This window comes from Pseudomonas sp. IT-P218 (assembly GCF_949767605.1).
Classification (GTDB): Bacteria; Pseudomonadota; Gammaproteobacteria; order Pseudomonadales; family Pseudomonadaceae; genus Aquipseudomonas; species Aquipseudomonas putida_AE.
Genome location: NZ_CATKQQ010000004.1, coordinates 55,071 through 167,818, shown reverse-complemented (window position 1 = coordinate 167,818; position 112,748 = coordinate 55,071). Strand labels below are relative to the sequence as shown.

General features: G+C 59.5%; 84 protein-coding genes, 1 other RNA gene and 2 pseudogenes (1 of these 87 only partly in view). 35 read left to right on the top strand and 52 right to left on the bottom strand.

Annotated elements, in window-relative coordinates; translation table 11 throughout:
• Positions 1 to 230 precede the first annotated feature (230 nt).
• An RNA gene (ffs, locus tag ACM6I6_RS03685) (signal recognition particle sRNA small type) lies at positions 231 to 327 on the top strand.
• Positions 328 to 507: 180 nt separating this feature from the next.
• Here the strand turns inward: ffs and ACM6I6_RS03680 are convergent.
• On the bottom strand, positions 508 to 822 hold the full coding sequence (locus ACM6I6_RS03680) for a helix-turn-helix domain-containing protein (protein WP_046819450.1): 315 nt from the start codon (positions 820 to 822) through the stop codon (positions 508 to 510).
• Positions 823 to 1,094: 272 nt separating this feature from the next.
• On the opposite strand from ACM6I6_RS03680, the gene ACM6I6_RS03675 reads away from it, so the two are divergent.
• Entirely contained in the window at positions 1,095 to 2,825 is a 1,731-nt protein-coding gene (locus tag ACM6I6_RS03675; RefSeq protein ID WP_414919428.1) for a putative bifunctional diguanylate cyclase/phosphodiesterase, read from the top strand.
• Here the strand turns inward: ACM6I6_RS03675 and ACM6I6_RS03670 are convergent.
• A complete protein-coding gene (locus ACM6I6_RS03670) occupies positions 2,792 to 3,544 on the bottom strand; it encodes a substrate-binding periplasmic protein (protein WP_274077963.1) in 753 nt (250 codons plus the stop codon). The two genes, ACM6I6_RS03675 and ACM6I6_RS03670, sit on opposite strands and share 34 nt — an antisense overlap.
• A 123-nt stretch (positions 3,545 to 3,667) precedes the next feature.
• Between ACM6I6_RS03670 and dnaX the strand changes: the two genes are divergently transcribed.
• From dnaX to ACM6I6_RS03645, 5 genes are all read left to right on the top strand, one after another.
• A complete protein-coding gene (dnaX, locus tag ACM6I6_RS03665; protein ID WP_414919427.1) occupies positions 3,668 to 5,725 on the top strand; it encodes a DNA polymerase III subunit gamma/tau in 2,058 nt (685 codons plus the stop codon).
• A gap of 67 nt (positions 5,726 to 5,792) precedes the next feature.
• Positions 5,793 to 6,131: a YbaB/EbfC family nucleoid-associated protein gene (locus tag ACM6I6_RS03660; protein ID WP_007933349.1), complete on the top strand. Its 339-nt coding sequence runs from the start codon at positions 5,793 to 5,795 to the stop codon at positions 6,129 to 6,131.
• Between the two features lie 258 nt (positions 6,132 to 6,389).
• Positions 6,390 to 7,427: an NADP-dependent oxidoreductase gene (locus tag ACM6I6_RS03655; protein WP_414919426.1), complete on the top strand. Its 1,038-nt coding sequence runs from the start codon at positions 6,390 to 6,392 to the stop codon at positions 7,425 to 7,427.
• Between the two features lie 62 nt (positions 7,428 to 7,489).
• Positions 7,490 to 8,092, top strand: a complete 603-nt coding sequence (recR, locus tag ACM6I6_RS03650; RefSeq protein ID WP_274077966.1) for a recombination mediator RecR — start codon at positions 7,490 to 7,492, stop codon at positions 8,090 to 8,092.
• A gap of 233 nt (positions 8,093 to 8,325) precedes the next feature.
• The gene (locus ACM6I6_RS03645) at positions 8,326 to 9,435 is read left to right on the top strand and encodes an acyl-CoA dehydrogenase family protein (RefSeq protein ID WP_414919425.1); all 1,110 of its coding nucleotides are present in this window, start codon (positions 8,326 to 8,328) and stop codon (positions 9,433 to 9,435) included.
• Positions 9,436 to 9,571: 136 nt separating this feature from the next.
• Here the strand turns inward: ACM6I6_RS03645 and ACM6I6_RS03640 are convergent, their stop codons facing one another.
• The 16 genes from ACM6I6_RS03640 to ccoN (ACM6I6_RS03565) form a co-directional block, all read right to left on the bottom strand.
• Positions 9,572 to 10,120 (bottom strand): adenine phosphoribosyltransferase, encoded by a 549-nt coding sequence (locus ACM6I6_RS03640; protein WP_414919424.1) that lies wholly within the window; start codon positions 10,118 to 10,120, stop codon positions 9,572 to 9,574.
• A gap of 77 nt (positions 10,121 to 10,197) precedes the next feature.
• Positions 10,198 to 10,932 carry a fumarate/nitrate reduction transcriptional regulator Fnr gene (fnr, locus tag ACM6I6_RS03635; protein WP_274077968.1) on the bottom strand — a complete coding sequence of 245 codons (735 nt, stop codon included), beginning with the start codon at positions 10,930 to 10,932 and terminating at the stop codon, positions 10,198 to 10,200.
• Positions 10,933 to 11,025: 93 nt separating this feature from the next.
• Positions 11,026 to 12,408 carry an oxygen-independent coproporphyrinogen III oxidase gene (hemN, locus tag ACM6I6_RS03630; protein ID WP_414919431.1) on the bottom strand — a complete coding sequence of 461 codons (1,383 nt, stop codon included), beginning with the start codon at positions 12,406 to 12,408 and terminating at the stop codon, positions 11,026 to 11,028.
• Between the two features lie 176 nt (positions 12,409 to 12,584).
• The gene (locus tag ACM6I6_RS03625; RefSeq protein ID WP_323608439.1) at positions 12,585 to 13,268 is read right to left on the bottom strand and encodes a sulfite exporter TauE/SafE family protein; all 684 of its coding nucleotides are present in this window, start codon (positions 13,266 to 13,268) and stop codon (positions 12,585 to 12,587) included.
• On the bottom strand, positions 13,261 to 13,479 hold the full coding sequence (ccoS, locus tag ACM6I6_RS03620; protein ID WP_008057874.1) for a cbb3-type cytochrome oxidase assembly protein CcoS: 219 nt from the start codon (positions 13,477 to 13,479) through the stop codon (positions 13,261 to 13,263). The genes ACM6I6_RS03625 and ccoS overlap by 8 nt, the downstream gene beginning before the upstream one ends.
• A 22-nt stretch (positions 13,480 to 13,501) precedes the next feature.
• The gene (locus ACM6I6_RS03615) at positions 13,502 to 15,952 is read right to left on the bottom strand and encodes a heavy metal translocating P-type ATPase (protein WP_414919423.1); all 2,451 of its coding nucleotides are present in this window, start codon (positions 15,950 to 15,952) and stop codon (positions 13,502 to 13,504) included.
• Between the two features lie 138 nt (positions 15,953 to 16,090).
• Complete coding sequence (locus ACM6I6_RS03610; RefSeq protein ID WP_274077971.1) at positions 16,091 to 16,630, bottom strand: FixH family protein; 540 nt, start codon at positions 16,628 to 16,630, stop codon at positions 16,091 to 16,093.
• 11 nt (positions 16,631 to 16,641) lie between these two features.
• Positions 16,642 to 18,057 (bottom strand): cytochrome c oxidase accessory protein CcoG, encoded by a 1,416-nt coding sequence (ccoG, locus tag ACM6I6_RS03605; protein WP_406591367.1) that lies wholly within the window; start codon positions 18,055 to 18,057, stop codon positions 16,642 to 16,644.
• Positions 18,058 to 18,838: 781 nt separating this feature from the next.
• Complete coding sequence (ccoP, locus tag ACM6I6_RS03600) at positions 18,839 to 19,822, bottom strand: cytochrome-c oxidase, cbb3-type subunit III (RefSeq protein ID WP_414919422.1); 984 nt, start codon at positions 19,820 to 19,822, stop codon at positions 18,839 to 18,841.
• A complete protein-coding gene (locus ACM6I6_RS03595; RefSeq protein ID WP_032831505.1) occupies positions 19,819 to 20,004 on the bottom strand; it encodes a CcoQ/FixQ family Cbb3-type cytochrome c oxidase assembly chaperone in 186 nt (61 codons plus the stop codon). Before ACM6I6_RS03595 ends, ccoP (ACM6I6_RS03600) begins: the two co-directional genes overlap by 4 nt.
• Positions 20,005 to 20,009: 5 nt before the next feature.
• Positions 20,010 to 20,618 carry a cytochrome-c oxidase, cbb3-type subunit II gene (gene ccoO, locus ACM6I6_RS03590; protein ID WP_274077974.1) on the bottom strand — a complete coding sequence of 203 codons (609 nt, stop codon included), beginning with the start codon at positions 20,616 to 20,618 and terminating at the stop codon, positions 20,010 to 20,012.
• On the bottom strand, positions 20,618 to 22,060 hold the full coding sequence (gene ccoN / locus ACM6I6_RS03585; RefSeq protein ID WP_274077975.1) for a cytochrome-c oxidase, cbb3-type subunit I: 1,443 nt from the start codon (positions 22,058 to 22,060) through the stop codon (positions 20,618 to 20,620). The genes ccoO (ACM6I6_RS03590) and ccoN (ACM6I6_RS03585) overlap by 1 nt, the downstream gene beginning before the upstream one ends.
• Positions 22,061 to 22,541: 481 nt before the next feature.
• Positions 22,542 to 23,495 carry a cytochrome-c oxidase, cbb3-type subunit III gene (ccoP, locus tag ACM6I6_RS03580; protein WP_414919421.1) on the bottom strand — a complete coding sequence of 318 codons (954 nt, stop codon included), beginning with the start codon at positions 23,493 to 23,495 and terminating at the stop codon, positions 22,542 to 22,544.
• Entirely contained in the window at positions 23,492 to 23,689 is a 198-nt protein-coding gene (locus ACM6I6_RS03575) for a CcoQ/FixQ family Cbb3-type cytochrome c oxidase assembly chaperone (RefSeq protein ID WP_323627763.1), read from the bottom strand. Before ACM6I6_RS03575 ends, ccoP (ACM6I6_RS03580) begins: the two co-directional genes overlap by 4 nt.
• Before the next feature lie 3 nt (positions 23,690 to 23,692).
• Complete coding sequence (ccoO, locus tag ACM6I6_RS03570) at positions 23,693 to 24,301, bottom strand: cytochrome-c oxidase, cbb3-type subunit II (protein ID WP_274077978.1); 609 nt, start codon at positions 24,299 to 24,301, stop codon at positions 23,693 to 23,695.
• 10 nt (positions 24,302 to 24,311) lie between these two features.
• Entirely contained in the window at positions 24,312 to 25,736 is a 1,425-nt protein-coding gene (gene ccoN, locus ACM6I6_RS03565; protein ID WP_323608432.1) for a cytochrome-c oxidase, cbb3-type subunit I, read from the bottom strand.
• An 81-nt stretch (positions 25,737 to 25,817) separates the two neighbouring features.
• Between ccoN (ACM6I6_RS03565) and ACM6I6_RS03560 the strand changes: the two genes are divergently transcribed.
• Positions 25,818 to 26,495, top strand: a complete 678-nt coding sequence (locus tag ACM6I6_RS03560) for an alpha/beta fold hydrolase (protein WP_414919420.1) — start codon at positions 25,818 to 25,820, stop codon at positions 26,493 to 26,495.
• Positions 26,496 to 26,611: 116 nt separating this feature from the next.
• Here ACM6I6_RS03560 and ACM6I6_RS03555 read toward each other — a convergent pair whose 3' ends face one another.
• From ACM6I6_RS03555 to ACM6I6_RS03540, 4 genes and pseudogenes are all read right to left on the bottom strand, one after another.
• Positions 26,612 to 27,073 carry a hypothetical protein gene (locus ACM6I6_RS03555; RefSeq protein WP_414919419.1) on the bottom strand — a complete coding sequence of 154 codons (462 nt, stop codon included), beginning with the start codon at positions 27,071 to 27,073 and terminating at the stop codon, positions 26,612 to 26,614.
• Between the two features lie 283 nt (positions 27,074 to 27,356).
• A pseudogene (locus ACM6I6_RS03550) lies at positions 27,357 to 27,464 on the bottom strand (aerotaxis receptor Aer); the annotation flags it as partial.
• A 438-nt stretch (positions 27,465 to 27,902) separates the two neighbouring features.
• Positions 27,903 to 28,010 (bottom strand): annotated as a pseudogene (locus tag ACM6I6_RS03545) (aerotaxis receptor Aer); the annotation flags it as partial.
• A gap of 439 nt (positions 28,011 to 28,449) precedes the next feature.
• Positions 28,450 to 30,015, bottom strand: a complete 1,566-nt coding sequence (locus tag ACM6I6_RS03540; RefSeq protein WP_274077709.1) for a methyl-accepting chemotaxis protein — start codon at positions 30,013 to 30,015, stop codon at positions 28,450 to 28,452.
• A gap of 361 nt (positions 30,016 to 30,376) precedes the next feature.
• Between ACM6I6_RS03540 and ACM6I6_RS03535 the strand changes: the two genes are divergently transcribed.
• Together ACM6I6_RS03535 and ACM6I6_RS03530 are read left to right on the top strand one after the other, a co-directional pair.
• Positions 30,377 to 37,924, top strand: a complete 7,548-nt coding sequence (locus ACM6I6_RS03535; protein WP_414919418.1) for an SDR family NAD(P)-dependent oxidoreductase — start codon at positions 30,377 to 30,379, stop codon at positions 37,922 to 37,924.
• Positions 37,925 to 37,933: 9 nt separating this feature from the next.
• Positions 37,934 to 39,283 carry an aminotransferase class I/II-fold pyridoxal phosphate-dependent enzyme gene (locus tag ACM6I6_RS03530; protein WP_414919417.1) on the top strand — a complete coding sequence of 450 codons (1,350 nt, stop codon included), beginning with the start codon at positions 37,934 to 37,936 and terminating at the stop codon, positions 39,281 to 39,283.
• A 747-nt stretch (positions 39,284 to 40,030) separates the two neighbouring features.
• Here the strand turns inward: ACM6I6_RS03530 and ACM6I6_RS03525 are convergent.
• The 8 genes from ACM6I6_RS03525 to ACM6I6_RS03490 form a co-directional block, all read right to left on the bottom strand.
• Positions 40,031 to 40,489: an REP-associated tyrosine transposase gene (locus ACM6I6_RS03525; protein ID WP_323627919.1), complete on the bottom strand. Its 459-nt coding sequence runs from the start codon at positions 40,487 to 40,489 to the stop codon at positions 40,031 to 40,033.
• Between the two features lie 619 nt (positions 40,490 to 41,108).
• Positions 41,109 to 42,536 carry a capsule biosynthesis protein gene (locus ACM6I6_RS03520; protein ID WP_414919416.1) on the bottom strand — a complete coding sequence of 476 codons (1,428 nt, stop codon included), beginning with the start codon at positions 42,534 to 42,536 and terminating at the stop codon, positions 41,109 to 41,111.
• 11 nt (positions 42,537 to 42,547) lie between these two features.
• Positions 42,548 to 43,144, bottom strand: coding sequence for a GNAT family N-acetyltransferase (locus ACM6I6_RS03515; RefSeq protein WP_274077704.1), 597 nt, complete (start codon positions 43,142 to 43,144; stop codon positions 42,548 to 42,550).
• Positions 43,134 to 44,642, bottom strand: coding sequence for an LTA synthase family protein (locus ACM6I6_RS03510; RefSeq protein WP_414919415.1), 1,509 nt, complete (start codon positions 44,640 to 44,642; stop codon positions 43,134 to 43,136). Before ACM6I6_RS03510 ends, ACM6I6_RS03515 begins: the two co-directional genes overlap by 11 nt.
• 4 nt (positions 44,643 to 44,646) lie before the next feature.
• On the bottom strand, positions 44,647 to 45,423 hold the full coding sequence (locus ACM6I6_RS03505) for an SDR family NAD(P)-dependent oxidoreductase (protein WP_414919414.1): 777 nt from the start codon (positions 45,421 to 45,423) through the stop codon (positions 44,647 to 44,649).
• On the bottom strand, positions 45,420 to 46,742 hold the full coding sequence (locus ACM6I6_RS03500) for a capsule biosynthesis protein (RefSeq protein ID WP_414919413.1): 1,323 nt from the start codon (positions 46,740 to 46,742) through the stop codon (positions 45,420 to 45,422). Before ACM6I6_RS03500 ends, ACM6I6_RS03505 begins: the two co-directional genes overlap by 4 nt.
• The gene (locus ACM6I6_RS03495; RefSeq protein ID WP_414919412.1) at positions 46,679 to 48,706 is read right to left on the bottom strand and encodes a capsular polysaccharide biosynthesis protein; all 2,028 of its coding nucleotides are present in this window, start codon (positions 48,704 to 48,706) and stop codon (positions 46,679 to 46,681) included. Before ACM6I6_RS03495 ends, ACM6I6_RS03500 begins: the two co-directional genes overlap by 64 nt.
• Positions 48,707 to 49,054: 348 nt before the next feature.
• Positions 49,055 to 50,116: a phosphotransferase family protein gene (locus ACM6I6_RS03490; protein ID WP_414919411.1), complete on the bottom strand. Its 1,062-nt coding sequence runs from the start codon at positions 50,114 to 50,116 to the stop codon at positions 49,055 to 49,057.
• 255 nt (positions 50,117 to 50,371) lie between these two features.
• Between ACM6I6_RS03490 and ACM6I6_RS03485 the strand changes: the two genes are divergently transcribed.
• A complete protein-coding gene (locus ACM6I6_RS03485) occupies positions 50,372 to 51,304 on the top strand; it encodes a KpsF/GutQ family sugar-phosphate isomerase (RefSeq protein ID WP_274077698.1) in 933 nt (310 codons plus the stop codon).
• 375 nt (positions 51,305 to 51,679) lie between these two features.
• The gene (locus ACM6I6_RS03480) at positions 51,680 to 53,365 is read left to right on the top strand and encodes a glycosyltransferase (protein WP_414919410.1); all 1,686 of its coding nucleotides are present in this window, start codon (positions 51,680 to 51,682) and stop codon (positions 53,363 to 53,365) included.
• 438 nt (positions 53,366 to 53,803) lie between these two features.
• Here the strand turns inward: ACM6I6_RS03480 and kdsB are convergent, their stop codons facing one another.
• The 6 genes from kdsB to ACM6I6_RS03450 all read right to left on the bottom strand — a co-directional run bounded on the left by kdsB (position 53,804) and on the right by ACM6I6_RS03450 (position 60,999).
• Entirely contained in the window at positions 53,804 to 55,090 is a 1,287-nt protein-coding gene (gene kdsB / locus ACM6I6_RS03475) for a 3-deoxy-manno-octulosonate cytidylyltransferase (RefSeq protein ID WP_414919409.1), read from the bottom strand.
• Positions 55,091 to 55,121: 31 nt separating this feature from the next.
• The gene (gene kdsA / locus ACM6I6_RS03470; RefSeq protein WP_274077695.1) at positions 55,122 to 55,964 is read right to left on the bottom strand and encodes a 3-deoxy-8-phosphooctulonate synthase; all 843 of its coding nucleotides are present in this window, start codon (positions 55,962 to 55,964) and stop codon (positions 55,122 to 55,124) included.
• Positions 55,965 to 56,076: 112 nt separating this feature from the next.
• Positions 56,077 to 58,329, bottom strand: a complete 2,253-nt coding sequence (locus ACM6I6_RS03465; RefSeq protein ID WP_274077694.1) for a capsule biosynthesis protein — start codon at positions 58,327 to 58,329, stop codon at positions 56,077 to 56,079.
• A complete protein-coding gene (locus ACM6I6_RS03460) occupies positions 58,329 to 59,366 on the bottom strand; it encodes a CDP-glycerol glycerophosphotransferase family protein (RefSeq protein WP_274077693.1) in 1,038 nt (345 codons plus the stop codon). Before ACM6I6_RS03460 ends, ACM6I6_RS03465 begins: the two co-directional genes overlap by 1 nt.
• A gap of 88 nt (positions 59,367 to 59,454) precedes the next feature.
• On the bottom strand, positions 59,455 to 59,850 hold the full coding sequence (locus tag ACM6I6_RS03455) for a pantoate--beta-alanine ligase (protein ID WP_274077692.1): 396 nt from the start codon (positions 59,848 to 59,850) through the stop codon (positions 59,455 to 59,457).
• 195 nt (positions 59,851 to 60,045) lie between these two features.
• Complete coding sequence (locus ACM6I6_RS03450; RefSeq protein ID WP_414919408.1) at positions 60,046 to 60,999, bottom strand: CatB-related O-acetyltransferase; 954 nt, start codon at positions 60,997 to 60,999, stop codon at positions 60,046 to 60,048.
• Positions 61,000 to 61,600: 601 nt separating this feature from the next.
• On the opposite strand from ACM6I6_RS03450, the gene ACM6I6_RS03445 reads away from it, so the two are divergent.
• The 3 genes from ACM6I6_RS03445 (at position 61,601) to ACM6I6_RS03435 (ending at position 65,954) form a co-directional block, all read left to right on the top strand.
• Positions 61,601 to 63,265, top strand: coding sequence for a glycosyltransferase (locus tag ACM6I6_RS03445; RefSeq protein WP_414919407.1), 1,665 nt, complete (start codon positions 61,601 to 61,603; stop codon positions 63,263 to 63,265).
• A 202-nt stretch (positions 63,266 to 63,467) separates the two neighbouring features.
• Positions 63,468 to 64,574 carry a right-handed parallel beta-helix repeat-containing protein gene (locus ACM6I6_RS03440; protein ID WP_414919406.1) on the top strand — a complete coding sequence of 369 codons (1,107 nt, stop codon included), beginning with the start codon at positions 63,468 to 63,470 and terminating at the stop codon, positions 64,572 to 64,574.
• 246 nt (positions 64,575 to 64,820) lie between these two features.
• The gene (locus ACM6I6_RS03435; RefSeq protein WP_414919405.1) at positions 64,821 to 65,954 is read left to right on the top strand and encodes a hypothetical protein; all 1,134 of its coding nucleotides are present in this window, start codon (positions 64,821 to 64,823) and stop codon (positions 65,952 to 65,954) included.
• A 198-nt stretch (positions 65,955 to 66,152) separates the two neighbouring features.
• Here ACM6I6_RS03435 and ACM6I6_RS03430 read toward each other — a convergent pair whose 3' ends face one another.
• The 6 genes from ACM6I6_RS03430 to acnA all read right to left on the bottom strand — a co-directional run bounded on the left by ACM6I6_RS03430 (position 66,153) and on the right by acnA (position 74,532).
• Positions 66,153 to 67,214 carry a polysaccharide biosynthesis/export family protein gene (locus ACM6I6_RS03430; protein ID WP_414919430.1) on the bottom strand — a complete coding sequence of 354 codons (1,062 nt, stop codon included), beginning with the start codon at positions 67,212 to 67,214 and terminating at the stop codon, positions 66,153 to 66,155.
• A 40-nt stretch (positions 67,215 to 67,254) separates the two neighbouring features.
• A complete protein-coding gene (locus tag ACM6I6_RS03425; protein ID WP_274077689.1) occupies positions 67,255 to 68,361 on the bottom strand; it encodes an ABC transporter permease in 1,107 nt (368 codons plus the stop codon).
• Between the two features lie 48 nt (positions 68,362 to 68,409).
• Positions 68,410 to 69,063: an ABC transporter ATP-binding protein gene (locus ACM6I6_RS03420; RefSeq protein ID WP_274077688.1), complete on the bottom strand. Its 654-nt coding sequence runs from the start codon at positions 69,061 to 69,063 to the stop codon at positions 68,410 to 68,412.
• Between the two features lie 13 nt (positions 69,064 to 69,076).
• On the bottom strand, positions 69,077 to 69,769 hold the full coding sequence (locus tag ACM6I6_RS03415; protein WP_274077712.1) for an ABC transporter permease: 693 nt from the start codon (positions 69,767 to 69,769) through the stop codon (positions 69,077 to 69,079).
• A 341-nt stretch (positions 69,770 to 70,110) separates the two neighbouring features.
• Positions 70,111 to 70,902, bottom strand: coding sequence for a lysostaphin resistance A-like protein (locus tag ACM6I6_RS03410; protein ID WP_414919404.1), 792 nt, complete (start codon positions 70,900 to 70,902; stop codon positions 70,111 to 70,113).
• 888 nt (positions 70,903 to 71,790) lie between these two features.
• Entirely contained in the window at positions 71,791 to 74,532 is a 2,742-nt protein-coding gene (acnA, locus tag ACM6I6_RS03405) for an aconitate hydratase AcnA (RefSeq protein ID WP_414919403.1), read from the bottom strand.
• Between the two features lie 222 nt (positions 74,533 to 74,754).
• Here acnA and rlmM point away from each other — a divergent pair, with 222 nt between their 5' ends.
• Positions 74,755 to 75,828, top strand: a complete 1,074-nt coding sequence (rlmM, locus tag ACM6I6_RS03400) for a 23S rRNA (cytidine(2498)-2'-O)-methyltransferase RlmM (RefSeq protein WP_323608954.1) — start codon at positions 74,755 to 74,757, stop codon at positions 75,826 to 75,828.
• Positions 75,829 to 76,024: 196 nt separating this feature from the next.
• Positions 76,025 to 76,276: a sulfurtransferase TusA gene (tusA, locus tag ACM6I6_RS03395; RefSeq protein WP_274077684.1), complete on the top strand. Its 252-nt coding sequence runs from the start codon at positions 76,025 to 76,027 to the stop codon at positions 76,274 to 76,276.
• Between the two features lie 686 nt (positions 76,277 to 76,962).
• Here the strand turns inward: tusA and ACM6I6_RS03390 are convergent.
• Positions 76,963 to 78,366, bottom strand: a complete 1,404-nt coding sequence (locus ACM6I6_RS03390; protein ID WP_414919402.1) for an MATE family efflux transporter — start codon at positions 78,364 to 78,366, stop codon at positions 76,963 to 76,965.
• 260 nt (positions 78,367 to 78,626) lie between these two features.
• Between ACM6I6_RS03390 and pdxB the strand changes: the two genes are divergently transcribed.
• Positions 78,627 to 79,769: a 4-phosphoerythronate dehydrogenase PdxB gene (pdxB, locus tag ACM6I6_RS03385; RefSeq protein ID WP_414919401.1), complete on the top strand. Its 1,143-nt coding sequence runs from the start codon at positions 78,627 to 78,629 to the stop codon at positions 79,767 to 79,769.
• 59 nt (positions 79,770 to 79,828) lie between these two features.
• Here the strand turns inward: pdxB and ACM6I6_RS03380 are convergent, their stop codons facing one another.
• Entirely contained in the window at positions 79,829 to 80,008 is a 180-nt protein-coding gene (locus ACM6I6_RS03380) for a PA1571 family protein (RefSeq protein WP_274077093.1), read from the bottom strand.
• A gap of 259 nt (positions 80,009 to 80,267) precedes the next feature.
• Between ACM6I6_RS03380 and ACM6I6_RS03375 the strand changes: the two genes are divergently transcribed.
• Together ACM6I6_RS03375 and ACM6I6_RS03370 are read left to right on the top strand one after the other, a co-directional pair.
• The gene (locus ACM6I6_RS03375; RefSeq protein WP_414919400.1) at positions 80,268 to 82,034 is read left to right on the top strand and encodes an ABC transporter transmembrane domain-containing protein; all 1,767 of its coding nucleotides are present in this window, start codon (positions 80,268 to 80,270) and stop codon (positions 82,032 to 82,034) included.
• Positions 82,035 to 82,216: 182 nt separating this feature from the next.
• Positions 82,217 to 82,669, top strand: coding sequence for an REP-associated tyrosine transposase (locus ACM6I6_RS03370; RefSeq protein ID WP_414919429.1), 453 nt, complete (start codon positions 82,217 to 82,219; stop codon positions 82,667 to 82,669).
• 109 nt (positions 82,670 to 82,778) lie between these two features.
• On the opposite strand, the gene ACM6I6_RS03365 is transcribed toward ACM6I6_RS03370, so the two are convergent.
• Entirely contained in the window at positions 82,779 to 84,707 is a 1,929-nt protein-coding gene (locus ACM6I6_RS03365; protein WP_414919399.1) for a transglycosylase SLT domain-containing protein, read from the bottom strand.
• Positions 84,708 to 84,920: 213 nt separating this feature from the next.
• Here ACM6I6_RS03365 and ACM6I6_RS03360 point away from each other — a divergent pair, with 213 nt between their 5' ends.
• Positions 84,921 to 86,840 carry an ATP-binding cassette domain-containing protein gene (locus ACM6I6_RS03360; RefSeq protein ID WP_414919398.1) on the top strand — a complete coding sequence of 640 codons (1,920 nt, stop codon included), beginning with the start codon at positions 84,921 to 84,923 and terminating at the stop codon, positions 86,838 to 86,840.
• A gap of 148 nt (positions 86,841 to 86,988) precedes the next feature.
• On the opposite strand, the gene ACM6I6_RS03355 is transcribed toward ACM6I6_RS03360, so the two are convergent.
• Positions 86,989 to 87,429, bottom strand: a complete 441-nt coding sequence (locus ACM6I6_RS03355; RefSeq protein WP_274077089.1) for a universal stress protein — start codon at positions 87,427 to 87,429, stop codon at positions 86,989 to 86,991.
• A 104-nt stretch (positions 87,430 to 87,533) separates the two neighbouring features.
• Between ACM6I6_RS03355 and ACM6I6_RS03350 the strand changes: the two genes are divergently transcribed.
• From ACM6I6_RS03350 to ACM6I6_RS03320, 7 genes are all read left to right on the top strand, one after another.
• Positions 87,534 to 87,971 carry a hypothetical protein gene (locus ACM6I6_RS03350; protein WP_274077088.1) on the top strand — a complete coding sequence of 146 codons (438 nt, stop codon included), beginning with the start codon at positions 87,534 to 87,536 and terminating at the stop codon, positions 87,969 to 87,971.
• Between the two features lie 613 nt (positions 87,972 to 88,584).
• Positions 88,585 to 90,732, top strand: coding sequence for a fatty acid oxidation complex subunit alpha FadB (fadB, locus tag ACM6I6_RS03345; RefSeq protein ID WP_274077087.1), 2,148 nt, complete (start codon positions 88,585 to 88,587; stop codon positions 90,730 to 90,732).
• Positions 90,733 to 90,761: 29 nt separating this feature from the next.
• Entirely contained in the window at positions 90,762 to 91,937 is a 1,176-nt protein-coding gene (gene fadA / locus ACM6I6_RS03340) for an acetyl-CoA C-acyltransferase FadA (protein ID WP_323608959.1), read from the top strand.
• Positions 91,938 to 92,036: 99 nt separating this feature from the next.
• Positions 92,037 to 92,273: a DUF1653 domain-containing protein gene (locus ACM6I6_RS03335; protein ID WP_046819512.1), complete on the top strand. Its 237-nt coding sequence runs from the start codon at positions 92,037 to 92,039 to the stop codon at positions 92,271 to 92,273.
• Between the two features lie 114 nt (positions 92,274 to 92,387).
• Positions 92,388 to 95,015, top strand: a complete 2,628-nt coding sequence (topA, locus tag ACM6I6_RS03330) for a type I DNA topoisomerase (protein ID WP_414919397.1) — start codon at positions 92,388 to 92,390, stop codon at positions 95,013 to 95,015.
• Between the two features lie 795 nt (positions 95,016 to 95,810).
• Positions 95,811 to 96,335 carry a DUF6586 family protein gene (locus ACM6I6_RS03325; protein ID WP_274077084.1) on the top strand — a complete coding sequence of 175 codons (525 nt, stop codon included), beginning with the start codon at positions 95,811 to 95,813 and terminating at the stop codon, positions 96,333 to 96,335.
• Between the two features lie 143 nt (positions 96,336 to 96,478).
• A complete protein-coding gene (locus tag ACM6I6_RS03320) occupies positions 96,479 to 96,712 on the top strand; it encodes a hypothetical protein (protein ID WP_274077098.1) in 234 nt (77 codons plus the stop codon).
• A gap of 82 nt (positions 96,713 to 96,794) precedes the next feature.
• Here the strand turns inward: ACM6I6_RS03320 and sulA are convergent, their stop codons facing one another.
• Positions 96,795 to 97,271, bottom strand: coding sequence for an SOS-induced cell division inhibitor SulA (sulA, locus tag ACM6I6_RS03315; RefSeq protein WP_323608392.1), 477 nt, complete (start codon positions 97,269 to 97,271; stop codon positions 96,795 to 96,797).
• A 10-nt stretch (positions 97,272 to 97,281) separates the two neighbouring features.
• The gene (gene lexA / locus ACM6I6_RS03310; protein WP_274077082.1) at positions 97,282 to 97,890 is read right to left on the bottom strand and encodes a transcriptional repressor LexA; all 609 of its coding nucleotides are present in this window, start codon (positions 97,888 to 97,890) and stop codon (positions 97,282 to 97,284) included.
• A gap of 229 nt (positions 97,891 to 98,119) precedes the next feature.
• On the opposite strand from lexA, the gene ACM6I6_RS03305 reads away from it, so the two are divergent.
• From ACM6I6_RS03305 to ACM6I6_RS03295, 3 genes are all read left to right on the top strand, one after another.
• A complete protein-coding gene (locus ACM6I6_RS03305) occupies positions 98,120 to 98,827 on the top strand; it encodes a TetR/AcrR family transcriptional regulator (RefSeq protein WP_274077081.1) in 708 nt (235 codons plus the stop codon).
• A 158-nt stretch (positions 98,828 to 98,985) separates the two neighbouring features.
• Positions 98,986 to 99,996 (top strand): beta-N-acetylhexosaminidase, encoded by a 1,011-nt coding sequence (gene nagZ / locus ACM6I6_RS03300; RefSeq protein WP_323608391.1) that lies wholly within the window; start codon positions 98,986 to 98,988, stop codon positions 99,994 to 99,996.
• 14 nt (positions 99,997 to 100,010) lie between these two features.
• Positions 100,011 to 100,760, top strand: coding sequence for an S-methyl-5'-thioinosine phosphorylase (locus ACM6I6_RS03295; RefSeq protein ID WP_414919396.1), 750 nt, complete (start codon positions 100,011 to 100,013; stop codon positions 100,758 to 100,760).
• Between the two features lie 98 nt (positions 100,761 to 100,858).
• Here ACM6I6_RS03295 and ACM6I6_RS03290 read toward each other — a convergent pair whose 3' ends face one another.
• Genes ACM6I6_RS03290 through mfd form a run of 3 tightly spaced genes read right to left on the bottom strand, consistent with a single transcriptional unit; the run spans position 100,859 to position 107,602 of the window.
• Complete coding sequence (locus ACM6I6_RS03290; RefSeq protein ID WP_414919395.1) at positions 100,859 to 103,552, bottom strand: SNF2-related protein; 2,694 nt, start codon at positions 103,550 to 103,552, stop codon at positions 100,859 to 100,861.
• A gap of 11 nt (positions 103,553 to 103,563) precedes the next feature.
• Positions 103,564 to 104,142, bottom strand: a complete 579-nt coding sequence (locus ACM6I6_RS03285; protein WP_274077077.1) for a CsiV family protein — start codon at positions 104,140 to 104,142, stop codon at positions 103,564 to 103,566.
• A gap of 10 nt (positions 104,143 to 104,152) precedes the next feature.
• Positions 104,153 to 107,602, bottom strand: a complete 3,450-nt coding sequence (gene mfd / locus ACM6I6_RS03280; protein WP_414919394.1) for a transcription-repair coupling factor — start codon at positions 107,600 to 107,602, stop codon at positions 104,153 to 104,155.
• A gap of 363 nt (positions 107,603 to 107,965) precedes the next feature.
• On the opposite strand from mfd, the gene ACM6I6_RS03275 reads away from it, so the two are divergent.
• From ACM6I6_RS03275 to ACM6I6_RS03265, 3 genes are all read left to right on the top strand, one after another.
• Positions 107,966 to 109,429: a glyceraldehyde-3-phosphate dehydrogenase gene (locus ACM6I6_RS03275; protein ID WP_274077075.1), complete on the top strand. Its 1,464-nt coding sequence runs from the start codon at positions 107,966 to 107,968 to the stop codon at positions 109,427 to 109,429.
• A gap of 368 nt (positions 109,430 to 109,797) precedes the next feature.
• Positions 109,798 to 110,892, top strand: a complete 1,095-nt coding sequence (locus ACM6I6_RS03270; protein ID WP_414919393.1) for a polymorphic toxin type 44 domain-containing protein — start codon at positions 109,798 to 109,800, stop codon at positions 110,890 to 110,892.
• A 40-nt stretch (positions 110,893 to 110,932) separates the two neighbouring features.
• On the top strand, positions 110,933 to 111,289 hold the full coding sequence (locus ACM6I6_RS03265) for a hypothetical protein (RefSeq protein ID WP_274077073.1): 357 nt from the start codon (positions 110,933 to 110,935) through the stop codon (positions 111,287 to 111,289).
• A 217-nt stretch (positions 111,290 to 111,506) separates the two neighbouring features.
• Here ACM6I6_RS03265 and ACM6I6_RS03260 read toward each other — a convergent pair whose 3' ends face one another.
• Positions 111,507 to 111,836: a hypothetical protein gene (locus ACM6I6_RS03260; RefSeq protein ID WP_414919392.1), complete on the bottom strand. Its 330-nt coding sequence runs from the start codon at positions 111,834 to 111,836 to the stop codon at positions 111,507 to 111,509.
• A gap of 497 nt (positions 111,837 to 112,333) precedes the next feature.
• Between ACM6I6_RS03260 and ACM6I6_RS03255 the strand changes: the two genes are divergently transcribed.
• Positions 112,334 to 112,748: the 5' end (the start) of an HlyD family efflux transporter periplasmic adaptor subunit gene (locus ACM6I6_RS03255; protein ID WP_414919391.1), read on the top strand. 791 nt of this gene lie beyond the right edge of the window; the window shows 415 of its 1,206 coding nt (coding positions 1-415); the start codon lies at positions 112,334 to 112,336; the stop codon falls past the right edge of the window.

Here is a 112,748-nt window from a genome sequence, read left to right as displayed (position 1 = left end):
GGATTGGGTTCGGCCGCGAGCGATGGGTTGGCTGTGAGGCTGCCTTCGCTGGCAAGCCAGCTCCTACAGGGGGGCATGCGTCGGATCTCGATCCCACTACGAGATTTTCAAGGGTATTGCATGTCCTTGAACCAGCTCATTTTTTTTAATCCGCTCGAACGGTTGTAACTTCGTCTCAGATAGGTACAATGGCGCGGCTCGCCGTCAGGTGAGCGTCGTTATGGTGACCCCATCGGTCCCCCCGCAACGATCAGCCGTGAACCCGGTCAGGCCTGGAAGGGAGCAGCCGCAGCGGTGACATTGTGTGCCGGGGTGTGGCTGGTGGGGTTACCACCTTAACGAACCGCGAGACCCTCTCTCGCGTTATTTGCCTCGAACCATTTTTCCTGTACTGCCATGGCATCTGCCCATAGCGGTTTTTTGTCGTCCGTGATTTTCCTGCGACATGGAAAAAGGAGGGCGACCTGTCGAGCGCGACACGTCGGTCTCCTTTGTTCTTTTCTGGCTCTAAGGCTTGGACAAGGCCTGGTCAACCGCTGCAATCAGCTTTCCCAGATCCTTTGGGGGGGCTTTATGTATGACATCGAACAGATACGCCCGCTGTTCGTCTTCATCGCCAAGGTCGGCGAAAAAGGCTTTCAGCTTCACCCCCAGCACATTGGCAAACATGAACAGTGCATCCACGCTGGGGGTATAGGTGCCGGTTTCGAAGCGGCTGATGGTTTTGGGGTCAAAACCGGTTTTTTCGCCTAGTTCAGCCTGAGTAAGCCCCGCGACCTTGCGGTACCGCCGGATGGCTGGACCCAAACTTGAAATGTGCATCGCTCAATTCCCATTTAGAATCAAGAACTTAACGATAGATTTTCGCATTAGACAACTGCATGATCCATCACCTTGCTTTTCAAAATGTGATGTATTTCGTAGAATTGCCGCGCTAATGCGACATTGAATGAGCTTGTTTCAGATTATGGAACGATGTGAAAAAGCCATCAGTGCGCGTTCACGCAAGGCGGCGAGAGCTCTTGCACAATATTACCAGCATCGGTGTTGCTGCCTTGAACGGGTTCCACCGCCAGCGACAGCGAGCCTGACTCATGGATGAGAAGTACCGCAGGGCGGTGGATGCCGCCGCGATTTTTTCCGAGACCGATCTGAGCGGCCGGATCACCCACGTCAATGACCAGTTTTGCGCAGTGTCCGGCTATAGCCGTGAAGAATTGCTTGGTCAAAACCATCGCATGCTCAATTCCGGTATGCACGCCACTGAATTTTTCGTCGAGATGTGGCGCACCATCGCCCTGGGTCAGATCTGGAAGGGCGAGATCTGCAATCGCGCCAAGGATGGCAGCCTGTATTGGGTCGACAGCACCATGGTGCCGGTGATCGATAGCGCCACCGGGCGGGTCGAGAGGTATCTGTCGATTCGGTTCGACATCAGTGAAAAACGGCAACTCCTGCATTCCCTGCAATGGCGGGTAGGCCATGACGTGCTCACCGGGCTGCCCAATCGTGCATTTCTCTCGGATCTGCTCGATCAGGCGCTGGAGTTCTCCCGCCAGGAGAACATTGCGCTGGCGGTGTGCATGCTTGATCTCGATGGCTTCAAGGCGGTCAACGATGGCTACGGACATGCCACGGGCGATCTGCTGCTGGTGGAGGTGGCCAAGCGCCTGCGCAACATCGTGCGTGGCGAGGATGTGGTCGCGCGGCTGGCAGGTGACGAGTTCGTCCTGGTGTTGCGGTACGTTCACGATCTGCCGCAACTGCGGGCGGCGCTGAACCGGGTGCTGGGAGCCATATCGGTACCGTATTCGCTGCATGGCAAGGACATCCATGTGTTTGCCAGCATTGGCGTTACGCTCTTTCCTGACGATAACGAAGATGCCGGGACCCTGTTGCGGCATGCCGACCAGGCCATGTATGTGGCCAAGCAGAGCGGTCGCAAGCGCTTTCATATATTCGACGTGACCCGCGACCGTGAGGTCAAGGCCACTCACGAGACGGTCGAGCGGGTACGGCAGGCGCTGGTGGACGGCGAACTGCGCCTGCATTTCCAGCCCAAGGTCAACATGCGCCGTGGCCGGGTCGTCGGCTTCGAGGCATTGCTGCGCTGGGAGCATCCGCAAAACGGCCTGGTGCGCGCATGGGAATTTCTACCCCAGGTGGAAGAGACAGACCTGATCATCGATATCGGTGAATGGGTCATCGATCAGGTGTTGGCCCAGTTGGATCGATGGCAACAGGATGGGCATGACTGGCCGGTGAGCATCAATATTGCGGCGCGGCATTTTCAGCGGGCGGATTTCGTGGAACGGCTCCAAAACCTGTTGGCGCGGCACGATCGGGTCGCGCCGCAGCGCCTTGACCTGGAGATCGTCGAGTCGGTCGCAGTCGAGAACATCCAGCATGTCAGTGCGTGCCTGCAGGCCTGCCAGGCGCTGGGGGTGCAGTTTTCCCTGGGGGATTTCGGCACCGGCTACTCATCCCTGAGTTACCTCAAGCGCCTGCGCACCCAGACCATCAAGATCGACAAGTCCTTTGTGCGCGACATTGTTCACGACGGTGATGACCTGGCCTTGACCACGGCCGTGATCGGCCTGGCCCGGGCATTTGGTCGCCAGGTGGTCGCCGAGGGGGTGGAAAGTATCGAGCACGGTGAGCTGCTGTTGCATCTTGGCTGCGAAGTGGCCCAGGGGGATTTCATTGCGCAGCCGATGCCGGCCGTCGATGTGCCGGGCTGGGTCGCCGGTTTTGTCGCGCCAGCGCAATGGCGGGTGGCGCAGGCAACCGGTCACGGCCTGGCTTCAGCCTTGCCGCCAATGTAGAGCCGAATGATGTCATCGATCTCCCCAGACATCTTCATCCGCAGCAGGGTGCGCAGAATGCGCTGCACCGGCACCTTGGGATCATTGCGCACATAGCAGCCGACGTTTTGTTCCTGCAGCAGCGCCACCCTTTGCAGTTGCTGCTGGGGTAGCAATCGCTGGTTGAACCAGTCCAGGGTCCATTGGTTGCTGACCGCATAACGGTTGCGCCCGGCATGCAGCTTCTCCAGCACTTGTTCCTGGTTGCGTGCATCGTCGCGCTGCAGTCGGTTGGCGTCGAACAGCGGTTGCAGGGCCGGGTAGCTGTAACCGAGTACCGTGCCGATCGATTGATGGGCCAGGTGAGTCGGATTCACTGACGTCGGAGCGCCGGACTGGCTGATCAGCAAGTCGGGTTGCGTCCAGAGCGGAATGCTCCAGATATAGTCGCCGGACTGGTTCGGCGTCCAGGACTGCGCGGCGTAGCAGCGAATGTCCACCTCGCCATGCTCCATGGCGCTCTGCACCCGTCCGCGGGGCAATACGTGAAACTGCGCCGGTACGCCGACCTGGGTGGCGAGGCTGAGCATCACGTCATACAGGATGCCCTGGGTCGGCCGCCCTCGTTCGAGTTGCACCATCGGCATGGCCCAACTGTCAGGTATCACGAAGCGCAACGGCGCGTCAGCGGCCGCCCCGTCCAGGCTGATCAACAGCAGTGCCCCCAAGCCCAGCCGCATAAACGCTCCGATAAATCCTTCCAAAGAGCAGCTTAGCCAGATTAGACGAGCGCACCGGATGCAATTTGTGCCTTGCTCCGCTAGCATTAGCCGCTTCTGCTTCCTTCGCTGCGACGGTTTTCGATGAGTTATCAGGTTCTTGCACGTAAATGGCGTCCGCGCTCGTTCCGCGAAATGGTCGGCCAGACCCATGTGCTCAAGGCTCTGATCAATGCCTTGGACAGCCAGCGGCTGCACCACGCGTACCTGTTCACCGGTACGCGCGGGGTCGGCAAGACCACCATTGCGCGGATCATCGCCAAATGCCTGAACTGTGAAACAGGTATCACTTCAACGCCTTGTGGCGAGTGTTCGGTGTGCCGCGAGATCGATGAAGGGCGCTTCGTCGACCTGATCGAGATCGACGCCGCCAGCCGTACCAAGGTCGAGGACACCCGCGAGCTGCTCGACAACGTGCAGTACGCCCCCAGCCGCGGGCGCTTCAAGGTCTACCTGATCGACGAAGTGCACATGCTCTCCAGCCATTCCTTCAATGCGCTGTTGAAAACCCTCGAAGAGCCGCCGCCCTACGTCAAGTTCATCCTGGCCACCACCGACCCGCAGAAACTTCCTGCAACGATTCTTTCCCGTTGCCTGCAGTTCTCCCTGAAGAACATGACCCCGGAGCGGGTCGTCGAGCATTTGAGCCATGTGCTGAGCGTCGAGAACGTACCGTTCGAAGACGACGCGCTGTGGTTGCTCGGTCGTGCCGCCGACGGTTCGATGCGCGATGCCATGAGCCTCACCGACCAGGCTATCGCCTTCGGTGAAGGCAAGGTCATGGCCGCTGACGTGCGGGCGATGCTCGGTACCCTCGATCATGGTCAGGTCTATGACGTCCTGCATGCGTTGATCGAAGGCGACGCCAAGGCCTTGCTCGAAGCGGTCCGCCACCTGGCTGAACAGGGCCCGGACTGGAACGGCGTGCTCTCGGAAATCCTCAATGTGCTGCACCGTGTCGCCATTGCCCAGGCCTTGCCTGAAGGCGTCGACAACGGTCACGGCGACCGCGACCGGGTGCTGGCCCTGGCCCAGGCCTTGCCGGCCGAAGACGTGCAGTTCTATTACCAGATGGGCTTGATCGGCCGCCGCGACCTGCCGCTGGCGCCAGACCCCCGTGGCGGCTTTGAAATGGTGCTGTTGCGCATGCTGGCGTTCCGCCCCGCCGATACTGCGGACGCGCCGAGGCAACCGCTAAAGACAGTGGGGATCAGCCAGGCCACGGTTGATTCCGCCAAATCAGTGGCTGCCACGCCGGTCGTTGCGCCTGTAACCGCTGCGCCTGTTGCAGCCGTGGCTGCGGCACCTGCGCCGGTTGCTCCCGTTGTAGTACCTGAGCCAGTGCCTGAGCCGGTGGTCGAGGCGGTCGTGGTCGAAGAAGTGGTCGACCTGCCGTGGAATGATCCAGTCGAGCCTGCAGTCGTGCAGCAGCCGGCGGTCGAGCCGGTGCTGGAAACCGCCAGCGAGCAGCCCGAGTTGCCGCCGATGCCGCTGCCGACGCCGGACAGCGTGGTGCCGGACGCGCCGGAGTGGGCCGCCGCGCCCATTCCAGAACCGTCGGTGGCCGAAGTCGATGCCGCCACGCCGGGCATGGACCTGGATGACGAGCCGCCGCTGGACGAAGATTACATCGAGCCAGACATGGACTCGGCCTACAGCTACCTCGACGAGTTGGCCAGCGAGCACGCCGCCGAGCCGGCCGCAGAACCCGAGCCTGAGCCCGCCGCGGCGCCTGCCACCGGCCTGGCCCTGCAATGGCTCGAGCTGTTCCCGAACCTGCCGATCTCCGGCATGACCGGCAGCATCGCCGCCAACTGCACGCTGATCGCCGTCGATGGCGACAATTGGTTGCTGCACCTGGACCCGGCCCACAGCGCCTTGTTCAACGCCACGCAACAGCGGCGCCTCAACGAAGCGTTGAACCAGTATCACGGGCGCACCCTGACCCTGACCATGGAGCTGATCAAGCCCGAGCAGGAAACCCCGGCCCAGGCGGCGTCCCGTCGGCGTGCCGACCGTCAGCGCGAGGCCGAGGAGTCAATCCATGGTGATCCGTTCATCCAGCAAATGATGCAGCAGTTCGGTGCGGTCATCCGTAACGATACTATTGAACCTGTCGAGGCCCTGGTCAGTCAGGGCTAATAACTGAAGGCGCTCGCCCGAGCGGGCCGGGCGCCGTTTTAATCCAAGTACTTTTGAGGTGATTCCCATGATGAAAGGTGGCATGGCCGGCCTGATGAAGCAGGCACAGCAGATGCAGGAAAAAATGGCCAAGATGCAGGAAGAGCTGGCCAACGCCGAAGTCACCGGTAAAGCCGGTGGCGACATGGTCACCGTGGTGATGACCGGTCGTCACGACGTCAAGCGCGTGACCATCGACCCAAGCCTGGTCGAAGGCCTGAGCGAAGATGACAAGGAAATGCTGGAAGCGGTGTTCGCTGCGGCCGTCAACGACGCCGTGCGCAAGATCGAAGCCAACAGCCAGGACAAAATGGGCAGCATGACCGCTGGCATGCAACTGCCACCGGGCATGAAACTGCCATTCTGATTCGCCTTCAGGCCTCAGATGAGTTACAAAAAATGCCAGGCATCGCGCCTGGCATTTTTGTTTCTGGCAGGAAGAAGTGAGGTGTCTGCCCGGGCGCTATCGCCAGCAGGCTGGCTCCCACAGGATCGAAGTGATCCCTGTGGGAGCCAGCCTGCTGGCGATAAAGTCCCCTCGGTCCAACTGAATAAACATCGAACGCCATACCGCCACAAAGGTCTGCTCCCTATACCCCCGAATTCATCGAAAGGAGACGCTGCCATGTCCGACCCAATGACCCTCAACCAACGAATCGTCCTGGCTTCGCGCCCGGTCGGCGCGCCAACACCGGAAAACTTCCGCATGGAGCGCGTCGCGCTCCCCGATCTGGAAGAGGGTCAGGTGCTGCTCAAGACCCTTTATCTGTCGCTGGATCCCTACATGCGTGGGCGCATGAGTGATGCGCCGTCCTACGCCGCGCCGGTGGAAATCGGCGACGTGATGACCGGCGGTGCGGTCAGCCGGGTCGAGCGTTCGCGCCATCCCAAGTTTCATGAAGGGGATCTGGTGGTGGGCGCCACGGGGTGGCAGAGCCACAGCATCAACGACGGTCGCAGTATCATCCCGGTACCGTCGGGTCTGCCCAGCCCGTCCATGGCCCTGGGTGTACTCGGCATGCCGGGCATGACCGCCTACATGGGCTTGATGGACATCGGCCAGCCAAAGGAAGACGAGACCCTGGTGGTCGCGGCGGCATCCGGCGCAGTCGGTTCGGTGGTTGGGCAAGTGGCGAAGATCAAGGGCCTGCGCGTGGTCGGCGTGGCCGGTGGGGCGGAAAAATGCCGCTATGTGGTTGAAGAACTGGGCTTCGATGCCTGCGTCGACCACAAGAGCCCGGACTTCGTCGACGAGCTGGCGCAGGCGTGCCCCAAGGGCATCGATATCTATTACGAGAACGTCGGTGGCAAGGTGTTCGACGCTGTGGTGCCGTTGCTCAACCCCAAGGCGCGGATTCCGCTCTGTGGCCTGATTGCGTCCTACAACGCCAGCGAAGCACCGAGCGGCCCGGATCGCCTGCCGCTGTTGCAGCGCACGTTGCTGACCAAGCGCGTACGGATCCAGGGTTTCATCGTGTTCGACGATTACGGTGATCGCCAGCCGGAATTCATCAGCGCGATGGCGTCGTGGGTGCGCGATGGCAAGGTGAAGTTCCGCGAAGACGTGGTCGATGGCCTGGAGAATGCGCCTGATGCGTTCATCGGCCTGCTCGAAGGCCGCAACTTCGGCAAGTTGGTGGTACGGGTGGCGCCAGCGCAATAATTGACGCTCAACGGAGGCGCGGGTATAAACCGCGTCTCGTTGTTTTCGTCGGACTTTTCCCCATGAGCTTCAGCCCTTTGATTCGCCAACTGATCGACGCCCTGCGAGTTTTGCCAGGTGTGGGTCAGAAAACCGCCCAGCGCATGGCGTTGCAGTTGCTCGAGCGTGATCGCAGTGGTGGCTCGCGCCTGGCACTGGCCCTGAGCCAGGCCATGGACGGGGTCGGTCACTGTCGTCTGTGCCGCACCCTGACCGAAGACGACCTCTGCCCGCAATGCGCCGATACCCGGCGCGACGACACCTTGCTCTGCGTGGTGGAAGGGCCGATGGACGTCTACGCCGTGGAGCAGACCGGTTTCCGTGGCCGCTACTTCGTGCTCAAGGGCCACCTGTCGCCGCTTGACGGGCTTGGCCCGGAGGCGATCGGCATTCCGCAGTTGATGGCGCGGATCGAGGAGGCGGGCACGTTCACTGAAGTCATCCTCGCCACCAACCCGACGGTGGAAGGTGAAGCCACCGCGCACTACATCGCCCAATTGCTCAGCAGCAAAGGCCTGATCGCATCGCGCATCGCCCATGGCGTGCCGTTGGGGGGCGAGCTGGAGTTGGTGGATGGCGGAACGCTGGCGCATTCGTTTGCGGGGCGTAAGCCGATTTCCCTCTAAGTTGTGTGGTGTTTTTACTGACGCCTTCGCGAGCAAGCCCGCTCCCACATGGCATTAGCGGTGCATACAGAACCCCTGTAGGAGCCGGCTTGCTGGCGATGCAGGCGCCTCGGTCTCGCTGATTCACACAATCCTGTTGAAAACCAAGCAAACGCTCGGTTAACTTCGCTGAACCCCTTCAGTGGAGTTCGCCGATTCCTGCCTTCGAGGAATACTTCGACCCCAGCCACCAAATGGTCCGCGACAGCGTAAGACGCTTCGTCGAGCGCGAAATCCTGCCGGACATCGATCAGTGGGAAGAAGCCGAAAGCTTTCCCCGAGAGCTTTACCTGAAAGCCGGCGCCGCGGGCATTCTCGGCATCGGTTATCCACAGAGCCTGGGTGGCAGCCACGAGGGCGATGTGTTTGCCAAGATCGCCGCCAGCGAAGAACTGATGCGCTGTGGCTCCGGAGGCCTGGTGGCGGGGCTGGGGTCGCTGGACATCGGCTTGCCGCCGATTCTCAAGTGGGCCAGGCCGCAAATCCGTGACCGGGTCGTGCCACAGGTGCTGTCCGGCGAGAAAATCAGCGCCCTGGCCGTCACCGAACCCGGCGGCGGGTCCGACGTCGCCAACCTGCAAACCCGCGCCGTGCGTGAGGGCGACTTCTACCGGGTCAGCGGTAGTAAAACCTTCATCACCAGCGGTGTGCGCGCGGATTTCTACACCGTCGCGGTGCGCACCGGCGAGCCGGGTTTTTCCGGCATCAGCCTGTTGCTGATCGAAAAGGGTACACCGGGTTTTACCGTCGGACGGCCATTGAAGAAAATGGGCTGGTGGGCGTCGGACACAGCCGAGCTGTTCTTCGATGATTGCCAAGTGCCCGTAGGCAATCTGATCGGCAGCGAAAACATGGGTTTTGCCTGCATCATGGGCAATTTCCAGAACGAACGCCTGGCCTTGGCCTTGATGGCCAACATGACTGCGCAGCTTGCCCTTGAGGAGAGCCTCAAGTGGGCGCGCGAGCGTGAAGCCTTTGGCAAGCCGATCGGCAAGTTCCAGGTGATCAAGCATCGTCTGGCGGAGATGGCCACGGCACTCGAAGTCTCAAGGGAATTCACCTACCGGCAGGCGGCGAAGATGGCGGCGGGCAAGAGCGTGATCAAGGAGATTTCCATGGCCAAGAATTTTGCCACGGATACCGCAGACCGGATCACCCACGATGCCGTGCAGATCCTCGGTGGCCTGGGTTACATGCGCGAGAGCCTGGTGGAGCGGTTGTACCGGGATAACCGGATTCTTTCGATTGGCGGGGGGACGCGGGAAGTGATGAACGAGATCATCAGCAAGCAGATGGGACTCTGAGGCTTGCTGTGTAGCGACTCACGTCATCGCCGGCAGGCCAGCTCCCACAAGGATCTACGCCGTACGCAAATCCTGCGCATGACACAGAACCCTGTGGGAGCTGGCCTGCCGGCGATAGCGTCAGTACAGTCGCCGCTTACTTATCGGTAAGAGCAAACTGCATCAGGCAAAAAGTAGGAATCCCCATGTCTTCCAGGCGCTGCGACCCGCCCAGCTCCGGCAAATCAATGATCGCCGCCGCTTCATGAACCCGCGCACCCATGCGCCGAACCAGGTTCGCCGCTGCAATCAGGGTGCCGCCGGTGGCGATCAGGTCGTCGAACATCACCACCGAATCGCCTTCGCACAGGCTGTCGGCGTGCACTTCAAGAAACGCTTCGCCGTACTCCGTCGCATAGCCTTCGGCCAGGACGTCGGCTGGCAACTTGCCTTGCTTGCGAAACAGCACCAGCGGCTTGTTCAGCTGATAGGCCAGCACCGAACCGATCAGGAAACCCCGGGCGTCCATGGCGCCGATATGAGTGAAATCCGCCTCGACATAGCGGTGGGCGAAACTGTCCATCACCAGGCGCAGGGCCGTGGGCGACTGGAAGAGCGGGGTGATGTCGCGAAAGATCACGCCGGGCTTGGGAAAGTCGATCACGGGGCGGATGAGGGATTTGATGTCGAAGGAGTCGAAGACCATCGAAGATGTCCTGGCAGGCTGCAAACGACACAGTATAACGGCGGCTGAACCGTTTCGCTCAGCCGCGATCGGCCGAATCAGCCTTCGAGGGAGCCACCGGCCAGGGCGCACAGCTGGATCGGGTCAAGGATGCGGATTTCCTTGCCTTCGGCGGCGATCAGTTCGTTCTGCTGGAAGCGCGTGAACACCCGCGACACGGTTTCCACCGCCAGGCCCAGGTAGTTGCCGATTTCATTGCGCGACATGCTCAGGCGGAACTGATTGGCCGAGAAACCCCGGGCGCGGAAGCGCGCCGACAGGTTGACCAGGAAGGTGGCGATGCGCTCGTCGGCGGTCTTTTTCGACAGCAGCAGCATCATCTGCTGATCGTCGCGAATCTCGCGGCTCATCACGCGCATCAGCTGACGACGCAACTGCGGCAGTTGCAGGGCCAGTTCGTCGAGACGTTCGAAGGGGATTTCACACACCGAGGTGGTTTCCAGCGCCTGTGCCGACACCGGATGCTTTTCGGTGTCCATGCCCGACAGCCCGACCAGTTCGCTCGGCAAGTGGAAGCCGGTGAGCTGTTCTTCGCCGCCATCGCTCAGGTTGAAGGTCTTCAGGGCGCCGGAGCGCACGGCGTAGACCGAGTCGAACCGGTCGCCCTGGCGGAACAGAAACTCGCCCTTTTTCAGCGGGCGTCCCCGTTTGACGATTTCGTCCAGCGCATCCATATCTTCCAGATTCAGAGAAAGTGGCAAACACAGCGGGGCCAGGCTGCAATCCTTGCAATGTGCCTGGGTGTGAGCGCGCAATTTTACTGGCTCGGACATTTCTTCAATCCTTGTGGGAAAACACACATAAGCTGTAAGGGTAACCCACTGTAGGACATTGAGGCCAGCACGCGGCGGATTTGTCGCAGGGATCTAGATCACCCGGGAAAACCTTTGCTGACTGTGTTGCGCAAGGTAGGCATCGAACACCATGCACACCGAGCGCACCATCAAGCGACCTGCCGGCAACACCGTGATGCGTTCGCTATCGAGCTCGATCAGGCCATCCATGGTCATACACTGCAATCGCGGCCAAAGTTCGGCGAAATAGCCTTGAAAATCGATGTTGAAGGCCTGTTCGATGTGGGCGAATTCCAGGCTGAAATTGCAGATCAGCTGCTGGATCACCGCGCGGCGCAAACGGTCATCGGCGTTGCACAGCAGGCCACGGCTGGTGGCCAGTTGTGACGAGGCCAGGGCGTTCTGGTATTGGTTCAGATCGCTGCTGTTCTGGCAGTACAGGTCGCCGATCTGACTGATCGCCGACACGCCCAGGCCAATCAAGTCGCAATGCCCGTGGGTGGTGTAGCCCTGGAAGTTGCGTTGCAGGGTCCCTTCCTCCTGGGCAATCGCCAGTTCATCGTCGGGCAGCGCGAAGTGGTCCATGCCGATGTAGCGGTAGCCGGCGGCGGTCAGTTGCTCGATGGTGCCCTGAAGCATTTGCAGTTTTTGCGCGGGTGTCGGCAGCTCGTTGCTGTTGATGCGCCGTTGCGGCATGAAGCGTTCCGGCAGGTGTGCGTAGTTGAACACCGAGAGCCGGTCCGGTTGCAGGCTGATGACTTCGTCGACGGTGCGGGCGAAGTTTTCCGGGGTCTGCTTGGGCAGTCCGTAGATCAGGTCGATGTTGATCGAGCGAAACTGCAGGGTGCGGGCGGCGTCGATCACTGCGCGGGTTTCCTCCAGGCTCTGCAGGCGATTGACCGCACGCTGCACGGCAGGGTCAAGGTCTTGCAGGCCGATGCTGACCCGATTGAAGCCCAGTTCACGCAGCAGGCCCATGGTCGACCAGTCGGCTTCGCGGGGGTCGATTTCGATGCCGTAGTCGCCGGAATCATCGTCCAGCAGATTGAAGTGTTTGCGCAGGTGGGCCATCAACTGGCGCAACTCGTCGTGGCTGAGGAAGGTCGGTGTGCCACCGCCAAAGTGCAACTGCTCGACTTTTTGTGTCGGGTCGAGGTGGCAGGCGATCAACTGGATCTCCTGTTCCAGGCGCTGCAGATAGGGCAGCGCGCGGCCGCGATCCTTGGTGATGACCTTATTGCAGGCGCAGTAGTAGCAGATGTTCGCGCAGAACGGCACGTGCACGTACAGCGACAACGGGCGCGCGGCCTTGCGGCTGTCGCGCAGGGCATGCAGCAGGTCGAACGGGCTGATCTGGCTGTGGAATTGCACGGCGGTCGGGTAGGAGGTGTAGCGCGGTCCCGCCAGGTCATAACGGCGGATCAGATCGGTGTCCCAACGAATGGCGTCGAGCATCATGCGGGCATTCCCCCGGATAGGCTGGCAGTGTCAGCCACTTTATGCGAGGGCGGGGTGGGGCATCTTGATTTGCATCAAGGAGGATCAAGATCAAAAGATCGCAGCCTTCGGCAGCTCCTACAGGTGTAATGCCATCCCATGTAGGAGCTGCCGCAGGCTGCGATCTTATGCTTTTAATGCCCCATGAGCCAATGCTGATGCGGCCCCGGCAGTGTCCAGATCCCAAACAACATCACCAACAACCCGCCCGCCATGCGCACGCTGCGTTTACGCAACAACGCCGTGACTCGCTCTGCCGCCAACCCGGTGGCAAGCAACACCGGCCAGGTCCCCAGCCCAAACGCCAACATCAACAGCGCACTGTCCAGCGCATTGCCCTGGCTGGCCGACCACAGCAAGGTGCTGTAGACCAGGCCACACGGCAGCCAGCCCCAGAGCGTGCCCAACAGCAGCGCGCGGGGCAGGCTCGACACCGGCAGCAGTCGGTTGGCCACCGGCTGGATATGCCGCCACAGGCCGCGACCGAGGCTTTCGATGCGCGTCAGCCCGCTCCACCAGCCGGCCAGGTACAGGCCCATGGCGATCAGCAGCAGGCCGGCGAGCACACGCATGAACATCGCCGCGGGACTGTTGGCCACCGCCCAGCCGGCCAGGCCGATCAACAGGCCGGCGGCGGCGTAGCTGAGGATGCGCCCCAGGTTGTAGGCCAGCAGCAGGCGAAAGCGGCGGCTGCGTTGCTCCTTGGGGATAGCCAGCGTCAATGCGCCCATCAAGCCGCCGCACATGCCCAGGCAATGCCCGCCACCGAGCAGGCCAAGGATGAGCGCCGACACCAGCAGCGGCGCCAATTCAAGCATGGGGCGGCGCCTTGTCGTCGGGTTTGGGCGGGTGGCCGCTGGCCTCGTCGACCGCCGCGGTGTGGTTCGGGTCCTGGTCGTCGAACAGGATGCTGTGGGCCGGGCCGTCGAGGTCGTCGTACTGACCGCTGTCGACCGCCCAGAAGAAGATGTAGACGGCGATGGCCACGATCAACAGCGCGGCGGGAATCATCACGTAGAGAGCTGGCATCTGGACTCCATGCCCGCGCGGCTCAGGCCGGCAGCGGGCGGGTTGCTGGCGTGGTGCGGGCAGTCGGCGCGCTCGGCAGGCGAGTCAGGCGCAGGGCGTTGAGCACCACGGTCAACGAACTGATCGACATGCCGACCGCGGCCCACACAGGCGTGATCCAGCCGAGGGCGGCGAACGGCAACATGAGGCCATTGTACAGCCCCGCCCACAGCAAGTTCTCGATGATCACCCGACGGGTGCGCCGTGCCAGGCTGAAGGCTTGCACCAGGGCATCGAGGCGGTTGGACAGGAGCACGGCGTCGGCGCTGGTTTTCGCCAGGTCCGTAGCCGAGCCCATGGCCACGCTGATATCGGCGGCGGCCAAGACGGGAACATCGTTGACCCCGTCACCGAGCATCAGCACCTTGCGGCCTTCCTTGTGCAGTTGTTGCAGGACCTGCAGTTTATCGTCCGGGCGCAGGCCCCCACGGGCCTCGTCGATACCCAGCTCGGCCGCGACACTGGCGACCATCGGCGAGCTGTCGCCGGACAGCAACAGGGTGCGCCAGCCGCGTGCCTTGCAAGCGGCGAGCAGGGCAGGGGCGTCGGCGCGCAAACGGTCGTCGAGCACCAGCCACGCCAGCGGCCCCTGGCTATCGCCGAGCAGCAGCCATTGGCCGGCTTCGTCCGGAATGGCCGGCACGGCAGCGCCGCTGAGTGCGCAGACAAAACCGGGCTGGCCGATGCGCAGGCGTTTAGCGCCGACGCGCCCTTCGAGGCCAAGCCCTGGCGTGCTGTGAACGTCCTCGGCGGCCAGCGGCGCGCGACCGAAAGCGCGGGCAATCGGGTGTTCGGAACGGTTCTCCAGGGCCGCGGCGAGACTCAGGCACTGGTCGCTGTCGAGAGTGCCGAGGGGGCGGATCGAGCGCAGCGCCAGGCGACCTTCGGTGAGGGTGCCGGTCTTGTCGAAAATCACCGTGTCGATCTGGTTCAATCCTTCCAGCACATGGCCGCGGGTCAACAACAAACCCAGCTTGTGCAAGGTGCCGGTGGCGGCGGTGAGGGCGGTCGGCGTGGCCAGGGACAGGGCGCAGGGGCAGGTCGCGACCAGCATCGCCAGCACGATCCAGAAGGCCCGCGAAGGGTCCAGCCCCCACCACAGCAGGCCGATGGCGGCGGCGGCGATCAACGACAGCAGCAGGAACCATTGCGCGGCACGATCGGCGATTTCCGCCAGTCGCGGTTTTTCCGCCTGGGCGCGGTCGAGCAGGCGCACGATGGCCGAGAGGCGGGTGTCCTGACCCAGGGCCAGGACTTCGACGGTCAACGGGCCTTCCACATTCAGTGTACCGGCGGTGACGGCGTCGCCCGGGGTGCGTGGCTGCGGAAGGTATTCGCCAGTCAGCAGCGACTCGTCGATGCTTGACTGGCCGTCGAGGATCTTGCCGTCGGCCGGCAGGATCGCCCCCGGATGCACCAGCACCTGATCGCCGACCCGCAGTTCGCTGAGCAGGATGCGCTCGCTCTGGCCGTCGCCACCCAGGCGCAGGCATGAAGCGGGCAATAGATTGACCAGTTGCGCGGTGGCGGCGGCGGTGCGTTCCCGGGCGCGCCGTTCCAGGTAGCGCCCGGCCAGCAGAAACAGCGCAAACATGCCGACGGCATCGAAATACAGCTCGCCGACTCCGGTGATCGAGGTCCAGATCCCGGCGATGTAGGCGCTGCCAATGGCCAGCGACACCGAAACGTCCATGGTCAGGTGCCGGGTGCGCAGGTCGCGCATGGCGCCCTTGAAGAACGGCGCACAACTGTAGAACACGATCGGCGTGGTCAGGAACAGCGCGACCCAGCGCAGGATGGTGTGCAGCTCGGGGCTGAGGTCGATGTTGAATTCCGGCCAGGTGGCCATGGTCGCCATCATCGCCTGGAACCACAGCAGCCCGGCCACGCCGAGCTGGCGCAGGGCCAGGCGGTTCTCGCTGGCCAGTTGTTCGCTGGCGCGGTCGGCCTGGTAGGGGTGGGCGGCGTAGCCGATGTGGCGCAGCTCGGCGAGCACCCGGCTCAGTGGCAATTGCGCGTCGGTCCAGCGCACGTGCAGGCGATGGTTGGACAGGTTCAGGCGTGCTTCGGCAACGGCCGGCAAGGTGCGCAGGTGTTTCTCGATCAGCCAGCCGCAGGCGGCGCAACTGATGCCTTCGATCAGCAGGGTGGTTTCGGCCAGTTCGCCTTCGTGGCGAACGAAGGGCTGTTGCACATCGGCGCGGTCATACAGCGCCAGTTCATCGACCAATTGCACCGGCAGTGCTTCGGGGTTGGCCGAGGCTTCGCTGCGATGCTGGTAATAGCTCTCCAACCCGCCGGCGACAATGGCCTCGGCCACGGCCTGGCAGCCCGGGCAGCAGAATTCGCGGGACTCCCCGAGCACGGCGGCGGTGAAGCGGCTGCCCGCCGGGACGGGCAGGGCGCAGTGGTAGCAGGGGGTTGGGGTGGTCATTCAAAATTGTCCGGGGAGGGCGCTATCCCTGTAGGAGCTGACGAGTGAAGCGAGGCTGCGATCTTTTGATCTTAACAAGCAAGATCAAAAGATCGCAGCCTGCGGCAGCTCCTACATTGAAGCGCGAAGCGCAGCTTTCTATTTCTTCAGGTCTTCCGCGCCTTGCAGCGGCTCGTCACCCAGCAGCAGCTCTTTGTCGTGGTTGACCAGTTCTTCCTCGAACATGCGCCAGATGTGGTCATCCTGGCTGCCGAGCAATTCGATGAAGCGGCGGCCTTCGATCTTGTCGCTCAGCTGGCCGATATAGCGGCCCTGTTCGGTATCGCTGCGGGTGAGGGTGATCTTGCGGTCCTTCTCCGGTTGCGTCGGCGAGATCAGGTTCAGCTCAAGCGTCGCCGGCTGGCTGTTGCCGCTCAGGCGCAGGTCGACTTCACCGGTCACGTCATCCAGGTGAATGCTGGCGCGCATCAACAGGGTCTGCGCCAGCAGTTCACGGTCGAGCGAACGGTTGATGCCTTTGCCAGCCTCGTAGTAGTTGTCGTTGACCAGGTTGTCCGGGTTTTTCACCGCGATGGTCACCATGGACAAGGTCAGGGTCACCGAGCAGGCCAGGATCCCGATGATGATCCACGGCCAAAGGTGCTTGTACCAGGGACTTGCGGCAGTTGCTGCGGGCATGATCACTTCTCTCAACGATTTTGTGGGCCGATGAATCGGCTCTTGGCTTCAACGTGGATGCTGGCGTCATCGGCGTCCTTGAGGATGAATTTCACCTCGTTGGTGCTCGACGGCAATTGTTCCGGGGCCACCGACAGTTCGACCGGCTGGCTGATGATGTCGCCGGCCGCCACCTTGATCTCACGCCGGCCTTGCAGCTTGAGGTCCGGCAGGCCGGTGGCCTCGAGCACATAGCTGTGGTCGCGCTGGTCCTTGTTCATGATCTTCAGGCTGTAGACGTTCTCGATCCGGCCTTCGGCATTCTCACGGTACAGCACGCGGTCCTTGCTGACGTCGAAACCGACCAGTGAACGCATGAAGAATGCGGTCACCAGCACGCCGATCATCGCCATCAGCACCACGGCATAGCCAATCAGGCGCGGGCGCAGCTTATGGGTTTTCTGCCCGGACAGGTTGTGCTCGGTGGTGTAGCTGATCAGGCCACGCGGGTACTCCATCTTGTCCATGATCGCGTCGCAGGCATCGATGCACGCCGCGCAGCCAATGCACTCGATCTGCAGGCCGTCGCGGATGTCGATCCCGGTCGGGCAGACCTGGACACACATGGTGCAATCGATGCAATCGCCCAGGCCCTGGGCCTTGTAGTCGATGCCTTTCTTGCGCGGGCCACGGCTTTCGCCACGGCGCGGGTCGTAGGAGACAATCAGCGTGTCCTTGTCGAACATCACGCTCTGGAAGCGTGCGTACGGGCACATGTAGATGCACACTTGCTCGCGCAGCCAGCCGGCGTTGCCGTAGGTGGCGAGGGTGAAGAAACCGACCCAGAAATACGACCAGCCATCCGCCTCGCCGGTGAAGAACTGAATCACCAGTTCGCGAATCGGCGAGAAGTAGCCAACGAAAGTCATGCCGGTCACGAAACCGATCAGCAGCCACATGGAGTGCTTGCTGAATTTGCGCAGGAACTTGTTGGCGCTCATCGGCGCCTTGTCGAGTTTGATGCGCTGGTTGCGGTCGCCTTCGGTGACCTTTTCACACCACATGAAAATCCAGGTCCACACGCTCTGCGGGCAGGTGTATCCGCACCAGACCCGGCCGGCGTACACCGTGATGAAGAACAGGCCGAAGGCGGCGATGATCAGCATGCCGGACAGCAGGATGAAATCCTGGGGCCAGAAGGTGGCACCGAAGATGAAGAACTTGCGCTCAGGCAGGTTCCACCAGACGGCCTGGTGCCCGCCCCAGTTGAGCCACACCGTACCGAAATACAACAGGAACAGCGCGGCACCGCCTGCCATTCGCAGGTTGCGGAAAATGCCGGTAAAGGCACGGGTGTAGATTTTTTCCCTGGAGGCGTAGAGGTCGACGCTGTTGTTCGCGTTCTTGGCGGGTGGAGTGACGTCGTGTACCGGAATCTGGTTGCTCATCATTGCATCCCACGGCAGTGGAAAAATGCCTCGGTCAGTACGTGCCGACCGCGGTCAAAAAGAGGTGTCGCAGTGGCCCAATGATACGCCTGTCGCTCTAGCTCAAGGGTGCGACCTTTGGTCGCGTTGGGGAAAAATCAACAATGGTGTAGCGAATGTAACAAAACATGATGCAGGTCACTTGACTATAGACAATTCGCTTTTGCCCTTTATCCACCCTGGACGATTTCAGGGCTTATGGTCCGGGTAATAGTTTGAGAACAATGCTGGATGGCATCGTCAATATGAAATGCGTACTTTGGATCGGCGACAGTAACCAGGTCGCAGCTTGAACATTCAATAATTTACTTAAGGAAAAGTAACCATGACCCATCATGAAGATGAACCCACCGCTGCGCAAATCCCGGCTGCCGAGCCACAAGTCACCCCGGAGCCGAAACCTGTGACCGGTTGCACGGCTCCAGCTCCTCAGGCGACGTCCAGTACCCCGACTCACACGATTGAGTCTTCTATCGATAAAGCCCGCCCCAGGGGGATCGCTGCTGACAACAAGCGCGGAACGGGTGGCCTGGACTCCTTGGGCGGCGGTCGCCTTCCATAAGCTGCCGGGCGTGCATGAGTCTCTCCCAGGTTCATGCAGGCATTGAATACGCTTGGGTCGCCGTTGCCCATTGCTGCCAGAATGAGTCGCGGGCATCTATAGACTAGCGTAAGCCACAATAGAAACGGCCCCGCCAATTCACATTGGCGGGGCCGTTTTTTGTTGCATCAAGCGTTTGCCTTACTGGGCGTCCGCCACCGGAGCCTTCTCGCCATGCGAGAGGCTGTAGACGTAAGCGGCCAGCAGGTGAACCTTGTCGTTGCCCTGCATCTGCTCTTGCGCAGGCATCTGGCCCTGGCGGCCGTAACGGATGGTCTGCTGCAGTTGCGCGAAGCTCGAACCGTAGATGAACGCGGCCGGGTGGGTCAGGTCGGGTGCGCCCATCGCCGGGGTGCCTTTACCTTCCGGACCGTGGCACGCCACGCAGTTGGCCGCGAACAGTTTCTGCCCGGCAACCGGGTCGGCCTTGGTGTTTTCCGGCAGCTTGCGGCCATCGAGGTTGGTCAGGACGAAAGCGGCAACGTCCGCAACGCCTTGCTCGCCGATCACTTCAGCCCACGCCGGCATCACCGCGTGACGGCCGCCCATGATGGTGGTCTTGATGGTTTCCGCTTCGCCGCCCCAGCGCCAGTCGGCGTCGGTCAGGTTAGGGAAGCCATAGGCACCCTTGGCGTCGGAACCGTGGCAGACCGAGCAGTTGGAGGCGAACAGGCGGCCGCCCATTTTCAGGGCCTGTGGATCCTTTGCCACCTCTTCGATCGGCATGGAAGCGAACTTGGCGAAGATCGGACCGAACTTGGCATCCGAGCGGGCCATTTCCTTTTCCCACTCGTGAACGCCGGTCCAGCCGGTCTGGCCGTTGGCGAACGCGGTCTGCTTCTCGTTATCCAGGTAGTTGTAACCCGGCAGCAGGCCTTTCCAGTTGCCCAGGCCCGGGTACAGCACCAGGTAACCCAGGGCGAAGATGATGGTGCCCACGAACAGCATGAACCACCATTTCGGCAGGGGGTTGTCGTACTCCTCGATCCCGTCGAAGGAGTGGCCGACCGTCTCTTCGGTCGCCTCGGTGCGCTGGCCCTTACGGGTCGACAGCAGCAGCCAGGTCAGGGAAAAGATCGTACCGAGACTGAGGACTGTGACATACAGACTCCAGAATGTAGTCATTCTTTGTTACTCCTAGAAGCTTGCTCGACGTGCTTGATGGCTTCGGGATCATCCGCAAAAGGCAGCAAGGTCGCGTCTTCGAACTCCGACTTGCGCTTGGGACTGAATACCCACAACGCCAGACCGACGAAGGCCACCATCACGACGACGGTGCCCAGGCCACGAATCATCCCGATATCCATTTAGATCACCGTTTGCTTTTGATGATGGTGCCCAGGCCTTGCAGATAGGCCACCAGCGCGTCCATTTCGGTTTTGCCCTTCACGGCATCCTGTGCACCGGCGATGTCTTCGTCGGTGTAAGGGACGCCGAGCGTGCGCAAGACTTCCATTTTCTTCGCGGTTTCCTTGCCGTCGAGCTTGTTTTCCACGAGGAACGGGTAGGCCGGCATTTTCGACTCAGGCACAACGTTGCGCGGGTTGTACAAGTGCGCACGCTGCCAGTCATCGGAGTAACGACCGCCGACACGGGCCAGGTCCGGACCGGTACGCTTGGAACCCCACAGGAACGGGTGGTCCCACACGCTTTCACCGGCGACCGAGTAGTGGCCGTAACGTTCGGTTTCAGCACGGAACGGGCGGATCATCTGCGAGTGGCAGCTGACGCAACCGTTGGCGATGTAGACGTCGCGGCCTTCCAGTTCAAGGGCCGGGCGGGGCTTCATGCCCTCGACCGGCTTGTTGGTGACGTCCTGGAAAAACAGCGGAACGATCTGGGTCAGGCCGCCGACACTGACGGCGATAACCATGAAGAAGGCCAGCAGGCCAATGTTCTTCTCGACTGCTTCATGCTTCATCAGTGAGCTCCAACTACAGCAATCTGTTCGGCAGCTTCAGCTTCTGCCGGGTTCGAGGCACGTACGGTACGCCATACGTTGTAGGCCATGAACAGCATGCCGGCGGCGAAGAACGCACCGCCCAGGGCACGCACGATGAAGCCAGGGTGGCTGGCCTGCAGTGCTTCGACGAAGGAGTAGGTGAGGGTGCCGTCGTCGTTGATTGCACGCCACATCAGGCCCTGGGTGATGCCGTTGACCCACATCGAAGCGATGTACAGCACGGTACCGATGGTCGCGAGCCAGAAGTGCGTGTTGATCAGGCCGATGCTGTGCATCTGCGCGCGACCGAACAGTTTCGGGATCATGTGGTAGATCGCGCCGATCGAGATCATCGCTACCCAGCCCAGCGCGCCGGCGTGTACGTGGCCGATGGTCCAGTCGGTGTAGTGCGACAGCGAGTTGACGGTCTTGATCGCCATCATCGGCCCTTCGAAGGTCGACATGCCGTAGAACGCCAGGGACACCACCAGGAACCGCAGGATCGGGTCGGTGCGCAGCTTATGCCAGGCGCCCGACAAGGTCATCATGCCGTTGATCATGCCGCCCCAGCTTGGTGCCAGCAGGATGATCGACATGGCCATGCCCAGGGACTGAGCCCAGTCCGGCAGAGCGGTGTAGTGCAGGTGGTGAGGACCGGCCCAGATGTACAGGGTGATCAGCGCCCAGAAGTGCACGATGGACAGGCGATAGGAGTAGATCGGACGCTCGGCCTGTTTCGGCACGAAGTAGTACATCATCCCCAGGAAGCCCGTGGTCAGGAAGAAACCTACGGCGTTGTGGCCGTACCACCACTGGATCATCGCGTCGGTCGCACCCGAGTAGGCCGAGTAGGACTTGAACAGGCTGACCGGCAGCGACATGTGGTTGACGATGTGCAGCATCGCCGTCACGACGATGAAGGCACCGTAGAACCAGTTACCCACATAGATGTGCTTGGTCTTGCGCTTGACGATGGTGCCGAAGAACACCAGGCCGTAGGTAACCCAGACGATGGCCAGCAGAATGGCGATCGGCCATTCCAGCTCAGCGTATTCCTTGGTGGTGGTGTAACCCAGCGGCAAGGTAACGATGGCGCCGACGATCACCGCTTGCCAACCCCAGAAGGTGAAGGCCGCGAGGCTGTCGGAAATCAGTCGCGTTTGGCAGGTTCGCTGCACGACGTAATAGGAAGTGGCAAACAGTGCACAACCACCGAAGGCGAAAATCACCAGGTTGGTGTGCAACGGGCGCAGGCGTCCAAAGCTCGTCCAGGGCAGACCGAAGTTCAATTCCGGCCAGACCAGTTGCGAGGCGATGAAGACACCGAGCCCCATGCCAAGGATCCCCCAGACCACCGTCATGATGGCGAACTGGCGGACTACCTTATAGTTATAAGCAGTCGGACTGATTGCTGTGCTCATTCTAAGGTTCCACGGTTTGGGTGTTTTATTAGGATTAAAAATCGGCCGCAAGTATGTAGAAAGCAGGGGGTCATTGCAACGCGCCATGACCTGGGTCAATGCTTTCAAATGCTGATTCTGCGGCCTTTCCATGCGCCGCGTAGGGTCAAAATTGGCCTCGGACAAAATGTCGCAGGGAACGGAAGAAGCGAGGGGGTTCAGGTCACTTGTAACGGGGTGTGTTGAAAAGGCCTGATCGCCGACCGACGGCATTTGGCTCGACAGCCGGTATCTACCTGCCTTTGCGGCCTTTCAATCGGCCGATTGGTTGAACACATCGTGCAAGGAAGACCTGGAACCGGCACGGGCCAGTCCCCATCGATCAAGCGTAGACCCGAATCCGGGGATTCGAAAGGGGAGGTTTGGAAGGGTGCGACAATGGGTCGCAAAGGGGCAGGGAACTGCCGCATCCGAAAGAATGCGGCAGTGGGGGTGTTGCGAACTATTGCTTTTTGCCTTCGACTTGCAGGTTTTCTGTATTCAATCCGTTGGACAGGCTGTACACATAAGCAGCAAGCAACTGTACTTTATCGTTGCCGAGCAACTCGTTCTGCGCCGGCATGTGACCCTGGCGACCATGGCGGATGGTCTGCTCGAGCTGGGTCAACCCCGTGCCGTAGATGAAACCGGCCGGGTGCGTCAGGTTTGGCGCGCCCATGGCTGCCGTGCCCTGGCCGTTGGCCCCGTGACAGACGGTGCAGGTGCTGCTGAACGCTTGCTGTCCGGCTTGCAGGTCGGCCTTGCTGTCCGCCGGCAATGGCAGGCCTGCCAATTCATGGCGGACATAGGCGGCAACGTTCTTCACCCCCGCTTCGCCGAGGATTTCACCCCAGGCCGGCATCGCCGCCATGCGTCCACCCAGGATGGTGGCCTTGATGGTGTCGGCGTCGCCGCCCCAGCGCCAGTCGCTGTCTGCCAGGTTGGGGAAGCCGAACGCGCCCTTGGCATCCGAGCCGTGGCACACCGAGCAGTTGGAGGCGAACAGGCGACCCCCCATTTTCAGTGCTTGCGGGTCCTTGGCCACTTCCTCCAACGGCATGGCGGCGAATTTGGCGAAGATCGGCCCGAATCGGGCGTCGGCCCGGTCCATTTCCTTTTCCCACTCGTGCACGCCGGTCCAGCCGTTGGCGTAGCCGGGCAGGATGCCTTTCCAGTTGCCAAGGCCCGGATAGAGGATCAGGTAACCGACGGCAAACACCAGGGTGCCGGCGAACAGCATGAACCACCATTGCGGCAACGGGTTGTCGTACTCCTCGATGCCGTCGAAGCTGTGGCCCATGGTCTGGTCGACGCTGCCCTTGGTTTCGCCCTTGCGGGTGCCGATCAGCAGCCAGGTCAGGCCGATCAGGCTGCCGATGGTCAGTACGCAGATCCACGTACTCCAGAAAGTGGTCATGGCCGGGTGCTCCTTGTGGCGGATTCTTCGGGGATCTCGGGGTGTGGCTCGTCGGCGAACGGCAGCAGGCGCGCTTCGGCGAATTGCGCGCTGCGCTTGCCGTTGAATACCCACAGCGTCAGGCCGACGAAGGCCACGAACACCACGACCGTGCCAAGGCCGCGGATCATTCCAGTGCTCATTTCAACGACCATGGCTCACCTCTTGCTCTTGATCGCAGTGCCGAGCACTTGCAGGTAGGCAACCAGTGCGTCCATTTCGGACTTGCCCTTGAGCGACTCGGCTGCGCTTGCGATGTCGTCGTCGGTATAGGGCACGCCCAGGGTACGCATGGCCTTGAGCTTGGTTTCGGTGTGGTTGCTGTCGACCGCGTTGGCCACCAGCCACGGGTAGGCCGGCATCTTCGATTCCGGCACCACGTTGCGCGGGTTGTACAAGTGCGCGCGGTGCCAGTCATCGGAGTAACGCGCGCCCACCCTGGCCAGGTCCGGCCCGGTGCGTTTCGAACCCCAGAGGAACGGGTGGTCCCAGACGCTTTCGCCGGCCACCGAGTAGTGCCCGTAGCGTTCGGTCTCGGCGCGGAACGGGCGGATCATCTGCGAATGACAACCGACGCAGCCCTCGCGGATGTAAATGTCGCGGCCTTCCAGTTGCAGCGCGGTGTAGGGCTTCATGCCTTCCACCGGTTTGTTGGTCACGTCCTGGAAGAACAGCGGGACGATCTGGGTCAGGCCGCCGATGCTCACGGCCAGGATCATCAGCAGCAGCAACAGGCCGACGTTTTTCTCGATAGTTTCATGTTTCATGGCGGACTCCTCAGGCCATCTGCGCGGCAGCGGCGGCTTCGGCAGGCTGCGAGGCCCGCACGGTGCGCCAGGTGTTGTAGGCCATCAGCAACATGCCGCTGAAGAAGATCGCCCCGCCCACCAGTCGCACGACGAAGCCAGGGTGGCTGGCCACCAGGGTTTCGACGAAGGAGTAGGTCAGCGTGCCGTCCTCGTTGACGGCGCGCCACATCAGGCCCTGGGCGATGCCGTTGACCCACATCGAGGCGATGTAGAGCACGGTGCCGATGGTGGCGAGCCAGAAGTGCGCGTTGATCAGGCCGATGCTGTGCATCTGCGCGCGACCGAAGATTTTCGGGATCATGTGGTACAGCGCGCCGATGGAAATCATCGCCACCCAGCCGAGCGCGCCGGCGTGCACGTGGCCGATGGTCCAGTCGGTGTAGTGGGAGAGGGCGTTGACCGTCTTGATCGCCATCATCGGCCCTTCGAAGGTCGACATGCCGTAGAACGCCAGCGACACCACGAGGAAACGCAGGATCGGGTCACTGCGCAACTTATGCCAGGCGCCCGACAGGGTCATCATGCCGTTGATCATCCCGCCCCAGCTTGGCGCCAGCAGGATCAGCGACATCACCATGCCCAGCGACTGCGCCCAGTCCGGCAAGGCGGTGTAGTGCAGGTGGTGGGGGCCGGCCCAGATGTACAGGGTGATCAGCGCCCAGAAGTGCACGATCGACAGGCGATAAGAGTACACCGGACGCTCAGCCTGTTTCGGCACGAAGTAATACATCATCCCGAGGAAGCCGGCGGTGAGGAAAAAGCCCACGGCGTTGTGCCCGTACCACCATTGCACCATGGCGTCGGTGGCACCGGAGTACAGCGAGTAGGACTTGGTGAAGCTGACCGGCAACTCCATGTTGTTGACGATGTGCAGGATCGCCACGGTGACGATGAAGGCACCGAAGAACCAGTTACCCACATAAATGTGTTTGGTCTTGCGCTGCATGATCGTGCCGAAGAACACGATGGCGTAGGCGACCCAGACGATGGTGATCAGGATGTCGATCGGCCATTCCAGCTCGGCGTATTCCTTGGAACTGGTGTAGCCCAGCGGCAGGCTGATGGCCGCCAGCAGGATCACCAGTTGCCAGCCCCAGAAACAGAAGGCGGCGATTTTCGGTGCAAACAGCTGGGCCTGGCAGGTGCGTTGCACCGAATAAAACGAACTGGCGAACAGGGCGCAACCGCCGAAGGCGAAGATCACCGCGTTGGTGTGCAGCGGGCGCAGGCGACCGAAGCTGGTCCAGGGCAAATTGAAGTTGAGTTCCGGCCAGACCAACTGGGCAGCGAGAAAAACCCCGAGCCCCATGCCGACGATGCCCCACACCACCGTCATAATGGCGAATTGGCGGACCACCTTATAGTTGTAGGCGGTACTGATAGAAGTGTTCATGGTTCCCCATCCACGGTTCAGCCCAAGTGTGCAAACGCACCCTTTGGCCGGAGTTATAGGCAGACTAAAAGCGAGGCAAGCATGGACAAACAGCACAAGGCCGGTATTGACGGGGATCAATGGGCGCAGTGCGTGCGGGATCACGGATGGTTGTGGAATGCCGCCAGCGGCAAGGCCTCGGCAACCCTGATCCTGGCCCACGGCGCCGGTGCTCCGATGGACAGCGACTGGATGAGCGACATGGCGCAACGCCTTGCTGCACACGGCGTCAACGTGCTGCGCTTTGAATTTCCGTACATGGCTCAGCGGCGTGTCGATGGCGGCAAACGCCCGCCGAATCCGGCGGCGAAACTGCTGGAATGCTGGCGTGAGGTGTACGGCGAAGTGCGACGTCATGTCACTGGGCCCTTGGCCATTGGCGGCAAGTCCATGGGCGGGCGCATGGCCAGTTTGCTCGCCGATGAACTTGGCGCGGACGCACTGATGTGCCTGGGCTATCCGTTTTATGCCGTGGGCAAACCGGAGAAACCGCGGGTCGAACATTTGGCTGGATTGAAAACGCGGACGCTGATCGTGCAGGGCGAGCGGGATGCGTTGGGTAATCGTGAGGCGGTCGAGGGTTATGCGTTGTCACCGAACATCGAAGTGTTCTGGCTGGTGGCGGGGGATCATGATTTGAAGCCGTTGAAGGCTTCGGGGTTTACCCATGAGCAGCATTTGGCTTCGGCGGCGAGTCGGGTGGCGGCGTTTCTCCAGTGAATCTTTCGACAGCACTCATGGCCTCATTGTGAGTAACCCCACAATGGATAATGTGCACTCATCCATTGTGGGGGGGCAGCTACCACTAGTTGGGATAGTCTTCCACGTCATTAACTTTAGCGTGGTTGTCTTGTCAAATCGAATTCGCCGTTGGGGGATTTGACGTTGGAGCCGAATGTCGCTTCAAAGTTACCCTTGAAAGTGTTGTTCTTCGGATCGAGTTTGATAGAGACTTTAGCAGATAGTGCATCTATTACGTTGTATTCTGGATTGCCGATCGAGTAATAATGTCTGAAGGTAAGACCCTGTTCTCCTAGAGTAAGTGTCTTGTCAATAACGTTTTCGTCAATGTAGTCAAACTGGAATATATAGTGGAAAAGGTCATTTGTTAGGTGGGAGCCTGTCCGGGCATACACGCACCATTTTTTCCGTCCACCAGAAAGATTCCAAAGTTCCGCGCGAGCAGTGGTCGCTTCGGTCCAGTCGAGCTCCGAATCCAAGCGCCACTTGAAAGTGCCATTGGTTCCTGGGTTGGGTTGTTTCATTGTCTCTAACATGCGTTCGAAATTGTTATCCATTTCAGCTTCATCTCATGGGTATTGACATTGACGTTCTGTCGATGCCGTGAGGAACACCCTAAGATTTTTTCCGCAGCAGTGTAACTGTCACAAATGACAGTGGATTTATTGATATTTAAGTGGTTTCGTAGATGTGGTTTGTGACGCGAATTCGTGAACACCGCAAACCACTGTAGGAGCTGGCTTGCCAGCGAAGAGGCCCTGTCAGGCAACTTGGCTTTCACTGATGCAACAAAAAACCCGGAAGCTTTCACTGTCCGGGTTCTGTATCAGCCAGCATCAATCAGCGGTTGAACCGCTCCACCAACGAATACTGCGTATTCGCCGACTTGGTCAGCTCTTCACTCAGCAGCGCCGAATTCTGCGCCTGTTCCGAAGTCTGGTCCGCCAGTGCCGCTTGGCTGGTGGCGACGAATCATGATGTGAAGTCGTTGAAGGTTTCGGGGTTTACGCATGCCCAGGATCTGGCGGTTGCGGCGAATCAGGTGGCCGAATTTCTTCGGTGAGATTCTCGCCGGTAGTCATGGCCTCTTCGCTGGCAAGCCAGCTCCTACAATGATTTGAGGCGTAACGCGAATTCATCAACACCGCAAACCACTGTAGGAGCTGGCTTGCCAGCGAAGAGGCCCTGTCAGGCAACTTGGCTTTCACTGATGCAACAAAAAACCCGGATGCATGATTTGAGGCGTAACGCGAATTCATGAACACCGCAAACCCCTGTAGGAGCTGGCTTGCCAGCGAAGAGGCCCTGTCAGGCAACTTGGCTTTCACTGATGCAACAAAAAACCCGGAAGCTTCACTGTCCGGGTTCTGTATCAGCCAGCATCGATCAGCGGTTGAACCGCTCCACCAACGAATACTGCGTATTCGCCGTCTTGGTCAGCTCTTCACTCAACAACGCCGAATTCTGCGCCTGTTCCGAAGTCTGGCCCGCCAGTGCCGCTTGGCTGGTGGCGACGAATCATGATGTGAAGTCGTTGAAGGTTTCGGGGTTTACGCATGCCCAGGATCTGGCGGTTGCGGCGAATCAGGTGGCTGAATTTCTTCAGTGAGATTCTCGCCGGTAGTCATGGCCTCTTCGCTGGCAAGCCAGCTCCTACAATGATTTGAGGCGTAACGCGAATTCATGAACACCGCAAACCCCTGTAGGAGCTGGCTTGCCGGCGAAGAGGCCCTGTCAGGCAACTTGGCTTTCACTGATGCAACAAAAAACCCGGATGCATGATTTGAGGCGTAACGCGAATTCATCAACACCGCAAACCCCTGTAGGAGCTGGCTTGCCAGCGAAGAGGCCCTGTCAGGCAACTTGGCTTTCACTGATGCAACAAAAAACCCGGAAGCTTTCACTGTCCGGGTTCTGTATCAGCCAGCATCGATCAGCGGTTGAACCGCTCCACCAACGAATACTGCGTATTCGCCGTCTTGGTCAGCTCTTCACTCAGCAGCGCCGAATTCTGCGCCTGTTCCGAGGTCTGGTCCGCCAGTGCCGAGATGTTGCTGATGTTGCGGCTGATCTCTTCGGCCACGGCGCTTTGCTCTTCGGTTGCGGCCGCGATCTGGGTGGTCATGTCGGTGATGTTGGCCACCGCTTCGCTGATCCCCACCAGGGCCTGGTCCGCCTCCATTACCCGCGCCACACCTTCTTCGGCTTGGCGATGCCCGGCTTCCATGGTCTGCACCGCAGTGCCTGCAGTTTGCTGGAGCTTGGCGATCAGGGCGTGGATCTGCCCGGTGGATTCGCTGGTGCGTTGCGCCAGCTGGCGAACTTCGTCGGCCACGACCGCAAAACCACGCCCCATCTCGCCGGCGCGCGCCGCTTCGATGGCGGCGTTCAGTGCCAGCAGGTTGGTCTGGTCGGCGATGCCCTTGATCACGTCGACCACGCCGCCGATTTCGTTGCTGTCCTTGGCCAGTTGGGTCACGGTCGCACCGGTTTCCCCCACCACCACCGACAGGCGCTGGATGGCTTCGCGGGTTTCCCCGGCGATGTCGCGGCCGCGGCCGGTCAGGCGATTGGCTTGCTGGGTGGCGTCGGCGGTGCGCTGCACGTGGCTGGCGACTTCCTGGGTGGTGGCGGCCATCTGGTTGACGGCGGTGGCCACCTGCTCGGTTTCGACGCGTTGGCGCTCCAGGCCGGTGGAGCTGTCGTGCGCCAGGGCATCGGACTGCCTGGCCTGGTCGGTCAGGTGCTCGGCGGTGTCCTGCAGGCGAGTCAGGCAGGTTCTCAGGCGTGCTTCCTGGCTGAGGATCGACATCTCCAGGCGTGCCTGGGCGCCGCGGCTGTCGGTGTACATCTGCGCGATCAGCGGGTCGGACGTGGTCTGCTCGGCCAGGCGCAGCAAGCGCTTGAGGCCGCGTTGCTGCCAGCTCAGGCCCAGCAGCCCCAATGGCACCGAAAGGCCGGCCGCCAGGGCAAAGCCCCACTGGGAGTTCAGCGTCGCACCGATCATGAAGCTCAACTGGCTGACCAGGATGAAGGGCAGCCAGTCCTGCAGGACCGGCAGCCATTTATCCGTCGAAGGAATGGCCGACTTGCCCTGGTTGATGCGTTGGTAAAGCGCTTCGGCGCGGCGAATCTGTTCGGCGGTGGGCTTGACCCGCACCGACTCGTAGCCGATCACCTGGTTGCCTTCGAAGATCGGTGTCACATAGGCGTTAACCCAGTAGTGGTCACCGCTCTTGCAGCGATTCTTGACAATGCCCATCCATGGCAAGCCTTGTTTGAGAGTGCCCCACATGTGCGCGAAGACCGCGGCGGGCACGTCGGGGTGACGCACCAGGTTATGCGGCGCCCGGATCAGTTCCTCACGAGAAAACCCGCTGATCTCGACGAAATCGTCGTTGCAGTAGGTGATCATGCCCTTGGCATCCGTGGTGGAAATCAACCGTTGCTGAGCCGGGAAGGTCCGTTCGCGTTGTGTAATGGGCTGGTTATTACGCATGGCTTATTTAATCCGCAAGGCTTTGACAGGGTGTCGGCCGTGCAGTGGCTTTATTGAATTTATTTTTTTTTGCCGGGCGCTCTGCGTCGATCAAGGCGGATAGGCGACGACGGGTCGTACTGTAACGGTTTGTAAGGGTTTCCCTCGGGAGGCGCTCAGCGTATGATTTTGCGCCCCCAGCGCTGGCGCTTCAGTGGCCGATGCCGGGGAGAAAAGTACTCCTAATAATAAATACAGAGTCACTACCCAACGGAATTCAGCAAGTTTCTCAAGGTTATGTCGGACCCATGAGGGTGTTCGACGCACCCATCGCACGAAGCGATGGCGGTACCGTTGAGAATATAAAAAGGTGGAGAAAGTCATGCGTAAAAAAGTTGCAATAATTGGGGCTTCGTTTCGTTTTCCCGGCTCCACTTCCGCAACTTTTTGGCAGAACCTGCTGGAAGGTCACGACTTCATCACTCAGGTCGACCCGTCCCGCTGGTCCCGCGATGCGTTTTTCCACCCGGACAAGGCCAACCCTGGCACCGCCTACACCCTGGCGGCTGGCACGCTGGGTGACATTTCCACCTTCGATGCCGGCTTCTTCAGCATTTCGCCCCGGGAAGCGGCGATCATGGACCCCCAACAGCGCCTGTTGCTGGAACTGGGCTGGGAAGTGTTCGAGAACGCCGGGGTAAAACCGTCGAGCGTGCGCGGCAGCAACTGCGGGGTGTACCTGGGCATTGCCAGCACCGACTATGCCTATCGCCTGTCCCATGACCTGTCGCTGGTGGACGCTTCCACGGCCACGGGCAACACCTTCAGCATCGCGGCCAATCGCCTGTCGTATTTCTATGACCTGCACGGCCCGAGCATGGCGGTCGATACCGCGTGTTCCTCGTCGCTGGTCGCGTTCCACCAGGCCTGCCAGGCCATTCAAAGCGGCGATATCGACCAGGCACTGGCCGGCGGTATCAGCCTGCACCTGCACCCGTTTGGTTTCCTGATCTTCTCCAAGGCCTCGATGCTGTCGCGCAAAGGGCGCTGCAACGTCTTCGACGAAGCAGGTGACGGTTACGTGCGTTCCGAAGGGGCAGGGCTGTTCTACCTCAAGGATTACGACAAGGCGGTGGCCGATGGCAACCAGATCCTCGCCGTCGTCGCCGGCAGTGCGGTCAATACCGACGGGCGCAAGTCCGGGCTGACCGTGCCCAGCGCCGACGCGCAGGCAGCGCTGATGACCCAGGCCTACGCCAGTGCCGGGATCTCGCCGGCCGACATCGATTACCTGGAAGCCCACGGCACCGGTACCCCGGTGGGCGACCCCATCGAAAGCCGGGCCATCGGTCTGGCCCTGGGCCAGGTGCGCGGCGCGGACAAGCCGTTGTTGATCGGTTCGGTCAAGAGCAACATCGGCCACCTGGAGGCCGCGTCCGGCGTGGCCGGCTTGATGAAGGCGCTGTACTGCGTCACCGAGCGCCAGGTGCCGGCCACCATCGGCATCAAGAACCTCAACCCGCGTATTCCGTTCGCCGAACTCAACCTCAACGTCGCCACCCGCAACCACGCCCTCAAGTCGGACGGCACGCTGGTGGTGGGGGTCAACTCGTTCGGTTTCGGCGGCGCCAACGCCCACGTCATCCTGCAAAGCCATACCCCGCAAGTTGTACCGCCCGTTGCCCAGACAGGCGCCGTGCCGCTAATGATCACGGCCAAAGACAGCGCCGGATTGGCGGCCATGGCCGAAAGCATTGCCCAACACCTGGACGATCACCCGGCAGCCGGCCTTTATGACGTGGCGTACCAGGCGATGCTGCGTCGCGACCTGCACCCACAACGCGTGGTGGTGTTCGAGGCCGATCGACAGCAAAGCGCCCAGGCGCTGTTGGATTTCGCCCTGGACCCGGCCGCCCCGGCCTTGAGCGCGGTGGTCGAAAGCGGTCGCGCACTGGATCAGGCCCAGGGCCCGGTGTTCGTCTACTCCGGCAATGGCTCGCAGTGGCAGGGTATGGGTAAGGCGCTGCTCACCGATGCGGTGTTCCATGCCGCCGTGACTGAAGTCGACGCGCTGTTTCAGCCACTGGCCGGCTACTCGCTGATCGCCGAACTGGCGGGCGAGTATGGCCAGGAGCGTTATCACCTGACCGAACTGGCCCAGCCGGCGCTGTTCGCCCTGCAAGTGGGCGTGACCCGCATGCTGGCCAGCCAGGGCGTGGTGCCGCAGGTGGTCATGGGCCACAGCGTTGGCGAAGTGGCGGCCGCCTGGGCCTGTGGCGCGTTGACCCTTGGCGACGCGACCCGGGTGATCTACCACCGCAGTCGTCTGCAGGGGCTGACCGCCGGTTCCGGGCAGATGTCCGCCGTGGGCCTGTCGGGCAGTGACACCGCGAACCTGTTGCTGGAGCTGGGTCTGGACGACGTGGTCGTGGCCGGCGAAAACAGCTTCAAGGGCGCCACCGTCGCCGGTTCCGTGGCCGGTCTTGAACGTCTGGAACAGGCACTCACCGAGCGCCAGGTGTTCGTCCGCCGCCTTGGCCTGGACTACGCCTTCCATTCGCCGGCGATGAATGTCATCGCCGAGCAGGTGGTCGAGGCCTTGCGTGACATCGCGCCGCGCGCCAGCCAGATCCCGATGTATTCCACGGTCACCGGTGGCTTGCTCGATGGCGAGCGCCTGGACGCCGAATATTGGTGGCAGAACATCCGTTTCCCGGTGCTGTTCCAGTCCGCCAGCGAGACCCTGTGCGAGGAGGGTTACAACGTCTTCGTCGAAGTCGGACCGCACCCGATCCTGCGCAGCTATGTCAGCGATGCCCTGGCGACACGCGAGCAACAGGGCGTAGTGATCGCCACGCTCAAACGCCATGACGACGCGCCGCCGATGGTCACCCGCGCGGTGGCCAAGGTGCTGATCAGTGGCGTCGAGACCGACCTGGCGTGCCTGTTCCCGAGCACCGGTCGCTTCGTGCGCTTGCCCAACTATGCCTGGCAGCGCGAGCGCCACTGGCATGCCGACACACCGGAGTCGGCGCGCACGCTGTACCTGGACCGGGTGCATCCACTGCTGGGTCATGCGGTACCCGGCCACGAATTGACCTGGGACAGTCGCCTCGACACGCAACTGTTCCCGTCCCTTGAAGACCACAAGGTCGGCGACGCCGTGCTGTTCCCCGGCGCCGGTTTCACCGAGCTGGTGCTGGCGGCCGCGCAGTGCTACCAGCCGGGTGAGTTCGTCGACATCGAAGAGCTGGAAATTCACAGCCCGCTGGTGCTGCACGCCGAGTCGAGCAAGCGCGTGCGCGTGCAGATCGACAGCAGCGACGGCACCGTGTCGATCGTTTCGCGCAGCACCTCCCAGGAAGAACCCTGGGCCCGCCATGTGGTTGCCCGCCTGCCCGGCGAGGCCCGTGGTGTGCTGCTCAGCGAACCGGCACCAGCACTGCCAACCCGCGCCGCCGATTTCAGCCGTGCCGAGCATTTGCAACTGACCTCTGCAGTCGGCCTGAATTACGGCCCGGCTTACCAGGCCATTGAAGCCGGCTGGATCGACGGTGACCAGGTGCTGGCGCAGCTCAGCGTCCCGAGCGTGATTGAATCGGAACTGGCGGCCCTGCACCTGCATCCGGCACTGCTGGACAGCGCGTTCCAGCTGATCACCCAATTGCTCAGTCGTGATCCCCTGGCACGTAATGGCCTGGCGTTCATTCCGGTGAAACTGGGGCGCATCAACTTTGCCGCGGGCAGCCTGCCACCGACGCTGGCTAAGGTGCGCCTGGTGCGCCGTTCGGAGCACTCGCTGCTGGCCGACTTCACCCTGTACGACGCCCAGGGGCGCGCCGTGGTGTGCATCAAGGACGCGCGTTTCCGTGCCGTCAAATTGCACAAGGACCGCAGCGGCGACCTGAAGCTGGTGGATTTCGCCGGCATTGCCAAACCCTGGCCGCTGGCCGCGCGTGAGTTGCCGCAACCGGCCTCGCCATTGCACAGCGTCCTGGCGCAAAGCCTGGCATCGGTGGTCGATGAACCGACCCTGGTGCGTTACAGCCAGGAGGTCGACCCTCTACTGGACAGCCTGTGCGCAAGCTTCGTGCTGGAGGCCATCGAGTCCCTCGGCGGCCGCCTAAGCGCGGCGCAACGGGCGACCTGGCAGGCCGAGGCGCAAGGCTTCTCGGGCTACCTCAATCATCTGCTTCAGCAGGCGCTGGACGACGGCAGTCTGATCGCCAGCGGCGATGCCTGGCTGCTGGTCGATCAGGACGAGCGGCCCAGTGCCCAGGACATCTGGCAGGAACTGTTCCGCAGTTATCCCGAGCACTTCCAGATCATTCACTCGGTGGGCCGGATCGGCATCCACCTGCTGGACCTGCTCAGCGGCACGGTGCAGATCGACGCGTTGCTGCCCCGGGAAACCTCGCCGGCGCAACTCGCCCGCCAGGTGCTGGGCGCCAGCGGCTACCACGCCGTGCTGGATGCGATCAAACGCCACATCGAACAACGCCTGGCGGTGCTTCCGGCCGGCCAGCGGCTGCGCATTCTCGAGCTCGGCTTCGGTGGTTCGCCTTTCGCCGCGCAACTCTGTGCGCAGCTGGATTTCGACCGAGTCGACTACCAGTACAGCGCCGACGACCTCGACCCGGCCAGCTTGCTGCAAGTCGACTTCCCGGACCTGCATCTGCTCAGCCTGAGCGACGCCGCGCAATTGCCAGCCGATGGTTTTGACCTGGTGCTGGTCGCCACCGACCTGGCGCCGTTGCAAGCCATCAGCGCAGGCCTGGGTCAGGCCACGGCGCGCTTGTCCGCCGGTGGCCAGCTGATGTTGCTGGCGCAGCACCCGGCCCGTTGGGCAGATTTCGTGTTCGGCGCGCAACCTTCGTGGTGGCTGGCCGGGCAGGGCCAGGGCAGCCTGTCGGTGCAGCAGCGCCCGGGTTTCTGGCAACAGGAACTGCGCCGCCACGGCCTGAACGTGGGCGAGGCGCTGGAATTGAGCCCGGCCATGTCCAGCGGTAGCTACGTGCTGGTGGGTTCGGCGGAAGCGGCGGCACCCTTCGAGCCGCAGCCACTGCCGGCCCAGCGCTGGTTGCTGGTGGCCGATGAGCAGGGCGCGGAACACGCCTTCGCCCAGCAACTGGCCGCCGCCCTGCGCGAGCAGGGGCAAAACGTTGACTGGCTGGCGCCAGCCTCGGCCCAGGACCTGGCCGCGCAACTGCGCGCTGCGTCCGCGCCGCAGCACCTGCTGTTGCTCAGCGGCCTGTTCGGCAACGAGGGGCTGGACGACCAGGCGCGGCGCTGCATGCTGGCCGCGGCACTGACCCAGGCCTGCGAGCAGGCGGGCATCAGTCCCGATTGCTGGCTGCTGACCCGTGGTGCGGCAGTGCATCTGCTGCCGCCCGCTGCTCAGGTCGCCGGTCACCTCTCATCCCTCGCCGATGCGGCGTTGTGGGGCTTTGGTCGCACCCTGGCCAACGAAGCCGTGGGTTGCCGCGTGCGCCTGCTGGACCTGGCCGAAGGGGCCGGGGTCGAAGCGTTGCTGCCGGCCTTGCTCAATGCCGATGACGAAACCGAACTGGCCATCAGCGCCGAGGGCGATCGCTACGTGGCCCGCCTGCGGGTGCGCCCTGATCAGCTGGAAACCAGCGCTGAGCAACAGGCACCGACCCAGGTCAGCCTCGGCTTCGAACTGCCGGGCCAGTTGCGCAACCTGCGCTGGGAAGCCCACGCACCGTTGCTGCCGTCGGGCGATGAACTGGACATCGAGGTCCAGGCCACCGGCCTGAACTTCCGCGACGTCATGTACGCCCTCGGCCTGTTGTCCGACGAAGCCATCGAGAACGGCTTCTCCGGCCCGACCCTGGGCTTCGAATTCGCTGGTGTCGTGCGCGGCAAGGGTGCTCAGGTTGAGGGTGACTTCGAGCCGGGTGACCGGGTTGTCGGCTTTGGCCCGTCGAGCTTCGCCAATCGCCTGATCACCAATGCCAACGCGGTGGCGCGGATCCCCGAGGGTATGTCCTTCGAGGCGGCGGCGACCATTCCGAGCACCTTCTTCACCGTGTACTACGCGCTGCACCACCTGGCGCGCCTGGAACCGGGCGAGAAAATCCTCATCCACGGCGCTGCGGGCGGTGTCGGCATTGCCGCGATCCAGATCGCCAAATGGTGCGGGGCCGAAATCTACGCCACCGCCGGCAGCGATGAAAAACGCGACTTCCTGCGCCTGCTCGGGGTCGAGCACGTGTTCGATTCGCGCTCCCTGGCGTTTGCCGACGAGATCCTGGCGATCACCGCCGGCCGTGGCGTCGACGTGGTGCTCAATTCCCTGGCGGGCGAGGCGATCAACCGCAACCTGCAGGTGCTCAAGCCATTCGGGCGCTTCCTCGAACTCGGCAAGCGTGACTTCTACCAGAACACCAAGATCGGCCTGCGCCCGTTCCGCAACAACATCAGCTACTTCGGTATCGACGCCGACCAGCTGATGAGCGAGCGACCGGACCTGACCCGCCGCCTGTTCGGCGACATGATGCAGCTGTTCCGCGACGGCATCCTCAGCCCGTTGCCGTACCGCGAGTTCGATGCCAACGATGTCGTCGAGTCGTTCCGCTACATGCAGCAGGCGCGGCAGATCGGCAAGATCGTCGTCACCTACCGCACGCCGATCCAGCAGGTGTTCCGCGCACCGCAGACACAGGCGCAGGCATTGCAACTGGCGGCCGATGGCACCTACCTGGTCACTGGCGGGCTCAGCGGTTTCGGCCTGCGTACCGCGCAATGGCTGGTGGACAAGGGCGCTCGTCACCTGGCGTTGCTGGGTCGTCGCGGCGCTGCCACCGAAGAAGCGCAACCGGCGCTGGCGGCCTGGCGCGAGCAGGGCATCGAAGTGCAGGCGCTGGCTTGCGACATCACCGACAGCGCCCAACTGCGCAGCGTACTGGCGAGCATCGAAGCGTCCAAGGCACCGCTGCGAGGCGTGGTGCATGCCGCCACCGTGTTCGAAGACGGACTGATCCGCAACCTGACCCAGGCGCAACTGCAACGGGTGCTCGAACCCAAGGCCAAGGGCGCGCAGTACCTGCACGAACTGACCGCGCACCTGGCCCTGGACTTCTTCGTGCTGTTCTCCTCGGCGACCACCCTGTTCGGCAACCCGGGGCAGGCCAACTACGTGGCGGCCAACCATTGGCTCGAAGCCCTGGCCCGTCATCGCCTGCTGCAAGGTTTGCCGGCCACTGCCGTGCTGTGGGGCGCCATCGACGATGCCGGTTTCCTCGCGCGCAACCAGGACGTCAAGGACGCCCTGCAAAGCCGCATGGGCGGCGCGGCCTTGCAGTCGCAGACGGCCCTCGACACCCTGGAACGCCTGCTGCTGCAACAGCGCTCCGGGCTGGGTGTGCTGGAACTCGACTGGAAAGCCCTGTCGCGCTTCCTGCCGGCCGCCGGCTCGCCGAAGTTCAGTGAACTGGCGCGCCTGCACAGCGGCGAGCAGGAGGAAGAGAGCAACGTCGATGACATCCAGCGCCTGTTGCAGGAGATGAACGACGAGGAACTCACCGAGCTGTTTGCCGAGATGCTCAAACAGGAAATCAGCGAGATCCTGCGCATGCCGACCAGCAAGCTCGACAGCAGCCGACCCCTGCAGGAACTGGGGCTGGACTCGTTGATGAGTGTGGAGCTGGTGGTGGCGGTCGAGGAGCGCTTCGGCATTCGCCTGCCGGTGATGGAACTGAGCGAAACCTCGAGCATTGCCAAGTTGACCGTGCGCATTCTTGAACTGCTGCGCGGCAGCCAGGATGCCGAGGATGCGCCCGTTGCCGAAGACAACTTGCAGGCGCTGACACTGGCGCGCCATGGCGCCGAGCTGTCCGCAGCCGAGCTGGCCCAGGTCCGCGAGGGCGCGCGTGACCCTGATTCCCAACCCTCCCGTTTGATCAATTGACCACCGACTATGACCTCTAAAAGTTCACCAGGGCTTGGCGCTTCGATGAAAGACAAGCTGATCCAGCAAGCCCTGGAACGGCGCCTGCGGCAAACCGGCGACAGCGCGCCGCCGGCCTCGCTGGCGGACGTGAGTCGTAATGCCCGGTCGGTGCCGGAGCAGTTCTACCGCTTCGACCAGCATCCCGGTTACCAGCAACTGCGGATCATGCATGACGGCGCGGCGCGCTTTGGCCTGGCCAATCCGTTCTTCAAGCTGCACGAAAGCCTGGCGGGCGCCGAAACCACGATCGGGGGTCAGCGCTTCGTCAACTTCGCCAGCTACAACTACCTGGGGTATTCCGGGCATCCGGTGGTGGCCGAGGCGGCCAAGGCGGCCATCGATCACTACGGCACGTCGGTGTCGGCCAGTCGCCTGGTGTCCGGCGACCGGCCGATCCATCGCGAGCTGGAGGCCGAACTGGCCCGGCTGTACGAGGTGGATGACGCGGTGACCTTCGTCAGTGGGCATGCCACCAACGTCACCACCATCGGCTACCTGTTCGGCCCGCGGGACCTGGTGATCCACGACGAACTTATCCACAACAGCGTGCTGCAAGGCATCCAGTTGTCCGGCGCGCGGCGCTTGAGTTTTGCCCACAACGACCATGAAGCACTCGACCGTCTGCTCGGCGATCAGCGCCAGCATTTCGAGCGGGTGCTGGTGGTGCTGGAAGGCATCTACAGCATGGACGGCGACTACCCGGACCTGCCGCGTTTCGTCGAGCTGAAGAACAAGCACAAGGTGTTCCTGATGGTCGACGAGGCCCACTCGCTGGGCGTCATGGGGGCCAACGGCAAGGGCATTCGCGAACACTTCGGCCTGGCGGGCAAGGACGTCGATATCTGGATGGGCACCCTGAGCAAGACCCTGGCCAGCTGCGGTGGTTACATTGCCGGCGAGTCAGCCCTGGTCGAACACCTGAAGTTCATGGCGCCGGGGTTTCTCTACAGCGTCGGCATGCCGGCCTCGGTGGCGGCGGCGGCACTGGCCGCGGTGCGCTGCCTGGCCCACGACGCCGAACGCGTGGCGACCTTGCAGGCGCGCGGCCAACAGTTCCTCGCCCTGGCCCGCGAGGCGGGGCTGGACACCGGCACCAGCACCGGGCTTGCGGTGATCCCGGTGATCACCGGCAGTTCACTCAAGGCCACGCAATTGTCCGGCGCCCTGGCCAAACGCGGAATCAACGCCCAACCGATCCTGCACCCGGCCGTCCCGGAAAAAGCCGCCCGCGTGCGCTTCTTCGTCTCGTGCCTGCACACCCCAGAGCAAATCGCCGAGACCGTGGCCATCGTCGCGCAGGAACTGCAAAAGCTCTAACGCCCCTTGTAGGAGCTGGCTTGCCAGCGAAGAGGCCCGCCAGCCCAACACAAAATTCAAAACCGCCTTCGCCGGCAAGCCGGCTCCTACAAGTCACGGCCAATGCCACGATGTTTTTGTAGGAGCTGGCTTGCCAGCGAAGGGTCCCTCAAGCCCAACACAAAATTCCAGACCGCCTTCGCCGGCAAGCCGGCTCCTACAAGTCCCGTGCAATGCCACGATTTTTTGTAGGAGCTGGCTTGCCAGCGAAGGGTCCCTCAAGCCCAACACAAAATTCAAAACCGCCTTCGCCGGCAAGCCGGCTCCTACAAATCCCGGCCAATGCCACGATGTTTTTGTAGGAGCTGGCTTGCCAGCGAAGGGGCCCTCAAGCCCAACACAAAATTCCAGACCGCCTTCGCCGGCAAGCCGGCTCCTACAAATCCCGGGCATTGCCACGATTTTTTTGTAGGAGCTGGCTTGCCAGCGAAGGGTCCCTCAAGCCCAACACAAAATTCCAGACCGCCTTCGCCGGCAAGCCGGCTCCTACAAATCCCGGGCAATGCCACGATGTTTTTTGTAGGAGCTGGCTTGCCAGCGAAGGGGCCCGCCAGCCCAACACAAAATTCAAAACCGCCTTCGCCGGCAAGCCGGCTCCTACAGGTCCCGTGCAATGCCACGATGTTTTTTGTAGGAGCTGGCTTGCCAGCGAAGGGTCCCTCAAGCTCAACACAAAATTCAAAACCGCCTTCGCCGGCAAGCCGGCTCCTACAACCAAATGGCGTCCCACAATGGATAATCGTGTACCCGCCTGACCAGGCCAGCCCGCAATGGATTGGCAATGATGTAACGCGCCACGGCCCGTAAATCCTCTTCGCGACGAATCGCCCGGTCATGGAAACCTTTCTGCCACATCTGCCCCGAGCGACCTAAGCGGGCATTCACGGCCCTCGCGCAGCGGGATTTGGTCGCCCTCATCAAGCCAGCCAGCGTGTTGTTCTGGAGCTCGATCAGCCAGTGAAAGTGGTCAGGCATCACCACCCAGGCCAGGGAATTGGCCTGCTCCTCTGTCTGGGCCTGACGAAATTGCTCGACCACCAACCGTCCGACACGCCAATCGCTGAAGAGCGGTTCGCGCAGGCGGGTAACGGCGGTGAGCAGGTATATCTGTCCGGACTGCGAGTAGCGCCCGGAGCGCAGATGGTTGGCATGTGATCGAATGGACAATCCCTTGCCCTCCTTTCTCGGTCGAAAAGGGTAAGGCTAGTGCGCGGGAAATTTGCCATTGAAAAGGTTTGGTTCCGGATATGACTAAGCCAGATGCCACGATGTTTTTGTAGGAGCTGGCTTGCCAGCGAAGGGTCCCTCAAGCCCAACACAAAATTCAAGACCGCCTTCGCCGGCAAGCCGGCTCCTACAAGTCCCGTGCAATGCCACGATGTTTTTGTAGGAGCTGGCTTGCCAGCGAAGGGTCCCTCAAGCCCAACACAAAATTCAAGACCGCCTTCGCCGGCAAGCCGGCTCCTACAGGTCCCGGGCAATGCCACGATGTTTTTGTAGGAGCTGGCTTGCCAGCGAAGGGGCCCTCAAGCCAAATACAAAATTCAAGACCGCCTTCGCCGGCAAGCCGGCTCCTACAGGTCCCGGGCATTGCCACAATGTTCTTGTAGGAGCTGGCTTGCCAGCGAAGGGGCCCTCAAGCCAAATACAAAATTCAAGACCGCCTTCGCCGGCAAGCCGGCTCCTACAGGTCCCGGGCATTGCCACGATGTTTTTGTAATTGGAGCTGGCTTGCCAGCGAAGGGGCCCTCAAGCCCGATACAAGAATCAAGACAGCCGACAATCGTCAGAGCATACCCTTGAGGTACCGACGAACCTGTCGATACCGTGCACAGCCCTCGAGCAGGCTGGTTTTCGGGCGGGCGTTGTGAGCTCGAGCCTGTTGCGGGCTGCAAGGCAATCCACGGATCTGTGCCAGGGATTGTTCATTACCGCACGGCAACTGCAGCGAGTCCGGTCGAATACGCCACAATGGCACGCCATGGACCTCGGCCCGGGCTTTCAGGTCGCTCGATTCAAAGGTATGCCACACCAACAACTTGCCCGTTTCACGAGCCACCGCCGGGAGCAACTCGGCGTTATCGCGAGCAAACGTCAACACCCCCCAGCGGCTATTAAGCAACCTGCGCATCGCCGACCGCTCACGCCGAGGCACGCCAACCACCGTCACGCTCCCGGCAAACCGGCTGTCCTGCTGCTTCTGCCGAGCCAATTGCCGGGCCACAGTCATGACGTCGCAGCGCTGGTCGGTCAACGGGTCGACATAACGGCAATAGCGGATATACGCCGCTGCCACCAATTGCTCCAGGGTCGGGCGTGCCTGGCGGCGGGGGAGGGCCAGGCGGTCATCGGTCAAACCCCAACCGGCATAGAACGGCAGGCCAAAACAGGTCACCGGGATGCCCTGGATTAACGCCTCAAGCCCGGCCTGGCTGGTGCCGACATACACCCGCTGGGCCCGGCGCGCCAGGGAGGCCCAGGACACATGACGACTCTCCAGCACCAGGCCGCGCTCGAGCGCGGCATCGAGCAGGCAGCTCTTCTTGTGGCCGTTGACGCAATCCGGGTGAATCCGCACCCGCACATCCGCCTCGGGATTTTCCGCCAGGGCCGCATCGAGCATCCGAATAAAGTCCGCTTCACACAGCCCGCCACCGGGAATCGAAAAATCGCCGTAGGTCTGATCCACCACCAGCACCAACGGCCGATCCCGACCCAGCGGATCGTCATCACCCAGGTCCGGCGCATTGTTGTACTTGCCGATGCCACTGCTGCGCATCAGCGCAATCAACTCCTGCGCGGTGGCCAGATCCTCTGCGCTCAGGCTGTGAGGCGCCTGCAGAATGTTTTCCAGCAACGAAGGCCGATCGGCCAGGTAGTGAATACCGATCGGATCGACCACCATCGACATTGGCGTATCGCCTTCCACCCCCAGCGACGAAGAACGCAAGAAGCCGTCCTCCAGCGCCACATAGGGAATACCCCAGCGCTTGCACAACACCCGGGCATGGTCGGACGAGCTTTTGTAGCCGATCCCGGAAATCGCCTTCAATCCCGCCGGCCGCTGTTGACCGCGTCGCCACAGCCACTGCGGCGTCCCTTCAGGGTCCAGGAATTCGCTAAGGTGAAAGACCTTCCACATCACCCACTGCGACATGATGCCCACCCAGCCGGGGCCTTCCACCAGAGACTCAAGGGCGACGGGTCGATGCATTTCGTGGGCACTCATGGGCGGGGCGACAACCTGCGGCGCAGATTGATGACCGTGGGGATCGGCATCAGGCGGCTGAGCCAGCTCTTGGTACGTATCGACACAAAGCCGTGGTGGACATAAAACGCCCGGGCGGCGAGGTTTTTCGCCTGCACTTCCAGCTCGATCTTTTCATGGCCGCTGCCCAGCGCCTGCTTGAACACCGCCTGCAACAAGGTGCTGGCGACGCCCTGGCGGCGGGCGACTTTGTGCACGCGCAAGCCGTACAGGTAAAACCCGTAGGACCACTCGCGGCACTCGCTGATCATGAACAGCCCGTAGCGCAGCGTGCCGCCCAACCGGCCGAACTCACGCACGAAGGGCCGCAACCCAGGTGAAAACGGCCCGCGTCGATGGTGTTTGAACGTCGCATAACCGACGGCGCCATCACTGCGATAGGCAAGCAACACCCGGTCCCAATTGATCCCGTCCGCCAACAGGCGGAAACGGCAATCTTCGTCGCCAAGGATGAACGCCAGCGAGCCGCGCCCGGAGCTGATCCACCGTGCAATCGCAGGCGTGCGCTCCGAGGTACTGGAGGCAAGGACGATCTGCACGGGCTCACGCTGCATCGCGTGCCGCCGCCAGGTGGTCGATGAACGCCTTGGCCAGGTGCTCGACACCCAGGTCCGCAGGGGCACTTCCGTTACGTGCGGTATTGGACCAGATGAAGTACTCGGTATCGCCATCCGGCTCACCCAGGGCGCCATAGACGTCGGGCAGGATCGGCACATGGTCACCGAAGAAACACAGCCCGGTCGGCGTGCCGCGCGCCAGCAAATGTTCGCGCAACTGGCCGAGCATGCGGTCGGCGTTGCCAAGGTGGCGCACATACGGGGCGAGGTCGCGCAGGTCTTCAGGCAGGGGACGGTCGAACCATTGTCCGAGATCGGCTGCCGCGACGCTTTCCAGGTGCAGCGGCCCGTGGTTTTCCATGGAGATGGCATGGATGTACAACGGCTGCGTGCGACCCGGGGCATCGAGCAGCTCGCTGATCTTGTCGGCCACCGCGCAGTCACCGATAAACGGCCCGGCCTTCTGCTGCTCTGTGAAGCTGCGCACGTCGATGAATTCGTCGAAGCCCAGCGCCGGCAACACCTTGTCTCGACCGTAGAAACTGCCCACATAAGGATGCACGCACACCGTGCGGTAGCCTCGGCTTTTGAGTTCCAGGGCGATACTGGCAACGCCCTGGCGCGCCAGATGGCGGTAGGGGTTGAAGCGGTGCACGCCGAGCTGGTCGACCTTGATCCCGGTCAGGAAGGCAAACTCGGTCCGCACCGTGTTGGCCCCCCAGGCCGCCACCTGCAACCGACCCTGGGCCAGCGCTTCACCGCGCAAGGTGTCGAACTGGCTGAGCACCTGCCCACGAATGCCGGGCCACAGTCGGCGCGCATCGAAAAACGATTCGCTCTGTACCGACACCAGGTCCGCCAGGGTGGCATCGGCCATGGGGAGTGCCTCCTCGCCAAGAAACGGCGAGTTCAATGACGCCAGCGCTACGGGACGCCGGGCAGCAAAAAAGTACGTCCACAAACTGCCCGCCAGGCCCCAGCGACCCAGGTCAAGTGCAGCGTCGAAGGTCGGTTGCAACGGCTTCAATCCGCCCAGCCAGAGCAGTGCCAACCCAACCAGCAAGGTGCCCGTCGCCACGGCGCGGGCGTTGGCGCCAACCGGTTCGAAATACAGCCCGCAAGCCAGATAGACGACAAACAGCAAGGCCAGGCCAATAGCTTTACCAATACCGAAGAACGGCAGGTACAGGCGCGGATAGCGCACCGCATCGCTGAAGTATTCGAAGTCGGCGCAGACGAAGGGCTCGCGCAGCGAATGATATTTCGCGTTGCTCACCAGCACGATCAACAGCCACAGGGCCAGCACGTTCACCGCGCTGAACCAGGCACGGCCGGTGATCAGGTACAGCAAGCCGACGGCGAACGCCCAGGCGCCGGCATGCAACAGCCACGCGCGCAACGGACGACGCCAGCCGGGGCAGGGCACCATAAGTTTTTCGAAGGCGCACGACAGGACAAAACCGAACACCACCACCAGACCAAACGCACTACTCAACACATCAGGCACCGTAATCCAGCCACCGCAAAATGATCGACGACAGCCGTGGCGGGATAACCCCCAGGGCCCAGCATCCAAGGTTCAGCGGGAACGGAAAACTGATCCGCGCCTGGTTCGCCGCCAGGCCACGCTGAATCCTTTGCGCGGCTTTCTCCGGAGCCCAGAGCAAGGGTTTGGGCCCGGGCATTTCAAAGCACATTTTCGATTCGACGTAGCCGGGCATGATCACGTTGATCTTCACCCCGTCCGCCGCCACCAGGTCGCGCATGGCTTCGCCGTAGGCCTTGATCGCTGCCTTGCTGGCGCTGTAGCTCGGGGTGGCGGGCAGCCCGCGCCAGCCCGCCAGCGAACTGAACAGGGCGATCTGCCCGGACTTGCGCGCGCGCATGAACGGCAACGCCGCCTGCACCGTGGCCAATGCCGCCAGCACGTTGATTTCGATCAGCGCCTGGGACAGCTCCCAAATTTCACCCTCGCCATTGTCGCCGGTGGAGGTGTTGACCCCGGCGCCGACGATGATCAGGTCCGGAGACTCGCTCACGCTGATCTCGCCGATCCAGCGCCGCAAGGCCTCCAGGTCCTGCACGTCGAGTGGCTGCAGCAACACCCGGGCACCGAGGGCACGGCATTGCGCGGCCATTTCTTCCAGGCGGTCCAGGCGCCGGCCTTGCAGGATCAGGGTCACCCCCGGCGCCGCATAGGCCGGCGCCAGGGCACCGCCGATGCCGCCTGTGGCACCGGTGATGAGAATGCAGCGTGGAGACTTGTGCAGCGTCATAGGTACTGTTCGATTTTCGAGGTTTTGGCCATCAACACTTCCAGGGAGTTGTTCACCGCCATGTCGATGCCACAGCGGGTATAGAAGCCGCCGTTGACCTGCGTGGTGTGAATCACCGTGCTGCGAAAGCGTTGAAAGAGCGTGGAGTCAGGTGGTTCCGGGTGGTTCCAGAACTCGTCGAGGCCGCCCTGGTGGGTCAGCCCCTTGAGGTTGTAGATCGGGTCGCTGAGGGCGATGGTCGGCACGTTGTGCATCAGCGACGAGCCACCCACGGTGCTGTTGACCGTGACCACGCCGGCGACGTGGGACAGCAGCGTCGGCATGTGCCCGCTTTCGATGAAGTCCACGCGGTCGGCGATGCCCAGCTTGTGGGCAATGCGCCGGGTGATGCGCTGGTAATTGACGATACCGGGGGTCAGCGGATGGTTCTTCACCACCAGTCGCGCATCGCTGCCGGCATGGCGGGCGAATGAACCCATCACGTGCTTGAGCACATCCTTCATGTGCCGGAACGGCGAGTGGTCGCGGATCTGCGCATCGCTGTCCAGCTGCAGGGGCAACAGGAAGGTGCGGTGGCGATTGCGCGCCACCTCACTGATCACCTCGGAGTCGCGGCCCTTGGCACTCATCAGGCGAATGCCCTGGCGAATGTAGCCCGCATATTCCACCGCCGCGTTGAACGGCGCGTGGGTCTTGTAATGGGGGAACACCACTTTGTTCAGCGCGCCGCCGACGTGATACATCACGTCGTGCAGGGCCCGGGAGGCAAAGGACAGGCGAAATGCATTGCCGTTGTGATAACGCGGGATGTACTTGCCCACCTCCCGATACCACTCCGGATCCCGGGGCAGCAGCGAGTGATTGTTCACGCCGTTGCGCTCAAGGGTGATCCAGTAGGGGCGGAAGTAACCTTCCTCGAACACGTGCACGCGAATGCCCAGCGACCTGGCCAGCTCCACCGCCGGCTGATGCACCGGACGGCAATCGCCGAACAGCACAACATCAGTGATGTTCTCCGTCTTGAAGCAGTGGCTATAGAAATCCGCCAGCTGCTCGGGGCGCGCCGAATAAAACTCCAGCGCACCGCTGCTGTACAGGGTATCGCCCATGTTGAAACTGACGGACTTGACCCGTTGTCCTTCGTTGCGCAGGGCTTGGGCCAGTCGCGCGAAAAACGGCGAACTGACGCCCTGCAAAAACAGGAACGAGTTGCGCGGTTTGGCCGGCACCGGGCGCAGGGAGCGCTGACGGGGAACTAGGATTTCCTGAGGCGTGGTTTCAAAACCGTAAGGAGCAAACGCTGAATCATCTCTCGCCATGTTGGAGTTCTTCCTTGCGTTGGTACTTCATCCCAGTTCTGGATCTCGATTAACGTACGTTCAGGAGTGGTAAATTTTCGGGTGATGCGGCTGACATAAGTCGGGTAGCGGATCAGGGTCGCGGCCACCAGCTCATCCAGGCTCAGGCGCCGGGTGCGGCGCGCCTGGACGTCCGGGCTCAGGTCGCGATCCACGGTCAACCCCCAACCGGCATAAAACGGCTGGCCGTAAGTGGTCACCGGCACGCCGCGCAACAAGGCTTCGAATCCCGATTGCGAAGTCAGCACATGCACCTCGTCGACCTCGGACAACAGTGAGTGGAAAGGCACATCGCCCACCACCTGGTTGCACCAGTCGCTGGTGCGTTCTTCGTCTTCGCCGGCCTCGCGGGTGCCGGCCAGTACTTCGGGGTGCGGCTTGTACAACAGCCACGCCAGCGGATGACGCTTGCGCACCGCCTTGAGCAAATCCAGATTGCGGCGGATCCGGTGCGCGCCATAACGAATCGACGCGTCGGACTCCACCTGGCCCGGCACCAGAATCACCCGTTCGACCCCGGCGGGGCGTTTCCACGGGGTGCCGGGCAGGTTGTACTTGGTCACGCCGGCCACGCAGATCGCTTCGCGCAAGGCCGCTGCGCGCTGCAACAAGCCCGGTTCACACGGCTCGTTTTGCAAGATGTGTTCCAGACGGGAAGGACGGGTGGCGTCGTAGTAGATGCCCAGGTCGTCGAACACCCAGGACAACGGGCGGGTTTTTTTCGCGCCGAGGCCGACGGAGCGCAGGAAGCCGTCTTCGACGCGGCCGAGGTGGCTGACGTTGTTCTGTTGGGCAATTGCCAGGTCATGCTGACAGCCCCAGGTCACCACGTCCGCATTCGAGTCTGCGGGCAGTGGAGCAAACTGAGTGAGTGATCCGTTGAAGAAGTCCTCCACCAACGGATGTTTCCACTTGCTGAACCCGACCATGTGCAGGCTTTGCGGCAAGCGACTGCGCATCCGTCGCTGCAGACCCAGCCACGCCAGCACCGTCTCGACCTGGCACGGCGTGCCTGTCTCCGGGTCGACGTAACGCGGGTATTCCACCAGCGCGGCATGCAGCAATTGCTCAAGACTGACTGGTCGGCGTCGCTCAGGGGCGGGCAGCGCATCAAGGGTCAAACCCCAGCCGGCATAGAACGGCATGCCAAAAGTGTGCACCGGCACGTTCCACAACAGGGCGTCGAAGCCCAATTGCGAGGTCATCACATACACCGCCTGGACGGCTGAGAGCAGCTCGGCGGGGTGCACGTTATCGCTGATCACCTGCACCCGTGGCTGCTTGCGCAACGCCGCAAGGTCGAAGTGCCCCTGCTTGCGCCCGGCCACCACGTCCGGATGGACCTTGACCATCACCGTACTCTGCGGGTGGCGGGTCAGCGCGGCGTCGAGCATGCGCTGGAAATCGGCGGCGCTGGCACCTTGCAACGAGGCATCGCCGTGGGTCTGATCAGCGACCAGCACGCATGGCTGCGGCAATACACAGGCCTCGATCCGCGCCCCGTTGTACTTCGACACACGCTCTTCGCACCAGCCCGCCTGCAAGGAGCGGGCACGCAGCACCTGTGCCTGGGTCAGCGGCAGCGGAATCAATTGTTCGAGACGAGAAGGACCGCTGGCGTCGTAGTAGATGCCCAGCGGATCGACGATCAGCGACAGCGGCGGATCTTCAGCACCCAGGCCCACCGAGCGCAAAAAACCGTCTTCGACCGTAATCAGCGGCAACCCGGCAGCGTCGGCAGCCGCCTTTGCACGTAGCGCGCTGGGTTTGCGTCCCCACGCCAACACGTCATCGGCCCGGGCAATGTCGCCCACCGTTCCACACAGCAGCCGATACTCGGGCAGCAAGGCGGGGAGGGTAGGGATCTGTTGTGCACCTTTGGACAAAATCAGCAAAGAGCGACGCGGTGGAGCGGCATAGTCCATAAAAAACAGCGGATATCCATATCGGGCGCACTCATCAGTCAGGCATGCATCATTGCGTGTGCCTGCAGGAAATGCTCAATGAAATTTGGCGCGAATGATAATACAAATGGAGGGTGGCATTCACAAAAATGTAGGTAATTTCTGATCGCTTTTGTACATAGATTGAAATTGCGCTCAACGCCTGCAGGCCCGCTAACCATCCGCCCGATGAGCGGCATTCGTGGCACTCACAGCGCGATTGACAACCGCAGAAAATCAATTTCCTACCTTGTATGAGCGGGCTTGCCAGCGGAGGCGTCTTCACGTCAAACGACGAACGTGGAACCTAGAGCGTGCGTACCGAATCGCCTAACGGCCCGATGTCACTGGCATCGCCAACAAATATTCATACTTCTCATGCAACAGATCCAACTTGCCCCGTCGCTGATAGTCAGCAATCGTTTTGGGGCGTAGGAAATGCCAAAGGGAATTCTGCAGGAAAAAATAATTGAGGTTGCGCAATGCCTGCTGCTGGTCGAATCGAGTGTCCAGTACCTCTAGATAGGTCGCGAGGAACTCCTCGCGCACTGTCATAAAGCGTTCCATGTCACTGCGTCTAAACACCGCGCTGAGATAGGAGCCACCGTCAAATCCGACACGCCCAACCTTGAACTCGCTCCAGTCGATCATTTGTAGACCCTGAGGCGACAGGAAAAAGTTCTTGCGCAAATAATCCATGTGGCAAAAACAGCGCTGACCCCTTTTTGCCCCATTGGCCTCACGGCGCAATATTGGCCGCAACGCGCGAAGTCGGCGGGGCAGGTCGGCAAAACGGTCATCGTCTCGGGCCAGTTCTTCAAGGGAATGCAAATAGCGCTCGTAATTGAAGCGCGACCGCAGCATATACCAGGGCCGAAAGAAATCCATGGTCCAAAACTTGGGTGCCTGCCACGAGGAAGCAAGGTTCAGATGAAGACTGGACAGTGCTTCGATCTCGGCAATGCCCGGTGCCACGGTCTTTGCGATAGACGACATGCGGGGCGGGCGGCCCTGTATGTAGCTGGTAAATATTAGACTTTCCCACGGCGTCTCAATCACGCCCAGGCACGTTGGATGCTTGAAGTGAACGCTTTCGCTCAGTACGTTGCGCTCCCGATAGAAGCGCGACTCGAGGCTGGTGATAAAGAGAATTTTGCGAATCGATTTCTCGATCACATCCACCGTGGCCCCGGTAGCGAGATGCGTCAGCCGGTGATGGCGAACGTAATTCACGAACGATGCATTGGATGCCAGGTCGGTGGTGACGATGCTGAAATCATCAGCTTGGTAAACAGGCAGGGAAAAGCTCAAGCGTTTTTCCAGCGTGGAGCGACTTAACCAGAAGGTATTCCTGCTGCTGGCGAGTGTTGTGCTATTCGATTCGGTACCCATGCGTTCCAACTGTAAGCAATAATCCATTTTCTGCCTGACACATAAGTGAAGGCGTCGCAATCCTTGCCCACTTTCCGTAACAGTTGACCAGAAGGGGCGCGATAGTACGGATTCCGTCCACTGATTGCCAATTATGTGGCGCGCAACGCGCCTGATTTGGGAAATTTCCTACAGACTGAGGGACTTCCTCGTTCCCTCCCTGACATTGAGCCGTTACCATACGCGCCTTCAAAATCAAGGAGCGATAAGGTCCCCATGAATCACCTTCCAATTGCCAAAGAAGCGCTCTATGCGCAGGCGCAAGCAATCAGTCAGCTGGCGGAGCGCCTGGATGGCGAATTCCAGCGTGCAGTCGAGCTGATCCTCGGTTGCAAAGGTCGCACCGTCGTGTGCGGCATGGGCAAATCCGGCCTGATCGGGCAAAAGATGGTCGCGACCTTCGCCTCTACCGGTACCCCGAGTTTCTTCCTGCACCCGGCTGAAGCCTTCCACGGCGACCTGGGCATGCTCAAGCCGATCGACGTGCTGATCCTGATCAGCTACAGCGGCGAGACAGAAGAACTCATCAAGCTGATTCCGAGCCTGAAATCCTTCGGCAACAAAATCATCGCCATGACCGGCAACGGAAAGTCGACCCTGGCCAAGCACGCGGACATCTGGCTGGACATCTCCGTCGAGCGAGAAGTGTGCCCAAACAACCTGGCACCGACTACTTCCACCCTGGCGACCATGGCCATGGGTGATGCCTTGGCCGTAGCTTTGATCGAAGCCATTCAATTCAAGCCGATGGACTTCGCCCGCTACCACCCCGGGGGCAGCCTGGGTCGTAAACTGCTGACTCGCGTCAGCGACGTCATGCACTCCCCGGCACCCATCGTCACCCCGGCCACCAGCTTCCACGATTGCCTGCTGGTGATGACTCAAAGCCGCATGGGCCTGACCGTGGTCATGGAAGAGGGCGTCCTTGTCGGTATAGTTACCGACGGCGACTTGCGTCGCGCACTGCTCGAAGACGAAGGTGTGATCCACACCACCGTTGCCCACTTCATGACCGCCAACCCGCACACCATTAAGGATGATGCGCAGCTTTCCGAAGCGGAAACCTACATGCTTGACAACAAGATTCGTGCCCTGGCTGTCACCAACAGCGACAACGTTGTCGTGGGTATCGTCGAGATCTTTGACTGATACCGCCAACCTCCATGCTCCGCCAGTTCCTGCGATCTCGTACGATCTTTGTAGGAGCTGGTTTAACATAGTCCAGTGATCTCGGATAATTTTTTTATTTTTCGCGCCGCTAACTTTTCTGGCGCTACCGGTGAGTGCTAACTGTTGTAGTTGTGGCGCGTTACGCTGTTCTAGCGTGCCTCATATCGGTTGATATCTTCACGAGCCTTGTACTCCGAACGTAACGTTTTACGAGTAACCACTCGGACTTCAAATTGCCAAATCCAGTGAATACGACCCTCCCGCCCTCGTGCAGTCGGGGAACTGCTTGTTGTGCGATTCGCATTTATCCGGTGATAATACATCCTACGCATTTTTGATCATGGAAGAATTTTTGTGTTTGGTTTTTTTTCAAAACGCGCTGGGAAGCCGTCAAAAAAAATTCAGGTCGTATCGGTTCTGAATAAATTGTCTGCACAATCAGGTGGCGTTACCCGAGTAGCGATGGCCAGAGCTGATATTCTTTCCCGTCGCGACCTTCGATCACTTATAGCTACGCTTGATTACGATCCCATTATATTCGATTCCATCGCTACACTTCGGGCCGATACTCGCTTAGGCAGTGGTGTGGGGGTTCTGAATTTTTTTATCTATTACGCGATACTTTCTGCATCTGCTGGGAAGAAACTTCTTATCAAGGATTATTATGTAGGTCTTAATGATGGTGTTTTAAACCGGCAGTCCCGATATGTGGGTCTGACAGAGTTTAGGTCGACTGAGTATTCAGATGTCAATGGTCGAGTTTTCGCAAGAGAGCTCGTTGGTTCAGACGGTCATGTTGTTAGTTTTCAATTGGAGGTGCCAGACAGAGAAGTTTTGGTGTTTGGTACAAGAGATGATGCTTGTACTCATTGGTTGAATGAGGTCTCTAATTTCGGTAAGGCAAGTTTATTAATTGCAGATTCATCCACGAAAAGCGGTGTTGTAGCAAGTGTTTCGGCAAGGAAAGCTAGAAAGATTCTCACTTTGCATGGAAATCATCTGGCCTCGCCTTATAAGTTCGGAAGTGATGTAAAGCCTCTTAGTATGGGGATTATTGGTAGTGCACGGTCGGCGGATGCTTTTGTATTGCTTACCGTTGCGCAGGCAAATGATGTTTCAAAGCAATTCCCATACGTCAAAAACTTGTACGTAATCCCGAACTCGGTAGATGCGTGTCCAAGTAGTTCGATCGATAGATCAATTAAAACGTTTGTAGTCGTTTCTCGGCTAGAGTCCGTGAAAAATGTTGCAATGGTTATTCGCGCGTTTCGAATTGCTGTTGATATTGATTCGGAGCTTCGATTGGAAATATGGGGGCATGGGAGCCAGATGGATGCTCTCGATCGATTGATAGTCAAGTTAGGCTTGTCAGATTATGCGCAACTTAAGGGTTATGTGAATCCTGTTTCTGAAAAGTTTTTTGGCGCTCGTGCCTCACTTTCTGCTTCAGTTTCTGAAGGCTTTGGCCTAAGCATTTTGGAATCGATGTCCTGCGGATGCCCGGTTATTGCACTTGCTTCCAATTACGGTCCAGTTGAAATCGTTAAGAATGGTTTAAACGGGTATTTAGTCGAGAATGAGCAGCAGATGGCTGATCGGATAACCCAGTTGGCCAATGATGATGCTCTCTTCAAAGATTTGGCTTCAGGTAGTTTGAAAACTGCACAGTCCCATGATGCTGATATGATAGGCGATCGGTGGGTGACTTTGGTAAAAGATCTCACTGATCCATCTTGGCAAGGCTATAAATCCAAGCGTTCAAAGACTCTGAAAAACTCGCGATCCAGCATTGGAGGAAATATTCTTTTCACTTCACATGCTAGTCAGAAGTTAGATGATTTCAGAAGAGTTGAGATCATTCGGGTTAACCGTAAGCGAATGCTCAACGGAGTGGCCTGTCTGATTGAGCCGGGGGTTTATTCTATCAAGTTATTGGAAAGGGATGAGAAGGGCGGTGTTCTATTGAAATTTTCTCAGGGTAAGAATGTTTATCAAGGAATTGTACCAAACGGATCAATCGAGTTTCGATTGCTATCCTAGGCTAGCGAACGAAGTCTGCCATATTGAAGTGCTACCTGTGGGTTGGATTGTATGCAATCGACAGGTAGCAGGGCAAGGACTGAAGTTAACTTAGAAGGGGCGCAGTTTATAGTCGATCTTTGTAAGCCAGTTCAAGTGTTGAAAGAGTCGGGCCGCGAACCGAGTGGCCAATCCTGGATTTAGGTGCGGCGACGACCCGCAAGACAGACTATTGGTTTTTAACTACTCCACCAACCGAGCCCAAGAGGTACCTACGCACCTGCCCGATAGCTACTATGGCTATCTCTTGAGCGATGATTCACGCCAGTTACAACGCGGACGGCGCGCATGCTGCAGTCGAGCGTCAACCCTACAGTTAAATGCGCGACTCGCTTTTGACTAGATGGAGTTTATTGAGCGCCTACCCCGTTACTTCTCTGCTATGCATGACTCGTCGGCTTACTGCGCCATCTTCGCCATGACCTGCGCATAACCCGCCGCAGTACCCAGTACCGCATCCTTGCCCTGAGCAAACAGAATACTGTCCGCCACTTCACGGAACGCACCGGTACCGCCCGCTGCATCCAATACGTGGGTGGCAGCAGCTTTCACATACACGGGCGCATCCGCCACCGCAAACGACAAGGCGCACGCCGCGAACGCCGGCAGGTCGATGCAGTCGTCACCAATGCACGCCGTTTGCTCAGCGCTGACACCGGCTTCCGCCATCAACTGGTTGCAGGCCGCCTGCTTGTCCTTCACGCCGAACTGGCAAAGAGTAATACCCAAGTCGGCCACACGCTTGCGCAACGTTGCCGAATCACGCCCGGACAATACTGCCACCCGCACACCATTTTCTTCCAGCAGCCGCATGCCCATGCCATCACGCACATGGAAGCGCTTCAGGCATTCGCCGGTAGCATCGTAATAGATGCCGCCGTCGGTGAGCACGCCATCCACATCGGTGATCACCAGGCGAATGTCGTTGAGGGTCGGTCGTGGGGCAGGGGCCTGGCCGCTCATCAGCGCCCGCACTTGCTCCAGGCATTCTGGGGTGTCCACGCCCGGGCCAGTCGGTTCGACCTGGTAGGCCCGAATGCAGTAACCCGCGGCCATCAGCCTCAGTTGCTCGAGTTTCTCCGCGTGCTCTAGCATCGGCTGCGGCAGGCTGCTGTAATCGGCTAGCACATCGCGACGATAGCCGTAGACACCGACATGCTTGAGGTAGTGAGCGACTTCGCCATCCCGAGGGTAGGGGATCGGCGAACGGCTGAAATACAGCGCGTTACCGTTATTGGCCAGCACCACCTTCACGGTGTTGGGGTTGCCAGCTTCGTGCGCTTCGATCGGGTGGCACAAAGTGCCAACCTTCACGCTCGCATCAGCGAGCATGCCCGCAGCCAGCGCCTCGATGTCCGCCGGACGCACCAGCGGTTCATCACCTTGCAGGTTGATGTAGATGTCCGCATCGATCTGAGCCATGACTTCGGCCAGGCGGTCGGTGCCGGAGGGGTGATCCGGCGAGGTCATGACGCACTCACCACCGAACGCCCGCACTGCTTTTGCAACGCGCTCGTCGTCAGTGGCGATCACCACCACATGGGCATTGGCAACTTGCAGGGCGCGTTCATAAACGTGTTGCACCATCGGCTTGCCGGCAATATCAGCCAGCGGCTTGCCCGGCAGGCGAGTCGAGCCGTAGCGGGCCGGAATGACAATCGCGACCCGTTGTTCTGTACTTGCCATGTTCACAATCCTTGTTTCAACAGACTTGGCTTCACGCAATGTTCAATGGCGGGAACGATTTGACCAAGTCATCCAGTGCCTTGATCTGCGCCAGGAACGGCTCCAGTTGATCCAGCGGCAGGGCGCTTGGGCCATCGCACTTGGCTTGATCCGGGTTCGGGTGAGCTTCCAGGAACAGGCCAGCCAGGCCAACGCCCATACCGGCGCGTGCCAGTTCAACGACCTGCTCACGGCGACCGCCCGATGCAGCGCCCGACGGATCACGCTGTTGCAGGGCGTGGGTTACGTCGAAAATGATCGGCAGATTCGCGCAGGTACGCTTCATCACGCCGAAGCCCAGCATGTCTACTACCAGGTTGTCGTAACCCAGGCATGTGCCGCGATCGCACAGGATCAACTGGTCGTTACCGGCTTCCTTGAACTTGTGCACGATGTTCTGCACTTGAGATGGGCTCAGAAACTGGGGTTTCTTGATGTTCACTGGCTTGCCGGTTTTGGCGAGAGCCATCACTAGGTCAGTCTGGCGAGCCAGGAACGCAGGCAGCTGCAGGACATCGACCACTTCGGCGACAGGCGCGCACTGATAAATCTCGTGGACATCGGTAATCACCGGCACGCCGAATTCAGCTTTTACTTTTTCGAAGATCCGCAGACCTTCTTCCATGCCTGGGCCACGATAGGAGTGGATGGACGAACGGTTGGCTTTGTCGAAGCTGGCCTTGAAGACGTAAGGAATGCCCAGCTTGTCGGTCACGCGCACGTATTCGGCGCAGGCAGTCAGGGCCAGGTCCAAGGATTCGAGGACATTGACGCCGCCAAAGAGGACGAAAGGTTTGGTGTTAGAGCATTCAATGTTGGGAGTGATTTTAATCATGTCTACAAGTCCTCTTTGTAAATAATGAAAAGCGCGTTTTGTCGATGCCGCATCGCGATAGGTGCGTAGTGGCATCATCCGCTTTTCTTATCCAGTTACGTGTTGAGTGTCGTTATTCATTAAGCCATGTCGCAAGTCTTTTTTGAATTGCGACATCGTCATTTGCTGCCATCGAATACGAATTTACGTAGTAATGCAGAAGTTTCTGTGTGCGTTGTTGATCAAAAACAAATTCTTCATCGAGGCGGGTTTGAAGTTCGCTAACAGTGCGCGGATAGGCGTGAACTGCATACGAATAGTCGCACTCGCCCGTCACAATCACAGGTCGACCATGTAGTAATGCTTCCAGACCCACACCGGAGTTCACAGTAAAAACTGCTTTTGCACCGGCAATCAGGTCATGTACCGAGGCATCGGACATCTCGATAGCGCCGGAGGCGGTAAGCGAATTTAGTGTTTTTTGCACGGACATGCTGTTGCAGTAGGGGTGACGCTTGACGCGGACTTTAGTCGAGCTGCCGAAGTAGTGCTCTGCAACAGTGCGGACCAGTTCGATGCCGGTAATTTCTGCCAGGGCAGCTACAGTGTCAGTTGGTATTTGCAGTGCGACGAAGACGTAGTCATCCTGGAATGTAATACGTTCTGCTTTTTGCGAATACTTGGAGATATTGTTATGAATGTAAGTATCACGCAGTTCGCGTTCATTCTCTGCTAATGCTTCGCAGGAGAAATTTTCGCTAGAGCGTTCAATCGGCTCATGAATGGTAGCAAGCGAGGAATACCCTGCAAAACCTTGGTGATCCATGCTGCAGCGGCCAGCCAAGGGGACTTCCTGGATGTGCAGGTGGTTACTGTTCAGTGGGGCATTGGTGTGGTAACTGACGACGCGTGCACCTGGAATTCGTGGATCGCAGTTCCTCCAGTTCCATTGATGTCTAGGCACCAGTATCAGATCGCTACGATCAATCAAATAGCTGTACACGTTCGAAAGAAACTCGCGAACGGTGGCATAGCTGGGTTTTTCTTCATTGGGGGCTGCAAAAAATACCGTAGGGATGAAAACCTCCACGGTTTTAGACAGATCGACATGATTGAGGTCAATGTCTACGATCGCTCCATTACGCAATCCGCAAAGGTGAGATGAAATCTCATTGGCGCTGGCGACTTCTACTAACGCGCGGGCTTTACCAAGATTGCGAATGACGGTTTCCAGCCAGCGCTGGTTATCTTCCGATACAGGCTGAGTACCGGTTCTGTTCCGGTTGATGATTTGCTGCGCTTCGTGAAGCCAGCGACACTTCACGGCGACTTTGACTTGATCGTCCGGATTGATGCCTTTTTTACCCTTTTCGGATGCGATAAGTTCACGTGCCTGATTGCGTGCGGTTTGAGTCTTTTCATGCAAGTCCGGGAAGAACGGCGTTGCGCGATTGATCATTGGCATGAACTTCATCAGCGTCTCGCGCGGAAAGTTCAAGATATGCAATAAGGTGTTGCGCGCGTCATTGTACAGCGCATTATCAATCTCAAAGGACAGGCGCTTTACGGAGCCAAATACAGGGTAGCAAGCCTGAGCCGCACAGAGGTAAGAGTAGGCTCTGGCAACCTGAGCATCATCGCGCAACATATCACTGATCCGCATGAGCAGTTTGCGTTCGGATGGAAAATCAACTTGTGCGGCCAGCAGAACCTCGAGCGCAGCCTCCTGGTTGCGAGTCGTCTGATAGGCTTTTGATAGCATCAGGCGGTAGTTCAGTAGTGATGAGATTTCTACCGGAAACGAATTAATAGTTTCGATGACCTTATGGTGTTGATCCAGCTGACTGTAAACGCGTGCCAGGATGTTGAAGTTTGTCAGATTGCTCGGGTCGGTCTTGATCGCCTGGTGTGCCTGGTCAACGATAATGTTAAGCCAGGAAGAGTCGTTGCCCGCCATCAGGAAAGCCTGCTCAAGCTCGCTGCTTGATACCAGTGGTTTGGCCTTTGGCTTGGAGAGTGTCGGTTTTTGTTGTGGTGATTTGGCCGGACGAAAAAGAGCCAGGACTTCCGACACTTGACTGCAGGATGGGGCCCGTAGCAGCGTCTCAACGGCTTCTTCCTTGGCGCCTCGCGCAGCAAGGATCTTGGCCGCCTCAATGTAGCCGAAAGAATTTGATGGGTATTTTTCAATTGCGTAATTTGAGTAGCGTAGTGCTGACTCATGGTTATTATGGGCATTGGCGGCACTAACGGCCTGGCGCAGCTGACCTAGTGATACATTCAGCCGCAGCAGTCTATCTGTACAAGCCAGGCTTGCGCGATGTGCACCAAATTTAGAAAGCAGAAAAATCGCTTTTACAATGATGTGTCGCTGGATGGATAGCATTATTTTTTTACGCTCTGCTTTTTCTTGGCAATTGCCAGCTGACGCTTCGTCTTGTAATACTCTTTCAATTCTTTGCGTACGTAAGACTGAGGCTGGTTCGGCACAAACTCCCCTTTCCACAGCTTTACCAGCGCTTCATGGGCCAGGCTTAACGAGTCTTTGGTGTCGGTAAACAGAGAGCTTCGCAGAGGCTCATACAAGTCGACATATTTTTGCGAATTGTCAGCCAGTTCGGCGATTCCATCAGCCAGGGCTACCGGAGTTTTAATCGACAGGCCCAGTTCGCTGCGTCGAGAATATTCCAGGCTGTACTCGTCGATTTTCTTGCCACCCATCTGCTCAGCCAGGTCTGTGTCGAGCAGTGCGATGGGCTTTCTGCAGTACATGGCATCAAAGATGGCGCCGCTGTAATCCGAGATGACCACGTCGCTTATGGACAGTAGCTCCAGCAGGTCATCATTCGCACCGAAGTGACAAATTGCGCCCATGTCCATTTTATCTTTGCGAGCACTTTCAAGAAGCTCTGTGTTGTGGTGCATTTTCATCAGAACGTTGAAGTTTTCCGCCAGATCGTAAATCGCGTTCACATACTGATCGACGCTGGATAGATCGCCCCAGGTCGGCAGATACAGTACCGTTTTGCGATTCGGATTCAATTTGGCGGCATGCTTGCTTTTGGCTGCCTCGTGAAAAGCGTCGGAGTGCCAGTCATCGTAACGCGGATTTCCAACGGAAGCGGTCGGGCTGAAGTAGTCGATCCTTTCCGAAGCATAAGGGCCATAAGTCAGGCACAGGTCTGCAAAAGCACGCCACGGGCCATAATTATGGGGTTCCTTGGCATAACCATATTGGATCATGGCTATTTTCGACTTTTCGAAAGCTTCAATGCGAGAGAAGGGTGTCTGGCACACGATGATGTCGAAGACGCCATCAAGATTGGCCATTTGCGCGCGGTCCCACACCATGATCGGGGTGCCGGGATTCTTCAGGATGTCATCGCTGAACTCGGAAATGAAGTCCTGGCGCTTTTCAATCACGAAGCAGGCACCAGGAAAAGTGCTGGCTAACTTTTGTATATGGAGGAACTGAAAAGGGTTCCATCCAACAAAACCTATCCTGGGTGTATTACCCATACTTTTTGATCTCTGCAATCAGTTGGGTAGTGGAAATGCCTTCGGTGCGAGGAAGATAAATGACTTCGCACAACGACTTGAACTCATCAAAACGGCCTTCCCAGTCGTTACCCATGACCAGTGCGTCGGCGCCGAATTCCTGGATGTATTGACCTTTGAGTTCAAGCGATTCCTCAATGAATACTTCGTCAACGCAGGCAAGTGACGCGATGATGTCGCGACGCTCGGTTTCCGGATAAACCGGGTTACGTTGCTTCTTCGAGAAGTTCAGCGCGTCGGACGAGACACCTACCACCAGTCTGTCACCCTGTGCGCGGGCACGTTGCAGGATTTTGACGTGGCCAATGTGAAGGACGTCGAAAGTGCCGAAGGTGATGATGGTTCTCATAAAATATCCCTATTTTTAAACGCTTGCGCTGTATGAAAGTCGAGTATGGGTTTCAGCTCAGGCCCGCAAAGGGCTGGCTGGTGTGCGCTGCGTCAGATTTGGCTGGGCGTCGATGCTCTGGCTTGACGCTTGCTTTAGCCATAAAGCCCACCACTTACGAGTGGGCTCTGCAGTCGGCTATGAGTGCGCAGTCAGTCAGGCATTTGCCCGAGGTTGAGCTGTGCCGAGCTTGAAGCTGAATTTTTTCTTGAAAAGCTTACCTTTGTAAGGCTCGCCATCGACCATGAATATCAGTCGGTACCAGCCACGCTTGGCATCGAACGATGTGCTCTGGATCGGATAAATACCTGGTGCCACGAGTGGAGATTTGTCGTCTGGACCTGGCTCATGAGCGACAACTTCTATGGAAGTGAAGCGATCCAAGGCATTCATGTCTGCATGGGCGGTTGGCGTGGTAAACCACACAATGCCGGAACTGGTGCCGCTTGCTGCGTTGGTAACCGTCCCGGACAAGGCTGTGCGATTCTTCAGTCCCATGTGCAGCTTGATGGCATTGATCTTGTCAAGCGCTTCAGAGACGTCTGCGAAGTCAACGCCTGTCATATCTTGTGGCTCGAGTTCCCACCATTGGCTGGCCAGCAGACGTTCAATTGTTTCGTCGTCAAATCTGTAGCGAATGATTTGAGCAGGAATGCCACCAACGATAGCGTAAGGGGGAACATCCTTTGTAACTACGGCGCCTCCGGCGATCACTGCGCCAGTACCCACTGTAACTCCTTGGCAAATCATTGCGCCTGCGCCAATCCAGACATCGTGACCAATCACCGCTGGATCGGAAGTAGGACCTTTTACTCGCTGATGAGTTTGATATCCTTCAACATCAGTAAAGTGATTTGTGTTGTATTGGAAAGGATGGCAGCTCAAGTAATCTGTCGGATGGTTGATCGGGCTGATTTCTGCGTTGCGTGCAATGGAGCAATAGTTGCCAATAATAGCGCCTCTACCTACATAACCATCGCGACCCAGATATGTATATTTTCCGATCTGCGCCTTGGCATTGACAGTCACCGCGCCGTACAACTTTACAGGGCCCATCAAGACAGCGTCTTTAGAAACGCTAGCGAGTTTAGATACTAATGTGTCGTCCAAGATTACCGCGCTCCATGATGTCATTATGCAATCGCTAGAATTCAAACAGCATAAATCGACAGATTTAAGCTGTTCACGCATTTTTCAATGCGGTACCAATGAAATCGACGATTTTAACTATGTGTCAAAATTGTGTCAAGCACTCAGGTTGATAAATTTAGCTGCACTTAACTATTGTTTCATAGCTTGCACGATCGTTTCAGTGAGGGTATTTGACGTCAATTTTTACTTCATCAACAGGCCGGGCACGAGCTTTGGTGGTTTTCCCTCATTTTTCGATGTTTTTTTAGGTTTTTGGGTTGTCTGTGCTGGGGGGGGGTGGGGTATACAGGGTTTAGTGGATTATTGACGTCAAAATTAAAATGCGGTTTTCAAGGCCGGTTTCACATTGCGAGGCCAAGGCCGCCTGATGGTCTAGCCCGCGGTTCGCTCCTCTCGAGAAAATAGATGGCAATTTGATATCGGTGTAGGCGCGTTGGGGGCTCGTAGATTTGAGTCTAGAGCATATCCTGTTGGGTATTTGCGAGGCCTCGTGCAACAATTGCACTATAAAACAACACTTGCTTAGTGTTGGCTAGAACTTTCGGGGGCGATCTTTGCTATGAGGCAAGTAATATCAGTTTTATATGAGTTGGCAGAGCAAGGCGGTGGGGTTACCCGGGTTTCATTGGCGAGAACCGCGGCGCTGGCGGATGCGGGTCTAATGGCTCGTATTGCAGTGTTGGATTTTGATGAAAAACTTGATCAGACATTTGCCAATCTTGTTCGGCAGTCAAGAGTAAGCAAGGACTTGGAAGTTTTGCATTTTTACCGCTGGTTTGCGCACAGGGCCAACTGCTTGATGATGGGTGTGGTGGATTTCAATCAGTCTACAGTTGAGCATCTGAATGTTCTGGTCAGGAAACGTGTTGAACATGTCAATGGTTTTCAACTGGGTGTAAATCGATACGTGACGAGCACTGGTTTCGTTTTTATGGAGGAGTTTTTCCAAAATAAAAATGATGTGGTGATGGTCATATTATTTATTCCGGGTGAGCGGCCGCTTAAATTCAACTCTTTAGTGTCAGTGCATGCTTATTGGTTGAAGTGCCTGTCGCTTGGGTGTTTACCAAGTTTTTTGCTAGCCGACTCTATTGGAGCTGCTGATACGATTTGCCGGGTTGAAGGGAGGGGTATCTATCGGATTTTGATGATGCATAGCAATCACTTGCTCAAGCCTCACAATGTCGGGGCACCCATAGCACCCAAGTATGATGGTGTTATCCGGGGGATTGAGCGTTGTGATCGATTGGTGGTTTTAACCCAAGGCCAGTTGCGGGATGTGTGCGAGCGATTTCCCGCTGGTCGATATACGGTAATTGGTAACCTTGTGACGATCGATCCTGCGACAGCGCAGGTATCTCGAGATGAAAACCTCGCCGTTGTGGTTTCGCGCCTGCATGGTGTAAAGCGGATCAAGACAATGGTGAAAGCTTTTTCCAGGGTCATTGCGCGCAACCCGAATGCTCGACTGGAGATTTGGGGGGCGGGGGAGCAGGAAGACGATATCAAGGAATTCATTATCGGGCTGGGTATGCAGGACTCCATAAAGTTGATGGGGTTTGCAACTGATGTGTCTGAGGTTTTCAGGCGTGCCAGTGTCAGTTTGGGTATGTCGGTAACCGAAGGGTTTGGAATTAGTTTTGCAGAGTCGTTGGGCTATGGAACACCACTTGTTTCAACGAGGACTAACTACGGACCGCAGGAGATTGTAACAGATGGTGAGGATGGCTTTATCGTTGACTCTGAAGATGAGTTTGTCGATAAGGTTGCGCTGTTGCTGAGTGATAAATGTCTCGTTTCCGATATGGGGGAAAAAGGGCGCGAGAGCGCTAAAAGATTTGCGAGCGGTGCGATAACCAGGCTTTGGTTGTCATTGTTCGACGATTTAACTTCCAGTCCTACCGGTCGATTAGAGTGTTGGGTCCCGGATGGTCGAATTTTGGAGAATGTAGTTTCGAGCAAGGTCGGTTGGATTTATTTGCCGAAGGTCGCTGATGTTGAAGGTGCTGGATCTTACCTGTCGGCTAGAAGCGCTTTTGTGGTAGAGGTTTCAGACAAAAGAGAGTTTCTCGGTAAGGTTGTTCGTTTGCCATTGGGGTTTTACGAGGTCGATGGAATGGTTCTCGATGAGGAAAAAGGTAGATACAGGTTTCGACTCATGAAGGACGGAGTTCCTTTTCGTGGGGTGATTGCAAGTAAAGCGCTGAAGTTCGTGTTGGATTAATTTCGGGTTTGATGTGAGGGTGGGGGGAGTGTTTTTTTGGCCGGCTTTCAGGTCGCGAGACGCTACCTGATTCTCTCGGGCGCAAGTGGAGTGTATGTGTGGTTGGTGATATTTTCTGCGTCCGGAACACTCCAGGTTGGCTGGAACCTTGATGTAGCCTGGTGGTCGGTAAGATACTGGAAGCGATTAGAAGGGATGGGATATGTTGAAGGTGAAGCGTAATTTTTGGTTTTTCTCGTGTGTGCCTGGCGTATTTTTTTTGTTGACTGTTTTTCCTTTGGTATCGCCCGCGGCGGATGATGGAGCCTGTGTGTTGCCGCTTGAGGGGGAGGTAAGTGGTAACGTAAAGTTGAATGCCGCATGCACTTATTTTCAAACTGTTCGGATCGTTGAAAGCAATACGCATCTGGATTGTAATGGTGCGACGCTTGAGGGGGAAGGGAAGCGGGCAGTCGGAATTCAGATCGATGGCAAAAAAAAGCTTATTGAAAATGTGACGGTAGAGAACTGTCGAATCCAGAACTTTAAAAATCGTGGGGTCAATATAACGTCAGGGCTCCGAATCAAGGATTTTTCTGCGGATACAGATGCAAACTATAAACTGGCGCCGAAAAAAATTCTGATTGATCATGTTGCTGTGTTGGGAAGTGGTCGCGGTGGTGTTTATTTTGATAGCTACGTAACGGACTCGGTGTTGAGAAACTCGACAGTAGAAGGCTCTGGAAAGGTGGGAGTATATTTGGAGCAGGGAACTCAGCGCATTCAGATCTTGAATAATACGATTCGGAATAATGGTGTGGATGGGCATCGTGAAGGGTTGGCCATTGATTCGTCCGCGCATAATACTGTTAAAGGTAATCATTTTATTAGTAATGCAGGTGGTGGGGTTTTCATTTATAAGAACTGTGGAGAGAATTTTTCATCCGGCAAATCGGCGCTCCGTTGGCAGTCAAGTGACTTTAATATCGTCCAGGATAACACTTTCAGGGATGAGCGGGTGGGGGTATGGATTGCGTCGCGACAAAGCAAGGATTTGAGTAAGTGGGGGTGTGGCGATCCCTCTGTAGATGAAAGTGGACGCTTCTTTGCGGATCATGCTAATAACAATGTTGTTGAAAGGAACGAGTTTTGTAATACTGTGACTGCAGTACGTGTTGAGGGTGATAATAATATAATCGTTCAGAATAGAATTGACAGTGCTAGCCGGCGGCAGGTGTTTGAGCCATATCAAAATGTAAACAAGCCCGATGGGCGCAAGACTCAAGGTAATACGGTTAAAGATAATACACTGTCTAACTGTGTTCGTTGAGTCCTGTCAGTTTTGGGTACGGATAGTTGAGCATTCATTTGGCTGTCCGCTGTCGAGATTTTCGGGGTTGGCCGGCATAAGTTTTTTCGGTGGTGCACGGTTTTTACGATGGGGCTGGTGTTCGCAGAATGCTATGTGTCGCATTTGTTTGTGGAACACCAGTCCGGTGCGCGCGCGATGTTGATTTTATGCCGGATCTAGTCTATTTTTCCCGTGCCATTTTTTTCTAATAATAGGTTTGTTGTCATGCACGAATTTTCTGCAATGGAAGGTAAGCATTTTAAGATTGTTGAATGTGCTGATTCCAAACGGCTCATGGTCTTTTTGGCGGGTACCGACAAAACCGATGGCAAGTTTGATTTCTGGAATGTGGGGAATGCTCAGTCCTCTCACTTGTTGTTTTTGAATAATGGACGCAATGAGTGGTATCAGCAGGGTATCCCCGGCTTTGGTGATAGTCATGATGGTACGGTAGAAAAAATCAAAGCACTCGTGCGCTATTTGAACGTTGATGAAGTGTATTTCGTCGGCGTAAGCATGGGTGGGTATGGTGCGGTGCTTTATGGTGCTGCCCTTGACGCCAATGTTCTTGCGTTCGGCTACGATACAAAATTAAAAATTCCAGGCAGTCGCAGTCAGAAGCGGATGCCTAAAGATATTCCTGTCGCGTTTCCGGATCTGCGCCCGTTGATTAAGTCGTCAAAGGCTAAAGTTCTACAAATCGCAGGCGAGTGCGACTCTCTTGATCTCTTGTCTGCGGCGCATGTTCACGACTTGGCTAACGTCAGGACCATTACATTAACCGGAGTGGGTCATGGTGGCGCGCCTTTTATCAAGGAGTACTATGGCCTGTCCGAGTTTGTGAGTGCGTGGGCTAGTGGTGAAGCGCTTCCTGAAATCATTGAGGCTGGTGAGTCGGTTGGTAATGTCGAACTGGTAAAAGCGCTGTACAAAATGTTCTTGGCGTTTCGTGACAAGGATTGGAAGGGGGTTGAACAGGCGGCAGTTCGAGCAATTGAGTTGGATCCACGACACGAGTACGCCAATTACTTATTGGGTACGAGTCTATTGGAGGACAAGCGATATGCTGAATCCCAAGCGCCGTTGCTGATTTCTGTTGGTTCTGCACCACATTATCTGGGGGCTCGTTATCGTCTGGGGCGTGCGCTTATGCTCAATAAGCGTCATGCGTATGCAAAGATGCATTTCATGACTTACTTGAAGTCAAATCCAAAGGCGCACATTGTTTTGATGATGCTTTCTGATATTTATATGCTGGAAGGCAATATTCAGTTAGCTACCAAATATCTCGCCGATTCGCTTGAGTGCGGTGGGGATGAGGAGAAAATTTCCAAGCGCATGGCCAAATTGGCAGCTTGATCGATCCTCGGGCGATCTTCCGATCGAGTTAAATGTCCAGTGCCGGGATTCTGCTTTTAGCAGCTGTTCTTCGGTATTTGAGCAGGAAGGTGGTCCTGCACGCACTGGCGTGCAGGCCCAACCTGATAACGGTACTACCTTCAACCTCCCAAAACTTTGCGTTTTGATTGGCTCGTAACTCGGGTCATGTCTTCCATATCACTGAATGCCAGTGGCGCGCCCCAGCAGCATTGTTTGTACAATCGGACTAATAACTTTTTGCCACTCGTACACAGCGGCGTTGGTTACATAAATCGTATCGTCTGGCTTGAGCATAATCTGACGAGCATAAAAAATAGCTGCCGGATCACGCATATCCAGTCGCATGACTGTCGGCTTTGGGTTGCCATCAGTTCCCATGCGGAATACAAAGACGCCTTCCGGGTTTGCGCTACCTTCTTTCAGTCCACCTACGCTGCTCAGTGCATCCAGCAAGCTTGTATTTTGCGCAGGCATGTCCTTCAAGCCAGGCTCGGCAACAGCACCCATCGCGACAAAACGCTGTCGTGCCCGGTCCAGCACTACTTCCGAGTTCGGGCGCAGCACCATGTTGTTGCCGGCCAGCACATCCTCATAGTTGAACTGTTGAACCTGACTGCCAGTACGCACGGTGACGTTGACCAAGTGTGGTTCCATCACAGGGCCGCCTGCCTGGTTGACGGCATCCAGCAGCGTCAGCGGTCCTTGCAGGGTACTAAAGCGGCCAGGGGCTTTAACTGCGCCTGCTACCAGTACCGAGCCCGAAAGATCACCGACCAGTTCAACGTGAGTCTGCACGTCAGTGGTCACGCCTTTGAGCTGTTTGCGGATCATGTTCTCAACTTCGTTGAGGGTCATGCCGGCGACGAACTGACGGCCGACGTAGGGCAGGGAGATCATGCCCTGGTCGTCGATGCGGGTCTTGAGCTGGGTGCCGCCAGCGGACAGCGGGGCGAACAGCGCCGAGCCTTCCGGTGCGTTGTCAGTGATCAGCACGTTGAGGATGTCACCGGCCATCAGTCGCGCCGAGGGAGCGACAGGCTTGGCGATGCTCGCTAGTACCGGACGCACCGCGCCACGCATGTACGGGGCGATGGTATTGGCGTTGATCTCGACCAGGTTGTACGGCTGGTTTTTGCTTTCGATATCGCCCTTGTAAGGGCCGGCGCCGGACAAAGTGCCGCCGCAACCTGCCAGGGTCAAAGCTGCCAGGATCAAACCCGCTACAGCGCTGTTTCGCATGCTCACGTTCAGGGGGCGAAGGGGCAGGCCAGTAATGGATTTAATCACGATGATCCTCGATCGATGCAATTAGGAAGCGGGTGATGCCGTAGAGCAGCAGCAGTGCCAGGAAGATGGTTGCCAGGTTGTAGAGACGTTCCGGGTAGATGGCGAGCTGTGGGGTGTTCGGGCTGACCACGGTGACCAGGGTGCGAATCTTCTTGCTGGCTTCGATACGGGCGTTGTCGAGTGCGGCGACGGCAGTCTTGTAGGTTTCTTCAGCGATGCCCGCGTCCAGGGTCAATTGCTGGAAGCTCGAGGCAACAACGTTGAGTTGGTCGCCATCGGGTGCGGATACCAGCAGGCGTTTTTCGGCATTCAGCTGTTCGCGAATGGCGCTCACGCGTTGTTGCTGCTGCTTGACCTGCGGTGAGTCTGCACGAAGCTTGTAGAGCATCTGGGTGAGCACGGCGCGCTCTTTGGAGTGCTCGCCTTCGAGGGTGTCGATGATGCTAGCGCGGCCTTGGGCCGAGCTTTTGCCATCCAGTACCTTGTTGCGGTTCTGGAAGCTCAGCAGCTCTTCCTTGCGCAGGGTGTAGTTGGCTTTCGCGCCTTCCAGTTCGCCTTGGGAGAAGCGCATCTGCTCGCGGGCGATGCTGTGGGAGACTTCGTTCACGAAGTGCTCGCTGGCTTCGAGAATGACCTGGACCATTTGCTCGGCAAGTTCCGGGCTGAAGGCTTGTACTTCAACTTTTAGCAGGCCGGTGGTTTCGTCATAGTGCGCGGTGACCATGCGCTGGTAGTACTTGAGCAAGTCTTCGCGCTCGGTGTCGGTGCTCAGCCAGAAGAACGGGTCGTTGCGTTGCTTGCTGTATTGCTCGACCCAGTGCAGGCGGTCTTCCAGCAGCTGCATCATGTCCATCGACACGATGTATTCGCGCAGGTACAGGGTTTCTTCGCGGGAGGCCGGGTTGGCGCCGCTGAGCAGCATGCCCAGGCCCGGCATTTGGGCGGCTGGATTGTTGCCATCCTGGCGCACCACCACTTGCGCGGAGCTGACATAGCGGTCCACGGCAAAGAAGCTGTAGTAGACGATGGCCAGTACCATTGGAAGCACGATCAGCCCCAGTGTCAGGCGCCAGCCCTTGAATTTACCCGTACTGCTCATATGCACACGCATCCTTGAAATAAAACAATCACGCCACGGTCAGGGCGATCAGGTGTTGTAGGCCTTGATGCCTTCGGCGACATCGTCATAGATCTGCACTCCGCCATTACGCACCAGCAGTACGACGTCGCAGAGCTTCTGAATTTCATTCATGTTGTGGGAAACCAGCACGACCTTGGATTTCTGCAGGCGCTCTTCGAAGACGTTGGCGCACTTGCGTTTGAAGTGCGCGTCACCTACCGACATCACTTCGTCGATCAGGTAGTAGTCGAAGTCAAAGGCCATGCTCAGGCCGAACGCCAGGCGCGAACGCATGCCTGAGGAGTAGGTCTTTACGGGTTCGTCGATCCAGCTGCCGATCTCGGCAAAGTCTTCGACGTAGGCGACCTTTGCACGCATGGCGTCGCCGACCGCGCCGTAGACGCGGCTGACGAACTTGATGTTTTCGCGGCCGGTCATGCTGCCCTGGAAACCACCGGACAAACCGACGGGCCAGGAGATGCTCTTGTTGGTGGCAATGGTGCCGGAGTCCGGCACGTCGGCACCGCCCAACAGACGAACCAGGGTCGATTTGCCCGCGCCATTACGGCCGATCAGGCCGATGTTTTTATCGGCGGGGATCTTCAGTGACAGGTCACGAAACACGTGGCGACGCCCTTTGGGGGTCAGGTACGACTTGGTGATATTTCTGAGCTCGAACACGGTAAGCCTGCGGTTAGCCGTTCTTGGTGGAGATCAAATGCAGTCGACGAACCCGGTATGTGCCGAGCGATACGAACAACAAAACCAGGGTGACAGCGATTACGTACTCAAGAGAGACGCCATCGACGGGCACGTAGTAGGGGAAGATCTCGGCGCGGATCAGTTCCAGCAAGTGCAGGAACGGATTGAGCAATAGCAGTGGCAGCATGGCGTGAGGCAGATAGGCCGCGGGTAACAGAACGCCGGAAATGAAATACAGCGGGAAGAACATCATGCGGATGAATATCTTGCTGCCTGGGATCGCATGGGCAATCAGCGCCAGCAGCATGCCCAGGCCGAAGGCAAACAGCAGGCCGAGCAGGATAGTCAGTACCCATTGGATAGGTGACTTTATCGACATGTCGAAGCCATACCAGGCAAAGCCGAATACCAGGATGGCGTAGACCAGGGCGGAGATGCTGAATTCCACCAGGACCCGGGCGATGAAGGTGTCGAGGGGTTTGATTTGCTTGTAGGCAAACAGCGAGCGGTTTTCCTTGGGGCTGTCCATCAAGCGCAACGCTGTGTTGCGAAACAGCAGGAAGGGTGCGAGTCCAACCAGGACGAAGACAGGAAATTCGAGGCCGGCTACCGATCTACCGCGAACCAGTGCAAACAGAACACTCAAGACTAAAAGGTGAGCGATCGGTTCCAGCAGCGTCCACACTGCGCCCAAACGGCTCGCGCCTATACGCGCGCGCGCTTCGCGCAACACCAGGGCAAAGATGACCGATTTTTTGATTTGCAGAGAGGAACGAGGCTTCAAGATGGTTTACCGCACAGCACAACGACGCGGTAAACGCGTTGCTTGAATTCATTTTCAGAGGACTAACTGTCGATGTAGGACAGATCGCTTCCATTCGTGGGGCGGGAGGGTAAACGCTGGGCCCGACAGGAGTCAAGCTGTGTAGTTCCCTACCGATAGTCGGTTGTTCTTGCCAACGTTCAGGGTGTTTTGCCGGAGTTCAACCATTCGGTGGCGGCTCGGTTTGTTCGACGAATGATGGTTCAGCTGGCCAGCATCGGGTAACTGAACAGTCCGAAATGCAGCAGATTCAACCCGAAGTGGGTAGCAATGGCGGTTGCCAATCCACCGAATCGATAGGCCAGGCCATAGCCAGCGCCTGCCAAAGTTGCCAGCATTACCCATTCCCAACCGGCGCCCCAATGGGCCAACCCGAATAACAGAGACGCGATCATCAGGGTAAGGTGGTCGCCGTAGGGCAGATGTTGGAAGAGTCGGCTCAGACCACCTTGCAGGTAGCCACGAAACAGCGCTTCTTCTACCAGTGTTACCAGCAGCAGGTTGTTGTTTATCCACAGCCATGCCTGCGGCGGCCATTTCGGTGCCCACTCGACAATCCCTAGCAGCCATGCGCTTACAAGCGTGACGAGTACCGTCAGGCTAAGTGTCAAAGCTCCAACCTTTAATGCTTGCAACAACGAGTGGCGGCCGATGATCCATGGGCATACGAGCAACAGCCAGAAGCCTATCAGCGGCTTATCCAGATTGAGGTTCATCGAGAAGGGCACGGCATTCTCGGTGAAGCGTTGCTGGTCGATCATCCTGGCATTGTGAAATCCAGGCCACCAATGGAGGGTCAAGGCGAGTGCCAGGAGGATGAACAGGGCGTGGCCGAGGTAGGGGCCATAACGAAAGCGGTGTTGCCGAACGGCGTATCCGGCGAGTCCCAACAGAATAATTGCAATGATCGCCTGAGCTGTCAGGTAACCGTAGGTGAGCGCGAGAACATAACCGGCAGAGAGTAATGTCAGGTACGGCCAGGGCAGTACGAGCATGGGGTCATCCTGTTGACTGGCGAAACTACCTTTAGTGGTGCATTTAGGCAGATTTACCCGAGGAGCAGCAAGAAACCACCAGACTTTTTTCCTTAACATGGGCTGTGTAGAACTGTGGCTGTGACTATGTTTATAGGTGCCTGACATTCACTTGGAAGGCGAGCTGGCGGATTATCCTGAATCAGGGAACGCACATGACTACTTGGCCCATGATTACCGTGACATTGTTGATGCTGGTACCGTTGATGGTTCTTGCTACATCGATACAAGGTTGGGTTCAACATTTCAAAATCGAAGGCGATACCGAGTACTAGTCGCGGTTTGACGAAGCTCCGGTCCTTTCATTAGCGCGAACACTGAGCACAGGGATGTGGTCCCCACGCAAATACGGTCTTTCAGAATATGGCTTGGCCATTGTTGTTGGCTTTCAGGCGGCTATCGCCAGCAGGCTGGCTCCCACAGTGGATCGGGTGCATCCGGGGGCGAATGGTTGGCTGTGAGGGCGCCATCGCTGGCAAGCCAGCTCCTACAGTGGTTTTGGGTACAGTCGCGAGGGAATGGTTGGCTGTGAGGGCGCCTTCGCTGGCAAGCCAGCTCCTACAGGGGGTTGGGTGCAGTCGTGAGGGAATGGTCGGCTTTGAGGGTGCCATCGCTGGCAAGCCGGCTCCTGCAGGGGATTTGGTGCAGTCGCGAGTGAATGGTGGGCTGTTAGGGCGCTATCGCCAGCAGGCTGGCTCCCACAGTGGATTGAGTGCATTCGCAAGTAATTAGTTGGTTGTAAGGATGCCTTCGCCGGCAAGGTGCTTGGATGGCAGGTTGTAAGGGAGGGCTTCAGGCGCCGTTACCGATGCAACAGCGCCTGAAGCCTCAACACTGATTGTCCCGCGCTTACGACGCAATCAACTGCCGCAACACGTAGTGCAAGATTCCTCCCGACTTGAAGTACTCCACCTCATTGAGCGTATCAATCCTGCACAACACTTCGATTTTTTCCCGGCTGCCATTCTCCCGGGTGATGACCAGTGTCAGGTTCATCCGAGGGGTCAGTTCGACGCCGGTCAGGCCGAGGATGTCCAGGGTTTCGCGGCCGGTCAGGTTCAGGCTCTTGCGGTTCTGGTCGAGTTTGAACTGCAGCGGCAGCACGCCCATGCCCACCAGGTTGGAGCGGTGGATGCGCTCGAAGCTTTCGGCGATGACGGCCTTGATGCCCAGCAGGTTGGTGCCCTTGGCGGCCCAGTCGCGGCTGGAACCGGTGCCGTATTCCTGGCCGGCGATGACCACCAGTGGGGTGGCGGAGGCTTGGTAGCGCATGGCGGCGTCGTAGATCGGCAGTTTTTCGCCGGTGGGGATGTAGTAGGTGTTGCCGCCTTCTTCGCCGTGCAGCATTTCGTTGCGAATGCGGATGTTGGCGAAGGTGCCGCGCATCATCACCTGGTGGTTGCCGCGGCGTGAGCCGTAGGAGTTGAAGTCGCGCGGTTCCACGCCTTTTTCCCGCAGGTACTGGCCTGCGGGGCTGTCGGCCTTGATGTTGCCGGCGGGGGAGATGTGGTCGGTGGTCACCGAGTCGCCGAGCAGGGCGAGGATGCGCGCGCCGCTGACGTCCTTGACCACCGGTGGCGGGCCGCCGATGTCGTCGAAGAACGGTGGATGCTGGATGTAGGTCGAGTCGTCCTGCCAGACGTAGGTGGCCGCTTGCGGCACTTCGATGGCTTGCCATTGTTCGTCGCCGGCGAACACTTCGGCATATTCCTTGTGGAACATGGCGGTGTTGACCCGTTCGACCGCTTCGGCGATTTCCTGGCTGCTGGGCCAGATGTCGCGCAGGTACACCGGCTGGCCGTTCTGGTCTTCGCCCAGGGGCTCGCGGCTGAGGTCGATGCGTACGGTGCCCGCCAGGGCATAGGCGACCACCAGCGGCGGCGAGGCCAGCCAGTTGGTTTTCACCAACGGATGGACCCGGCCCTCGAAGTTGCGGTTGCCCGACAGCACCGAGGCTACGGTCAGGTCGGCTTTCTGGATGGCTTTTTCGATGGGTTCCGGCAGTGGCCCGGAGTTGCCGATGCAGGTGGTGCAGCCATAACCGACCAGGGCAAAACCCAGGGCGTCGAGGTACTGCGTCAGGTCGGCGGCCTTGTAGTAGTCGGTAACCACTTTGGAGCCTGGGGCCAGCGAGCTTTTCACCCAGGGTTTGCGCCGCAGGCCTTTTTCCACGGCTTTTTTCGCCAGCAGCCCGGCCGCCATCATCACGCTCGGGTTGGAGGTGTTGGTGCAGGAGGTGATGGCGGCGATCACCACCGCGCCGTTTTTCAGGCGAATGGTCTGGCCTTCGAATTCGTAGTCCACTTCGCCGGCCATGTCCGCGTTACCCACGGCCACGCCGCCGCCACCTTCGCTTTCCAGGCGGCCTTCTTCCTTGCTGGTGGGTTTGAGTTGCAGGCCGATGAAGTCGCTGAACGCTTGTGCGACGTTCGGCAGCGACACGCGGTCTTGCGGGCGCTTGGGCCCGGCGAGGCTGGCTTCGACGCTGGCCAGGTCCAGGGCCAGGCTGTCGGTGAATTGCGGTTCCTTGCCCGGCAGGCGCCACAGGCCCTGGGCCTTGCTGTAGGCCTCGACCAGTTTGACCGTGGCGTCGGGGCGGCCGGACAGGCGCAGGTAGCTCAAGGTCACGTCGTCCACCGGGAAGAAGCCGCAGGTGGCGCCGTACTCCGGCGCCATGTTGGCGATGGTCGCGCGGTCGGCCAGGGGCAGGTCGGCCAGGCCGTCGCCGTAGAACTCGACGAATTTGCCGACCACGCCTTTCTTGCGCAGCATCTGGGTGACGGTCAGCACCAGGTCGGTGGCGGTGATGCCTTCCTTGAGTTTGCCGGTGAGCTTGAAGCCGATCACTTCGGGAATCAGCATCGACACCGGTTGGCCAAGCATCGCCGCTTCGGCTTCAATGCCGCCGACGCCCCAGCCGAGTACGCCGAGGCCGTTGATCATGGTGGTGTGGGAGTCGGTGCCGACCAGGGTGTCGGGGAAGGCGTAGGTGCGGCCATCTTCGTCCTTGGTCCAGACGGTGCGGCCCAGGTATTCCAGGTTGACCTGGTGGCAGATGCCGGTGCCGGGCGGCACCACGCTGAAGTTGTCGAAGGCGCTCTGGCCCCAGCGCAGGAAGGCGTATCGCTCGCCGTTGCGCTGCATTTCGATGTCGACGTTCTGTTCGAAGGCGCTGCTGGTGGCGAATTTGTCGACCATCACCGAGTGGTCGATCACCAGGTCCACCGGGGATAGCGGGTTGATGCGCTGCGGGTCACCGCCGGCCTTGGCCATGGCCGCGCGCATGGCGGCCAGGTCGACCACGGCGGGCACGCCGGTGAAGTCCTGCATCAGCACCCGCGCCGGGCGGTACTGGATCTCGCGGTCGGAGCGGCGCTCCTTGAGCCACGCGGCAATGGCCTTGAGGTCGGCGCCGGTGACGGTCTTGGCGTCTTCCCAGCGCAGCAGGTTTTCCAGCAGCACCTTGAGCGACATGGGCAGTGCGTCGAGGTCGCCGAGGCTCCTGGCGGCCTCCGGCAGGCTGTAATAGTGGTAGGTCTTGTCGTCGACTTGCAGGGTTTTAAGGGTCTTCAGGCTATCGAGGGACGGCATTACGGTCACTCCTTGGAGTCCGCACGGGTACGGACTGAGGGAACGGGCAGAGCATTAAACCTAGCCCTGTTTTAAGTAGCTGGCTAATAACTGGACTCTATGGGCAAGTCCGAGGTTCCGAAGTCGGCTATCATGCGCCGGTTTTCGTGACAGGCTTTGCGTTAGCGCAAGTCTGGGCATCGCGCAGTGGTTGAATGTCTCGCCATCTGCCCAGGAGTAAGAATGAACACCCTTTTCATGCATTGCCGGCCGGGCTTCGAAGGTGAAGTCTGTTCCGAGATTTCCGACCTCGCCGCACAACTGAACGTGGCCGGTTATGCCAAGGCCAAGGCGGCCAGCGCCTGCGCCGAGTTTGTCTGCACCGAAGAAGACGGCGCCGAGCGCCTGATGCGCGGACAGCGTTTTACCAACCTGATCTTCCCGCGTCAGTGGGCCCGGGGGATCTTCATCGATCTGCCGGAGAGCGATCGCATCAGCGTGATCCTCGCGCACCTGGCGGATTTCCCGACCTGCGGCAGCCTGTGGCTGGAAGTGGTCGACACCAATGATGGCAAGGAGCTGTCGAATTTCTGCAAGAAGTTCGAAGGCCCGCTGCGCAAGGCGCTGACCGGCGCCGGCAAGCTGGTGGACGATGCGACCAAGCCGCGCTTGTTGCTGACGTTCAAGAGCGGCCGTGAAGTGTTCGTTGGCCTGGCGGAGTCGAACAACTCGGCGATGTGGCCGATGGGCATTCCGCGCCTGAAATTTCCCCGCGAGGCGCCGAGCCGTTCGACCTTGAAGCTCGAAGAGGCCTGGCACCATTTCATCCCGCGGGACCAGTGGGACGAGCGCCTGCACAGCGACATGACCGGTGTCGACCTGGGCGCGGCGCCCGGCGGCTGGACCTGGCAGCTGGTCAACCGCGGCATGCTGGTGACCGCCATCGATAATGGCCCGATGGCTGAAAGCCTGATGGACACCGGCCTGGTGCAGCACCTGATGGCCGACGGTTTCACCTTCAAGCCCAAGCAGCCGGTGGATTGGATGGTGTGCGACATTGTCGAGAAACCGGCTCGTAACGCGGCGATGCTGGAGGAGTGGATCGGCGAGGGGCATTGCCGCGAGGCGGTGGTCAACCTCAAGCTGCCGATGAAGCAGCGGTATGCCGAGGTGAAGCGTTTGCTGGAGCGTATTGCCGACGGTTTCAAGGCGCGGGGCATCAAGGTCGAGATCGGCTGCAAACAGCTGTACCACGACCGTGAGGAAGTGACCTGCCACCTGCGCCGCCTGGACGTGAAGAAAACCAAGTCCCGCTGAGACGAACGGCCCCATGTGGGAGCGGGCTTGCTCGCGAAGGCGTCGTGTCAGTCGACATCAACGCTGGTGACACACCGCTTTCGCGAGCAAGCCCGCTCCCACATGACCGTGGTAATTCCACAAGGGCGGCGTAATGCCACAGATGACCGAACACCCGGCAATGGGCGACAATGCCGGCAAGTTTCAGGAGTGAATCATGAGTGAATTGCTTGATACGCCGGTAGACGGCACCCTCGATGCCACCGGCCTCAACTGCCCGGAGCCGGTGATGATGCTGCACCAGCACATCCGTGACCTGGTGCCCGGCGGCCTGCTCAAGGTGATCGCCACCGATCCGTCGACCCGCCGCGATATTCCCAAGTTCTGCGTGTTTCTTGACCATGAGCTGGTGGGGCAGCATGAAGATGCCGGCACCTACCTCTACTGGATCCGCAAAAAATCCGACTGACCCACAAAACCTTGCCAGCGAAGACGGCCTATCAGCCACCATCAATGTTGACGGACACACCGCCTTCGCGAGCAAGCTCGCTCCTACAAGGTCATATCCGACTGACCCACAAAACCTTGTAGGAGCTGGCTTGCCAGCGAAGACGGCCTATCAGCCACCATCAATGTTGGCTGACACACCGCCTTCGCGAGCAAGCTCGCTCCTACAAGGTCATATCCGATTGAGCCACAAAACCTTGTAGGAGCTGGCTTGCCAGCGAAGACGGCCTATCAGCCAGCATCAATGTTGACTGACACACCGCCTTCGCGAGCAAGCTCGCTCCTACAAGGTCATATCCGATTGAGCCACAAAACCTTGTAGGAGCTGGCTTGCCAGCGAAGACGGCCTATCAGCCACCATCAATGTTGACTGACACACCGCCTTCGCGAGCAAGCTCGCTCCTACAAGGTCATATCCGATTGAGCCGCAAAACCTTGTAGGAGCTGGCTTGCCAGCGAAGACGGCCTATCAGCCACCATCAATGTTGACTGACACACCGCCTTCGCGAGCAAGCTCGCTCCTACAAGGTCATATCCGATTGAGCCGCAAAACCTTGTAGGAGCTGGCTTGCCAGCGAAGACGGCCTATCAGCCACCATCAATGTTGACGGACACACCGCCTTCGCGAGCAAGCTCGCTCCTACAAGGTCATTTCAGGCTGATACGAATACGCTTGCGCGCACTACGCGTCAGGCGGATCGACAACATCAATGCCGCGCAGCTCAGTCCGACGATCAAACCCTGCCACAGCCCGCTCGGGCCGCTTGGCGTGCCGAACCAGTCGGTCAGGCCGAGGGCGTAGCCCACTGGCAGGCCGATGCCCCAGTAGGCGAACAGCGTCAGGATCATCGTCACCCGGGTGTCCTGATAGCCGCGCAACGCACCGGCCGCCGTGACCTGGATCGCATCGGAAAACTGGAACAGCGCTGAATACACGATCAACATCGCCGCCACCCTGATCACCGTCGGGTCCGCCGTGTAGATGGTTGCGATGTGCTCACGCAGCAACAGCATCAAACTCGCCGAGAGACAGGCATACGCCAGCGCCGTGCCCATGCCGACGCCCGCGGCGAAGCGCGCTTCCCGGGGTTGCTCGCGCCCCAGCGCCTGGCCGACGCGCACGGTCACAGCCATGCCCAGGGAGTAGGGGATCATGAACACCAGCGAGCTGAAGTTCAGGGCGATCTGGTGCCCGGCGACCACGGTGGCGCCGAGGCTGCCGATCAGCAGGGCGATCACCGCGAAGATGCTCGACTCGGCGAACACGGCAATGCCGATCGGCAGGCCGATGCCCAGCAGGCGCTTGATCACCGACCATTGCGGCCAGTCGAAACGGCTGAACAGCTGGCTCGACTGATACGCTGGCGCCCAGCGCTCCCAGCCGGCCATGCCCAGGGCCATCACCCACATCACGATCGCCGTGGCCCAGCCGCAACCGACGCCGCCCATGGCCGGCACGCCGAAGTGGCCATAGATGAACACGTAGTTCAGCGGAATGTTTAACGCCAGGCCGCACAGGCCCAGCACCATCGCCGGACGGGTGCGGCCCAGGCCGTCACTGAAGCAGCGCAGCACATGGTAGATAGCGACCGCCGGCAGGCCACTGGCGATGCCGTGCAGGTACTGCATGCAGGGGCCGATCAGTTCGGGATCGACCTTCATCACGTGCAAGACCGGTTCGGCACCCAGCAGCAGGCCAGTGGCGATCAGGCCCACCACCAGGGCCAGCCACAGCGCCTGGCGCACGATCGGGCCGATCTCGCTGTGGGTGCCGGCACCGAAGCGCTGGGCGACTTTCGGCGTGGTGGCCAGCAACGTGCCGGTCATCAGCAGGAACACCGGCACCCAGATCGAGTTGCCCAGCGCCACCGCCGCCAGGTCGCGCGGTCCGACCCGGCCGGCCATCACCGCATCGACGAAGCCCATCGCCGTGGTGGCCAGTTGCGCGATCATGATCGGCAAGGCCAGGCCGAGCAGGTTTTTCAGCTCCAGGCGGACCCGGGCGGGGCGGGAGAGGGAAGGGCTGGTGGTGTGGTCGGTCACGGAGTTCAAGGGCAAAACGTCCAAATATGTTGGCTGCGCGGGTGCGCATTCTACAGATTGACGCAGCGGTCAGGAAAAGACTGTGTTGGGGATTTGTAATCCTGTGGGAGCGAGCTTGCTCGCGATGGAGGTCAACGATGACGAGGGCTGCCTGAATAAACGCGGCGTTCTCAGGTTTTTCGCGAGCAAGCTCGTTCCTACAGGGGCATCGATGCTAGGCGCAACACGTCAACTACGCCTACACTGCCGATCCGCCAAAGGAGCCTGACATGCTGATTGTTGCCGACGAAAATATCCCCCTGCTAGACGCCTTCTTTGAACATTTCGGTGAAATCCGCCGGGTGCCGGGGCGCTCCATCGACCGCGCCACGGTCGAGCAGGCCGATGTGTTGCTGGTGCGCTCGGTCACCCGCGTCGACCGTGCGTTGCTGGAAGGCAGCAAGGTGCGCTTCGTCGGCACCTGCACCATCGGCACCGATCACCTGGATCTGGATTACTTTCAACAGGCCGGCATCACCTGGTCCAGCGCGCCGGGCTGCAACGCCCGGGGCGTGGTCGACTACGTGCTTGGCAGCCTGCTGACCCTGGCTGAAATCGAAGGCGCCGACCTGACTCAACGCACTTACGGTGTTGTGGGGGCTGGTGAGGTGGGTGGACGATTGGTCAAGGTCCTGCAGGGCCTGGGCTGGAAGGTGCTGGTCTGCGATCCGCCACGCCAGGCCGCTGAAGGGGGCGATTACGTCAGCCTTGAGCAGATCATCGAGCAGTGCGACGTGATCAGCCTGCACACACCATTGACCCGGCAGGGCACCCAGCCGACCTGGCATCTGCTCGATGAAAAACGCCTTAATCAGCTCAAGCCCGGCACCTGGCTGATCAACGCCAGCCGTGGCCCGGTGGTGGACAACCGGGCCTTGCGCCAGGTGCTGCTGCAGCGCGAAGACCTGCAGGCGGTACTCGATGTCTGGGAGGCCGAGCCCGAAGTCGACGTGGCCCTGGCCGAACTCTGCGTGCTGGCCACGCCGCACATTGCCGGCTACAGCCTCGATGGCAAGCAACGCGGCACGGCGCAGATCTATCAGGCGTACTGCGAGTTCCTCGGGCAAGCGCCCCAGGTCAGCCTGACCGACTTGCTGCCAGCCCCGTGGCTGTCGCAGGTGACGTTGAGTGCGGACACCGACCCGGCCTGGGCCCTGGCGATGTTGTGCCGCGGGGTGTACGACCCGCGCCGTGACGATGCGGATTTTCGCCGCAGCCTTGTGGGCAGTGTGAGTGAGCAGCGTGCGGCGTTCGATGGGCTGCGCAAAAACTATCCATCGCGACGCGAGATCGACGGGTTGCAGGTGCGCATTGATGGGGATGCGCCGGCGTTGCGGCAGATCGTGGCGGCTCTGGGCGCGACGGCTATCTGAAAATCGGGTAATAAAAAACCCGGCCCAAATGGGCCGGGTCAATGAAGACGGTGGCTACATCACTCTTGTTCGGCAGGCTTGACCAATCGCTTCTCCAGTTCGCTGCACGCGTGCTGGATCATGTTTTCAGTGATCGGTACTTCGCGGCCCTGTTCATCGATTATCGAGCACCCCAGAGACTGGTCTGGCTGCGTGCGGATCACTTCAATCTTGTCATCGCTGCGTTGTTGCAAGGACATGGCCTGTCTCCTCATCAGGTTGTGTGCCTAGATTAAAACCATCAGGTGACCAGGCTGTGACAACTCCCTGCGATCGCTCCTGAACGGCATCGCCAGTCGACCAGAAATAGCCCGACATGGCTACCGCAACTTTAGACCAATAGCGTCTAGGCACTAGACTTCACGGTCATAATTAACCTGACTCATTCTGATTCAACAGGTTCCACCCTCGGGTCGGTGTACGCTGATCCTGTCAATTACTGCGTTGTGGATGATGCAAATGCTCACTGTTCGTCACCGTCGTGCGATTCGCCTGGCCAGTCGTTTCATCGCGCCTTATCGCTGGCACGCGCTGGGTGCCCTGTTCGCGCTGGTCGTCACGGCGGGCATTACCTTGTCCATGGGGCAGGGCATTCGCCTGTTGGTGGATCAAGGGTTCATGACCCAGTCGCCGCATCTGCTCAACCAGTCCATCGGCTTGTTCATGCTGCTGGTGGTCGGCCTGGCGGTCGGCACCTTTGCCAGGTTTTACCTGGTGTCGTGGATCGGCGAGCGCTGCGTCGCCGACATCCGCCGCCGGGTGTTCAATCATCTGGTCTACCTGCACCCGGGGTTTTATGAGGACAACCGCAGCTCCGAGATCCAGTCGCGGCTGACCGCCGATACCACGCTGCTGCAATCGGTGATCGGCTCCTCCCTGTCGCTGTTCCTGCGCAACTTGCTGATGGTGATCGGCGGGATCGTCCTGCTGTTTGTCACCAATCCCAAGCTCACCAGCATCGTGGTGATTGCCTTGCCGTTGGTGATTGCGCCGATCCTGATTTTCGGCCGGCGGGTGCGCAGCCTGTCGCGCCTGAGCCAGGACCGGATTGCCGATATCGGCAGCTATGTGTCCGAGACCCTGGGCCAGATCAAGACCGTGCAGGCCTACAACCACCAGGCCCAGGACGAACAGCGTTTCGCCGTCACCGTGGAAGAGGCGTTCGACACGGCGCGCAAGCGCATCTTCCAGAGGGCCTGGCTGATTACCCTGGTGATCGTGCTGGTATTGGGCGCCGTCGGCGTGATGCTTTGGGTCGGCGGCATGGACGTGATTGCCGGGCGGATTTCCGCGGGTGAGCTGGCGGCGTTCGTTTTCTACAGCCTGATCGTCGGCAGTGCGTTCGGCACCTTGAGTGAGGTGATTGGCGAGTTGCAGCGCGCGGCGGGCGCGGCAGAGCGGATCGCCGAGTTGCTGCGGGCGCAGAACATCATCCAGCCACCGACCACGGGCCTGGTGACCTTGCCCGAGCGGGTGCGGGGCGACCTGATGTTGCAGGATGTGCGCTTTTGCTACCCCTCACGCCCCGAAAGCTACGCCGTCGATGGCCTGAGCCTGAGCATCCAGGCCGGGGAGACCCTGGCGTTGGTCGGGCCGTCCGGGGCCGGTAAATCGACGGTGTATGACCTGCTATTGCGCTTTTACGACCCCGCCGAAGGGCGCATCCTGCTCGATGGCGTGCCCCTGACCCAGCTCGATCCCCTGGACCTGCGGCGTTGCTTCGCCCTGGTTTCGCAAACCCCGGCGCTGTTTTACGGCAGCATCGAAGACAACCTGCGCTACGGCAACCCGACCGCGACTTCGGAGGAGGTTCGAGAAGCGGCCAAAATCGCCTACGCCCACGACTTCATCGAAGCCATGCCCAACGGCTACCAGACCCACCTGGGCGACGGCGGCCTGGGCTTGTCCGGCGGCCAGCGCCAGCGCCTGGCCATCGCCCGCGCGCTGCTGGTGGATGCGCCCATCCTGCTCCTGGACGAAGCCACCAGCGCCCTCGACGCCCAAAGTGAACACCTGATCCAGCAGGCATTACCGAGCCTGATGAAAAACCGCACCACCCTGGTCATCGCCCACCGCCTGGCCACGGTAAAAAACGCCGATCGTATTGCGGTGATGGATCAAGGGAAGCTGGTGGCAGTGGGAACGCACCAGTCGTTGATTGCGAACAATGCGTTGTATGCGCGGCTGGCGGCGTTGCAGTTCAGTGATGGACATGAGGCTGCGTGATTCGCCGCTGCTGAATTCTGCAAGGCGGCATTCAGTGAGCTGGCGACCGACCTAGTAACCGACCAAGTAACCGACCCAGTAACGGCCCTCTGAAATATGCAGAAATCGCGCAGATCAGCGGCCTCACATCAGTGGGCTAACCTTGCGGAATCTTCATATTCAGGGAGGGCAACGGAAAGCCCATCGCCGCAAAAGGGTGTCGCCTGCGCAAGTCCAGATTTTCTGAACGGGGTCGCCTCTATCTGCTGACGGCAGTCACTCATCAGCGCCAGCCGGTGTTCGCTGACTGGCGCTTGGGTCGTTTGTTGGTGGATCAACTGCGCTGCGCTGATGAAAGCTCGGCGATTACTTCCATGGCCTGGGTCGTGATGCCGGATCATCTGCATTGGCTGATTGAATTGAACCACGGGACGCTCGCGGAGTTGATGTGTCGCATCAAGTCCAGAAGCAGTCGTTCGATCAATATGGTGCGCGGTGAGCAGCAGCGATTGTGGCAGCGGGGGTATTACGATCGAGCGTTACGGCGTGATGAGGATATCAAGGGCGCGGCGCGGTATATCGTCATGAATCCGTTGCGGGCGGGATTGGTTTCCAGGGTTGGCGATTATCCCTTGTGGGATGCCATCTGGATTTGAGGATCACATTCAAAAGATCGCAGCCTGCGGCAGCTCCTACAGTGGGGCGGGTGTACACCCTGTAGGAGCTGCCGCAGGCTGCGATCTTTTGATCTTGTATCAACGGATCTCACTGATCGTCGAAATACCGCTCATGCCAATCCACCAACGGTTGCGGTGAGTTGAGTTTCTGGCCGTAGATCACCGAATACGACAGCACGTTCTGCACGTACTGGCGGGTTTCGTCGAATGGGATGCTTTCCACCCAGACGTCGAAGCTCAGGTGGTCGGCGCCGCGCAGCCACTGGCGCACGCGGCCCGGGCCGGCGTTGTAGGCGGCGGAGGCGAGGACGCGGTTGCCGTTGAACTGGCTGTGGACCTGGCTCAGGTAGGCCGCGCCGAGCTGGATGTTCTTGTCCGGGTTGAACACTTGCTGCGGCGAGGCCAGCGGAATGCTGAACTTGCGTGCGGTTTCCTTGGCCGTTCCCGGCATCAATTGCATCAGGCCGCTGGCACCGACACTGGAGCGGGCGTCGTCCATGAAGGCGCTTTCCTGGCGGGTGATGGCAAATACCCAGCTGGGATGCAGGCCGCGGATCTTCGCTTCGCGGACCAGGGTTTCGCGGTGGGCCATCGGGAAACGAATGTCCAGGTCGTCCCAATACTGCGCCTGGCTGATGGTGCGAATCGCCGGGAAATACCATTTCAGGTCGTAGGCCAGTTTGGCCTGGGCGACCATTTCGTCGCGACTGAAGTGGCGGCTGACGTGATACCACTCGCGGCGACCGTCGACGATCTGCCCGCGGGCATGGAACTCCAGGGCGCGACGTATGCCGGGGGTGTTGCGCACCTTGTTCATCAGCGCCTGGCTGAACACCAGCGGTTTGTTGTTCAGCGAATAGGGCGACTGTGAACGGTCGGCGGCGAGGAAACCATAGAAATCGCGCTCGCGGGCCAGGCTCTTGTAGAGGGTTTGCGCTTCGGGGTTCTGCGGTTGCGCCAGTTCCAGGCTGCGGGCCTGCCAGTAGCGCCAGCGGTTGGCGGTGGCCAGGTCCTGGGGCAGGCGGCGCGTCAGCTGGTAGGCATCGTCCCAGCGCGCCAGGCGCAGCAACAGGCGCATGCGCCATTCAGACACCGTGTTGTCGCGCAGCTCCGGGTCGTACCTGGTCATCATGTCCAGCGCGCGGCTGTCGAAGCGTTTCGCGAGGGTCAGGCCGATTTCCCGGGCGATCGCCACTTTTTCGTCGCGGGAGAAGTGCATGCTGCTGGCATAACCGTCGAGCAGGCTCATGGCCCGGTCCGGGTCCTGGCGGGCCAGACGGCGCAGGCCGAGGCTGACCACGTCGGACATCGGTTCGTCGGCCGGGGTGAAGCGCGACGGCGAATTGAGCAGCTCCGGTTTCTGTGCCACATCGATCAGCAGGCGACCACGTGGGGCGAGGGTGGTCAAGCCATTGACCAGGCTGTTGGCCAGTGAGTAGTTGCGCGCCTGGGCGGCAAGTTTGGTGCGTTCCCAGCGCTTCTGCTCGGTGAGCTGGCCTTCGGCGGCCCACATGCCGAACAGCGCGTCACACGCCGCCGGTTGCGTCTTGCCGGTCAGCCAGAGTTTGTTGGCGTTGGCGTAGCCTTCGGTCTTCTGGTTGTGGCTGATCTGGTACTGCGCGTTCAGGCAGTCCAGTTCGGTGAAATTCATCTTGGGGTCGTAATATTTGACGAACGTCGCCCAATCGCCGCGTTCGGCCAGCCAGCGCAACCAGCGCAGCTTCATCCAGTTGGCCTGGGGCAGGTCACCGTGCTCGGCGAGGAATTTCTCGATCTCGGCATTGCTCGCGGTCTTCAGGCGCGCGGTCAGCTCGTCGTAGGCCAGGTAGGGTTCCAGCGGATAGTCGGCCAGGGCCTGGCTGTAACGGAAATACGGGCCGGTGTCGCCCTTGGCCAAGGCGCGCTTGGCTTCATCGTAGTACTGGCGTTGGGTGGACAGGTCCACCGCCTGGACGGATTGAACGGCAGCGGCAGAAAGTAGAAAGCAGGACAAAAGATTGAAAAGGCGACTGCGCATGAGACGTCCGGACAGAAAAAACATGACAAGTGCTGGCGACGCCCGCACTGAATTATTCGTAGCTTAGCCTTTTGCCAGCAATGGGCGAAAGCTTTGCCGGGCTGTCTGCATCAGTTCGCAACATTTGTGCTGCAGAGTGCTACCAAGGTGAAAATGCCGGCCTGCTAGGGTCCCGTTTCAGGTAGAATGCGCGCCCGGTTTTTGGAGAAGCTCATGACCCTGCTCAAATTCAGCGATGTGTCCCTTGCTTTCGGCGCTATGCCGTTGTTGGACAAGGTGTCCTGGCAGATCGCCCGTGGAGAGCGGGTGTGCATCATCGGCCGCAACGGCACTGGCAAGTCCAGCATGATGAAGCTCGTCAAGGGCGACCAGAAGCCCGATGACGGCTCGGTTTGGCGCGCACCCGGGCTCAAGATTGGCGAATTGCCGCAAGAATTGCCGGTAGCCGACGAGCGGACAGTGTTCGACGTGGTTGCCGAAGGCCTGGACGGTGTCGGCGCGTTGCTCGCCGAGTATCACCACCTGAGCCAGAACTGCGTCACCGATGCCGACCTGGACAAGCTGATGCACGTCCAGCACGACCTCGAAGCCCGCGACGGCTGGCGTTTGCAGACCCTGGTCGACAGCACCCTGAGTCGCCTGCAGTTGCCGGCCGACAAGACCCTCGCCGAATTGTCCGGTGGCTGGCGTCGTCGTGTGCTGCTGGCCCAGGCCCTGGTGTCCGAGCCGGACCTTTTGCTGCTGGACGAACCGACCAACCACCTGGACATCGGTGCCATCGCCTGGCTGGAAGAAGCGCTGAAGGATTTCCAGGGCGCCGTGCTGTTCATCACGCACGACCGTTCTTTCCTGCAGAACCTGGCGACCCGCATCCTCGAACTGGACCGCGGTGGCCTGATCGACTGGAACGGCGATTACGCCAGTTTCCTGGTGCATAAAGAAGCCGAGCTGGCCGCCGAAGCCACCGCCAACGCGCTGTTCGACAAGCGTCTGGCCCAGGAAGAAGTGTGGATTCGCCAGGGCATCAAGGCCCGTCGTACCCGTAACGAAGGTCGCGTCCGCGCCCTCAAGGCCCTGCGCGTCGAGCGCAGCGAGCGTCGTGAGCGCACCGGCAAGGCCAACATCCAGCTGGAAACCGCCGACAAGTCCGGCAAGCAGGTGATGGTGCTCGAGAACGTGAGCTTTGCTCACCCGGGCGGTCCGTTCCTGATCAAGGATTTCTCGATGGTGTTGCAGCGCGGCGACCGCATCGGTCTGCTCGGCGCCAACGGTACCGGCAAGACCACCCTGCTCAAGCTGATGCTCAGTGGCCTGCAGCCCACCAGCGGCAAGGTGGAAGAGGGCACCCGGATCGACGTCGCCTACTTCGACCAGTTGCGCCACCAGTTGGACCTGGAAAAGACCGTGATCGACAACGTCGCCGAAGGTCGCGACTTCATCGATATCGACGGCCAGAGCCGCCACGTGCTGAGCTACCTCGGCGACTTCCTGTTCAGCCCGCAGCGTGCCCGCACGCCGGTCAAGGCGCTGTCCGGTGGCGAGCGTGCCCGTCTGTTGCTGGCCAAGCTGTTCAGCAAGCCGGCGAACCTGCTGGTCCTCGACGAACCGACCAACGACCTCGACGTGGAAACCCTCGAGTTGCTCGAAGAGGTCTTGCTGACCTTCAACGGCACCGTGCTGATGGTCAGCCACGACCGGGCGTTCCTCGACAACGTGGTGACCAGCACCCTGGTGTTCGAAGGTGAAGGTCTGGTTCGCGAATACGTCGGTGGTTACCAGGACTGGCTGCGCCAGGGCGGTTCGCCGCGCCTGCTGGGCGTGACCGAGAGCAAGTCCGGCAAGGCCGACCTGAACTCCGCCGTGGTCAAGGCCGAGCCTGCACCCGTCGCGGCAGCAGCCGAAGTACCGGTGGCGAAGAAGAAGCTCAGCTACAAGCTGCAGCGTGAGCTGGAAGCGTTGCCGGGGCAGATCGAAGCCATGGAGCAGCAGATCGCTGCCGTTGAGGCGCAGATGGCCGATGCCGGCTTCTACCTGCGTCCGGCTGCGGAAACCGCTGCGGTGATCGCCCAGTTGGCGCAGTTGCAGGCTGAACTCGACATCATGGTCGAGCGCTGGGCCGAACTGGATGCCTGATTGATCCTGTAACAAAAAAAGCCCGACCTCGGTAATGCGAGTGTCGGGCTTTTTGTAGGAGCTGCCGAAGGCTGCGATCTTTTGATCTTGTTTTTAAACATCAAAGTCAAAAGATCGCAGCCTGCGTCAGCTCCTACACGGGTTTGCTTTAGCTTTTGTTTTGCAGGCGCACTGCCAGCACATCGCAAGGCGCGCCGTGCAGGACGTCGTTGGCGGTGGAGCCCAGCAGCAGTGCCAGGCCATGGCGGCCGTGACTGCCGACCACGATCATGTCGCACCCTTGCTCCTTGGCCAGGTGGTGAATCTCCTGGCGTGGCTGGCCGTAGGTCAGGTGGCTGTATTCCCTGGAGAGCTCAGGGTATTTCAGGATCAAGCGATCGAGACGCTCCTTGGCCTGGTCGAACTGCTGCTGTTGCAGTTGTGACAGGTCCATTGGCACATCGCCACCAAAGGCCATGGCCATTGGCTCGACGATATGCACCAGGGACAATTTCGCCCCATTGCTCACCGACAGCTCGCGAGCACGGTGGATGACAGGGTCGCACTCTTCGGTCAGGTCTACAGCGACCAGGATGTGGTTGTAGGGCATGAGGTGCTCCTCCTGAGGATTGCAATATTGGTAAGTATGGCTGGTTTCAAGCGCATTGGTTCCAAAGTGACTCAATGTGCTCATCAAGAATCGGGAGTACAGATATGACGGTCTGGATAGTGGTGTCAATCCTGCTGGTGGTGCTCAGTCCGCTGGCATGGCTGCGACCCTCGCGCCATCAGAGCGGTCGTATGGCCTTGCGGATGGAGGCGCGACGCATTGGCCTGGCCATGCAGCTGGCGCCACAGGAGTGGCCGCACTGGCTCGCCCAGGAGCCGCCAAACCCCTGTGCGCAGTACCATCGACCACGCCGGGGCAATCAGCCGGCATGCTGGAGCTACTGGCAAAAATCACCGGGGCTGTGGGTCAACCAGTGGCAGGAGCCCTGCGAAGATCCCGCGCTGCTCAATCATTTCGAAAAATTGCCGGCCAATGTCTACAAGGTCGAGGCCGACAAGCAAATGATCACCCTGTATTGGGGCGAGAAGGGCGAGGCCGAGGTCTTGCAGCACATCGACGCCACCCTCAAAGCCCTCGCCTGAACCCCCACCCTTGTAGGAGCTGGCTTGCCAGCGATGGACGTCAACGATGACGTTTGAAACCTGACACCCCGCAGCGTTCTCAGGTCCATCGCGAGCAAGCTCGCTCCTACAGGGGTTTTTTTGCGGGCAATAAAAAGCCCGACAACTTCATCGGGCGGGGGTGGCCAGGCAGGCCGGTAATTCTGAGTGGGCTGATCTTACGCTGGGCATTCGCCAAAAGCGTTCACTTTTTTCGCCAGTCCCGCCAGCGTAGCCCGTTAAACACAGGCTGCCGTGAATTAGGGCGAATTTTCTAATGATTGATCCTATGAATGGTTGTGCATACCTGTGCGTATTGCAGGTGCTGGCAGTACGGATATGACCGCAAAGTCGCATTTCAACCCGCATTTTGGGCGATTGACAATTGTCGGAAATTCCGTGAAGGTGACGTACCCAAATCAAACGGGCGTATGAATTGAGCGTTTGTCCGACAAAACGCTCCTACAGAATCCCGACTATCGCGTTGGCGGGTGTGACGGGTGGATAGGCGTAGCATCGACGATTGACGTCCCTGCCAGCCATCCGCCTGCGTCCGACGTGTACTGTTCAGCTTCCATATCGTGGAGATCAGTTGATGATTTACGAAGGTAAAGCCATCACGGTTAAGGCTCTTGAAAGTGGCATCGTCGAACTGAAGTTCGACCTCAAGGGTGAGTCCGTCAACAAGTTCAACCGTCTAACCCTGAACGAACTGCGTCAGGCCGTAGACGCCATCAAGGCAGATGCGTCGATCAAGGGTGTGATCGTCAGCAGTGGCAAGGACGTGTTCATCGTCGGTGCCGACATCACCGAATTCGTCGACAACTTCAAGCTGCCGGATGCAGAGCTTGTGGCTGGCAACCTCGAAGCCAACAAGATTTTCAGCGATTTCGAAGACCTCAACGTCCCGACTGTCGCCGCGATCAATGGCATCGCGTTGGGCGGCGGTCTGGAAATGTGCCTGGCGGCGGACTACCGCGTCATGTCGACCAAGGCCAAGATCGGTCTGCCGGAAGTCAAGCTGGGCATCTACCCGGGCTTCGGCGGCACCGTGCGTCTGCCGCGCCTGATCGGTACCGACAACGCCATCGAGTGGATTGCCGCCGGCAAGGAAAACCGTCCTGAAGACGCGCTGAAAGTGGGCGCCGTCGATGCCGTGGTTGCTCCTGAGAAGCTGCAGGATGCCGCACTGGAACTGATCAAGCGCGCCATTTCCGGCGAGTTCGACTTCAAGGCCAAGCGCCAGCCGAAGCTTGAAAAGCTCAAGCTGAACGCGATCGAACAAATGATGGCTTTCGAAACCGCCAAGGGTTTCGTGGCCGGCCAGGCTGGCCCGAACTACCCGGCCCCGGTCGAAGCGATCAAGACCATCCAGAAAGCCGCGAACTTCGGTCGTGACAAGGCCCTGGAAATCGAAGCCGCCGGTTTCGTCAAGCTGGCCAAGACCTCGGCAGCACAGAGCCTGATCGGCCTGTTCCTGAACGATCAGGAACTGAAGAAAAAGGCCAAGGCCTACGATGAAATCGCCAAGGACGTGAAGCAGGCCGCTGTACTGGGCGCCGGCATCATGGGTGGCGGTATCGCCTATCAGTCGGCGTCCAAAGGCACGCCGATCCTGATGAAGGACATCAACGAGCACGGTATCGAGCAGGGTCTGGCCGAAGCCGCCAAGCTGCTGGTTGGCCGCGTTGATAAAGGCCGCATGACCGCCGCGAAAATGGCTGAAGTGCTCAACGGCATTCGTCCGACCCTGTCCTATGGTGATTTCGGTCACGTCGACCTGGTGGTTGAAGCTGTCGTCGAGAACCCCAAGGTCAAGCAAGCCGTACTGGCTGAAGTCGAAGACAAGGTCAAGGAGGACACCATCCTGGCGTCCAACACCTCGACCATTTCCATCACCTTGCTGGCCAAGGCCCTCAAGCGTCCGGAAAACTTCGTCGGCATGCACTTCTTCAACCCGGTGCACATGATGCCGCTGGTGGAAGTGATCCGTGGCGAGAAGTCCAGCGAGCTGGCGGTTGCCACTACCGTTGCCTACGCCAAGAAAATGGGCAAGAACCCGATCGTGGTCAACGACTGCCCGGGCTTTTTGGTCAACCGTGTGCTGTTCCCGTACTTTGGCGGTTTCGCCAAGCTCGTCAGCGCCGGTGTGGACTTCGTCCGTATCGACAAGGTCATGGAAAAATTCGGCTGGCCAATGGGCCCGGCGTACCTGATGGACGTGGTCGGCATCGACACCGGTCACCACGGTCGCGACGTGATGGCTGAAGGCTTCCCGGACCGCATGAAGGATGACCGTCGCTCGGCCGTGGACGTGCTCTACGAAGCCAAGCGCCTGGGCCAGAAGAACGGCAAGGGCTTCTATGCCTACGAGACCGACAAGCGCGGCAAGCAGAAGAAAGTCGCCGATCCGTCGGTGCTGGAAGTGCTCAAGCCGATCGTCTTCGAACAGCGCGAAGTCACCGACGAAGACATCATCAACTGGATGATGATCCCGCTGTGCCTGGAAACCGTGCGTTGCCTGGAAGACGGCATTGTCGAAACCGCCGCCGAAGCCGACATGGGTCTGGTCTACGGTATCGGTTTCCCTCCATTCCGTGGCGGTGCGCTGCGCTACATCGACTCGATCGGTGTTGCCCAGTTCGTTGCCCTGGCTGACCAGTACGCTGATTTGGGCGCGCTGTACCACCCGACCGCGAAGCTGCGCGAAATGGCCAAGAACGGCCAGAGCTTCTTCGGTTAAGCGCCCCCAACTAGAGTGAGAGTGAACTTATGAGCTTGAATCCTAGAGACGTCGTGATTGTCGACTTCGGTCGTACTCCGATGGGCCGCTCCAAGGGCGGCATGCACCGCAACACCCGCGCCGAAGACATGTCGGCGCACCTGATCAGCAAATTGCTGGAACGCAACGTCAAGGTCGACCCGAGCGAAGTCGAGGACGTGATCTGGGGCTGTGTGAACCAGACCCTGGAGCAGGGCTGGAACATCGCGCGCATGGCGTCGCTGATGACCCAGATCCCGCACACCTCGGCCGGCCAGACCGTCAGCCGCCTGTGTGGCTCGTCGATGAGTGCCCTGCACACCGCCGCGCAAGCGATCATGACCGGCAACGGTGACGTTTTCGTGGTGGGCGGCGTCGAGCATATGGGCCACGTGAGCATGATGCACGGTGTCGATCCGAACCCGCATATGTCGCTGTACGCGGCAAAAGCTTCGGGCATGATGGGCCTGACCGCGGAAATGCTGGGCAAGATGCACGGCATCACTCGCGAACAGCAGGACGCCTTTGGCGTGCGCTCCCACCAGCTCGCCCACAAGGCGACCGTGGAAGGCAAGTTCAAGGACGAAATCATCCCGATGCAGGGCTACGACGAGAACGGTTTCCTGAAAACCTTCGACTACGACGAAACCATTCGTCCGGAAACCACCCTGGAAAGCCTGGCGGCGTTGAAGCCTGCTTTCAACCCGAAGGGCGGCACCGTGACAGCCGGTACCTCGTCGCAGATCACCGATGGTGCCTCGTGCATGATCGTGATGTCGGCGCAGCGTGCACAGGACCTGGGCATCCAGCCGATGGCGGTGATCCGCTCGATGGCCGTGGCAGGTGTGGATCCGGCGATCATGGGCTATGGTCCAGTACCGGCCACACAGAAAGCACTGAAGCGTGCGGGTCTGAGCATCTCTGACATCGACTACTTCGAGCTCAACGAAGCTTTCGCCGCACAGGCCCTGCCAGTGCTGAAAGATCTGAAAGTGCTCGACAAGATGAATGAGAAGGTTAACCTGCACGGCGGCGCGATCGCCCTGGGTCACCCGTTCGGTTGCTCCGGTGCGCGTATCTCCGGCACTTTGCTCAATGTGATGAAGCAAAATGGCGGCAACCTTGGGGTAGCCACCATGTGCATTGGTCTCGGCCAAGGCATCTCCACCGTCTTCGAACGCGTTTAAACGTTGCGTTGACGGAAGCCGGGGCCCAGTGCCCCGGTTTTTGTTTTTGTGGATTTTTTTATTTTTTTATTTTGAACGGATTTCAGTGAGGGCCGAAGCATGCCGATACAACCTGGGCTCTATCAACATTACAAAGGTCCGCAGTACCGTGTGTTCAGTGTCGCGCGGCATTCGGAAACCGAGGAAGAAGTGGTCTTCTACCAAGCCCTGTATGGCGATTACGGCTTTTGGGTACGCCCCTTGAGCATGTTCCTGGAGTCCGTCGAAGTTGACGGCGAACAGGTGCCACGCTTTGCTTTGGTGCAAGCCGAACCGAGCGTTTTTCCGAAGCCGTAAGGGCAGGGCGCGCAGAACCCTGCGCTTGACCTCACCTTGTAGCCACTATATATAGCGGTGCCGCGTCAGGCGCCAACCGCCTTTCACTTCTAGAATTCAGGAATTTTCTGATCCATGGGCAAATCGCTGGTCATTGTGGAATCCCCGGCTAAGGCCAAGACCATCAACAAGTATTTGGGCAACGAATACGTGGTGAAGTCGAGTATCGGCCATATCCGAGACCTGCCCACCAGCGGTTCGGCTAGCGCCAGCAAAGAGCCAGCCGCCAAGCGCGGCAAGGCTGCTGCGGGTGAAGCGCCGGCCTTGTCGCCGAAAGAAAAGGCGCGCAAGCAGCTGGTCGCTCGCATGGGCGTCGATCCCGATCATGGCTGGAAAGCCAAGTACGAGATCCTCCCGGGCAAGGAAAAGGTCATCGAAGAGCTGCGCCGGCTCGCCAAGGATGCTGACACCATCTATCTCGCAACCGACTTGGATCGCGAGGGGGAAGCCATTGCCTGGCACCTGCGCGAAGCCATCGGTGGTGACGACACCCGCTACAAGCGCGTGGTGTTCAACGAAATCACCAAGAAGGCGATCCAGGAAGCCTTCTCCCAGCCAGGCGAGCTGGACATCGATCGTGTCAACGCCCAGCAGGCGCGTCGTTTCCTCGACCGCGTGGTGGGTTACATGGTCTCGCCGCTGCTGTGGGCCAAGATCGCCCGTGGCCTGTCCGCCGGTCGCGTGCAATCGGTTGCCGTGAAGCTGGTGGTGGAGCGTGAGCGTGAGATCCGCGCGTTCATCCCGGAAGAGTACTGGGAAGTCCACGCCGACCTCGGCACCGCCAAGGGCGCGACCGTGCGTTTTGACGTCGCTCGCGAGAAGGGCGAAGCTTTCAAGCCGCTCAACGAAGCCCAGGCCATGGCCGCGCTGGAGAAGCTCAAGGCTTCCAGCTACAGCATCGTCAAGCGCGAAGACAAACCGACCAGCAGCAAGCCGTCGGCGCCGTTCATCACGTCCACCCTGCAGCAGGCCGCGAGCAACCGCCTGGGCTTCGGCGTGAAGAAGACCATGATGATGGCCCAGCGTTTGTACGAAGCTGGCTACATCACGTACATGCGTACCGACTCGACCAACCTCTCGGTCGATGCCGTGGCGATGGCGCGTACCTATATTGAAGGCGAATTCGGCAAGAAGTATCTGCCGGAAACCCCGAACGTCTACAGCAGCAAGGAAGGCGCACAAGAGGCTCACGAAGCGATTCGTCCCTCCGACGCCAACACTGAGCCAAGCAAGCTGTCGGGCATGGAGCGTGACGCTGAGCGCCTCTACGAGCTGATCTGGCGCCAGTTCCTCGCCTGCCAGATGCTGCCGGCGCAATACCTGTCGACCACGGTCACCGTCGGTGCCGGCGACTTCGAGCTGCGCGCCAAGGGCCGCATCCTCAAGTTCGACGGCTACACCCGCATGATGCCGCAAATTGCCAAGCCGGGCGACGACGACGTGCTGCCGGACATGGCCCAGGGCGACGCGATGAAGCTGATCAAGCTTGATCCGACCCAGCACTTCACCAAGCCACCGGCGCGTTATTCGGAAGCCAGCCTGGTGAAAGAAATGGAAAAGCGCGGCATCGGTCGTCCTTCGACTTATGCGGCAATCATTTCGACCATCCAGGACCGCGGCTACGTGGCGCTGCACAACCGTCGCTTCTATTCGGAAAAAATGGGCGACATCGTCACCGAGCGCCTGGCCGAAAGCTTCTCCAACCTGATGGACTACGGCTTCACCGCCGGCATGGAAGAGCACCTCGATGACGTGGCCCAGGGCGAACGCGACTGGAAAAACGTGCTCGACGAGTTCTACGGCGACTTCAAGAAGAAACTCGAAGTGGCCGAAAGCCCGGACGGCGGCATGCGGGCCAACCAGCCGGTGATGACCGACATTCCGTGCACCACCTGCGGGCGTCCGATGCAGATCCGTACCGCATCGACCGGTGTGTTCCTCGGTTGCTCGGGCTACAGCCTGCCGCCGAAAGAACGCTGCAAGGCGACCGTCAACCTGGTGCCGGGCGATGAAATCGCCGCGGACGACGAGGGTGAATCGGAATCCCTGGTGCTGCGTGGCAAGCACCGCTGCCCGATCTGCAGCACGGCGATGGATGCCTACCTGCTGGATGAGAAGCGCAAGCTGCACATCTGCGGTAACAACCCGGATTGCGCCGGCTACGAAATCGAAGAGGGCACCTATCGCATCAAGGGCTATGAAGGCCCGAGCCTGGAATGCGACAAGTGCGGCAGCGAGATGCAGCTCAAGACCGGCCGTTTCGGCAAGTTCTTCGGTTGCACCAACCCGACCTGCAAGAACACCCGCAAACTGCTGAAAAGCGGTGATGCGGCGCCGCCGAAGATGGATCCGGTGAAGATGCCTGAGCTGAAATGCGAAAAGGTCAACGACACCTACATCCTGCGCGACGGTGCCTCGGGCCTGTTCCTGGCCGCCAGCCAATTCCCGAAAAACCGCGAGACCCGTGCGCCGCTGGTGATCGAGATTTTGCCGCACAAGGATGAGATCGATCCGAAGTACCACTTCCTTTGCGAAGCGCCGAAGAAAGATCCAGATGGCTTGCCTGCGGTGATCCGCTACAGCCGCAAGACCAAGGAGCAGTACGTGCAGACCGAAGTCGACGGCAAGCCGACTGGCTGGAAAGCGTTCTACGACGGTGGCAAGTGGAAGGTCGAGGACAAGCGACCGGCTGCGAAGGCGTAAAAGCCTCTCCACAGAAAAAGCCGCATGACGACCTTCGGGTTTTCATGCGGCTTTTTTGTTTGTGCAGGGTGCCTGCTCTCCGGCGCAGGGCCTCACACCCGACCGATCTCCCACGGTTATACCCAATCCACTGTAGGAGCTGGCTTGTCGGGTCGCCGCATCGCAGCGAAGGCGGCCATATAGCCGACCAATCACTTGCGGCTGTACCCGATCCACTGTGGGAGCCGGCCTGCCGGCGATGGCGTCCTGACAGGCGATCTATTATTTGTTGACCGAGTACATATCCATTCCTGCGGTAACGGCCACCTATGGTTCCGCTCCTACAGCGGGTCACTTTGAAGAGCCTGGAGGAGCAGCCGGTCGACGCTCGATTGCTCGCGATGGAGGTCAACGATGATGCGGGGATCCTGACACCCCGCGGTGTTCTCAGTTTTTTCGCGAGCAATCGAGCGTCGACCGGCTGCTCCTACAGGGCCCACTGCGCAGAACCTCCACTCGGCCTCTCGATGTGGCAAGAAAATCTAAAGCCAGATCAAAAGCCAAAGCCAAAGCGAGGCGGCCTACCGGCCGGCCTGATCGGGAGCCGTACGCATTTACCTGTAGGAGCTGGCTTGCTGCGGGCGGCGTTCCGACGATGGCGCCGGCAAGTCGGAACGCAGCACCGCTTGCTCCTACGGGGAGATTTATTGGGCCGGTATCTGCTTCAGGATTAGACAATGCTTGCGGCAAAGGGAGTTGATCCACGACACTGTCTGACCTGCGTGAAGCAATTATTTCGTTGTGGAGGCTGCCGTCATGGCCCACGAGCTCTATACCCGTACCAACCAGAAGATTTATTTCGCCGGCTTGTCGCTGGAAGCGCTCGCCAAGGCCGAAGAGGGGCGGGCGATGAATTCCCTGGCGCTGATTCAGGCGGGGCGAGAATCGGCGTTATTTCACCTGTATGGTGCCTTGCTGGGGTTGTGTCACGAGATTGCCGGCTTCTATCGTTTGCCCCAAGCCAATGCCTCCCGGGCCGAATCCTTGCTGACTCGTGAAGTGCTGGAAAGCATCGCAATTCCGGAAATGGCCGAGATGGTCGAGCTGGCCAACAACCCGGAAACCTGGCTGGCCAAACTGTTGGCTGCCCATGCCGCGTTGTTTCAGCCGCCACGGGCGCCGCACAAGCCCAAGGGTGATGTGACGCAGCCGTTGATCCTGGCAGTCAACCTGGATGAAGAAGAGGCACCTCAGGAGCTGGGCCGTGAGGAGCTTGAGAGTTGGCGGCAGAACTTGAAAAGCCTGGCCGTCCGTTTTCGCGAAGGCTTGAACGAGTGCTGAGGGAGTGAAGGGTGCAGCGAACGACCCGCAGGGTTGTTTGCTCTGCCCCCTAAGCTGATTTCGCGATGGCATCTGGTCAAGATCCCGAGCGAAGCCTGGCCGATGCCTATATAATGCCCGCCTTTCGTGGAGAACAGACCTTTATGCCAACGTCCTTTCTAGAAATTGTCGAGTTACCAGACGGCCGAATCGAGCTGCGCAGGGCTGAGGACGAGGGTTCTCTGGTTACTTTGGATTTCTCCGAGGATGCCAAAGCGTTCCTGCAAGGCCAGCACGTAGAAGTCGCCAAGGCGATGTTGAGTGTCGGCGTGCAAATGGCAGGGCGCCTGGTTGAAGGCGATTTCGAAAAGGAAGAGGGGCCGCGGGTCCTTCATTGACCCCGCCCGTCGGTTTTTACCGACACTGTCTCCCATTGGCTTCTCCGTCCTTGTAGAAGCCCCGCACCTTCACTGTGCGCCGTTACCCCAGACGAATATTCAGGCTTTGAGCGTCCCCGATCCGGGCGGCGCTGATCAGCTGTTGCCGAGAGTTTGCGTTCAACGGGTTGAGCCAGCTGACCACCGTGTGGCTGCGGCCGAGGCGAAGTGCCTCACAAGTCAGTTGCTGGGCGCTCTGGGTGCCCCGGGGTTGCAGCAGCAGGATGCGCTCGCGATTGAGGCCGGCGTCCCGCAACCAGGTCTGGGTCAGGCTGGCGGGCGGGGCGATCAGGGTCAGCCAGCGGGCATCCTGGTCCTGGCTGAGCTCGCGCAGGATCGGCGCCAGAAGGTTCAGGCAATTCCCGGCTGCACCACGCAGAGACAACTCACTGAAGACCTCGGGCTCGGCGCTCCAGGGCGACTCGACCACTTCCTTCAGGATCGGCGCCAATGGCTGTGCCATGAACGCCTCGAACAGTAGCGGCAGTTGGGCTTGCTGTGGTGTCTGTGGGAACTGCATAAAGCCTCCTTTAGCGGCGAATGACGCCGACGCTCAAGCCTTCGATCACCAGTTCCTGATCTTTAAGGTTCACTTCGATAGGGGCAAACTCGGGGTTTTCGGCCATCAGCCAGACTTTGCTGCCGTCGCGCTTGAAGCGCTTGACGGTGACTTCGTCGCCGATCCGCGCCACCACGATCTGGCCGTTGCGGGCTTCGCGGGTGGTGTGGACGGCCAGCAGGTCGCCGTCGAAGATGCCCACATCCTTCATGCTCATGCCGTGCACCCGCAGCAGGTAATCGGCGCGCGGGTGGAAGAACGCAGGGTTGATGTTGCAGGACTCTTCAACGTGTTGCTGGGCGAGGATTGGCGCGCCGGCGGCGACCCGGCCAATGATCGGCAGGCTGGAATCGTCGGCCTTGGCCTCGAAGCCGGGAATGCGAATGCCGCGCGAAGCGCCCGGGGTCATCTCGATCGCGCCCTTGCGGGCCAGCGCCTTGAGGTGTTCTTCTGCCGCGTTGGGCGATTTGAAACCCAGTTCCTGAGCGATTTCCGCACGGGTCGGCGGGTAACCGTTGTCTTCCAGGCAGCGTTTGATGAAGGCCAGAATCTCGGCTTGGCGTGGCGTCAGCTTTAGCATATTGATCGCTCTGTCTTTTTATACAGTGACTGGGATTATATACAGTGGAACGGTCTTGGCAATGCCCCTTTTTTTCTCCGCCGCCAGACGGTCGCGCAACGGGCTGATGGAAGCTTTGCGGTTGTGTGGTTAAATGTCTGACCGACCATTCCCGAAACGAACTGCCAGACTTGACAATGCACGGGCTGAAACGTATGTTTCAAACAAGTGTTTGTCAGGCGGAGTAGCCATGGCCCAGTCGGAAACCGTTGAACGCATTCTCGATGCTGCCGAGCAGTTGTTCGCGGAAAAAGGTTTCGCTGAAACCTCATTGCGTTTGATCACCAGCAAGGCGGGTGTCAATCTCGCGGCGGTGAACTATCACTTCGGTTCGAAGAAGGCGCTGATCCAGGCGGTCTTCTCGCGCTTTTTGGGGCCATTCTGCCTCAGCCTCGATAAAGAGCTGGAGCGGCGCCAGGCCAGGCCTGAAAACAAGCCTTCCCTCGAGGAACTGCTGGAAATCCTCGTCGAGCAGGCCCTGGTGGTGCAGCCGCGCAGCGGCAACGACCTGTCGATCTTCATGCGTTTGCTCGGGCTGGCCTTCAGCCAGAGCCAGGGGCATTTGCGTCGTTATCTGGAAGACATGTATGGCAAGGTGTTTCGCCGCTACATGATGCTGGTCAACGAGGCCGCGCCGAGGATCCCGCCGATCGAACTGTTCTGGCGCGTGCACTTCATGCTCGGAGCGGCAGCGTTCAGCATGTCCGGTATCAAGGCCTTGCGTGCCATCGCCGAAACCGACTTCGGGGTCAACACCTCCATCGAACAGGTCATGCGCCTGATGGTGCCGTTCCTGGCGGCCGGCATGCGTGCCGAATCCGGGGTCACCGACTCGGCCATGGCCACCGCGCAGCTGCGTCCTCGTAGCAAATCGACACCGGTTGCCGCCAAGGTTTAACCGCTCATGGGTGGGCGCGGCTGCTTACATCCGATAAGCTAGCCGCCCATGCCGACTCTCGTTGTCAACCCGTTCCCGCTCATGATCATCGACCTCCCGGGTACAACCCAGGGCGGTGAATCGCTGCGAGCCGGGTTTATCGTTATCAAGGAATTGCTATGACTGCTGGCCTGCAAGGCTCGTTGATGGTGGACGTCGCCGGTACCTGGCTGACCGCTGAAGATCGCCAATTGTTGCGCCAGCCCGAGGTGGGCGGCCTGATCATTTTCGCCCGCAACATCGAGCATCCGCGCCAGGTGCGCGAGCTGAGCGCGGCGATCCGCGCCATTCGTCCCGACCTGCTGCTGGCGGTGGACCAGGAGGGTGGACGGGTGCAGCGCCTGCGCCAGGGCTTCGTGCGACTGCCGGCGATGCGCGCCATTGCCGATAACCCCAACGCCGAATACCTGGCCGAGCAGTGCGGCTGGATCATGGCCACCGAGGTGCTGGCCGTGGGCCTGGACCTGAGCTTCGCCCCGGTGCTGGATCTCGATCACCAGCGTAGCGCCGTGGTCGGGACCCGTTCGTTCGAAGCTGATCCAGAACGTGCCGCATTGCTGGCCGGTGCGTTCATTCGCGGCATGAACACCGCGGGCATGGCCGCCACCGGCAAGCATTTTCCCGGCCACGGTTGGGCCGAGGCGGATTCCCACGTCGCGATCCCCAACGATGAGCGCAGCCTTGAGCAGATCCGCGCCCACGACCTGGTGCCTTTCGCCAGACTGAGCCAGCAGTTGGCCGCCGTCATGCCTGCCCACGTTATTTATCCACAGGTCGATGCGCAGCCAGCGGGCTTCTCCCGGCGCTGGCTGCAGGACATCCTGCGTGGCGAGCTGCAATTCGACGGCGTAATTTTCAGTGACGACCTGTCCATGGCCGGTGCCCATGTGGTGGGCGATGCCGCCAGCCGTATCGAAGCAGCATTGACCGCCGGGTGCGACATGGGCCTGGTGTGCAACGACCGTGCGGCCGCCGAACTGGCCTTGAGCGCCGCTCAGCGCCTGAAGGTCAAGCCGTCGGCGCGCATTGCGCGTATGCGTGGCCAGGCGTTTGCGAGCACCGAATACCGCCAGGATCCACGCTGGCTGGCCGCCGTTGGCGCGCTCAGGGATGCACAGTTGATCGATTGATAAGGAGGGGCGCCATGACGGTCTACGCGATTATCGGCGGTACCGGCCTGACCCGGCTGGAAGGCCTGGACATTCGTCAGTCATTGGCGCTGGACACTCCCTACGGCGCGCCGTCTGCCGAGGTGCAGATCGGCGAGTACGCCGGCCACGAAGTGCTGTTTCTCGCCCGGCATGGCCAGCCGCACCGTTTTGCCCCGCACCGGGTGAATTACCGGGCCAATCTCTGGGCGCTGAAGCAGGCCGGTGCCGAGGCGATAATTGCGGTCAACGCGGTGGGCGGCATTAACGCAGCGATGGGTACCGGGCATTTCTGCGTGCCGCATCAATTGATCGACTACACCAGCGGTCGCGAGCACAGCTACTTTGCCGATGACCTGGAGCCGGTCACCCATATCGACTTCAGCTACCCCTACAGTGAATCGCTGCGTCAGCGCTTGATTGCCGCGTTGGTGGCCGAAGGCATTGGTTTCAGTGATCAGGGTGTGTATGCCTGCATGCAGGGTCCGCGGCTGGAAACCGCCGCCGAGATCCTGCGCCTGGAACGCGATGGCTGCGATATCGTTGGCATGACCGGGATGCCGGAAGCGGCCCTGGCCCGCGAGCTGGAACTGGATTACGCCTGCCTGGCGCTGGTGGTGAACCCGGCGGCTGGCAAGTCGGCGACGGTGATCAGCATGGCCGGGATCGAACAGGCGTTGAGTGAGGGGATGGGTAAGGTGAGGTCGACGTTGTCGCGGGTGCTCATAGGATCGACAAGCGACTGACCTGTAGGAGCTGGCTTGCCAGCGAAGGGGTCCTGAAGCCCAGCACAAAATTCACGACCGCCTTCGCCGGCAAGCCGGCTCCTACAGTTCGAATCTTGCTACTTCTCCAGCTTGTCCGGCAACGGCGCAAACAACGCTTCGATATCATCACTCTGCAACTTCCAATCCCCCGCCTGACGCCCATCCAGCACGCCCGCCGCCAGGTCGGATTTCTCCTTCTGCAGGTGCTGGATCTTCTCTTCCACCGTGCCGCGCGCGATCAGCTTGTAGACAAATACCGGCTTCTCCTGGCCAATGCGATAGGCACGGTCGGTGGCCTGGTTTTCCGTGGCCGGATTCCACCAGGGGTCGTAATGAATCACGGTGTCCGCTTCCGTCAGGTTCAGGCCGACGCCGCCGGCTTTCAGGCTGATGAGAAAGATCTGACGCTTGCCGCTCTGGAATTCCTTCACCGGTGTACGACGGTCGCGGGTCTGTCCGGTCAGCAAGGCATATTCAACACCGCGTTTCTTCAGTTCGACCTCGATCAAGGCCAGCATCGAAGTGAACTGCGAGAACAGCAGGATCCGCCGGCCTTCCTCGAACAGCTCTTCGAGCATTTCCATCAGGCTGTCGAGCTTGCCCGAGGTGCTGCCCCGCGTCGGAAGGGTCGCGTCATTGACCAGGCGCAGATCGCAACACACCTGGCGCAGCTTGAGCAGCGCCTCGAGGATGATGATCTGGCTGCGGGCCACGCCTTTGCGGGTGATTTCGTCGCGGACTTTCTTGTCCATGGCCAGGCGCATGGTTTCGTACAGGTCGCGCTGGGTTTCGTTGAGCTCGACCCAATGGATGATCTCGGTTTTCGGTGGCAGCTCGGTGGCCACCTGTTCCTTGGTGCGGCGCAGCAGGAAAGGTTTTATCCGACCGTTGAGGTGTTGCAGTCGTACTTCGCTGGTGCGCTTTTCAATCGGGACGCGGTAATCGCGGTTGAAGCTTTTCACGTCGCCGAGCCAGCCGGGCAGCAGGAAATGAAACAGCGACCAGAGCTCGCCCAGGTGGTTTTCCAGTGGCGTGCCGCTCAGGCACAGGCGCTGGCGGGCGTTCAACTCACGGGCGGCCTGGGCGGCCTTGCTGTTCGGGTTCTTGATGTACTGCGCTTCATCCAGCACCAGGACGTGCAACGGCTGCGCCGCCAGGCGGTCGACGTCCTTGGGCAGCAACGCGTAGGTGGTCAGGATCAGGTCGTAGTCGGCCAGGTTGTCGAAATGCTTTTTGCGGCTGGCGCCGTACAGTGCCAGCACCTTGAGTTGCGGGGTAAAATGCGCGGCTTCGTCGAGCCAGTTGGGAATCAGGCTGGTGGGCATCACCACCATGCAGGGGCGATCGAGGCGCCCGGCGTTCTTCTCGCTGAGCATGTGCGCCAGTGTCTGCAGGGTTTTGCCCAGACCCATGTCATCGGCGAGGATGCCGCCGACTTCCAGTTGCCGCAACGACTGCATCCAGCTCAGGCCTTCAAGCTGATACGGACGCAGGGTTGCATTCAAGCCGTCCGGAGCCGTGGCGGTGTAGTCCTTGATGTCGCGCAGGCGCTGGGCAAAGGTGCGGATCTGCTCGCCACCTTCCCAGAGCAGCGGCAGGTCTTCCAGCGCATTGAGGCGCGTGGCGTCGGCCTTGCTCAGGCGCAGTGCGGTTTCACCCGGCTCTTGCAGGTAAAACTCGCCGAGCGTCGCCAGTACCGGTTTCAGGCGGCCGAAGGGCAGGGCGACTTGCAAGGGGCCGTGATCGGCGTTCGGCCGGTTGGGGATGTTGACCAGGATCAGCTCGTCGTCGCGCCGCCGTGCCAGGCGTTCCGGGTTGAGCAGTTCGGTGTGCGAGCGCATCAGGTTCAGCAGGATCGGCAGCAGGCTCAGCCGCTCGCCATTGACGATGATCCCCAGTTCCAGGTCGAACCAATCCCGCTCCGGCGCCTGTTCGACCGTGGCGTACCAATCGTCCACGGCGGTCAGGTCGAATCCGAAGTCCTCGTTGATCAGCAGTTCCCAGCCCTGGGTGCGCAACTTCGGCAGTTCATTGAGGGTGAAGGTCAACCAGGCGCTGTCATTGACCATCTCATACAGTTCGCCTGCGCTTTCCGGCAGGGCCTTGCTTTGCCGGGTGGCGATCTTGAAGCCGAGGATTCGCAGCTGTTCGCGGTAGGACTGTTCCACATCCGGGTGGCGTTTTATCCGTAGGGTCTGGGTCTCCTGGCGAATCAGGATGTCGGAATTCTTCTGGCCTGAAACGTACTCGTCCAGATAACTGAAGGACAGTGCCGCGCGATGCTGGATGTAACGCTGCATCCGCCCGTTGCGCGGTTCGAAGGCGCTGAATTCGATGCTCGCCAGCCACAGGCGCGGTACCGGTTGCACGTTGTCCACCAGGACTTGCGGTGGTGCCTTGGGGCTACGGTTTTCCAGCACCGCCTGGAGTTTTTCCAGGAGTTCGGCGTCTTTGGCGGCGGCGGGGTAGTCGAGGGTTTCCTGGACTTGCAGGAGCACCGCCGCGCAATGTTTGCAGTTGCTGTGGACCGGACAGGAGCAGGTGGCATCGACCATCAGCAAGGTGCCTTTGGCCGACTCGCGCAGGCGAATGGTCTGACGGTAAACGTTACCGCCAGAGCCTTCGCATGCCGCGGTGATGGTCGCGTCGCCGACCTCGACGATCCTGACGCGATTTTCCAGTGCGTAGCGGCGACCACGCTCCAGGCTCTGTTCCTTGAATCGGCTGACCCAGGAAGGTGCCAGGGGTTTGCTCAGGGTCGTCGCGGACATGGGGGCTTCAATCAGTCCGGAACGACTTCAGGGGCTTCCCGGGGAGCGGGCGCCGTCAACGAGGTGATCTTGATCAGCAGGCCCAGGTGGCCGTTGTCGAGGAAGTTGAGCTGGCCGTTCTTGGTGTGGCTTTCCTGTTTCAGGCGTTCGCTGGCGGTGACCAGGCCTTCGTCGTTGAACTGGTTGACCCAGAAGTCGGCGTCCACATCGGTGAAGCGTCCAAGCGTCATGTTCAGGGTGCCTTCAATCGGGTACTGGCCGAACTGCTCCTTGCCGTCGCTGACCGCGACCTTGACCGGTGTTTCGCCGAGGGTCTGCTGCCAGGCTTTGTGCAGCAGCACGGTGTATTCATTGCTGGCGGTCAGTTTTTCCACTTCGCCATTGAGGCTCGGCGTGCGCAGGCTGTCAGGGCTGACGGCTTGTGCGCCAGCGGCCCAGTCTTCCGGCGCGGCACGGCTGACAATCGCCGGCACGGCGTTCTGCCGCACCAGAATCATTTCAATCTGATACAGATCATCGGCAAAGACCGACGGGGTGACCAGTGCTGTTATTAACATTGTCAACAAGGTCAGTGAGCGAAACAGGCGCATGCGGCGTCCTTCAAGCAGTTTTCGGAATGAGGCGCTCAAACAGCGCCTCTACAGTATTAAAGCGCTCTTCCGAGCGCTCCATCGGGACCTGGAACTTGAACATCGTCGCCCCTTCGAATTTGTAGCGTTTGGGCTGGCTCTGGATCAGCTTGATCAAGGTCAGCGGGTCGACCGGGGTTTGTGTCGCAAACTCGATTCGACCACCTTGCGGGCCGCCGTCGACTTTCTTGATGCCCAGCAACTCGGCCTGCAATTTCAGGGCGGTGATGCGCATCAGGTTCTTGGTCGGCTCCGGCAACAGGCCGAAGCGGTCGATCATCTCCACCTGCAAGTCCTTGAGACCTTCCTCATCGGTGGCCGAGGCGATGCGCTTGTAGAGAATCAGGCGGGCATGGACGTCCGGCAGGTAGTCCTCGGGAATCAACGCCGGTACGCGCAAGTTGACTTCCGGACCGCCGCCCAGCGGCTGATCGAGGTTGGGTTGTTCGCCCTTGCGGATCGACTTCACCGCGCGCTCGAGCATTTCCATGTACAGCGTGAAACCGACTGCCTGGATCTGCCCGCTTTGCCCGTCGCCGAGCAATTCGCCGGCACCACGGATTTCCAGGTCGTTGGTGGCGAGCACGAAGCCCGCGCCGAGGTCCTGGGTGTTGGCGATCGCTTCCAGGCGCTTTTCCGCGTCTGCGGTGATCTGCTGGCGCGGCGGCGTCAGCAGGTAGGCGTAGGCCTGATGGTGACTGCGCCCGACGCGGCCGCGCAACTGGTGCAGTTGCGCCAGGCCGAACTTGTCGGCGCGCTCGATGATGATGGTGTTGGCGCTCGGCACGTCGATGCCGGTCTCGATGATGGTCGAGGCGATCAGCACGTTGAAGCGCTTGTGGTAGAAGTCGCTCATCACTTGTTCGAGCTCGCGCTCGCGCATCTGCCCATGGCCGATGCCGATCCGCGCTTCCGGCACCAGTTCGGCGAGGTCGGCGGCGCATTTCTCGATGGTCTTCACATCGTTGTGCAGGTAGTAGACCTGGCCGCCACGCAGCAGCTCACGGAGCAGGGCCTCCTTGACCGTGCTCTTGTTCTGCTCCATGACGAAGGTGCGCACCGACAGGCGCCGGGCCGGCGGCGTGGCGATGATCGACAGGTCGCGCATGCCCGACACGGCCATGTTCAGCGTGCGCGGAATCGGCGTGGCGGTCAGGGTGAGGATGTCGACTTCGCTGCGCAGGGCCTTGAGCTGTTCTTTCTGACGCACACCGAAGCGGTGTTCTTCGTCAATGATCACCAGCCCGAGGTTCTTGATCTTGACATCGTCGGACAGCAACTTGTGCGTGCCGATGACGATGTCGATCTTGCCTTCGGCCAGGTCCGCGATCGCCGCATTCACTTCCTTGGCCGACTTGAAGCGGCTCATCACTTCCACGCTCACCGGCCAGTCGGCGAAGCGGTCGCGGAAGCTGTTGTAGTGCTGCTGGGCGAGCAGGGTAGTGGGCACCAGGATCGCCACCTGGCGACCGCCGTGCACGGCAATGAACGCGGCGCGCATGGCCACTTCGGTCTTGCCGAAGCCGACGTCGCCGCACACCAGGCGGTCCATCGGCTTGGGCGCGAGCATGTCTTCGCGCACCGCTTCGATAGTCGTTTGCTGGTCCGGCGTTTCTTCGAACGGGAAACCGGCGCTGAAGGTGGCGTAATCGGCTTTCGGGTCGGCGAAGGCATACCCTTCACGGGCGGCGCGGCGCGCATAGATGTCGAGCAATTCAGCCGCGACGTCGCGCACCTGTTCGGCGGCCTTGCGCTTGGCTTTTTGCCAGGTCTCGGAACCCAGGCGATGCAGCGGGGCGAGGGCGTCGTCGCTGCCGGTGTAGCGGGCGATCAGGTGCAGGTTGGCCACCGGCACGTACAGCTTGGCGCCCTCGGCGTATTCCAGGGCGAGGAATTCGGCGGCCTGGTTGTCGATTTCCAGGGTGGCCAGGCCCAGGTAACGACCGACGCCGTGGTCGATGTGCACCACCGGCGCGCCTTCGCGCAGCTCGGTGAGGTTCTTGATGACCGCATCGTTGTTGGCGTCGGCGCGTTTCTCCCGGCGCCGGCGCTGCATCACGCGCTGGCCGAACAACGGGCTTTCGGCGACCAGCGCCAGGGCCGGATCGTCCAGCAGCAACCCTTCGTCCAGCGGCGCGATGGTGATCGCCAGGCGCTCCTTGCCGGCGACGAAGTCCGGCCAGCTGTCAACGGTCTTGGGGCGCAGCTTCAGGCGTTCGAGCAGTTCCAGCAGCACTTCACGACGGCCAGCGGACTCGGCGGTAAACAGCACGCGACCGGGGAATTCGTCGAGGAAGCCGGCCAGCGCCGCCAAGGGTTGCGTGGCCTTGGCTTCGATCGCCAGGTTCGGCAATTCCCGGGCAGGGAAGCGTTCGCGGCCGGCGCCGGTTTCCACATCCTGTTGACTCGCCACTACCCGTGGCCAGTTTTTCAGGCGCGCGAAGCAGTCTTCCACCGGCAGGAACAGTTCGGCGGGCGGCAATAAAGGACGGGATGGATCGACACGCCGCTCTTCATAGCGATTGCGCACGTCGTTCCAGAAGTTTTCGGCCGCCTGTTCGATGCCGGGCAGGGAGAACACTTGCGTGTCCTGCGGCAGGTAATCGAACAGGGTCGAGGTTTCTTCGAAGAACAGCGGCAGGTAGTACTCGATACCGGCCGGGGTAATCCCGCTGCTCAGGTCCTGGAAGATCGGGCAGCGCCGGAAGTCGACATCGAAACGCTCGCGAAAGCGCGCCTTGAAGCGGGTGACGGCCTCTTTCTGCAGCGGGAATTCCTTGGCCGGCAGCAGCTTGACCGAATCGACCTTGTCGATGGAGCGCTGGTTTTCCGGGTCGAATGTGCGCAGGGTCTCGATTTCGTCGTCGAACAGGTCGATGCGATAGGGCAACTTGCTGCCCATCGGGAACAGGTCGATCAGCGAGCCGCGCACGGTGAATTCGCCATGCTCGTACACGGTATCGACGTAGCGATAACCGGTGGCCTCGAGGCGGCTGCGCATCTGCTCGACGTCGAGTTTCTGGCCGACATCCAGCACCAGGCTGCTGCCGAGCAGGAACTTGGTCGGCGCCAGGCGGTGCAGGGCGGTGGTGATCGGCACCACCAGCACGCCGTGCGACAGCTCGGGCAGCCGGTACAGGCTGGCGATGCGCTGGGAAATGATGTCCTGGTGCGGCGAGAACAGGTCGTAGGGCAGGGTTTCCCAGTCGGGGAAATGCAGTACGGGCAAATCCGGGGCGAAGAAACTCAGCTCCTGTTCCAGCCGTTCGGCACTTTGGCTGTCGGCGGTGAGCAGCAGGGTAAAGCGCTTGGCAGCGCTGGCAGCCTCGGCGATGGCCAGGCTCAGGGCGGCACCGGGCAGGTTGCCCCAGTGCTGTTTACCTGCCGCGGCAGGGAGAAGCGGTAGACGCAGAACGGGCACGGAAGGTTGAGCTCCAAGCGTTGCGACAAAGTCGGTAATTGTAGCGGTCCCGGGTGCCGCCTGTCAGTTGCAGACTGTGTCTATTACGCAGGTTTGGCGAAATGTAGTGGTAAAGACAAAAAACCACTGTTTTTTACCGTAAAAACCAGAATATGTAGTGGTAAAACCAGCAGGTGTTACGGAGGGTTACGGACAAGGTAGCGTTGTCTCCAAAAAATTGACTGCGCTGAAAGCCCCGGTTTCATTGGGTTCCAGCGATGCGTGATTTTTTTGAAGGAAAAATTGTTACGGATCGCACGACAGGCGCGCATTGCTACACGAGGCTTACGGCGGCATAATGTAGCCCCTTTTTTCTGCCCCTACATGTGGAAGGTTCCCGTGACTCAGAAGCCCGACCAGTGTCTTGGTGAATGGATCGACCGTGAAGCACTCGCAGAAGCGATGATTCCGCTTATCGGTCAGCTCTACCGCAATAACAATGTGGTGAGCTCGATCTATGGCCGCAGCCTGATCAATCGTTCAGTCATTGCGATTCTCAAAGCTCACCGCTTTGCTCGTCACCGTCAAACCGACGATACCGAGCTGTCCGTCCACGAAACATTCCCGCTGCTCAAGGCGATGAGCGAGCTCAAGCTCGGCGCCGCTTCGGTAGACCTGGGCAAGCTGGCAGCCAAATTCAAGGCTGAAGGCAATGGCCGTACTGCCGAGCAGTTCGTCCGTGAAGAACTGGCCGACGTGGTTGGCCAGCAGAACGCCTCCGCCCGCAAAGGCACCGACGTTGTCCTGTACGGCTTCGGTCGTATCGGCCGTCTGCTGGCGCGCATCCTGATCGAGAAAACCGGTGGTGGCGACGGCCTGCGCCTGCGCGCCATCGTCGTCCGCAAGGGCGCCGAGAACGACCTGGTCAAACGCGCCAGCCTGCTGCGTCGCGACTCGGTCCATGGTCCGTTCGATGGCACCATCACCATTGATGAAGCCAACAACACCATCACCGCCAACGGCAACCTGATCCAGGTTATCTACGCCAAGAGCCCGGCCGAAGTCGACTACACCCAGTACGGCATCGAAAACGCGCTGATCGTCGACAACACCGGCGTATGGCGTGACGCCGACGGCCTGGGCCAGCACCTGGCCTGCCCGGGCGCTGCCCGCGTGATCCTCACCGCACCTGGCAAGGGCGCGCTGAAGAACATCGTGCACGGCATCAACCATGGCGACATCAGCCCTGACGACAAGATCATCTCGGCTGCTTCCTGCACCACCAACGCCATCGTGCCGGTGCTGAAGGCTGTGAATGACAAGTTCGGCATCGTCAACGGCCACGTCGAAACCGTTCACTCGTTCACCAACGACCAGAACCTGATCGACAACTTCCACAAGGGCAGCCGTCGTGGCCGCGCCGCGCCGCTGAACATGGTCATCACCGAAACCGGTGCCGCCACCGCAGCCGCCAAGGCGCTGCCAGTGCTCAAGGGCAAGCTGACCGGCAACGCGATTCGTGTTCCTACGCCGAACGTGTCGATGGCCATCCTGAACCTGAACCTGGAAAAGGCCACCACCCGCGAAGAGATCAACGAGTACCTGCGCCAGATGGCCATGCACTCGGACCTGCACAAGCAGATCGACTACGTCAATTCGCAGGAAGTGGTTTCCACCGACTTCGTTGGCTCGCGCCACGCAGGCGTTGTGGACGCTGAAGCGACCATCACCCAGGATAACCGCGTTGTACTGTACGTCTGGTACGACAACGAGTTCGGTTACAGCTGCCAGGTGGTTCGCGTAATGGAAGACATGGCCGGTGTAAACCCGCCAGCATTCCCGCGCTAAGCCGTTAGCTGCACATGAAAACGCCCCGACCTTGGTCGGGGCGTTTTTATTTGTGCGCCTTTTAGACTTTTCTTACCGAGTAACTCCGTCCTGGAAGCACTCCTGTAGGAAAAAGACTGTTTAGTTTGACGAAACGTCTGATTCGTCTTTTTGAATTCGCCGTCGCAGTCGCAATGCTGTCAGCGTCCGCTGCATCATTTCTGAACACCTTCCAAGGATAAGGAGTTTGAAATGAATGCACGCTTGCAGCCCTCATATTCTCCAGCGTCTCTGCGAAGTCTGGACAAACCTTGCTTAATTGAGGGGGGATCACAACCCATCTTCGCAAACTTTCCGGACTCGGCCGAAAGTAAGGGAGTGGGAATCCAATGAAAGAAGGACATTTCATCGGTTTGAATGACCGAACCACCTGTGGTGGCAAGGTTCTCGATGGTGACACCCGGATCATGATGTATGGCATTGCCCACGCCCGCGACGGTGATCGAGTCACCTGTGGAGAAGACGGGAAGACCTATCGGATTGTCGGTGGCGTTTCGCACATGATCAGTCATGGCAAGGCCATGGCGGGTACGCTGGACAGTCACAGCAATTGCCCCTGTAAAGCCCGACTGATCCCCACAGTGCTCACGGCCACCTATCAAAGCAATGAAGGCGCTGCGCAGCCGGCCACCAGGGTCGCAAGCTCACCGGCGACCCCGGTGGCTAACAGCTTCACTACCAGGCCCCAGGTGGTTAGTCCGAAGCTGGCAGATCAAGTCGTTATCCAACCCGGCGACCTTGGTGGAAGCAAAGTCTGTAACCATCCAGACCAAATGGAAGCGTTGGCCAGTTACATCGCTGGCGAGATGAATCGGAACATCAAGCATCCGGCCGTGTTGAAAATGAAAGAGCTGTTGAGCTACGACAGCGGTGCAGAAGCCAGGAAGTTTCGGTCGTTACCCTGGTACGCCAGGCTGGCCGGACCACCGAATTTCAACGGCATCGAATGGACGCTAAAGCTTCAGGCGATGGCGATCTGGACTAAGCAAGTGGGTCAAAATATGGAGTGGGACCACAAGCCGAAGCTGAGGGCGATGTACGACGATAACGTCCGGCACAAGCAGGGCCTATACGAGTATTACTACGATATTTGGTCGAACATCCATTATGGATACGTCGGCATAGCGGGTGGGCTTTCAGAAAGCGTATTGTTGGATGGTGCTGGAGTTGAACAAATTGGCTCGGACACAAAACGGTGGATTGAAGACAGTAAGAAGTACCCAGGTCCGCATTTAACTGCGAATCTATTTGATGGGCTGCGGGCATTTGACGATATAGCTGATAGGGTGGCAATAAGCATCGGTGTGAAACTCGCCAGTCGATACGCTAGCGGCGGGGTAACAGCTCAGATCATTATGAGCGAAGTGCTGGCAGTTGCACCTGAAAACTGGGGGGATGGAGTACGTGTTCACTCCTGTACATAAAAGAGGTAGATCTCTCAAAAAGTGGTTGTGGATTCCAGTTGTGTATCTGGCCATCAGTCATTGGGATATTGCATTACCTACGGTAACTATCCACTATCCCGAGAGTGGAAAGGAGGAGCTCAGATATATTTGGAATGTCCAGGATCGGGTATACAAAGGAGGAATGCAGCCCGGCGGAGGCACAGTCGATAACGGCCATCTATTTCCGGATGATAAATTTTTTATGGAAATCTCCTGGTGGAGTAAAAGTGTTCGCGCCCATTGCGTAAACATAACTCCGAAGTGGCCCAATACGGATATCTATCTTGATGCCAATGGCGATATTGATCTCAGCGAAACCAGCGGCACTGATTTGGATCGCTTGAAACAATGTATCACGGATACCGCGCGCCCCTGATAGGCGCCAAAATTGGCTTCGGACAATAGCGTTGATCATCATGAATGAAGTGTTGGGAATTGCTCGATAAAATTGGGGGGTGGAGTCCGTGTGCACCTCAGCAAATAAATCCAGATTATGTTACATTCGGTGGCTATGGATTCTGCTGCTACCGCTATTAATTCCCCTGCTGGTGTTTTTGATAATTGTCCTCTGGCGAATTATTGTGCTGCCTGCTTCAACGGTCCATTACTCCAAGAACGGCGTGGATGAACTGCGGTTCATCTGGAATGTACAGCACCGGATTTACAAAGTGCGCCTTCCCCCAGGCAGCAGTACACGGGATTATGGGTTCTTGTTTCCAGATGAGAAGTTTTTCATGGAGATCTCTTGGTGGAATGATAAGGATCTCCGGCACTGCGTCAATATATCCCCGAAATGGTCCACTACGCACATCTATCTTGATGCAAATGGCGATATTGATCACAGCGAAGGCAGCGGTACTGATGCGGATCGCTTGAAACAATGCACCACGGACCACGCGCGCCCCTGAAAGGCGCCAAAGCATGAATGCAGGCTGTCTCCTGTATCGATTGTGACTGACTTATATCATTTTAATCTTTCCAGTCATCATTTAATAATTATCTAAAATCCGATACAAAGTTCAATCCGCAATTAAAAATAAAAACCATCAATAAAAATAACAGGTTGCCGCGCAATTCGGCTCTAACACATGACGTGGATCCAATCATCAACCCGCTACATATTTGACGTCATTTAATTGTTCCATTCATTTACTTGACACCCCAAAGCACTGAATCTAGTGTCGCCCATGACACCGCCCGCTCTGCCTCGGGCAATACCAAAGTCATGCTTTACAGCAACTCTCCAAAAAGACGGGAATCCCATTTCCGCTCACATCACAATAAAAATCACATAAACCAGCGTCGGCTTAATTGCCGTGCACAAATCAATTACGTTTTGCTCACCCTGCCAAAAGTGTTTTCGCAGCCAGGCCTGCTAGTGCCTGGCTGATATGCGGTTGGTCTATCGGGAGAGTCGAACATGGCGGAAGAACGATCGAAGTTGTTGTCGCTGTTACCGCGCCTGGTGGGGTTGGGTGTGCTGGGGTTTGTTGTCTGGCTGTTGCTGTCGACCTTGCTCATGCCGCTGGTGTCGGCGTCTGCCACCCGTGCGATTCTGAATGCGCCGGTGATTTTGCTGACCACGCCAATCGATGGGGTGGTGAGTTCTTTGGCGGTCAAGCCCGGTGTGACGTTCAGCCAGGGTCAGAAGGTTGCCGTGGTGGAAAACCCGCGGGCGAACCAGGAAACCTTGTTGACCCTGCAAACCCGGCGCCTGACGTTGGAGCAGCAGCTGTCGTCTTCGGTCAGCCAGGCCGAGCACGATCAGCGCTATTACGAGGAACTGGAGAAGACCAGCCAGCAATACCAGGCCGCGTTCCATACCCGCCAGCTCT

Coding starts and splice junctions, on each gene's coding strand:
- ACM6I6_RS03680 (WP_046819450.1), bottom strand. CDS start 822: ATGCACATTTCAAGTTTGGGTCCAGCCATCCGGCGGTACCGCAAGGTC.
- ACM6I6_RS03675 (WP_414919428.1), top strand. CDS start 1,095: ATGGATGAGAAGTACCGCAGGGCGGTGGATGCCGCCGCGATTTTTTCC.
- ACM6I6_RS03670 (WP_274077963.1), bottom strand. CDS start 3,544: ATGCGGCTGGGCTTGGGGGCACTGCTGTTGATCAGCCTGGACGGGGCG.
- dnaX (WP_414919427.1), top strand. CDS start 3,668: ATGAGTTATCAGGTTCTTGCACGTAAATGGCGTCCGCGCTCGTTCCGC.
- ACM6I6_RS03660 (WP_007933349.1), top strand. CDS start 5,793: ATGATGAAAGGTGGCATGGCCGGCCTGATGAAGCAGGCACAGCAGATG.
- ACM6I6_RS03655 (WP_414919426.1), top strand. CDS start 6,390: ATGTCCGACCCAATGACCCTCAACCAACGAATCGTCCTGGCTTCGCGC.
- recR (WP_274077966.1), top strand. CDS start 7,490: ATGAGCTTCAGCCCTTTGATTCGCCAACTGATCGACGCCCTGCGAGTT.
- ACM6I6_RS03645 (WP_414919425.1), top strand. CDS start 8,326: ATGGTCCGCGACAGCGTAAGACGCTTCGTCGAGCGCGAAATCCTGCCG.
- ACM6I6_RS03640 (WP_414919424.1), bottom strand. CDS start 10,120: ATGGTCTTCGACTCCTTCGACATCAAATCCCTCATCCGCCCCGTGATC.
- fnr (WP_274077968.1), bottom strand. CDS start 10,932: ATGTCCGAGCCAGTAAAATTGCGCGCTCACACCCAGGCACATTGCAAG.
- hemN (WP_414919431.1), bottom strand. CDS start 12,408: ATGCTCGACGCCATTCGTTGGGACACCGATCTGATCCGCCGTTATGAC.
- ACM6I6_RS03625 (WP_323608439.1), bottom strand. CDS start 13,268: ATGCTTGAATTGGCGCCGCTGCTGGTGTCGGCGCTCATCCTTGGCCTG.
- ccoS (WP_008057874.1), bottom strand. CDS start 13,479: ATGCCAGCTCTCTACGTGATGATTCCCGCCGCGCTGTTGATCGTGGCC.
- ACM6I6_RS03615 (WP_414919423.1), bottom strand. CDS start 15,952: ATGACCACCCCAACCCCCTGCTACCACTGCGCCCTGCCCGTCCCGGCG.
- ACM6I6_RS03610 (WP_274077971.1), bottom strand. CDS start 16,630: ATGCCCGCAGCAACTGCCGCAAGTCCCTGGTACAAGCACCTTTGGCCG.
- ccoG (WP_406591367.1), bottom strand. CDS start 18,057: ATGAGCAACCAGATTCCGGTACACGACGTCACTCCACCCGCCAAGAAC.
- ccoP (WP_414919422.1), bottom strand. CDS start 19,822: ATGACTACATTCTGGAGTCTGTATGTCACAGTCCTCAGTCTCGGTACG.
- ACM6I6_RS03595 (WP_032831505.1), bottom strand. CDS start 20,004: ATGGATATCGGGATGATTCGTGGCCTGGGCACCGTCGTCGTGATGGTG.
- ccoO (WP_274077974.1), bottom strand. CDS start 20,618: ATGAAGCATGAAGCAGTCGAGAAGAACATTGGCCTGCTGGCCTTCTTC.
- ccoN (WP_274077975.1), bottom strand. CDS start 22,060: ATGAGCACAGCAATCAGTCCGACTGCTTATAACTATAAGGTAGTCCGC.
- ccoP (WP_414919421.1), bottom strand. CDS start 23,495: ATGACCACTTTCTGGAGTACGTGGATCTGCGTACTGACCATCGGCAGC.
- ACM6I6_RS03575 (WP_323627763.1), bottom strand. CDS start 23,689: ATGGTCGTTGAAATGAGCACTGGAATGATCCGCGGCCTTGGCACGGTC.
- ccoO (WP_274077978.1), bottom strand. CDS start 24,301: ATGAAACATGAAACTATCGAGAAAAACGTCGGCCTGTTGCTGCTGCTG.
- ccoN (WP_323608432.1), bottom strand. CDS start 25,736: ATGAACACTTCTATCAGTACCGCCTACAACTATAAGGTGGTCCGCCAA.
- ACM6I6_RS03560 (WP_414919420.1), top strand. CDS start 25,818: ATGGACAAACAGCACAAGGCCGGTATTGACGGGGATCAATGGGCGCAG.
- ACM6I6_RS03555 (WP_414919419.1), bottom strand. CDS start 27,073: ATGGATAACAATTTCGAACGCATGTTAGAGACAATGAAACAACCCAAC.
- ACM6I6_RS03540 (WP_274077709.1), bottom strand. CDS start 30,015: ATGCGTAATAACCAGCCCATTACACAACGCGAACGGACCTTCCCGGCT.
- ACM6I6_RS03535 (WP_414919418.1), top strand. CDS start 30,377: ATGCGTAAAAAAGTTGCAATAATTGGGGCTTCGTTTCGTTTTCCCGGC.
- ACM6I6_RS03530 (WP_414919417.1), top strand. CDS start 37,934: ATGACCTCTAAAAGTTCACCAGGGCTTGGCGCTTCGATGAAAGACAAG.
- ACM6I6_RS03520 (WP_414919416.1), bottom strand. CDS start 42,536: ATGCATCGACCCGTCGCCCTTGAGTCTCTGGTGGAAGGCCCCGGCTGG.
- ACM6I6_RS03515 (WP_274077704.1), bottom strand. CDS start 43,144: ATGCAGCGTGAGCCCGTGCAGATCGTCCTTGCCTCCAGTACCTCGGAG.
- ACM6I6_RS03505 (WP_414919414.1), bottom strand. CDS start 45,423: ATGACGCTGCACAAGTCTCCACGCTGCATTCTCATCACCGGTGCCACA.
- ACM6I6_RS03500 (WP_414919413.1), bottom strand. CDS start 46,742: ATGGCGAGAGATGATTCAGCGTTTGCTCCTTACGGTTTTGAAACCACG.
- ACM6I6_RS03495 (WP_414919412.1), bottom strand. CDS start 48,706: ATGGACTATGCCGCTCCACCGCGTCGCTCTTTGCTGATTTTGTCCAAA.
- ACM6I6_RS03490 (WP_414919411.1), bottom strand. CDS start 50,116: ATGGGTACCGAATCGAATAGCACAACACTCGCCAGCAGCAGGAATACC.
- ACM6I6_RS03485 (WP_274077698.1), top strand. CDS start 50,372: ATGAATCACCTTCCAATTGCCAAAGAAGCGCTCTATGCGCAGGCGCAA.
- kdsB (WP_414919409.1), bottom strand. CDS start 55,090: ATGGCAAGTACAGAACAACGGGTCGCGATTGTCATTCCGGCCCGCTAC.
- kdsA (WP_274077695.1), bottom strand. CDS start 55,964: ATGATTAAAATCACTCCCAACATTGAATGCTCTAACACCAAACCTTTC.
- ACM6I6_RS03465 (WP_274077694.1), bottom strand. CDS start 58,329: ATGCTATCCATCCAGCGACACATCATTGTAAAAGCGATTTTTCTGCTT.
- ACM6I6_RS03455 (WP_274077692.1), bottom strand. CDS start 59,850: ATGAGAACCATCATCACCTTCGGCACTTTCGACGTCCTTCACATTGGC.
- ACM6I6_RS03445 (WP_414919407.1), top strand. CDS start 61,601: ATGAGGCAAGTAATATCAGTTTTATATGAGTTGGCAGAGCAAGGCGGT.
- ACM6I6_RS03440 (WP_414919406.1), top strand. CDS start 63,468: ATGTTGAAGGTGAAGCGTAATTTTTGGTTTTTCTCGTGTGTGCCTGGC.
- ACM6I6_RS03435 (WP_414919405.1), top strand. CDS start 64,821: ATGCACGAATTTTCTGCAATGGAAGGTAAGCATTTTAAGATTGTTGAA.
- ACM6I6_RS03430 (WP_414919430.1), bottom strand. CDS start 67,214: ATGCGAAACAGCGCTGTAGCGGGTTTGATCCTGGCAGCTTTGACCCTG.
- ACM6I6_RS03425 (WP_274077689.1), bottom strand. CDS start 68,361: ATGAGCAGTACGGGTAAATTCAAGGGCTGGCGCCTGACACTGGGGCTG.
- ACM6I6_RS03410 (WP_414919404.1), bottom strand. CDS start 70,902: ATGCTCGTACTGCCCTGGCCGTACCTGACATTACTCTCTGCCGGTTAT.
- acnA (WP_414919403.1), bottom strand. CDS start 74,532: ATGCCGTCCCTCGATAGCCTGAAGACCCTTAAAACCCTGCAAGTCGAC.
- rlmM (WP_323608954.1), top strand. CDS start 74,755: ATGAACACCCTTTTCATGCATTGCCGGCCGGGCTTCGAAGGTGAAGTC.
- tusA (WP_274077684.1), top strand. CDS start 76,025: ATGAGTGAATTGCTTGATACGCCGGTAGACGGCACCCTCGATGCCACC.
- pdxB (WP_414919401.1), top strand. CDS start 78,627: ATGCTGATTGTTGCCGACGAAAATATCCCCCTGCTAGACGCCTTCTTT.
- ACM6I6_RS03380 (WP_274077093.1), bottom strand. CDS start 80,008: ATGTCCTTGCAACAACGCAGCGATGACAAGATTGAAGTGATCCGCACG.
- ACM6I6_RS03375 (WP_414919400.1), top strand. CDS start 80,268: ATGCTCACTGTTCGTCACCGTCGTGCGATTCGCCTGGCCAGTCGTTTC.
- ACM6I6_RS03365 (WP_414919399.1), bottom strand. CDS start 84,707: ATGCGCAGTCGCCTTTTCAATCTTTTGTCCTGCTTTCTACTTTCTGCC.
- ACM6I6_RS03360 (WP_414919398.1), top strand. CDS start 84,921: ATGACCCTGCTCAAATTCAGCGATGTGTCCCTTGCTTTCGGCGCTATG.
- ACM6I6_RS03355 (WP_274077089.1), bottom strand. CDS start 87,429: ATGCCCTACAACCACATCCTGGTCGCTGTAGACCTGACCGAAGAGTGC.
- ACM6I6_RS03350 (WP_274077088.1), top strand. CDS start 87,534: ATGACGGTCTGGATAGTGGTGTCAATCCTGCTGGTGGTGCTCAGTCCG.
- fadB (WP_274077087.1), top strand. CDS start 88,585: ATGATTTACGAAGGTAAAGCCATCACGGTTAAGGCTCTTGAAAGTGGC.
- fadA (WP_323608959.1), top strand. CDS start 90,762: ATGAGCTTGAATCCTAGAGACGTCGTGATTGTCGACTTCGGTCGTACT.
- ACM6I6_RS03335 (WP_046819512.1), top strand. CDS start 92,037: ATGCCGATACAACCTGGGCTCTATCAACATTACAAAGGTCCGCAGTAC.
- topA (WP_414919397.1), top strand. CDS start 92,388: ATGGGCAAATCGCTGGTCATTGTGGAATCCCCGGCTAAGGCCAAGACC.
- ACM6I6_RS03325 (WP_274077084.1), top strand. CDS start 95,811: ATGGCCCACGAGCTCTATACCCGTACCAACCAGAAGATTTATTTCGCC.
- ACM6I6_RS03320 (WP_274077098.1), top strand. CDS start 96,479: ATGCCAACGTCCTTTCTAGAAATTGTCGAGTTACCAGACGGCCGAATC.
- sulA (WP_323608392.1), bottom strand. CDS start 97,271: ATGCAGTTCCCACAGACACCACAGCAAGCCCAACTGCCGCTACTGTTC.
- lexA (WP_274077082.1), bottom strand. CDS start 97,890: ATGCTAAAGCTGACGCCACGCCAAGCCGAGATTCTGGCCTTCATCAAA.
- ACM6I6_RS03305 (WP_274077081.1), top strand. CDS start 98,120: ATGGCCCAGTCGGAAACCGTTGAACGCATTCTCGATGCTGCCGAGCAG.
- nagZ (WP_323608391.1), top strand. CDS start 98,986: ATGACTGCTGGCCTGCAAGGCTCGTTGATGGTGGACGTCGCCGGTACC.
- ACM6I6_RS03295 (WP_414919396.1), top strand. CDS start 100,011: ATGACGGTCTACGCGATTATCGGCGGTACCGGCCTGACCCGGCTGGAA.
- ACM6I6_RS03290 (WP_414919395.1), bottom strand. CDS start 103,552: ATGTCCGCGACGACCCTGAGCAAACCCCTGGCACCTTCCTGGGTCAGC.
- ACM6I6_RS03285 (WP_274077077.1), bottom strand. CDS start 104,142: ATGCGCCTGTTTCGCTCACTGACCTTGTTGACAATGTTAATAACAGCA.
- ACM6I6_RS03275 (WP_274077075.1), top strand. CDS start 107,966: ATGTGGAAGGTTCCCGTGACTCAGAAGCCCGACCAGTGTCTTGGTGAA.
- ACM6I6_RS03270 (WP_414919393.1), top strand. CDS start 109,798: ATGAAAGAAGGACATTTCATCGGTTTGAATGACCGAACCACCTGTGGT.
- ACM6I6_RS03260 (WP_414919392.1), bottom strand. CDS start 111,836: ATGCTTTGGCGCCTTTCAGGGGCGCGCGTGGTCCGTGGTGCATTGTTT.